Source organism: Rhizobium sp. WSM1274 (genome assembly GCF_025200775.1).
Lineage (GTDB): Bacteria > Pseudomonadota > Alphaproteobacteria > Rhizobiales > Rhizobiaceae > Rhizobium > Rhizobium leguminosarum_I.
Genome location: NZ_CP104140.1, coordinates 339,769 through 423,083, shown reverse-complemented (window position 1 = coordinate 423,083; position 83,315 = coordinate 339,769). Strand labels below are relative to the sequence as shown.

Here is an 83,315-nt window from a genome sequence, read left to right as displayed (position 1 = left end):
AACACCCAATCCTTTTCGATGCGCTTTTCTTTCAACATAGCGTCAAAAAGCGTATCGAAAGTGACACGATTCGGGATTTGCAGCAACAATAGGGCTCAGGTGCCGCCCACAAGCCCGGTTGGCCGCGGCCAACTCCCGTTCTGCCCTTGCGACGACGAGGCTTTTTCGGCAAGACCGCCAGGACTCAACGGGGAGTGTCCGCTTGAAGCATATCCATATCATCGGCATCGGCACGGGCAACCCGGAGCACCTCACCTTACAGGCGATCAACGCGATGAACGCCGCCGACGTGATTTTCCTGCCGGTCAAAGGCGCCGCCAAGGAAGAGCTCGCCGAGATCCGGCGGGATATCTGCGAACGCTATATCACGCGCCCGGCTGGCAGGATTTCAGAATTCGCGGTGCCGCAAAGGCAGACGGCAGACAAGACCTATGTGCAGAGCGTCGATACCTGGCACGGCGAGATCGCCCGCATTTACGAAGCGCTGATCTCGAGTCTCCCGGATGAGGGCAGCGGCGCCTTTCTCGTCTGGGGCGATCCCAGTCTCTACGACAGCACGATCCGCATCATCGAACGCGTGCGGCGGGAAAGCAGCCTGGATTTCGATTACAGTGTCATTCCCGGCATCACCAGCATTCAGGCACTGGCGGCCAGCCACAGAATCCCGGTCAACCTCGTTGGCAAACCGATCGAGATCACCACAGGGCGCAGGCTGGCGCAGGACGGACTTCTGGCCGACAGCACCATCGTCATGCTCGACGGCGAACAAGCTTTTGCCAAGATCGATGATCCCGATGCCGAGATCTTCTGGGGCGCCTATCTCGGCACCAAGGATGAGATCGTCAGAGCAGGGCGACTTGGCGACATCGCCGGCGATATTCTGACGCTCAGGGCCGAGGCCAGGCAACGGCACGGATGGATCATGGACATCTATCTCCTGCGCAAGGGACGGGATTTCGAGGAATAGCGGTTCGAGCCTTGCCATCAGCTTTGCCGGGTTGGCCGCGATCATGTAAGAAATGATCAGAGGATCGAGAATGAGCATCAAGGCCGCAAAGACGAGCGACAGGACAGGCGAGGCGGATCTGCACGGTCGCCCGGCGGAGATGCGTAGGCGCGGCGCCTGCCCCGCCCTTGCCGCCCCAATGCCGACCGGCGACGGTTTGCTGGTCCGGCTGCGGCCGGCCGGCGGCGCGTTGACGCTGTCGCAGTTCGCAAGCCTTGCTCGCTCGGCCGCGGCCCATGGAAACAGCATTCTGGAAATCACCGCGCGCGGCAATCTGCAGATTCGCGGGCTGCGCGCCGAGACCGTCGGGCAGCTCGCCGCCGATATCGATGCCGCCGAGATCACCGTGCCGGACGGGCCGGCGATCGAGACATCGCCGCTGCACGGCATCGACCCGGAAGAGACAAGCGATCCAGCCGCGATGGAAATGGCGTTGCGCAGCAAACTTCACGATCTGCTTGCCTCGCCGCGGCTCGCGCCGAAGCTCTCGCTTGTCGTCGACGGTGGTGGAACCTTCGGCTTGTCAGCACTGTCCGCCGATATTCGTGTCGTCGCTCAATCCCACACAGATTGGCTTGTCGCGATCAATGGCGACGGCGAAACTGCAACGCCGATCGCGATCGGCCCTGCGGAGGCGGCGATAGCGGCCGTCGGCGAAATTCTCAGCCTCTTGGCAGGCCTCGCGAAGGGCAGGCGGGCGAGAGATATCGATCCGGCGCTTCTGCAGGCGCGTTTTCCCGCGATGGATGGTATGCACTTCGTTCCGTCCCGCGCGGCAGGGATACCGCTTGCCGGCTTACACCGGCTTGACGACGGCAAAACCGTACTCGGCGTCAGGCCGGAATTCGGCCAGATGAAAGCGTCCGATCTGATCGCTTTGCTTGACCTGGCAAGGGCCCGTGGCGCAACCGCCATCCGGCTTGCGCCCGGTCGTGGTTTCTTCCTCATCGGGCTTTCCGCCGATACAGTGCCGGCGATGCAGATCGCCGCAGCTGGACATGGCTTCAGCACCCAGCCCGGAGAGAACAGTGAGGATATCGTCACCTGCGCCGGCGCCGGCGCCTGCGGTTCCGCCTTCTACCAGACAAGAGCTCTGGCGCGCCGCCTCATTGCCGCAGCACCTGCCCTTTTCGACAATTCGCTGACGCTGCATCTGTCCGGCTGCGCCAAGGGCTGCGCTCATGCGCGGCCGGCGCTGACCCTGACCGGCTCGGCGGAAGGTTATGGCCTCATCCTCAATGGGCTTGCCGCGGATCTGCCAGACGAACGGATCGCTGGCGGTCGGATCGATTTCGCTATAGAGAGGCTCGCCCGGGCCATCGAAGACAACAAAGACGCTGGCGAATCGACCGCCGCCTGCCTTACACGGCTTGGCGCAACCGGCGTTTCGAAGGCGCTGCGACAGGAATAGGAATGCCAGACTACGATTATATCCGCAGCGGCGATGCGATCTACGAGCGTTCCTTTGCGATCATCCGTGCCGAGGCCGATCTTTCGCGTTTCACCGACGATCAAGCCGAAATCGCCGTGCGCATGATCCATGCCTGCGGGCTGGTCGAGGCGGCGGAGCATTTCCTGTTCTCCGCCGATTTCGTCAGCGCGGCGCGCGACGCGCTGAAGGGTGGCGCGCCGATCTTCTGCGACGCGGAAATGGTATCTCAGGGTGTGACCCGGGCGCGGCTGCCAGCGCTGAACGAGGTGATCTGTACGCTGCGCGATCCCGCGACACCGGAGATTGCGCGCGAGACCGGCAATACGCGCTCGGCCGCCGCCATCCATCTCTGGCTCGATCGGCTCGGCGGCAGCGTTGTCGCGATCGGCAATGCACCGACAGCGCTCTTCCATCTGCTCGAACTCCTGCGCGACGGCGCCCCGAAACCCGCGGCGATCCTCGGCATGCCTGTGGGCTTCGTCGGCGCGGCGGAATCGAAGGATGCATTGGCGGAAAATTCCTACGGCGTACCCTTTGCCATCGTCCGCGGCCGGCTCGGCGGCAGCGCCATGACGGCAGCCGCCATCAATGCATTGGCGAGGCAGGGCCTATGACGACAAGCGGCCGTCTCATCGGCGTCGGCACGGGTCCCGGCGATCCGGAGCTCCTGACCATCAAGGCCGTCCGCGCCATCGAAGGTGCCGATGTGATTGCCTATTTCGCCAAACAGGGCAGGGGCGGCAACGGCAAGGCGATCGTCGAGCCGCTGCTGAAATCCGGGGTGACGCTGCTGCCGCTCTACTATCCGGTGACGACCGAGATCGACAAGAATGAGGAACGTTATCAAAGGTTGATCACCCAATTCTACGATCTGTCTGCCAAAGCTGTCGCCGGGCATCTCGATGCCGGGCTGACCGTCGCCGTTCTGAGCGAAGGCGATCCGCTCTTCTATGGGTCCTACATGCATCTGCATGTCCGGCTTTCCACACGCTACCCGACGGAAGTGATCCCGGGTATCAGCGCCATGTCGGGCTGCTGGTCGCTGGCCGGCATGCCGATCGTTCAGGGCGACGACGTGCTTTCCGTACTGCCCGGTACGATGGCCGAGGCCGAGCTGACGCGCCGCCTTGCCGATACGCAAGCCGCCGTCATCATGAAGGTCGGTCGCAACCTGCCGAAGATCCGCCGGGCGCTGGCAGCGGCCGGCCGGCTCGCCGAAGCCGTCTATGTCGAGCGCGGCACCATGGCGAATGCGGCGATGGAAAAGCTTGCCGACAAGACCGACGCCGATGCGCCGTATTTTTCGCTTGTGCTGGTGCCGGGCTGGGAGGGCAGCCGATGAGCGGCAGGCTTTTCGTGATCGGCACCGGTCCCGGCAACCCCGAGCAGATGACGCCGGAAGCGCTGGCCGCTGTCGATGCGGCGACGGATTTCTTCGGCTACGGCCCCTATCTCGACAGATTGCAGCTTCGGCACGATCAACTGCGGCATGCCTCGGACAATCGCGAGGAGCTCGAAAGGGCAGGGGCCGCACTCGCCATGGCAGCGGATGGCGCCAAGGTCTGCGTCGTCTCCGGCGGCGACCCCGGCGTCTTCGCCATGGCTGCCGCGGTCTGCGAAGCGATCGAGAACGGGCCGGCCGCATGGCGCGCGGTCGATCTCATCATCCTGCCTGGCATCACGGCGATGCTGGCAGTGGCGGCAAGAGCAGGTGCCCCGCTTGGCCACGACTTTTGCGCCATATCGCTATCTGACAATCTAAAGCCTTGGAATATAATAGAAAGCCGTCTTGTATTGGCGGCAGAGGCAGGTTTTGTCATCGCGCTCTACAATCCGATCAGCCGGGCACGGCCCTGGCAGCTCGGCGAAGCCTTCAAGCTGTTGCGTGATCATCTGCCTGCCGCAACACCGGTTATTTTCGGGCGGGCGGCCGGGCGGCCGGACGAACGTATCGCCGTCCAGCAGCTGTCGCTGGCAGATGCGTCGATTGCCGATATGGCGACCTGCATCATCATCGGTTCCGCCGAGACACGCATCGTCACGCGGCCAGGCCGGCTGGACCTCGTCTATACGCCGCGTTTCATGGCGGGGGGAAACAGGTGACCGATCGCCGCCAGCGCCGCCTCGACAGTGTCGACCGCCTCGACGATCGAGGCCGGCGCGCGCGCCACCATTATCACCTCGATACCGAGCAGGCGGGCGGCCTCGATCTTCGCATAGGTGGCGGCACCGCCGCTATTCTTAGCGACGATGACGTCGATGTGGTGCTCTCTCAGCAGATCGCATTCGCCTCCCAGCGTGAACGGACCACGCTCGAGGACATACTCGACATTATCAAGCGCAAGCGGCGGTTCGACGGGATCGACGCTGCGAATGAGATAGTGATGCTGCGGCGCAGCTTCCGCATGATGTGCGCCCTGCCGGCCCGTCGCCAGAAAGACATGGCGGGGGGAGGGGCCAAGCGCTTCGATGGCAGCGGGAATGCTCTGCACCTCCCGCCAGCGATCGCCCCGAAGTCGTTGCCATTCGGGACGGCGCAGAGCGATCGCAGCAATGCCGGTGGTTTCAGCCGCAAAAGCGGCATTGGCCGAAATGCGCTCGGCGAAGGGGTGCGTGGCGTCGATCAACAGGTCATATCCGCCGACCTTGAGGAAATCGGCAAGTGCGGCAGCGCCGCCGAAACCGCCGATGCGAACGGAAACAGGCTGCGTGGCCGGTTTTTCGGTGCGACCGGCAAGCGACAGCAAAACATCGCAATCGTCCCGCGCCGCCAGCGCCTCGGCAAGCAGCCGCGCCTCGTTGGTGCCGCCGAGGATCAAGATGCGGGGTCTTCCCATGTCTGATGTCCCTCCTCCGTCCGGCCAGCGCTGGCTGACTATTATCGGCATCGGCGAAGATGGTCCAGAAGGGCTGGGTGAGGAGGCGAAGAGGCTGATTGCGACAGCACTTGCCGTCTTCGGCGGCGCGCGGCACCACGCACTTGCTGCGCCGCTGATCACAGGCGAAAGACTATCCTGGCAGAGCCCGTTCGAGCGCTCGGTCGAAGCCGTCGTTAAAAGGCGCGGCACGCCTGTTGTCGTGCTCGCCTCCGGCGATCCCTTTCTCTATGGCGTCGGCGCAACGCTCTCCCGCCATGTGGCGGCGGAAGAGATGCGCACCATCCCGGCGCCCTCGGCTTTCAGCCTTGCCGCATCCCGCCTTGGCTGGCCGCTGCAGGAGGTCGCAACGATCTCGCTGCATGGACGGCCGATCGATCTGATCCGGCCGCAGCTGCACCGCGGACGGCGCATCCTCGCGCTGACTTCGGACGAGAAGGGGCCTGGCGATCTGGCTGCGCTGCTGACTGCCGCTGGCTTCGGTCAGTCGCGACTTACAGTGCTCGAGGCGCTTGGCGGCGCTCGGGAACGGCAAAGAAGTGTGGCGGCGGCGGATTTCGACCTCCTGGACATCGATCCCCTGAATGTCTGCGCACTTGATATCGCAGCAGGGGAGGGGGCACGCATTCTGCCCTTTACCGCCGGGCTCGAGGACGAGTTGTTCGAGCATGATGGGCAGATCACCAAACGTGAAATCCGGGCGATGACGCTTTCCGCACTCGCGCCGCGTCACGGCGAACTGCTCTGGGATATCGGCGCGGGATCGGGATCGATCGGCATCGAATGGATGCTTGCCGATCCCGGCCTCAAGGCAATCGCCGTCGAACAATCGCCGGAGCGGGCCGCACGTGTCGCCCGCAACGCAGCCGCCTTCGGCGTGCCCCATCTTGCTGTCGTCGAAGGTGCGGCACCCCTCGCGCTGAAAGACCTGCCGGAGCCGGATGTGATCTTCCTCGGCGGCGGCGGCAGCGAACCGGGTGTTGTCGATACCGCGATTGCCGCGCTGAAGCCGGGAGGGCGGCTCGTTGTCAACGCCGTGACGCTGGAAATGGAAGCGGTGCTGCTCGCCGAACATGCAAAACGCAGCGGCTTCCTCACACGGATCGAAATATCGCGCGCCCAGCCTGTCGGCGGCATGAGCGGCTGGCGGCCGGCGATGCCGGTGACGCAGTGGCGCTGGACGAAAGGATAACGAGATGACGGTGCATTTCATCGGCGCGGGACCAGGTGCTGCAGATCTGATCACGGTGCGTGGCCGCGATCTCATCGCCCGATGCCCGGTCTGCCTTTATGCCGGCTCGATCGTCTCGCCCGAACTGCTGCAATATTGCCCGCCGGACGCACGCATCGTCGATACGGCGCCGATGTCGCTCGATGAGATCGAGGCGGAATATCTTCGCGCTGCCGCGGCCGGCCAGGATGTCGCCCGGCTGCATTCCGGCGATCTCTCGGTCTGGAGTGCGGTCGCCGAGCAGGTGCGCCGGCTGCAAAAGCATGGCATCGACTATACGATGACGCCTGGCGTCCCGGCCTTTGCCGCCGCAGCCTCGGCGCTCGGCCGCGAACTGACGATCCCCGCAGTGGCCCAAAGCCTGGTGCTGACCCGCGTTTCCGGCCGCGCGTCGCCGATGCCGAACGACGAGACACTGGCGAAGTTCGGCGCGACTGGCGCCACGCTGGCGATTCATCTGGCTATCCACGCGCTGAAGCAAGTGGTCGAAGAGTTGACGCCGCTTTACGGCGTCGACTGCTCTGTCGCGATCGTCGTCAAGGCCTCCTGGCCGGACGAGCGCGTCCTGCGCGGCACGCTTGCCGATATCGAGGCAAAGGTTGCCGCCGAACCGATCGAACGCACGGCGATCATCTTCGTCGGCCCATCACTGGCAGTGGAAGATTTCCGCGAAAGCTCGCTCTATGATCCGGCCTATCAGCGCCGGTTCAGAGGCAGGGAATAACGTCAGGCGATTGGCTGCGTCAGCGCAGCCAATCTTGACAATCGTCCTCCGCCCAGTCCCGACGTCGATGGCGATGTCAGGCGACATTTCGCTCAGGTCTCAAACCCGCGCGCTGAGGTAATCCATGCTGGTACGAAGCGCACCGGCCGGGTCCTTGACCGCATGAACTTCCGCGGCAAAGGGTTCAAAGGAGAACGGACCCTTATAGCCCGCCTGCAGCAGCGCCCTGATCTGCCCGGCATTATCGAGCCGGTCGTCGCCGTCCACGAGAACGCGATGGGAATCGCGCATATCGGCAACGGAAACGGAGGGATCGCTGACCCCGGAAATGTGAACGAGGCCGGCCAGCTCAGGGAAGGTCGCCGCTTCGCCGGCAAGGTGGTGGTGGAAGGTGTCGTGGACAAGCCTGAAGCTCGATTCCGCACCGAGCTCCCTGATTGCCTCGGCCGCCTCGGTCTTCGAGCGCAGTGAGCAGATCTCGAAGCCGAGCGGCTCGACGAGACCGATAATGCCGGCTTCCTTGAGCATCGGCTTCAGCGCGGCCAGAGACTGACGCAGGTTGGCCTGCCGTTCGCCATCGGCGCAGCCGGTGCCGTCGTTCTTCGGAACGAGGACGAGCGCCTTGGCGCCGGACGCGCCGGCATAATCGATCAGTTCCTGCGCTTCGGCGGCTCTTGTCGCGTTCCATTCATTGAAGCGCTGCAGGGCATTGATCGAAATGATCGTCAAGCCATGGTGGGCGGCCGCTTGCCTGATCACCTCGGGCTTGGTGCCGTCGAGGATGGCATTGCCGGAAAGGTCGTTGCGGATCTCGACGGCATCGATGCCGAGCGATCTGGCCAGTGCGAAAAAATCGTCGATGGCAAGCGACGGTGCGGCCATATGGTTGAGCGCAAAACGGATCGAAGTCATGACTGCTATTTCCTCCTCATCTCCGCGTCAGGGCGGAGCGGTCCTCGTGAATGGGTCCGCGAATCTCTATCGGAATTCGCGTCGCAATCCATCCGCCATCGCCGGCGCCCGCTTTCATTGCTGAGAGAATTTCGAACGAAATGATGGAATTCCATCATTGCTTAGATGTTCTCCGAAATATGGATATCGAAAGGCAGGAAGAGCTGCCCGGGAACAGCTGTTTCACCGTTTTCGATGGCGGCCGTCATCAAGACCATCAACTCCTTACAGAGAGCGGGCAGGGGGGTGCCGATCGCCATAGCGACGATATCGTCGGCAAGGCCGGCTTTGCTGTCGGGCGTCAGCTCGTTGACCACCAAGACGATCTTGCCGCCGACACCTTCTTCGCGGAATGCCGAAATTGCTCCCTCCATGCCGCCGCCGCAGACATAAAGGCCGACGAGATCGGGATGTTTCTGCAGGAGCGTCAACGTCGCCTCGTGCGTGATCTCGGGCGTGTCCAGATTGATCAGCGTGTCGACGACATCGAACTCAGGCGCATTCTCGCGAAAATAGGAGCGGAAGCCGATTTCCCGCAGCTCATGTCCGTGGAATCGGTGGCTGCCGACGAAACAGGCGATCTTGCCAGGCCCGCGTGCCGTGCGCGCAATCGTCCAGGCGGCGGTGCGCCCGACCTTGCGGTTGTTGACGCCGACATAGGCATCGCGCACGCCCGAGGCGAAATCGGAGAGCAGCGAGAACACCGGGATCCCTTTTTCCTTCAGGTCTTCGATGGCGGTCGTGACCGCAGGGTAATCGGGGGCGACGAGAGCAACGGCCTGGTTGCGGGCACCGAGCGCCTTCAGCTTCTCGACGATCGCTGCCGGTGTCGAGGCCGACGGAAAGTCGATTTGCGTCTGGATGCGCGCAGACGTCAACGCGCGCGCTGCGGTTTCGATCTCACGCACGAAGCTCTGATAGAAGGGCTGCATCGGCTTCTGCAGCAGGAATGCGAGCCTGTATTGCGGCAGATCTTCGAAGACGCGCTGTTTGATGAGGCCGACGGCGTGATAGCCGATCGACTGCGCCGCATCATAGACCCGTCGCGCCGTTTCCTCGCGCACACGGTGGCGAGCGTTGAGAACGCGGTCGACGGTGGCGACACTAACGCCGGAGGCGCGGGCGAGATCGGATATGGTGGGACGGCGCATCGGCGTTCCTGATGGATTCAATCATGAATGCAAGCCATTCTTGATGGCTTTTGATAGATTATATCAAGCCTGCATTGAGCGCTTTCCAAAGTCAACCTATTCTCCTGGGCAAGGGCAAGGGCAAGGGCAAGGGCAACGGGAGGCGGATAATGGCGACCCAGACGAAGAAACGTGACTACGACCTTCTCGGCGAAAGCGGCCGCACCGCCGTCGAGACGGGACTGGCGGCAGCCGAATGGTATCACACCGACATTCCGCGCAAGGAGATGAAGGCGCTGATGCAGCGCTCCGATGCGCCGGCGATCCGCGACACGATCATCTGGCTCGGCGCCATGGCAATCTTTGCCGGGCTCGGCATCTATTTCTGGGGCTCGTGGGTGGCCGTGCCCTTCTTCCTCGCCTATGGCGTGCTTTACGGCTCGGCCACCGACAGCCGCTGGCACGAATGCGGTCACGGCACCGCCTTCAAGACGCGCTGGATGAACGATGTCGTCTATCAGATCGCCTGCTTCATGATCATGCGCAACCCGGTGACCTGGCGCTGGAGCCATGCGCGCCATCATACCGATACGGTGATCGTCGGCCGCGATCCCGAGATCGCGGTGATGCGGCCGCCGGATCTCATCCGGGTGGTGCTTAATTTCTTCGGCATCCTCGATGCCTGGCATGCGGTCGTCGACATGCTGCGCAATGCCTTCGGCGGCGTCAGCGCGGCGGAAAAGACCTTCATCCCGGAGATGGAGCAGCCAAAGGCCATCCGCATTGCCCGCATCTGGCTGGCGATCTATCTCGCCACGATCGCTACCGCAATCGCCATGGGCTCGATCCTGCCGCTGGTGCTGATCGGCCTGCCGCGCCTCTACGGCGCCTGGCACCATGTGTTGACCGGACTGCTGCAGCATGGCGGCCTTGCCGACAATGTGACCGACCATCGGCTGAACAGCCGCACGGTCTATATGAACCCCATCAGCCGCTTCATCTACTGGAACATGAACTACCACGTCGAACATCACATGTTCCCGATGGTGCCTTACCACGCGCTGCCGAAGCTGCACGCGATGATCAAGCACGACCTGCCGGCGCCGAACCCATCGATCTGGTCCGGCTATCGCGAGATGATCCCGGCCTTCCTGCGCCAGCTGCGCAACGAGGATTATTTCCTGAAGCGCGACCTGCCGGCCACCGCGCGGCCCTATCGCGAGGAATTCCACAACGAGCTGGCCCCGGCCGCGCAATAAAGACAATCAAGGGAGGACAAGATGAGCGGAAATTGGATCCAGGTCTGCGACAAGGACGAGATCGACGAAGAGGATGTCATCCGCTTCGATCACGACGGGCGCACCTTCGCGGTCTATCGCAGCCCGGACGACGAATTCTTCGCCACCGACGGGCTCTGCACGCATGAACATATCCATCTCGCCGACGGACTTGTCATGGATGAGATCATCGAATGTCCAAAACATAACGGCCGCTTCAACTACAAGACGGGCGAAGCCAAGGGTGCGCCGGTCTGCGTCAATCTCAAGACCTATCCGGTCAAGATCGAAGACGGCGCCGTCTTCATCTCGCTCTGAGGGAGGCCGGCATGGCTCATTTTGTCATCCTGGGCGCGGGCGAATGCGGTGCGCGCGCCGCCTTCGCCTTGCGGGAAAAGGGCTTTGCCGGCGAGATAACGCTGGTTGGTGCCGAGCCCCTTCATCCTTACGAGCGGCCGCCGCTTTCGAAGGCCGGCTCCGCCGATGCGAGCGATCCGAAATTCATCGTCGCGGCGGAAAAATATATCGAAAACGGCATCCGGCTGCTCACCGGCGTGGAGGCCAGGGATTTCGATCCGGTTTCCAGGACCGTCACGCTTTCGGGGGGGACGGCGCTCTCCTACGACAAGCTTCTGCTTGCGACGGGTGCCGCCGCGCGCTCGCTCCCCGGGGCGCCGGAGGGCAGCCGGCATATTCGCTCGCTGAGGACGCATCACGATGCTGCGGCGCTGCGCGATGCAATGAAGCCGGGCAGGCATATCGCCATCATCGGTGGCGGGTTCATCGGATTGGAACTTGCGGCAACGGCGCGGCTGCTTGGCGCCGAGATCACCGTCATCGAGGGGCTGGAACGCGTGCTGAAGCGTGGCGTGCCGGAGGAGATCGCTCATCTGCTCACCGAACGCCATCGTGCCGAGGGCGTGGATATCCGCTGCGGCGTCTCCATCGAGGCGCTGACTGAGGAAAACGGCAAAGCCCTGATCCGATTGTCGACCGGCGAGGTGATCGAGGCCGATCTCGTGCTCGTCGGCATCGGCGCACGGCCGAATATCGAGATCGCCGAAAGAGCGGGCCTCGCAATCGACAATGGCATTGCCGTCGACACTTATCTCCAGACCTCCGCAGCTGATGTCTTTGCGGCCGGCGACTGCTGCTCCTTTCCGCTGCCGATCTATGGCGGCCGGCGGGTGCGGCTGGAATCCTGGCGCAATGCCCAGGAGCAGGGCACATTGGCCGCGGCCAACATGCTCGGCCGGAACGAAGCCGTTTCATCAGTGCCGTGGTTCTGGTCGGATCAATACGACATGACGCTGCAGATATCAGGCCTTGCCGAAGGGGCAGCCATGCATCAGCGCCGCGATCTCGGCGCAGGCGCCTTCATTCTTTTCCATCTCGACGCCGACGGACGCTTGATTGCCGCAAGCGGCATCGGACCGGGCAATGCCGTGGCACGCGACATCAGGCTCGCCGAAATGCTGATCGCAGCGGGTGCCCATCCAAACCCGGCAGCACTCGCAGCCAGCGACATCAAGCTGAAATCCCTGCTGGCAGCCTGAGCTCTCCGATATTTTCAAAGGAATTGATGATGAAGAAACATAGACGCGCAACCGTCGCCGATCTGCTTGCGGAAAAAGGCAAGCGCCAGCTCACCATGCTGCGCGTCACCTCGCTGGAGGAGGCGGACGCCGCCGAAAAAGCGGGGATCGACATCGTCTCGGTACCGCCCTCGCTGCTCGGGCCAGTCTTTCGCGAAATCGCCCCCACGCTCTTTGCCATTCCAGGGCTCGAATATGGTGATCATGTCTCGGCCGAGGACTATCTGCGTGCGGCCTTCGCGGCGCTGAAGGCAGGAGGTGATGCGGTCTATTGTGCCGCAAGCCTGCAGACGATCCGGCGCATGCGCGATGAAGGAATCCCGGTCTGCGGCCATCTCGGATTGATCCCTTCGAAGGCGACCTGGACCGGCGGCTTCCGTGCCGTCGGCAAGACGGCGGCGAGTGCGGCCGAAATCTGGCGGCAGACCAAGGCCCTGGAAGAGGCCGGCGCCTTCGCCGCCGAAATCGAAGTCGTCCCGGGGGATATCGCTGCCGCCATCAGCAGCAACACCTCGATGCTGATGATCTCCATGGGCGCAGGCAGCGGCTGCGACGCCCAATATCTTTTCGCCGACGACGTGCTCGGCGCCAATCGCGGCCACACTCCGCGCCACGCCAAGATCTATCGCGACTTTGCCGCCGAACACGATCGGCTGCAGCGCGAACGTATCGCCGCCTTCACGGAATTTGCCGAGGACATCAGGACCGGCGCCTATCCGGAAAAGCGTCATCTCGTCGGTATCGACGACGCGGAACTGGAAATCTTCCTGCAGCGGCTGAAAAGCGAGACGGGCAATAGCTGAGGGCGGCTTGCTCGACGCTTCCCCCTTCTCCCCAGCGGGGAGAAGATGCCCGCCAGGGCAGATGAGGGGGCGAGCGACGATAGGAGCGGGGCACTGAGCGTCAGCGAAGGGCAATCAACGCCGTGCCGTTTAGCCCCCTCATCAGCTACCGGCACCTTCTCCCCGCTGGGGAGAAGGGGGAAGCCACCATTGGCTTCTGTCCCGGCCTGTGTCAGGAATTATCCGTTCGATTCATTCGGAACGGAGTATTCGGTCCCCCTGTGACGATCGGCTTTGCGCATGCGGAATTGATTGCGGTGCTCGTCGCGGTGACGAGGGACGAGCCGCGCGTCATGACCATCCGCTCCGGCAACGCGCTGCCGTCGGGCCCTTTCGAAATGGGGCATCGCACCCTGCAATCGGGCCTGCGCGAATGGGTGCAGGAGCAGACGGAACATCCCGTCGGTTATCTGGAACAGCTCTATACCTTCGCCGATCGCGACCGGAACAACGATATCCCAGGCGGGCGGACGATCTCGATCAGCTATCTCGGCCTCGTCAACGAGCAGTCGGACGCCGGCCGGCCGGGATGGCACGGCTGGTACGAATATTTCCCCTGGGAAGACCACCGGCAGGGCCGGCCAGCCGTGCTTGACGAGATCATGGCGCGCCTGCGGAGCTGGGCCGATGCCGATCCGGCCCGGCGTGACCATCGCCACCGCCGGGCGGATTTCACCTTCGGCCTCGACGGCGGCGGCTGGAACGAGGATCTGGCCCTGCAGCGTTACGAACTGCTTTACGAGGCGAGGCTCGTCTCGGAAGCCGGATGCGGGGCGGAGGCCAATCTCGGCCGGGCAATGTTTGCCGATCACCGCCGTATTCTCGCGACCGGCATCGCCCGGCTGCGCGCCAAGATCAAATACCGCCCTGTCGTCTTCGAGCTCATGCCGGAGAGTTTTACGCTGCTGAGGCTGCAGCGTACCATCGAGGCGCTCGCGGGGCTGACGCTGCACAAGCAGAACTTCCGCCGCCTCATCGAACAGCAGGAACTGGTCGAGGAAACCGGCGGCACCGAAAGCGAAACCGGCGGCAGGCCGGCCAAGCTTTTCCGCTTTCGCCACACCGTTCTCGAAGAACGGGCGCTGGCCGGAACGAAATTACCGCTCTCCCGCAATTGACATATACTCACAGTGAGAATATCTGTTTGCCTATGATATGCTCAAAGAGAGCATAATTAGGAGCCGGTCATGAATTATCCTGTTTCCGCATCCTCGCTCTACGAGCGCGTCAGCCGTGTCATTCCCAAAGCCGAATGGATGACCTTCGAAAATGACGTCGACGCGATCCTCGAGCTCAAGCGCCGCCGCAACGCCGTCATTCTCGCGCACAACTATCAGACACCGGAGATCTTCCACGGCGTGGCCGATATTGTCGGCGACAGCCTGGCGCTCGCCCGCAAGGCGATCGAGGTCGATGCCGATGTCATCGTGCTTGCCGGCGTGCATTTCATGGCCGAGACCGCCAAGCTGCTGAACCCCGGGAAAACCGTGTTGATCCCGGATCTCGGCGCCGGCTGTTCGCTGGCGGATTCGATCACGCCCGAGGATATCGCGCTGCTGCGCCAGGCCCATCCAGGCGTGCCCATCGTCACCTATGTCAATACCTCGGCCGCAGTGAAGGCTGCCTCCGACATCTGCTGCACCTCGGGCAATGCCAAACAGGTAGTAGAATCGCTCGGTGTGCCGAAGGTGTTGATGATCCCGGATGAATATCTGGCCCGCAACGTCGCCCGCGAGACTGACGTCGAGATCATCGCCTGGCATGGCCATTGCGAGGTGCATGAACTCTTCACCGCCGAGGACGTGCGCCAGCTGCGCGAAAACCATCCAGGCGTAACCGTGCTCGCCCATCCCGAATGCCCGCCCGAGGTGGTGGCCGAAGCCGATTTCGCCGGCTCCACCGCTGTCATGTCGGATTATGTCGGCAGGCAGAAGCCGGCGCGCGTCCTGCTGCTCACCGAATGCTCGATGAGCGACAATGTCGCCGTGCACCATCCCGATGTCGAGTTCATTCGCCCCTGCAATCTCTGCCCGCATATGAAGCGGATCACGCTCGCCAATATCCGCGCCGCACTCGAGGAAAAGCGCCACGAGGTCACCGTCGATCCGGCAATTGCGGTGGCCGCGCGCCGCGCCGTCGAGAGGATGCTGGCGATATGACCGCGATTCTTGAGCAGCTATCAGGACGCACGGTGATCGTCGGCAGCGGGCTTGCGGGGTTGGTGACCGCGCTGACACTGGCGCCTGAACCCTCGGTCATCGTCACTCGCTCGGCCCTTGGCGCGGAGACGTCGAGCGCCTGGGCGCAGGGCGGCATCGCCGCCAGCATGGGCGACGACGACAGCGCGGCGCTGCATCTTGCCGATACGCTTGCGGCCGGCGACGGGCTCTGCGATCCCACGATCGCCGCCGGTATCATCACCGAGGCCCCGGCGGTGATCGCCGCGCTGGAGCAAGCTGGCGTGCGTTTCGACCGGAATGCCGCCGGTGAATTTTCGCTCGGGCTGGAGGCGGCCCATAATCGCCGCCGTATCGTCCATGCCGAAGGCGACGGTTCGGGTGCTGCGATCATAGCCGCGCTGATCGAGGCGGCGATGAAAACGCCAGCTATAACAGTGCTCGAAGGTTTCGAGGCGCGGCGGATTCTGATGGACGGCGAAAAGGTCGCCGGCCTGCTCTGCGCGACCGCGAATGGCGCCGTCATGCTGCCGACATCGAAGGTTGTGCTTGCCACCGGCGGCATCGGCGGGCTTTACGATGCGACCACCAATCCGATGGGCAATTTCGGCCAGGGGATCGCGCTCGCGGCAAGGGCCGGTGCTGCGATCGCCGATATGGAATTCGTCCAGTTCCATCCGACCGCGCTCGATTCACGCCGCCGGCCGCTGGCGCTGATCAGCGAAGCGGTGCGCGGCGAGGGGGCCTTGCTCGTCAACGAACGCGGCGAACGGTTCATGGCCCGCATATCCGGTGCCGAGCTTGCGCCGCGCGACGTGGTGGCGCGGGCGATCAGCGCCGAAATCGCCCGCGGCGGACGAGTCTTTCTCGATGCCCGGGATGCTCTCGGCAGCCGCTTTACCGCCCGCTTTCCTGTCATTTCCGCCCTTTGTGGCGAGGGCGGCATCGATCCGGCCAAAGAGCCCATTCCTGTGCGCCCGGCCGTTCACTATCACATGGGCGGCGTGGCCACGGATGCAAATGGCCGCAGCTCGGTTTCCGGCCTCTGGGTTGCGGGAGAGGCGGCCTCGACCGGCCTGCACGGCGCAAACCGGCTCGCCAGCAATTCGCTGCTGGAGGCGGCCGTCATGGGCATGCGGGCGGCACGCGACATTTCAGGCATGCCCGCAGGTGCCACCGGCCCCCTCTTCGCCGAGAGACTGCCGGTGGCTGCCGACGCATCGCTCGTCCGGCCGATCGTCTCGCGTCATCTCGGCGTGCTGCGCAACGCCGGCGCCATTCATGGCGCGATCGCAGCCCTGCTGCCGCTTGCAGAAGGCAATGGCCCTGTCGCCGATCCGGCCATCGTCGCCCTGCTGATCGCCGTCTTTGCCAGCCTGCGAATGGAATCGCGCGGCGCCCATGCCCGCACCGACTTTCCGCTGAAGCTCGCCAATGCCAACCGGCGCCGTATGTGCCTTTCCGATGTTCTCGAGGTCGCCCGCGCGACGCCACCCTATGCCCTTGCCCCGCTCTATACTTTTGCAAGGAGTGCCTGAGATGAACCTCGTTCCCCTTCCGCGCCTGATCGTCGAGCCGCTGGTGCGGGCGGCCCTTCTCGAAGATCTTGGTCTTGTCGGCGATATTACCTCGGCATCGGTGATCCCTAGGGATCATCGCTCGACGGTGGTGATGGCGGCCCGTCAGCCGGGCGTGATCGCCGGTCTCGATGCCGCCGAACTCGCTTTCGCTCTCGTCGACCCGGAGATCGCCATGCGCCGTCATCTTCAGGATGGCGATGCGGTCAAGCCCGGCGACGTGATCGCCACCATCGAAGGTCCCTCGCGTGGGCTGCTGAGCGGCGAGCGCACCGCGCTGAATTTCCTCGGCCATCTCTCCGGCATTGCGACCGTGACGGCTGAGATTGCCGCCGCCATCCGCGGCACGAGAGCCTCCGTCGCCTGTACGCGCAAGACGACACCGGGGCTGCGGGCACTGGAAAAATATGCCGTGCGGGCCGGCGGCGGCATGAACCACCGTTTCGCGCTTTATGACGCCGTGCTGATCAAGGATAATCACGTCGCCATCGCCGGCGGCGTCGCTGAAGCGATCCGCCGGGCGCGGGCCGGCGTCGGCCATATGGTGAAGATCGAGGTCGAGGTGGACACGCTCGATCAGCTGCGTGAAGCGATGGAGACCGGCGTCGACGCCGTTCTGCTCGACAATATGACACCGGATCAGCTGCGCGAAGCCGTCGCGATCGTCGCCGGCCGAGCCATCACCGAAGCGTCCGGCCGCGTCACGCCGACAACGGCCGCCGCAATCGCGGTTTCCGGTGTCGACCTCATTTCGGTCGGCTGGCTGACACACAGTGCGCCGGTGCTGGATATCGGGCTCGATTTCCTCGAGGCCGCGGCCGCAACGGAGAATAGCCCGAAAAGGGACTGCACAGGTTCTGTGATCCCTCAGGCCTATTCACGGCGTAAATAGCCTTCCGCCGAACGAAAACCGCGCCCCAAGCAAGTGTTGGCAAAGCATCTCCTCTCCGTGTGGCGCAAGAATATGCAAATATTCGATGAAACTTCTTCTTTTTAAAGCAAAACCGCTATGCGCCGGCCTCTTATGGCTCTAACATGGTTTGGACTGGCCGGTGTGCTTGTGCGCCTTGGCTTTCAGGGGTGAGAATCGAGATGCGACGGACATCCGGCAGATGCTGACGAACAGGCTGTGCCTGCTCGGAAGACCGCGATTGCTGGCGGCGGGGAAGGAACTCCCCTTGCCGGAGAAGTCTTATTTTCTCCTCGCCATGCTCGCCGCCGAACCCAATTTCGAACTCGATCGCGAAACCGTCAGGCGGCAGCTCTGGCAATCGGACCTGCCGGAAAAACGCGCCGGTAGCCTGCGCCAGCTGCTGGCACGAATCGAGCAGAGCGTTCCCGTCGGCCTTCCACAGCTGCTTGCCGCGACCCGAACCCATATCGGCCTTGCCGATGGCTGGGAGGTCGACGTTCATATCCTCAAACAGAAAGGGCCGCTCGCACTCGAAGAGGGCGGCCTGCTGAACGGCGAATTGCTCGAAGGCGTCAAATCGCCGACGCAGGGCGCCGAGGACTGGCTGACCTTTGAGCGCCAGCGCGTCGACGAACTGCGCTCCGCCCAGCTGACCCGGTTGGTCGAAACCGCCGAAGACAGATCGGACGAAGAGCAGATCACGCTTGCCAGGCGCCTGCTGGAACTCGATCCTGCCAGCGAGACGGCCTATCGCGCCTTGATGCGCACCTATGTCAGGATGAACGATCCGGCAGCGGCGCGTCAGGCCTATCTGAAGTGCAAGAGCCAGTTGAAGGACGACTTCGACACCGAGCCGGAAGAAAGCACCACCGCTCTTGCCCGCGAACTTAACCTGGCGCCGGCGGCACAGGCGACGTCGGGACATCCACAGTCGGCGCTTAATCTTTCCGTCAATCCGGTCGGCCAGCCGCGCATCATCATTCTGCCGCCGGAAAGTATCTTCACCGATCCGCTGATGGAGCGCGTCGGCAGGGCCCTTCTCGAAGACGTCACGATCGGCCTTAGCCAGCAGCGCGGCTTCAAGGTGATCGCGGCGCATACCAGCCTGGAGATCCTCAGCCGTTCGATCGATCCGTCGCGTGCCGTGCCCGGTCCGCTCGACCTCAGCTTCGACTATGCGGTCTACGTCACCATCCAGGGCCGCGACGAGGATGTCTTTGCGACCTGTCGGCTGACGCGGACGACGACATCGGAGGTAATCTGGGCCATCGAACTGCCGCTGGTCATGCAGAAGATCAGCGAATCCTTCGCGCATCTGACGCGGCGGATCGTCTCCTCGCTCGCCGACACGATCGAACGCCACGAGCTGGCGATGCCGATCGGCGAGGCGCCGCCTTCCGCCTACCGTCTCTACCTGGAAGGCAAGCGGCTGATTGCCCAGACTGATCTGCAGCATCTGCGCCAGGCGCGCAAATGGTTCAAATCCTCGCTCAATCGCTACGAACATTTCTCCGCCGCCCATGCCGGCATGTCGCGCGCGCTCGGCATGGAATGGCTGATCCGCGGCATGCGGGACAAGGAACTGCTCGACGAGGCGAACGGTGCTGCCCGGCAGGCCCAGCAGTCCGACCCAAACAGCGGCCGGGCCTACCGCGAGCTCGGCTTCGTGGCGCTTTATCGCCGCCGCTTCGACGAAAGCCTGGAATATTTCCAGCAGGCTCAGGATCTCAATCCCAACGATGCCGACATCCTCGCCGATTTCGCCGACGCGCTTTCCCATGATGGCGATTTCGATCGAGCACTGGAGCTCAGCCGCGCGGCCTTTAAACTCAATCCGCTGCCGCCGGACTATTATTACTGGAACCTCGGCGGCATCCACTTCATGCGCGAAGAATATGAAATGGCGATCGAGGCGCTGGAGCCGGTGAAGGCGAAGCAGGCAACAGCCCGTCTGCTCGCCGCCTCGCATGCCATGGCAGGCGATACGGGCAAAGCTAGGAATTACGCCAGGGTAGTGCTGGAAAACTTCCCCGATTTCCGCAGCGAGGACATCCGTCATTTCGTCCCCGATCGCGATCCCGCCTATACGGAACCGCTGATACAGGGCCTGCAACTTGCTGGTCTTCCCTGATTGCACGGCCTTTTAACGAAGCCTGTAACGCTTAAATGACGGAGGCAATGTTTCTTTCCGATGGTTAACGGCAGCAAGGCGCTGCCCAACCAATCGGAGATGGAACATGAAGACGAATGCTGAAACCACCGCAGCTCAGACACAGTCGCTGCGTTTTTCTGCTGCCGCCAGGGCAGCCCTGAAGCAGGACGAACTCAACGTTTCCGCCAATGCGCTCGAGAGCCTGACGCATGCGCTGAGGTTCCGCTAAGGAACAGATCGGTATGTCCGCTTTCACCGACCTTGAAACGCTTGCCGGTGACCTTAAACGATCATCGGCCGGTGTCAGCGATTATCATGACCGCGCCGTCACGCCGGCTCAGACCCTCGCGGCCATCAGGCCGCATCTGCGCGAATTCGGCATCACGCGCGTCGGTCTGCTGACAGCACTCGACGTCCTGAACATCCCCGTCGCCTTCGCGACGAGGCCGAACAGCCATACGCTCTCGGTGTTTCAGGGCAAGGGCATCGACAATGATGCCGCCATGACCTCGGCGGCGATGGAAGCGGTCGAGACGCGGATCGCCGAAATTGCCCCCGCCGACCTGACGCAGGCGACGATCGACAGCATGCGGGCGGAGCATGCGGCGATGATCGATCTCGAAAATGTCGCACGCTGCGCGCCCGATGAGATCGGCAGCAGTCCTATTCCCTGGTGCACGGGGCTCGACATCCTTTCCGGCAGCAGCGTCTTCGTGCCCTGGTGGCTCGTCGGACTCGACCATTGCGGCGAGAGGCCGGCGGGCTTCGAGCAGTCGAGCGATGGGCTCGCCTCCGGCAACACGCCGTCCGAAGCGGTCCTGCATGGGCTTTGTGAGCTGGTGGAGCGTGACGCCTGGGCCTTGACCCAGCTGAAATCGCCTGAGCGGCTTAAGGAGAGCCGCATCGACCCCGCCTCCTTCGGCGATGCGGTCATCGACGTCATGACCGACCGGATCACGCGCGCCGGCATGAAACTGCTGCTGCTCGACATGACGACGGATATCGGCGTTCCCGCCTTTCTGGCCGTCATCATGCCAGGCAATCTTTCCGACCGTGTCGACGCGCGCTGGTCGCATGTCTGCGGTGGCTGCGGCTGCCATCCCGACCCCGTGCGCGCCGCGCTGCGCGCCATCACCGAAGCGGCGCAGAGCCGGCTGACCGCGATTGCCGGCAGCCGCGACGATTTCTCGCCGCGCATCTATCAGCGTCTAGACCGGAGTGCGGCGATGCAGCAGGTGGTCCAACTCTGCGAGGGCGACGGCCGGATGCGCTCGTTCCAGGCCCGCCATCGCCGCCCGGCGACGATCCAGGAATCCATCGGCCATATTGCCGACCGGCTGACGGCGACCGGCATCGAGCAGATCGTCGTCGTGCCGTTTCCGCATCGAGCCCTGCCGATCTCGGTCGTCAGAGTGATCGTGCCGGGACTGGAGGTCGACATCTCGGGCCAATACATCCAACTCGGCATGCGCGCGGTCAACACCATAAGAGGAGCCGAATCATGAAGGTGCTGTTCGTCGGCCCGAGTCTTGGCAGCGATCTTGCCGCGGCAAGAGCCATGTCTCCTTCCATCGATTTCCGGCCGCCGGCCGCCGCCGGCGACATCCTGAAGGCCGTTCGGGACGGCGCCACCGCGATCGGCCTCGTCGACGGCTATTTCGGCGATCTGCCTTCGGTCTGGCACAAGGAAATATTGTACGCACTCGAACATGATGTCGCCGTTGCCGGCGGGGCCAGCATGGGAGCGCTCAGGGCAGCCGAATGTGCCCCCTTCGGTATGATCGGGCTCGGCTCGATCTTCGAAGATTACGAGTCCGGACGGCTGCTCGACGATGAGGCCGTCGCACTGGTGCATGCACCGCAGGAGCTCGGCTGGCTGCCGCTTTCCGTTCCCTGGGTCGATTTCGAGCCGACGATCGATGCGCTTTACGCCAGCGGCGAGATTACGCCCGGCGAGCGCAAGAAGCTGCTGCTGGCCGGCCGGTTTCTGCATTTCTCCGAGCGCACCTATGCGAAGGTGGCCGACGAGTGCCATTTCCGCAAACCGCGCCGCGATCATATCCTCGCCGCTATCCGCGGCAGCCGCGTCGAGCGCAAGCGCAACGACGCGCGACTGGTATTGGACTGGCTGCGCCGGGATAAATTCCTCCCCGTCAACCGCGACTGGCGCTTTGCCGCGACCTCACATTGGGAGCTCTTGCACGCCGAAGTCACGCGCAATGCGGTTCCTGTAACGCTTGAATAACGGTCGCGGCGGAAAGATGCAGCACTGATGGAATCGTAGGGTTCTACGACCAAAGAGGCGGGAACGATGTTTGATCAACACAACGAGGGTACCGGCAGCGAATACGCAAGGATCTTCCGGCTGCTGTCGGCAGCCAAGGAGGAGGCTGAAAAGCTGCGGTTGCGCAATCTGATGCACCTGACGAACATGGCGCTGCTGCAAGTCGTCATCGATTGGGACGGCATAGATCCCGACAGGGAGCTTGACGTCAATCTCGAGAAACTGCTCGGCAGCAAAGCCAAGATCGCAATGAAGGATGCCAGCGAGAATCTAATCCTGATCGATCGCCATTGAGCGCGATCGATTGTTATTGATCCTCATGCCTCATGCGGTCCGTTGGGATCGCGTGAAGGACCCTATTCAGCCGCTTCAGAGTCCAACTGTTCAGTGTGGGCAATCGCCTGGACGAGCTTCAGGATCTTCTTGCGAAGCGCTTCGTTCTTGATCGAAAAGAACGCCGCATTGAGAAGCACGCCTTCGCGCGAAATAACGAATTCCTCGCTCGGAGCGGGGTTGTCGTTGGCCGTATCAGGGGTCGACATGTCGTCGAAAAATGTCCTGACGTCGACCTTCAGCGCGCCGGCGATTTCGACCAGCATGCTGGCGGAAACGCGGTTGGAACCCTTTTCGTATTTTTGGATCTGCTGGAACGTTACGCCGACGCGATCGCCCAGTTCCGTCTGAGAAACCTTCCTCAACAGACGCTGGATACGGATCGTCTTTCCGACGTGAACATCGACGGAATGCGGTGCTTCTTTCATCTCATTTTCCCTTCTGAAGGCAGCGGACAAGGGGGTATTCGCCATATCCGTGTCAACAACTTTTAGCCGAGATAAATAAGGCTAGCAATTGCTTGCATGCAGATAGCGTTAAGGCAGAATATCGCACCTTTTTTGTCCGTGAATGGTACAAAAAACATGCCGAAATGGCACATCGACGAGATTGGTTGCTTCATTTTGCGACGTCAGAGCGACCAGAGGCGTTGTGCGTTGGCGAAAAGCAACTTGGAACGCTCCGCCTCGCTCACGCCGGAAAGCATCGCATGGGTCGCCGCGACCCAGGTAGAGAGGCCGCCACCGAGCGTGCAGACCGGCCAATCGCTGCCCCAGACGACGCGGTCCCAGCCGAAGCTGGCGATCACATGTTCGATATAGGGCCGCAGCGTTTCTGCCGTCCATGTCTTCGCATCGGCATAGGCGACGACGCCGGAGACCTTGCAGACGACGTTCGGCCGCCGGGCAATCTCTGATATGCCCGCCTTCCATGGCTGGAAGGCGTCCGAGCGGATATCCGGTACGCCGCAATGGTCGAGCACGAACTGCACGTAGGGCGCAAGGTCGACGAGGGCGGTCACACGGCCCGCCTGATGCGGCAACGTGCAAAGGTCGAAGGTCAGGCCGCTGCCGCTGATGCGCCTGATGTTTTCACGGAACAGGGCGCCTTCGGAGACATCATCAGGCACGACATGCAGCACGCGGCGGAACCCCTTGACGAAGGGATCGGCCTTTTGCCGCTCGAGATAGGCGGCAAAGCCTTCCTCTTCCGGTCGGCAGGAGACGATGGCGCCGGCAATCAGACTGCCTTCCTTCTTAGAGATGCCGGCGACGTGGTCGGTCTCGGCCTGCATGGCGGCGGGATCGACGTCGACCTCCATGTGCAGCGCCGTGGTGATGCCGCAGCGCCGGGCTTCAGTCGCATAGCTTTCGTAGAGGAAATCATGATCGAGATCAGGCGCGCCGGAGAGCCAGGGATAGGGCAGGACCGACCGGTCGATGATGTGCAGATGGGTGTCGATGAACACGCTTTTTCCTCCAAGAGTGGCTTTCTCGCAAGGCTATCTCTGGTGAATGGATTGTTCAAATAGAAATTCCCGACCATCAGGCATCACTGTCCAGTTGGCGGCAATAGCTGCCCCTCACCCTAACCCTCTCCCCGTAAAAAACAGGGAGAGGGGACGTGCCAAACGCAACGTCGAGGTTGGGGGAAGCCGGTGCGGCATTTCCCTTCGCCCCGTTTACGGGGAGAAGGTGCCGGCAGGCGGATGAGGGGCTGGTTTCGCCAATCCCCGGCCGAGATCCTCCTTCCCATCAACCAGAATTGGCGACATCGGCGCCGGCAAGCAGCGACAACTGGGCGGCGGCCTTCTGCACCAGCGTGATCGCCTGGGTGATATCGGGTGCCGACGGCGCATTGACGAGCGCGATAAAGGGGCAGGTAAGGGCGGCGATGCAGCGGCGGTCCGGTCCAAGAACGGGAGCGGAAAGATTGTAGACGCCTGATGTCTGGGCGCTCGCCATCATCTCGTAACCGCGCTCGCGGATCTGGTCGAGACGGTCGTAGAATTCAGGCCCGAGTTCAATCTCCGCGCGGCTGCGCACATGTTCCGAAATCATCATCTCCCGCTCTTCCTCGCTGCGGAAGGCAAGCAGCACATGCCCCGAACCGGTGTCGAAGAGGCTGATATGGGCACCGACGCGGATCGAAAATCCCCAATAATCCGGCGCCTCCTGCTGGGCGATGACGACGGCAGCACCCCGATCGAAGACGGCAAGATGGTTGGCCTGGCGCGTGCGCTGGGCGAGATCGCGCATCAGCGGCGTGGCGTAGGAGGCGAGGCGGCGCACCGGCGCGTGCAGTTGGGCAAGTCCGAAGAGCTTCAGCGTCAGCGAGTAGCGGTCGCCGTCCAGCCGGGTGACGTAACCGCGGCGCACCAGCCGGTCGAGCATGCGGTAGAATTCGTTGGGGCTGCGGTCGAGCCGTTTGGCGATTTCGGCCTGGGTGAGGCCGCTGTCGACGCCGGCGAGCAATTCCAGGATATCGAGGCCCTTGTCGAGGGCAGGAGCGCGGTAGCGGTCGGACTCGTCGGTCACCATTCCTTCCTCCTGTGAATATATTTCTGCATATACGCAGAACCGCAGCCGGAAAAGGAAAACTTCGCACTTGACCCTTGGCCAATCGTCTGTTTGTCTATAAACAGACAACTCATCACTGAAAAGTCGATCGAAAACGAGCGGCTGAGGTATCGAAGGCGCCCGAGCGGCAGGATCATAAGCAAGCCGGGGACAGGGAGGAAAACCGTGCAGCGCATGGGAATGGTCATCGGCCCTGCCGCCGGCGGAGATCGCCGAAAAAGCAGCCAATCGGCTGAATCTCCCGCTGATCTGCCTGTGCAACGGCGCCAACTCCTCCATTTAACGCAGAGAGCCGTGCACCTGCGGAAGCAGGCCGGAATGCTCCATCACGACCGAGCTTCGCCAAGACATCAGCCGCACTCCATCGTCGAGCGTAGACAATTCCAGAAAAGGCCCGTGACATGACAAATAGACTTTCCGGCAAGACCGTTCTCATCACTGCCTCCGGTCAGGGCATCGGCCGGGCGACGGCGGCGGCCTTTGCCGCGATCGGTGCCAAGGTTCACGCAACCGATATCAACACCGAGGCGCTGGCGACGCTTGCCGCCGAAACCGGGGTTTCCACCCATAAGCTGAACGTACTCGAAGAGGATGCGGTCAAGGCCCTCGTCGCCGAGATCGGAGCCGTTGACGTACTGTTCAACTGCGCCGGCTTCGTCCATGCCGGCTCGATCCTCGAGATGAAGGATTCCGATCTCGAATTCGCCTTCGACCTCAACGTCAAGGCGATGATCCGCACCATCCGGGCCGTGCTGCCGGGCATGATCGAACGCAAGGACGGAGCGATCATCAACATGGCCTCCGTCGCCTCCAGTATCAAGGGCGTGCCGAACCGCTTCGCCTACGGCGTCACCAAGGCGGCGGTGATCGGACTCACCAAAGCCGTCGCCGCCGATTATGTCGGCCAAGGCATCCGCTGCAACGCCATCTGCCCAGGCACGGTGGAAAGCCCGTCGCTGCAGGACCGCATGCGGGCGCAGGGCGATTACGATGCGGCGCGCGCCGCCTTCATCGCCCGCCAACCGATGGGCCGGCTCGGCTCGCCGGAGGAGATCGCCGATCTCGCCGTCTATCTCGCCGGCGCGACCTACACGTCGGGCCAGGCGATCGCCATCGACGGCGGCTGGACGATCTGATTTCAGCTGATGCGGCCGCCCACTGCAATCGGCTCTATATAATCGGCATATAATCGGCCCATATCATCGGGAGGAACAATCATGACCCGCATCACCGACCTTCGTGTCTTCGATCTCCGCTTTCCCACCTCGCAAAGCCTGGATGGATCCGATGCGATGAATCCCGATCCGGATTATTCGGCGGCTTACGTCATTCTCGATACGGATGCGCCGGATCTTGCCGGCCACGGCCTGACCTTCACCATCGGCCGCGGCAACGACATTTGCTGCATGGCGATCGAGGCCATGCGCCACCTCATCGTCGGCGCCGACCTTGCCGAGGTTCTCGCCCATCCCGGCACCTTCTGGCGGCATCTGACGAGCGATAGCCAACTGCGCTGGATCGGCCCTGAAAAGGGCGCCATTCACCTGGCGACCGGCGCGGTCGTCAATGCCGTCTGGGATCTGCTCGCCAAGCAGGCCGGCAAGCCCGTCTGGCGGCTCGTCGCCGAGATGTCGCCGGAAGAGATCGCCGATATCGTCGATTACCGCTATCTCACCGACGTGCTGACGCGCGACGAGGCGGTCGAGATCCTGAAGCGCGCCGAGGCGGGCAAGGCAGAACGCATCGCCATCCTCGAAAAGGAGGGCTACGCCTGCTACACGACCTCGGCCGGCTGGCTAGGCTACGGCGACGAAAAGCTGCGCCGCCTCTGCCAGGAGGCAATCGACGCCGGCTTCAATCATATCAAGATGAAGGTCGGCCGCGATCTCGAAGACGATATCCGCCGTCTGAGGATCGCCCGCGAGGTGATCGGTCCCGATCGTTACCTGATGATCGACGCCAACCAGGTATGGGACGTCGGCCAGGCGATCGACTGGGTGAAGGCGCTCTCCTTCGCCAAGCCCTTCTTCATCGAGGAACCCACAAGCCCCGATGATGTCGCCGGCCACCGCAAGATCCGCGAGACGATCGCTCCGGTGAAGGTCGCGACCGGCGAGATGTGCCAGAACCGCATCATGTTCAAGCAGTTCATCGCCGAGGGCGCAATCGACATCGTGCAGATCGATTCCTGCCGCATGGGCGGGCTGAACGAGGTCCTCTCCGTACTGCTGATCGCCGCCAAGTTCGGCCTGCCGGTCTGGCCGCATGCCGGCGGTGTCGGCCTCTGTGAATATGTGCAGCATCTGTCGATGATCGATTACGTCGCGGTGTCGGGGACCAAGCAAGGCCGCGTCATCGAATATGTCGATCATCTGCACGAACACTTCCTCGACCCCTGCTTGATCGAAAACGCCGCCTACATGCCGCCCACCCTGCCGGGCTTCTCCATCGAGATGAAACCGGCCTCGATCAGCACCTATACGTTTCGAGGCTAGGCAACCGACATTCAGCGCCCTCGCAGATCGTCCCGAGCGAAGCGCAGCCATTGATCGGGCGTTCACTGCCGCCGATACCGCCAACCTATTCATCCCGCCAGACCAGCGAGCCTCAAACCCTCGCGGAGCCGCAGCACATCATGCTCGTTATTGAGATATGAGACATCAACAAGCCAGTTAACATAGTCGGCGGGACCTGCCGTCGACGCTCCGCACCACCTTGTCCTAATTGCATCAAGGAATATTTTTCCGCATTTCTCAGCGTCATCGATCCGACCGAGGTGACCGTAGGACGCTGCGCGCCATGCCATGTCTCGCGGCTCTCTTTCGGGCGTGTCAAAAGTCCGCTGTTCCAGAAGAGTGGCGGCCTCACCGTATCTTTCCGCAAGGAACAGAAGACGGGATTTGTAATAGTTGTACCAACTGGGATGGAGCGGGTTCAGCCGGTAGGCGACCTCGGCGCCGGCCAAGCCTTTGACCGGCCGCCCCAACGCTCCTTCCATCCCAGCCCAGAGGATCAGAATAGTGGCATCATTGGGATTCATCGATTTTGCGAGGTCGAGATGATGCTCCGCCCTTTTGAAGTCTCGCCACGTCAAACAAATGTAACCCAGAGTGCACTGTACCCGAGGATCGCTCGGGTCCAAGGCGAGTGCCGTTTCGGCCGAGCGAAGCGCCTTGATCCGGTTATCATCGCGTTCCCTTGGGATACCAAGGCCTCCTTCCGAGGCGCGGTTAAGGTAGATATAGGCGAGACCTGTATGTGCGCGTGCGAAGGTTGGATCCGCCTTGGCAGCGCTTTCAAACAGTGCCTCGGCGCGCTCCTGTGCTCCCGGCCGGAAGTCGTCGGAGAGGCGGTTGCCCTGTAGGAACAGATCGTAGGCTCGCACGTCTTCCGGACGGCGTCTTCTAGAGGTGAGCTCGTTATCGTCTATGACGCGCTGCGCGACCATGGCGACGATGCTGCGCGCTATCTCTTCCTGGGTGGAGAAGATATTCTCTATGGACGCGTCGTAACGCTCTGCCCAGCGATGAGTGCCGCCTTTTGTCTCGACAAGCTGAACCGCAATCCGGATCCGATGGCCCGCTCGTCTGACGCTTCCCTCGACCACGTAATCCGCGCCGAGAATGTGTCCGATCTCGCGCAGGTCGCCCGTCCGGCCGCCCAAAGCGAACGACGAGGTTCTTGCGATCACCATGAGTTCGGTGAACCTGGCTAGCTCGATGATGATGTCTTCGGTGATTCCATCGCTGAAATACGTCTGCTCAGGGTCACCCCCCATGTTTTCGAATGGAAGGACTGCGATAGTTGGTCCGGTCGATCTTGAGAGGTTGGAAACGGCAAACTTCGACCCGCTCAGCGGAAGATGGTACGCCTTGATCGGGCGCGTGATGTTCTTGAGGCGCTGCTCTCCCGCATATTCGATCGTGGCGTCGATTTTCCCCGCAAGATGTTCGTACGCTGCGCCTGAGATCAGAACATCGCCCGGCGGACACAACTGCTCCAGTCGCGCCGCCACATTAACTCCGTCCCCTAAGATGTCGTCACCGTCTACCACGACGTCGCCGAGATTGATTCCTACGCGAAAGACGATCTTGCTCTTCGGATCGACGAGGTGCTGTTGGCTCGCCACGGACTTCTGCATTGCGATCGCACAAGAAACAGCCTCGACTACCGAGGTGAACTCCGCGACCAGACCGTCGCCCATCAGTTTGACGACACGTCCAGCATGTGCAGCGATAACAGGACGTAACGACGATGTCATCAAGCTGCCGAGAGCCGCAAGCGTTCCGTTCTCGTCCGCCTCGACCAAGCGAGAATAGCCGACGACATCCGCGATTAGAATAGCTGCGAGCCTTCTCTGCAACGGTCCCCTCCGGTCCTCGCCCATGTATTCGGGCCCACGAATTCAACACCACCATGATACATCGGGCTAGCCGAGGATGGAAACTCCCTCATGACGGGAGCACGATGCGAGGTTTGAAAGTGTTTCAGTACCCTCTTTGCTAAAGCATGCCTCGCTAAAATGTGCAGCTGTTTTGCGATAAAGATATTCGGAAACAAAGGTCTGTGCAGACTACTGTCGCCGGAATGCACCAAGCTGACAGACAAGAGGCTCCAAGAAAACGTCATCAGAATTGACGTATCTGCCCTCATCCGCATGTTTGTTCTCTGATTTCCATAGTCTTTCCCGCCAGAGACAGGCTTCCAATCTGCAAGAACTGCTCCAATTCTCTTGGAGGCGGCGCAGCTTGCTTTTTAGGGCGCCGAGGAATAGTTTTGAACTGTGAATGCGGAGGGGGCCCAGCACCAGCAGGCCAGCAAATTTTATTGAACTTAGACAATAGAATGTTTGCGATCGAGCCATGCCCAAGTTTCACCACATCAAGAGACTGTGCGCTTATCTGATGATCATCGCAGCAATGCTGCTGTCGATCGGCACGGCATTTGCCGCCATCAAAGAAGAGAGCGGACGCCGCGTCGCCCTGGTCATCGGCAACTCGGTCTATAAGACGCTGCCCTCGCTTCCCAATCCTGCCAATGACGTCGAAGAGGTCGCCAGCACGTTGCGTGCGGCCGGTTTCGATGTGACGATCGGCGTCAATGTCGACCGCATCGGGCTCGAGGATACGGTGCGGCGCTTCCTGCGATCGACCAGCAACGCCGAGGCCGGCCTGATCTATTATTCGGGCCACGGCATCCAGGTGGGCGGTCAGAATTTCCTTGTGCCGGTCGATGCGACACTGGAGACGCCCTATGACGTCGAGACGCAGACGATGCCGCTCGACCTCATTCTGAACCATCTCAAGCAGAATTCGCGGGTGCAGCTGATCTTCCTCGACGCTTGCCGCAACAATCCCTTCAACGCCCAGAAATTCTGGATGGCGGAAAAACTGGAACCGGTCGGCGCCACACGCGGACTTGCGCGGATCGACAGCGATCTCGGCAGCCTGATCGCCTTTTCCACAGAACCCGGCCAGGTGGCGCTCGATGGCACCGGGGCGCTGAGCCCCTATTCCGAATCCTTCATCAAGCGGGCAAGCGAACCCAACAAGGAAATCCGCCAGGTCCTGACCGACGTGCGCCGTGATGTGATCGCCATGACCAATGGCAAGCAGGTCCCCTGGGAAAATTCCTCACTGATGGACAGTTTCTATTTCATTCCGGCGCCGCCGCCGCCGAGCGTCGAATCGATGCAGCAGGTGAGCGTGCCGGAGGGTGCGGCCACGACCAAATTGCCGATCGCCCCGCCGCATGACGAGACCGGCTCGGCGCTGCTCGTCACTCTCAATCAGCTTCCCAAAACCGGCAAGCTCAGCTTCGACGGCAAGCCGATCGAGCAGGGCGCGAAGATGCCTGCCGCGGCACTGACGGCACTGAGCTATGATTCATCAGGTGTTGCCGCCGGAACCGTCGGCCTCATCGGCTATACCGTCAGCGACCCCTATGGCCAGGCGACGCAGGGTGTCGTCGCGATCACCGTCTCGGCGGATGCCGGCGCAAAGCTCGCCCAACTCGAGCAGGAAAAGCAGGTGCGGCTGGCCGATGCCGACGCCTATCTGAAGACGCTGCCGCGTGACGTGAGTACGACGATCGGGGTCGGCCCCGTAAAGGCCGGCCTGCCTGAAGTACCGGCATCGGCAGCCGACTTGACCTTCAACGTGGCGGCCCTGCCCGACAAGGGCACGCTGCGGGCCGGAGACCGGGTGATCGGGCTCGGTCACGTGTTGGAATCCTCGGATATTCCATTGCTCTCTTACGAACCGCAGATCGGCACCGAAAACCAGCCTTTCGCCCTGACGCTGCAGGCTGCCAATGACGACCTGCCGCCGGCGACGGTCACCTTCAAGCCGGTACTCGATGCCTGCGATACAGCGGCCGCAGCACCCCTCGACCTTCAGGGCGTGACAGCAGGCAAGCTGCCGAACGAGATCGAACCGGACATAGCGCTGCCGGCCTGCACGGACGCGGTGAAGGCCTATCCTGAGGTGGCGCGTTTCGTCTATCAGCTCGGCCGCGCCCAGCTTGCCAACCGCGACGCGAAAACAGCCTTTGCGACGATCAAGAAGGCGATGGATGCCGGGCATGTCCGGGCGATCTATGAACTGTCGAGCCTTTACGAGTTCGGCGCCTCCGTTCCGCGTGACGCCGCCAAGGCAAGCGAGATCGCCAAGGGTGGCGCGGCCAAGGGCGATCCCTTTGCCCTGCACAGCTACGGCAAGGCCCTCTACTACGGTCGCGGCACCAAGGGCGATCAGCAGCTGGGGTTGCGCTTGATGCTGCAGGCGGCCGATCTCGGTCATACCTACGCAATGAACGAACTCGGCTACATCTTCCTGAACGGCATCAACGTTCCGGCCGACCCGGAGCGCGCTATCCGCTTCTACGAAGCCGGCGTCCAGCGCAACGACATCTATTCGCTGAACAATCTTGCACTCGTCTACCGTTTCGGAAAAGGTGCTCCGCAGGATCTCCCGAAAGCGCTCGACCTTTTCACCCGGGCGGCAGAGGGCGGTCAGCCCTATGCCCCGACCAATCTCGGGCGCATGTACCGCGACGGTATCGGCGTTGCCGCGGATAAGGCCGAAGCGGTGAAGTGGCTGGAGATGGGCGCGGAACGCGGCGACTATTGGGGTGCGCTCGACCGCGCCGTGCTGGCGAACGAAGAAGGCTCGGACGCTGACAGCCTTGCAACGGCGGCACGTTATTTCGCGCTGGCGACCGCCATCAACATGCCGGGCAGCGGCGATCCGAAGAACCAGGCAAAGGCGGCACTCAAGACCTTGCCTAGTGCTGCAAAGAAGATAGCGGAAAAAACCTTCGTTATCGAGTTGACCACTCAGGAGCAAAAGGCGCTTCCGAAGACCAAGTCGCTCGACGACAGGCTCGTTCAACTTGCCAAGGCGACATGGGTAAAGCGAAATCCGAGGTACGATCTCTTCTAAACGGCGGTCTGGGGGCGCCCTACATGAACAGCAAGCTCATCATCCGTATTCTCTTGTGCTCGACATTCATCGCAGGCTCAGGCGCAATCCTGCAGAGCTGCATCTTCGACCCAGGTGCCAGGACACTGTTCTCCACTGAAGAGCCGGCCACGCCTGCCAGGAAAACCACGCCCACCGTCAAAAGAGTCGCCGCAACGAGCAATCAACCGGCTTTCGCCCGTTCCGAGAATAGTTCCGGTGGGAATTCCAACTCTGGCGGCGGCATGGGCGGCGGCTCTGGCTCTAGCGGTTCTTCTGATTCGAGCAGTTCATCCAGCTCCAGCAGTTCATCCAGCTCCAGCGGGGGCTGGTCCGATCGCCGCTTGAAGACCGATATCCGTCGGCTCGGCACCTCGGCTCAGGGCATCCCGGTCTATGCCTTCCGCTACATCTGGGGCGGCCCGATGTTCGTTGGGACGATGGCGCAGGAACTGTTGGCGATCAGGCCCGAGGCAGTGATTAAAACCGCATCGGGCTACTACATGGTCGATTACGCCAAGCTCGATATTGCGATGATCTCGCTGCCTGAGGATGCGTCTTGCCTGATGGCTGAAACTGCGATGGCGCTTGCGACGCGGGCGGCACGGGTACGTTCTCGGGGCTGCGTCCAGCCGGCAGCGTAATCGAGAAGGCCGAGCGCGTGCCGATACCGCAGGACAGGGATACCGTGACCGGGAGCGCTCTCGTCAGTCAGGCTGCGACCCTTGTTGGCGTTCTCGTCGGCGTTGCGCTCCCGACCTATCTGCGGCTTGAGCCCGGCAAGGCAATGGCGCTTGCGGTGTTCTGCCTTCTCCTCGCGTGGATTGTCGTCGACCGCGCGCTCACTGCTCGTTCGACCTGGGCATCTCGAATGAGAAGAGACGAGGCTCCCGCCATCTTCTGGCGGCGTGTCGGGACAAAACTTGTCGGCCTCACCGCGCTTTTTGGCGTAGTCGTCATCGCCTGCTCGGTCTTTCCGTTTTTTACGCAGTCGTCCGCGGTCCAATGGATTATCGAGGCCGGCCACACGACCATCCCGATCTTCATCGCGCTTGCCGGCGCCACCATTCTCTACGTTGTGGTCACCGATCTGGTCGCCGAAGAGCCCGACGACTATCTCAATCAGGTCGGGCGCGTGGTGCTGATGCAGGATTTTCGCGAGGAGGACGTGCTGTTCGCATTGCGCCTGCTTGCAATCAAATGCTTCTTTCTCGTGCTGATGTTTTCAGGCGGCATGGCCGCACTTTCCGATCTTGCCAACAAACCGGCCTGGTCATTTCCTCCGCTCTCGGCCGCCTGGTTCGAGGGCCTGTTGCGGCTTGCCTTTCTTCTCGACACCGTGCTTGCCGCCGGCGGCTATATCGCCACCTTCAAGCTTTTCGGATGGCATGTCAGGGCAACCGAGACGACGGCCCTCGGCTGGCTCGTCTGCCTCATCTGTTACGAACCGTTCTTCCCTGCGATCTCGCATGCCTTCGTGCCCTATGGCGAGGGGCCGGGCTGGGAGACGGTGATCCGGGAAGGATCGGCCGTCTTCATCCTCTGGAGCGTCGCGACGCTGTTTTGCACCGTGATCTATGTCTGGGCGACCGTTGCCTTCGGGCCGCGATTTTCCAACCTCACCCATCGCGGCATCATCACGTCAGGCCCCTACCGCTTCATCAAACATCCGGCCTATGTCTCGAAGAACATTGCCTGGTGGCTGTTTGCGGCTCCCAGCTTCATCGCCAGCGGCCTTGCGGAAGGGCTTGCCCGGGCAGGGATTCTGGCGATCGTCAGTCTTATCTACGTCATGCGCGCCCGCGCCGAAGAACGCATGCTGAGCCGGGATCCCGCCTATCGGGACTATGCCGAGAGCGTCGCGGCACATGGGCTTTTGGCAATGGCGAAGCGGCGGTTGGCGCCGACCGCGCCGCGCGTCTGAAAAGACGCGTGGAGGACGCAGGCCAGGCGAGCTTGACGGAAACGCATCCCCAATCTCCGTCATCCGGGCCTTGAGCCACCCGCCCGGTTGGCTCCAATGGCTGCCCCTCACCCTAGCCCTTACCCTAGCCCTCTCCCCGTAAAACGGGGAGAGGGGACGTGCCATACGAGAGGCCTGGGGACGGAGAGGTTGCGGCGTGTCCCTTCGCCCCGTTTACGGGGAGAAGGTGCCGGCAGGCGGATGAGCGGGGCAGCCGGCGATCCTCCCGCCCTTCAACCATCCAGCCCCTTGAATCGCACCGGCTGGTAGCCGCGCATCAACAGGCTGCCGAGCGAATAGGTATTGCGGCAGACGCGGCCCTTGCAGGCATTCGGCGAGGCCTCCATCACTTCCACCTTGCGGTCGTCGGTGAAGCGCATGAACAACAGCACATGCGAACCCGGCTTGTTCAATGCATCGCCCGGCCGCATCGACCAGGGGTCGGAGAGGCGCTTGGTAATCGCGGGGATGGCGCGCGTCGAGACATGCATCTTCAGGCCCCAGGCGTCGCTGACGAAGCCGGAGCAGTCGACGCCGAGGATGTTGGATTGCGGCGCGCTCTTGGTGCAGACATTGCCGGCGGTCTGGCCCTTTTCGACGCCGCCGATGAAATTCTCGAGCGGCGTCTTGCAGCCCCAGCAATAGGGAACACCCTTGACCGTCTGGCCGCGCTTACCGATCAGGTAGATTGGGCGGCGCAGCCGGCTCATGTTGACGCAGCCGGGCCCCGGATCCCCGCCGTAGGCAGTCGGCGTCACCATCCAGTTCAGCGTCTCGAAGCCGATTGCGCGCTCGATGACGTCGCTGCGCGATTTCGGCACGATCGCCACCTTCGGCGTCTTGCCGGGCTTACCGGCATCCAACTGTTTTGCGGGCAGGGCGGCGGCAAGCTTGCGGCCGGGCTCCCGGCCGTCGAGCCGCACCACCTGCGCCCGGCTTTCCTGCGATCTCAAATAGAGCACGTCGCCCCGCGGGCCGATCGCCACAAAACGCCTGGAGAACACGGTTCCCGGGTCGATCGGCAGGTCGTAGACCCGGTCCATCGCCCCATTCGGCGTGAAGCGCACCACCAGCATGCCGGTGCGCTCGGGCCGGTCGGCGGGCACCAGTTCGACCAGCGCATAGGGCCTGCCTGTCGTGTCGATGTCGAGAAGCTCGACGGTGCCGATCCGGCCTTCCGAGGCGAGCTGCAGCGAGAGGAAATTCTCCTCCGAGCTGCTGCGCCGCAGCAGGATTTCCGCCTTGTCGTTTGCAGCAGCCGAGACCTCGGCGACGATATCGCCGAGCCCGCGGCTCGGCACATACTGAATGACTGGCGGGCGGGCCTCGGGCCGGCTGGTGCTGCGACCGATCTCGTCGATGATGCTGTTCAGCGGACCGGGCGATACCGAGCCCATCGAGGCGAAGACCGAGCGGGTGTAGTCGTCGGCATCGCCGCCGTCGACGGCGCGCAGCGTCTGCGACCGGCCGTCGGCATCGGTGGAGCGCTCGAGCGGCACGACACCATCCGACCAGAGGTAGAGTTCGTTGTGGACGACCGCGAGATCCTCGGGCGCAGCATTTTCCGGTAGCGGCAGGATCTCAGGCTCTGCCTGCGAGCGTTCGGCGTCGGTGGCGAGCACGCGGCCGTTGTTCTGGTCGAGGATATAAATGGTGCCGTCGTCGCCGACGGTGATCGCCGCCGGCCCGGATGCCTCGACTTCCTCGTTGGAAGAGATGATGCCGACCGAACGTGCGCCGTCGCCGCCGCGAAGCTCGATGATCGTCGTGTCTTTGGCGAAAACCGGCGAGGCGACCGCAAGTGCCGCGGCAAACAAAATATGCGACCCAAAACTACGCATTGCCTCGACCCCCAGAACAGGATGATTTTAGGCCGATCCGGCCTACAATCTGAATCCTGTTCTCAATTAAAGCAAGAGCATGATGTCGTCCGAAAACCGCTCACACTTTTCGGCATCATGCTCTGTGACCGTCAAGTCTTTAAATTGGTAGGATAGTTGTGCCTCGTCAGCAAGCTATTGCTTTCCAAACGATTTGGAGATCTCCGCCGGCGATAGTACAAGAACATCGTTTCGAAAATTTGTCGGCAGGGAATGCTTATGCTGGAATGGAACGGTGACGAACTGGCGCTCGATATAAGCTTGCTGGAGCAAGTTCGCGCGGCAAGGATCAACTTCTCCGATCGCGTCTGCGCGGCCTCGGCCAGCAAGGATGACAAGCATCTGGCGCAGCTGCGCTCGGAGCCGACCTATCTGATGGCCGAGTTCCTCTATTCGATGAAGGTCTTCGGCATCAGCACTGCCGAGGATATCGAACGCTTCGCCGATCTGCACAATGACTATGTGGTGTCGCTCACCCGCGATCCGGCCAAGCTCCAGCGCCTTGGGCTCTCCCAGGATCGGGCGCTCGCCTCGATGTTCACCGCCGACACCAAGCCGCGGCTGATCCAGAACTGGGCGGAGAAAGCCGGCGCGATCGACCAGTCCAACCTCGCCCGTTTCCTGGTCGCGGTGATGTCGAGCGAGACCTGCCGCAAGACGCTGATCGATTTCGAGACGGCGGGCTTCATGCAGCGCAAGCGCTCGCCCTACGGCACCATGGTCGTCTGGTCGACGGGCATGATCGAGGAGATCTTCGGCGAGATGCTGCGCGACCTGCGCCTTAACCTGCAGCAATTGAAGATCCTCTGATGCATGTCGCCCGGAAGTGTGCAGCGGTTCCGGGTTAACGACATGCATAAAACAAGGAGCGAAAGTGCCTCGGCCAGTCGATTTCAACCCTCCCAATCGATTGGCACTGAGCGCCGTTGCCATCCTTCCGACCTCTCCCTATTGTCGTGCTGCTTGCCCTATTGCGGCGCATAACGGATTTGACGACGATGACGAAATCCTGGCTCATAACCTTGTCGATCGGCCTTCTGCTGGCGCTGCAGATCCCCCAGCTTGGCTATTCCGGCCCGGCTGAAGACGCGCTTGCGGCACGAAACCCGTCGCTTGCGGCGCTGCGCCAACATGACGAAAGGGCCTTTGCTGCGGCGACTGCGATCATCGCCGAACACGAACGCGCCAAGGGGCTGGCACCCGGCGAGGACAAGCTGCCCGACGCGACCTCGCCCGGCCGCGACATGGGTTCAGGCCCCGGCAAGGAATTCACGGTCGACAATCCGGATATTCTCTGGCTCTACAATTCCTCGCCCGAGGGAATGAGCGACCTGATCTCGATTTTGAAATCGGCCGGGCAAAAACCCAAGAACTAACCGTGACCTTGCAGTCGAACGGACTATAAAAGGCGCCGGATATTGCCGAGCGTGAGTCTTGCTCACGTCTTTGCCTTGGCGGATTCTTCCAGGTTCCAAATAATTTGTAACCCTCCCTCAAGCAAGACAGGCAAAGCCATCCCAATTTCGCCGGTCAGTGCTATTCTCATCTTCAACACAGTGTGAGATTGTTCGAAGAGGAGGTTTTCCAATGCCGAACCGCAAAGCCGTCCTAGCCGCAGCCACCTTTCTTTCGTTCTTTTCGGTGGTTCCCGCCATCGAGGCGCAGAACGAACGCACATTGACAGAAGCGCCCGCGCAGACCGGGCCCGTCAGCATCACCTTCGATCGCGCTGAAGCCAAATACGCCGTCGGCGAAGTTGTCGGCCTCTTCATTCAGTCGACCGAAAACGCCTATGTCACGGTGCTGAATGTCTCGCCGAACGGTTCTGTGGTGAAGCTTTTCCCGAACAAGTACCAGACCGATGACCTTGTCGGCGCCGGCAAGCGCGTGCAGGTGCCGGATCCAGCAAGCGGCGCCCGGCTGCAGGTTTCCGGCCCGGTCGGCCAGGAGCAGATCAAGGTCTTCTATTCCTCCAAGCCGCTGACGATCTTCGCCGATCTCGGCGGCAGCGGCGCCGGCATGTTCCGCTCCGTCGACGGCGGCATGGATACCGTTTCCCGCAGCCTTGAAGAAGCCCGCAGCCTCGGCACCAAGATCAGCAGCAAGACGCTGACGCTGACGACGGTCGACAGCTTGCCCGCGGTGCCGCCCGTCGCAGCCGCCCCTGCCGCGAAACCCGCACCGGTCGAGCAGGCTGCCAAGCCGCCCGTTGCGCCGAAACCCGCAGCCGCTCCGAAGCCGGCGACGACACAGGAAGTCGCCAAGAAGCCGGAAACGGTGGTGGAAAAGCCGAAGTCCGTTACCCCGAAAAAGGTCACGCCGAAGCCTGTCGAGCAGGCAACACAACAGCCGCCGAAGAAATACAAGATCGTCACCAATCTGGCGCCCGGCCAGGAGCTTGCCGCCGACGAACTGCAACTGATCGGTCCGGCCGACACCACCTCATCCACCAACCCGACCCAATATAAACAGCCGACCACGCAGTATAAGCAGCCAACCCAGACGTCCCAGACGAAGATGCCCAAACTGCCGATGCCGCAGATCAAGATGCCGCAATTCAAGCTGCCCGGCGGTTTCAGTATCAAGATGCCGCAGCTAAGCCTTGGCCGTTCGGCCGAACCTGGCCAAGCCGGCGAGGAGGTCGAGATGGCAAACGCCGATACGCCCGTTTGCACCGCCCTTCTCGACAAGCTGAACACGGCCGTTGCCGCCAAGGATATCACGGCTGCCGCCGCTGAAGCCGACACGATCGCCGTCAGTGCCGACTGCGGGCAGTTCCAGGTGAATGCCCAGCGCCGCGTCGCAGCGCTCAGGCTTTCCGCTGCCCAGGAGATGATGGCGGCCAACCAGCCGGTCGCCGATTACGAGCCGCTGCTTGTCGCCGCCGACAGTCCGCAGGTGCTCTGGCAGGCCTCCGCCACGCTCGGCGAGATCTATTTCTCCGCCCGCCGCTTTGCCGATGCCGCCGCCGACTACCAGCAGGCGATCGAGATCATCAAGAACGAGACCCGCACGCCCAAGGCGCCGCCGGCCGAGACGATCTCCGATCTCATCCAGCGCGCCGCCCAGGCCCGCATCCTTGCCGCCAACCCGACCAGCGACCATCCTGAAGGCAGCTTCGTGCCGGCCGAGAAGGATCACCGCAGCGGCGTGCTCGGCGGCATCTATTCCGAGAATGTGCGCGGCATCGTGCCGGTCTCCATTCCGGTTCCGATCACCTTCGATTTCAACAAGTCGAGCTTCACCTCGATCGGCACCGAAGCCGCTGAGGAATTGCTGGAGGCGCTGAAGGAGCAGAAACCCGGACGCGTCATCCTTATCGGCCATACCGACCATCGCGGCGGTGACGACTACAATCAGAAGCTTTCCGAACGCCGCGCCCAGGCCGTCGCCGACTTCCTGAAGAGCAAAGGCATCGACGCGACGATCGACGCCGAGGGCCGCGGAGCCTCCGAGCCGGTGGACGTAACCGCAACCGCAAACCTCACCGAAGACGACGTCGATGCGCTGAACCGCCGCGTCGAATGGCGCCGCGAATAGCTGGGGCGAGGGGATTTGGCCATGTCCGCATCCGTTTCCATGGCCGCAGCACTTGCCCTCCTCACCATGGCGGCGACCGATAGCCTGGCAAGGGTGATCGAAGCGCCGGAGCGCGGCGCGGTCAGGGCCGTGCTGATCGGCATCGACCTCTACCGCAACGTTCCACCGCTGCATGGCGCAGTCGCGGATGCCGAAGACCTTTCCCTTTCGCTGCGCTCGGTCGGCGTCGAAGATATGACACTCTTGAAGAATGGTGCGGCCGACCGCGAGGGCATCTTCCACGCGATCGAGGCCGTCACGGAACGGGCAGGGCCTGGCGACCTCGTCGTGCTTGGCATTGCCGGTCACGGGTCGAGCGAGCCGGAGCGTGTCAAGGGCTCGAAACCGAGCGGCCGCGACGAGGTCTATGTGCTCGCTGGCTTCGACACCCGTCTTCCCGGATCACGCGAGCGCATCTTCGGCGACGAATTCAAGGCGCTGATCCGGAATCTTGAGACCAAGGGCGCCGATGTCGTCTTCATCGCCGATACCTGTCATGCCGGCGGCATGACCCGCGACGTCGATCCGCGCGGCGCCGAGATCACCTGGCGTCAGGCGCCGTCCTATACGATCGAGGAGGACGACCTCGCGCCGATCTCGACGACGGCGGATGCACTGTCCACCGGCTTCGATTTCAAGCGGCTGACCTTTCTTGCCGCCGTCGACGAGAACACCAAGTCGCCCGAGATATCAATTCCCGGCAGTCCGCAGAAACGCGGTGCGCTGAGCTATGCCACTGCCCGCGCTTTCGAGGGCGCCGCGGACCGGAATGGCGACGGCGCCGTCAGCCGCCGCGAACTCTTCGAATATGTGCGCCAGGCGGTCTACCAGTTCACCGATCAGCGGCAGAACATCTTTACCGAAAGCCCGCCCGGAACCGATCTCGATCGCGCGGTCGTCTATAATTACCAAGGGGCGGGGGCGCAGGCGGCGACGGAGAAATCAAACGCTCCGCTGCCGGCCGAGCCCGCGCCGATCAGCGTTGCCGCCCTCGGCTCGAATCCGGTGCTGCAGGGGATCGAGCCGGCGGTCACGCCGTTCAAGCTGACGGAGGGTGCTGATGCCGAACTCGTCTTCGATCCCGAAAAACGCGAGGCGATTGCCGGCGGCGATGTCGTCGCCTCCGCCATCGGCGCCGGCGACATGCCGTTCGTCGTCGACCGGATGGCCGCGCTCGATACCCTCAAGCGGCTGTCCGAGACAAACCCGCAGACCGTGCGGGTGACGCCTTCCGACGCCGTCCATCGCGAAGGCGAGCGGGTCGGCGTCACAGTTTCGGATTTATCAGGCCGCAAGCTCGTGCTCTTCGACGTCACCGGCGATGGAACCGTGCAGTTCCTCTATCCCAACGACAAGGAGGTCGATGCTGCGATGTCTCAGACCTTCGATCTCGATCTTTCCGTCGTCGCACCTTTCGGCACGGACCTGCTCGTCGCCTTCACCTCTGAAACCCCGATGCCCGAACTTGTGGAATTCCTGAAGCAGAATGATAGGCGCCGCACCGCCGGCAATATCGCCAAGCGCCTCGGCGAATTCCTGCCCGAGGGGGCGCGCGTCGGATTTACGGTCCTCTATACCTCCGCCGGAGCCAAGCTATGAGCACGTCGATCAGCAGGGTCCTCAATATTGCGTCGGTCATGCTGCTTCTGGCTACTCCCGTGCTGGCGCAGCAGGACACCGATTTTGCCGGCGAGGATGGCGGACGTGTCATCGGCGGCCAGGCGGCCAAGAAGGGCGAATGGCCCTGGCAGGTGAAGATCCTGGCGCCCGATCCCGAACAGCGCGGCCGCTTCGGCGGCCATTGCGGCGGTTCGCTGATCGCACCGCGCTGGATATTGACGGCCGCCCATTGCGTCACCAGCGGCCGCTCCGGCAAGCAGGACCTCTTCGCCCGCGACCTGCTGATCGTCGAGGGCAAGTCGAAGATCGACAAGGTGATCGCGGTCGACGGGCCGGACAAGCCGGGCCTTGCCGTGGAAGACGTGATCATCCACGAGGATTTCGACCGCAAGGTCTTCGCCAATGATATCGCCCTCATCAAACTGAGCGAGCCGGCCAAATCGAAGCCGGCGATCCTTGCCTCGGCCTCGGACGACGAGGTGGAGGCCGCCGGCCACCCGGCTGTCGTCACCGGCTGGGGCTATACCAAGGCTGATCACGGCTGGGACGACAAGTACCTGCCGACGGAGCTACAGGAAGTCGAACTGCCGATCGTCCCGCGCGATGACTGCCGCGCCGCCTACCGCGACAGCTCGATGCGCATGAACCCGATCGACGAGCGCAATGTCTGCGCCGGCTACGCCGAGGGCGGCAAGGATGCCTGCCAAGGCGACAGCGGTGGGCCGCTCGTCGCCCAGCGTCCCGACAAGCGCTGGATCCAGCTCGGCATCGTCAGCTGGGGCGCTGGCTGCGCCGAGGCAGAGCATTACGGCGTCTATACCCGTGTGGCCGCCTTCCGCGACTGGATCGCCGCAAAGTCCGACGGCGACGTGCCTGACGTTGAAGGGCCCGCTGCCGACGATCAGGTCGCGTCCACCACGACCAGTGGCGGGACGAAGCAGAGGCAGTCCGGACAGGAAGAAGCCAATCTCGCCATCACCACTTCGCCGGCTGGCGAGCCAGCCGCGACGACCGAAACGCCTGCTGCCGACACGCCCGCCAGCGATACCTTGCCGGCTGACAGGCCCGTCACCGACGAACCCGCCGTGCAGCAGCCGGTCGCCCAGATGCCGGTGATCGAAAGCTCGCCCGGCGATCGCGCACTGCTGATCGGTATCGACGAGTACGAGATGCGCGAGGCCAAACTGACCGGCTCCGCGACCGATGTGAAGGCGATGCAGGTCTTCCTCGTCAAGACGCTCGCCTATCGCCCGGAGCAGATTCATACACTGACCAACCACAAGGCGACCCGCGAAGCAATCCTTGCCGAGATCGACGACTGGCTGGTGCGTCAATCGACGCCCGGAAGCCGCGTCTTCCTCTATTTCAGCGGCCAGGGCTCGGAAGAAATGGGTGCCGAGGAAACGACGAGCCCGACGCTGGTGGCCGTCGATGCCAAGCTGGTGCGCGAGGGCGGCAAGGTGACCGTCACCAACCAGATCCGCGAAACCGAGATCGCCGCACGTCTGAACAGCCTCAAGGACCGCCGTGTGACGCTGCTGATCGATGCCTGCCATGTCGGGCCCGGCAGCCGCAGCGCGGTGGCCGCACCCTCCGGCACCGTGCGTTGCCTCGGCCCGGCGCTGGCAGCGCTGGAACCGCCGAACAAATCAGGCAAGGAAGCAAAATTCTCCTTCGGCGGCGAAAGCGCCATGGTCTGGTCGGCAGTCAATGCAGGGCAGTGGGCCCTCGTCGACCGCGAGGCCAAGCCGCCGGTCGGCGTCTTCACCCGCCGCTTCATCGAAGGCGTGCAGGATGGCGTGGCACGCGCTGCCGACAAGCCGAATGTCAGCAATGCCGCCCTTCTCGATTATGTCCGGCGCAAATCGGACGAATATTGCCGGACGCATGCGGAGGATTGCCGCTTCACGCCGGTGCCGCAATTTTATGGCCAGCCGGATGCGCTCGGCCGGGATGTCATCACCGGTGAGGAGGCGAAGACGCCGGTCGCCGCCGTCGAAAACACGCTGAAGAGCGACAATGAGGCCGGCGTCGCCGTCGACGTGCTGCCCGGCACCGCGGTCAGCATCGGCGACAAGGTGGCGATGCGCGTCTCGACCAAAACGTCCGGTTACTTGATCCTGGTCGATATCGACGCCTCCGGCAAGCTGACGCAGCTTTACCCGAACAAGCGCTCGATGGGGCTGAAACCATCAGCCAAAAGCGGCGACAACCGGCTCGATCCGGCCCGGCCGGTCGTCGTGCCCGATGCGCGCAATCCCTATACCGGCTTCGAATATGTGGTGGAGGGGCCGGCTGGCGTCGGCATGGTCGTTGCCATCCTCAGCGACAAGCCGATCGAAGTGCTCGACCTGCCCGATGTGCCGACGCCGCTCGTCGGCCAGCGCGCCGCCTTCAACTATGTCTACGATCTCGCCCGAAGCCTCAGGATCGTCGGCGACGACGAAACCGGCGCCCAAGGCAAATGGTCGTTCGATTCCAAATTCTATCGCGTCCGCTGAACAGGAGCGAACCATGCCGAAATCCACTCTGCTGGCGGGTCTTGCCGCTTCCCTGATGGCGCTTGCCCCGGCCGCCCATGCCGGCAACTCCGGCGACAGCAAGGCGATGCTTGCCGCGCAAGCCGGGCTTGCCGTCGAACTCATCGACCGCAGCCTGGCAAAAGAGGGTGCTGCCAATATCATGGTATCGCCGGCAAGCCTTGCCGCAGCACTCGGCCTTGCAAGCCTCGGCGCCTCCGATGCGGCCAAGGCCTCGATCGCCAAGGGCCTCGGCTTCGGCGGTGCGGTGAAGGGACCGGAAACGGCGTTCGAGGCGATGTCCGCGGAAAAGCCGGCAGCGGCGGATGCGCCTTTGGCGATGTTGGTCGCGATCGTCTTCGACGACAAGCTGGTGCTCGTCCCCGCTGCGCTCTCCATGCTCGCCGGCCACCACATCAAGCCCTCGATCGAGGATCTCGACGGACCGAAATCGGTCGAACACATCAACGGCTGGGTCAAGGACGCCACGAGGGGCGCCATTCCGTCAATCCTCGACGCACCGCCCGGCGGCGGCTTCGTCAGCCTCGGCGCGCTCTCCTTCAAGGCGCGCTGGAAGACGTCGTTCGAGAAGGAGAGCCCGGCAAGCCCCTTTCAGCGGCCGGATGGCTCGACAATTTCGGTACCGATGATGCATCTTGCCGGCGATGGCCAAAAATTCCGCTCCGACGAGAAATTCACCGCCGTCGACCTTGCCTATGCCGGCGAGGGCTACAGCATGGTCGTGGTGGCGGCGCGCTCCGGCAAGGGTGTCGGCGGCGCGGACCTGAAGGCGCTCGCTTCCTGGCTGCAAGGGGAAAAATTTGAGGCCGCCAGGGGCGAAATCTTCCTGCCACGCTTTTCCCTGAACGACGGGCGTGATTTGATGCCGGTACTCAATGCGATGGGAGTGGCGCCCGAGAAGGCCAAGGATGCGGGGTTCCCGGGTTTCACCAAGGAAAACATCCGCTTGTCGCGCGTCCTGCAGAAGACGATGATCAAGGTTGACGAAAACGGGACGGAGGCGGCGGCAGCCACCGCTGTGGTCACGGAACGCAGCATCGATCCGAAGCTTGTTCGCGTGGTCGCCGATGCCCGTTTTGCCTTCGCGCTTCGCGACACAAAGACCGGCCTGCTGCTGGCCGCAGGCCTGATCGGTGATCCGCTTCTGGCGGGCGAATAGAATTCGGTTTCATGAATGCAATGAATGCAGGGGGACACGTGCATGAGAAGTGATCTGATCGCCCGCTACACGATCGGCGAACCGATCTATGAAAACGAATTCATCGTCTATCCCGCTCAGGACAAGCGGATGGACCATGCGGTCTTCATCGTCACGCCCGATGTGGCGCTGAAACTGGACAAAGCTCGTTTCGAGCGGGTCTGGACCTCAATCAACGAGGCCAAATCTCTGACGGCACGGCGCTTCGTCGAAATCGAGGACCTCATCCCGCCGTCGCCGGAAGACGACAATTTCTACATTGTCGAGAAGCGGCCGTCGAAAACGCTGCACCAATATCTCGACGAAACGGAGATGGTGGCTTACGAGCGCGCCGTCGAGATCGGCCGCCACATCCTCGAAGGCCTGGCGACATTGCACGGCGCCGGTTACGCCCACAATGCCCTGACGGACCAATGCATCTATGTGTCGGAGGATTATTCCGGCCTGTCGGTACGGATCGGCAACCTGCACCTGATCTCGAAGATCGGCGAGCACATCATCCCGCCCTATGTGCCGGAATTCGGCGCGCCGGAAATCTATGCGAGCGGCAGCTTCTCCGCCTCATCCGCGCTCGACATCTACGCCATGGGCATGATCGCCTATAAGCTTTTCCTGCCGCGGCAGACCTATGCCAGCGTCTTCGACAGCGTCATGGTCTGGGAGGACGAACACCAGCGCGAGCAGAGCTGGAAGAACATCCATCTCGACCCTTCCAACGTCTTTCCCCGCCTGGACGTGCTGGTTCCGGGTTTTCCCGAGGGGCTTGCAAGCCTTGTCGAAAGGATGCTGAGCCGCGACCCGGCCCAGCGACCGCGCATGGGCGCCGATGCGCTGGGCGAATTCGCTCGCGTCACGACCGGCATCCAGCCGATGTCGTGGGATCCGCGCGGCGGCATGCAACAGCAGCAGGAGGCGCCGAAACCGAAAAAATGGACGCTTGCTAAGCTGTCGATGATCGGCGCGCTGCTCCTGATCTGCATCGGCGTCGGTGTCGTAACCATCCCGAAGCTGCTCCGCCCAGATCCGAAACTCGTCGCCGATGTCGGCACCTGGAAGAAGGAGGCCGAAAGCCGCAAGCAGAAGGCGATCGCCGCCAAGGCGCCGGAGCGCGCTTCCGGTGATCAGGCAAAGCTCGCCTATGACACGGGCGCTGCGGCGCTGACATCGGCCGATTCGCTGCTCAAGGACGAAGACTATGAAAAGGCCCTTCCGGGCTTCCAGACGGCCGCCATCAATCTCGGCAACGCGCTGATCGGCATCTCCAAGGAGAATGCCGAGAAGGCGAAAGCTGCTGCTTCAGCCGCCGGCGGCGACAAGGCCCCAGGTTTTGCCGAGGCAGACACCAAGATGAAGACCGCCGCCGACGCGGCCACTGCCAAGCAGATGCATGCTGCGGTCGACGCGTACGACGCATCGAAAACAACATTCGACGATCTCGCCAAGGCGCTCACCGCGCTGGCGGCGGCCGAAAAGGACGCCGCGGCAAAGCGCGAAACGGTCGATCGCATCGGCGCCGGCGATAGTCCCGACGTTAAAAAGGCGAGCGGGCTGATGACCGAGGCCAAGGCCAAGGCCGAGCAATGGCAGATGCCGGCCGCGACCACAGGCTATGGCGACGCCGCCAAGCTTTTCGACGCCGTCATCGCCGATGTTATGGCGGCAAAGGACGAGGCGACGGCGCTGAAGCAGAAAGTCGCCGATCTCAACGCCTCGATCGCCACCCGCACCGGTGCTGCCGATCCAACGCTTGCGGCCCTCGCCCCGAAGATCGGCGAGGCCGACGGCCGCTACGCCGCGGAAGCCTATAAGCTGGCGATCGTTGCCTACCGGCCGATCCTTGCCGATCTCGAGGCGCTGTCGGCACGCGGCTTCTGTCCCGTTTCGCAGACGCTTGCCTTCGAGACCGTCCCGGCCGGAAGCTATTCACTGGAGAACGTCCGGCTGATGACCTCCTCGATGAAGGAGCTCGGCGGCATGCTTGGCGTTGCCAATGGCGCCGTGAAGATCGACAAGTCCTTCTGCATGCAGACGAAGGCGGTCACCCGTGCCGAGATGGCGGAATATTACATCGCCAATTCCGACCCCGCCGCAGCAAAGGCCTATGCCGACAATCCGCAGCAGCCGGCCGACGACGTGCCGCTTGCCGTGGCGCAGAATTATACCGCCTGGCTGTCGAAGCAGCTGAACGCCCCCGTCCACCTGCCATCGGCGACGGAATGGATGGCAAGTGCGGCGAAGATCACGCCGGAAAAACTGCCCGACAATGGCGATATCATCCTGCAGTGGAGCGCCACTCCCTGCGAAGCCGGCGGCAATGTCGCCTTCATGGCGCAGGAGGGCTCGACCTTCGTGGTCTGCTCCGACGCGTCGGCCGGCGGCATCTTCCGGGTTACTGCAGAATTGCGGTGAGCGCGGCGAAAAATGGGACCGAATAGGGAAGTTTGCGCGTCGTTTCTGCTTCATTCGGCAGCTCGCGTTCAAGCCGCATCATTTGACAAATTTCAATTCCAAATTTCAAAATACGCGCGTATATTGAACTGGGGACTGCAGTATCCGTGCCTTGAGGGGTCGAGGACAATGTGCTGGAACACATCATCAGCATTTACGCCGGTTGGGTTTGCCTTGCGAGGCCCGGCATCTCGCAAGATCGTATGGACGTTGGGCGACGCGGCGCGTCTCCTGATCAACGACTGGCCTTGCGATGACGGCGAGGAATATGTGGCAGCCGTCAAAGCCTGCGTCGACGCGTTGAGCGGGAAGATTGCCCCGGAACAATTCCGGGAAGCGCTTCTGCGTGCGGCCGATGAGGCCGGCATCGCTACTCTATCGCTCGTCCGGCAGGGAATGGGAGAGCGACGGCCGGACCTTCCCCCAATGATGCCAACATAGGCCTTGTTCCCAGGGGCTACCCGCCTATCGACGTTGCGTTTGCGCCAGGAGCGGTCGTTGGGCTCGGTGTCAAGGAACGACGGCCCTTACTTCACCGTGATGGCAATGCCGCTGAGATCGGCGTTGACTTGCAGGCCTACCTGCTTGCCTGAGAGCTCGAGTTGGGCGCCCTTGTCATTGGTCATGACAATTACCTGTGCCCCTTTGCCGACCGCGCCGCCACCACCCGCCGCACCGTAGACCCCCGTCACATCCCGGGCGCGGCGAATGTGGCGAACGGCACCATGGAAATAGGTCTTAGAAGCCCCGAAAGCGAGGCCGCCCGAAATGCCGCCGACAGAGATGGGATAGTGGCGACCATGGAAGGTCAGCGTGCCCTCGCCTCCAGAACCACCCACAAAGAAGGCAGCCTTGTAGACTGAGAAGCTGATCGTGCCGCTGTCGGCATGCGCGGAGCCGGCAAAGCTGATTGCTGCTGCAGCGATAACCGCAGCCGCGACTGAACGAAATCCGGATGAAATCTTCATGATGCGAGTCTCCTCAAAAATCGAGGCTTACCCAGCCAGGAGGGAACGTAAGCGTCATGCCAAAGTCACTGCTGAAACAGTCTCGCCCATCATTAGTTCCCAACACGCGGCCAGAATCCGGCTGCGAGAAGGCCGTCACCAAACGAGGCGGATGGCAAACATAGTCTCGGTGGCAGCTAACGCTTTCCGGGCAACGTCAAGATCGACTTTACGGCCGGCATAGCACCACAAGCAGACATGCCGTTTTGGCGGTGTGCTAGTTGCGGCGCGTCGATCGGTGTAGACTGCCGACACTATTGCATGTTCATGCAAGGCAACGATGATGGGTACCCCCACGCTTGACCGGAAGCTGCTCGCGATCCTAGCGGCGGATATGGTCGGCTACTCGAAGGCTATGGAGGCCGATGAGGCCGGCACCATCAAGCGACTGAAGGCCATCCGCGCCGAGTTGATCAATCCCGCCATCTCCCAGCGCCATGGCACCATTATCAAGCTAATGGGTGACGGCACGCTCGTCGCCTTCGACAGCGTGGTTGATGCGGTTGCCTGCGCCGCGGAGTTTCAGAGTGTGGTGGCGGCGCGCAACGCCGACCTACCGGAGCCTGAGCGCATCGTATTTCGCGTCGGGATCAATCTGGGCGATGTGGCCTTGGTGGATGGCGATGTCTATGGGGATGGAGTGAATGTCGCCGCGCGGCTGGAGCATTTGGCCGAGCCCGGCGGCGTGGTGGTGTCGGGAACGGCATACGATCATCTCCAGGGCAAACTCGACTGGCCGCTCGATTTCGCAGGCGAGCAGCAGGTCAAGAATATCAGCCGCCCGGTACGGATGTATCGGCTGAGACTCGACGGCAAACGGGCGCGTCGGCCGCTTCTCAAAATGATACCGCGCTGGGCTAAAACGGCTGCGGCGTCTATCGTGGCGCTTGCGCTGGCGGGCGGCGGGGTCTGGTGGTTCTTGCAGCCCGAACCTTTGAGTGGCAAGCCTTCGGTGGCGGTGCTGCCCTTCAACAATTATGGCGGCGACGAGGCCAGCGGGCGTCTGGCCGATGGGCTGACTGAGGACATCATCACCGACCTCGCGCGGTTTCCCGAATTCGAGGTGGTGGCGCGGAATTCGACGGAAGTTTATAAAGGCAAGCCCGTGGATGCCCGCCAGGTCGCAAGCGCGTTCCATGTCGGCTTTGTACTGGAAGGCTCGATCCAGCGGCAGAGTGGCCGGGTACGGATCACAGCACAGTTGATCGATGCAAAAACCGGCCACCATCTTTGGTCGGAGAATTGGGACCGGCCCGATGAGGACGTGTTCGCCGTTCAGACCGAAATCGCAGAACAGGTCGCCAACCGCCTCGGCGGCGGAGTGGGACTGATTCAAGAGGCCGGGCGGGCTGCAGCCAAACGCAAACGGCCTGAAAACCTGAATGCCTATGATTACTATCTTCTCGGGTCCGAGAAGATCGAAAAGCTCACCAAAGCCGATGACGAGGAGGCCATCACGTTTCTCAACCGCGCCGTCGAGCTGGACCCGGGGCTGGCACGGGCCTGGGTAGAACTTTACCATGCTCATGATCTGATGGGTGTGTTTGGCGTCAATCCCGAGAGCAACCGCAAGGTGGCCGCCGATGTGGCCGAACGCGCGGTGCGGCTTGATCCGAGCGACGCTGAAGCCCATGCGGTGTTTGGTATGAGCCTTGCCAATAAGGGCGATATGGGCCGCGGCAAGTCCGAATTCGAAACGGCCCTTCGTCTCGCACCGGGTTCGTCCGAAATCCTGACTTTCTACAGCGGCTATGCAGCACGATTCGGTGAACCAGAACGCGGTGCTCAAATGGTCGACAAGGTCATGCGGCTCGACCCGAATTATCCGATGTGGGCGTCCAACTTCTTCGCGCCTGCCTATTTTATGGCGGGGCGGTATGAAGACGCGGTGACGATGTTGGAGCGCATGACGCCCAACAACTACCAAAGGTGGACTTGGGTGGTCCGTAGCAGCTCGCTTGCGGCACTGGGTCGAACCGATGAGGCGCATGCTTCAGCTATGGAAACTCTCAGACAGCACCCCGAGGTGACTGTCGAGAGCATGATCAGTGAACCCGGCCTAAGCATAATCGAGCGCAATCGGTTCATAGAGACAATGCCGCTCGCTGGCTTCCCGGCATGCGCCAGGCCCGAGGCGCTGGCGAACCTCGCCAAACCTGTGCGACTGCCGCAATGCGAGGCGGGGAAGGCCGAGCCCCTCGGGCAGCCATAGAGCAGCCCTGTGCAACGCCGCTGATCACCCCGGCACCGGCGAGCATTACTTGCTACAGGCCCGCGATCAGCGGCGGCGACAAGCTTCAAGGCGGCGCGGCGCTGCAGCGACGCTCGAACCTCGTGATCGCTGGTGGCTAAGAAGTGGGACAATTTGCCCACTTAACTATTACTTAAAAGTAATTCATCCTCCAATTGACTTTTCAGAATCGCGGCTGTAATTGCTGTTTGAGTTTTGAAAATACAAGTTGAGTATATGCATCACCTTGGCGAAGTTGTAATACGACGACAAAAAGAAAACTTGATTGAAATCGTAAGTAAATTTGTAAGTCGGGGACAGCCTTACGTTATAATGAACTTTCCATCCAATAAAGATCCAGGCCATCACGCGAGTTGGCTTGGATTGTCGATGGTATTGCGCGAAGTAACGGGGCGCCTCCCGGTGCTGACTGGCAGCACCGCTCAAAGTATAGATGAGATAAAAACAACACCAGGCGACGCTCCAATATTCATTTGCGGTTGGACCGACTTTGGAGACGCGCGGACCGGCAGGGATGATGTTCGCTACCGGTTGATGTGGAAATATCCGGATCGAACGATCATTCAGATGCCGCAAACGATTCATTTCGCGAACGAGTCGCTCAAGGAATACGCAAAACGTACGATTGGGAGGCATCGCAATTTTTATTGCATGACACGCGATGGTCAGAGTTTCGAGCTGGCGAAAGCCAACTTCGATTGTGATGTCGAGGCCGGCCCGGACACGGCATTCGGCATGGGAACGCTGAAACCGTTCGAAGCCGATCCTCTCAGGGTATTATATGTCATGCAGCCTCTTGGAGAGGACGAGGTTGATATAGCGAAAGCGCGAGCGATCGTTGATGGACCTCTTACCAATTGGATCAACGGTCCAAATAGCTTGTCGCGGATGCGCAAGTCGAGCGTCGTCAAGTCGGCGTTGCGGCATGGCTTTAGCCGCACAGAGATGATCGCCCAACATCGTGAGGATGTCGCGGCTCGATATGTCGATTACGGCGTGAAGATCCTGTCCGGCGCGCAACGGATCATCACCAACCATCTACACGGTCATATTCTCTGTCTTCTGCTGAATAAGCCGCACATCGCGGTTGCGAGGGACGGAAGCAATCTACACGACGTCATCGGTAGCCAGACTGGCGATAGCCCTCTGGTGGAGAAAGCGACAAATTCCGGTGAGCTTTTAGCAGCAATGTCTCGCCTGCCGTATGAGATGGCAGGAACTTGGTACAAGTCGAGTAAACCCATGAATCCAAGTCCCGCTATTCCCGCCCCCGATCTAATACCTCAACCCTCCACAGTCTGATTCCCGGTAGGAGCTCACTTTGTCGGTTTTACGAGACGACGATATTCTATTCAGCCATGTCAGTGAGAACCGATCCGCCGCAGCCGTAAGGGGCGCTTTCTGGTCGGCGCTGAGCACGCTTATTCCGACAGTTCTGACCTTCGCCGTCTTTGTGGTGACGTCTCGCGTTCTCCAGCCCCAGGATTTCGGTCTTGTCGCGCTGGCATTCAGCATCGTGTCGTTTGCGGGCAGCTTTGGACCAACGGCATTTGGCGAAGCGATCATACAAAAAGCCGAAATCAGGCGCAGCCATCTGGATACGATATTCCTGCTTTCGCTCGCTTTTTCATTTTTGATCTATGGCGCTTTGTGCATAGCCGCTTCGCCGATCGCGGCCTATGTGGGGCATGAGCAAATCACACCCCTGATTTACATCATGGGATTGAAGGTTTTCTTCGACTTCACGGCCGTCGTTCCGAATGCAATTGTCAATAGGAAGATGTCGTTTCATCTGGTAGCCGTCCGCACCGTGATTGCTACCATCACTTCTGCCTGCATTTGCCTTGTTTTGGTTCTCGCGGGTTTCGGCTTGTGGGGGCTCGCGATTGCACAGATCGCAGCCACAGCGGCATCATGCGGCGCCGCTTTCTGGGGCGCCGGGTGGCGGCCCGGGCTTCACCTGAAGCGAGCGAGCCTCAACGAGCTCCTTCACTATGGGTTCTTTGCATCCGGCACTCGGTTTTTACAGACGATGAGCTTGGACAACTTGCTCATCGGGGTGCTGTTGAGCCCGTCAGCGCTCGGTATCTATAACTTTTCCAAGCGTCTGTTTGATATGATCAACAACGTCATCGCCGGGGGCTTAACATCTGTCACGCACGTCTTGCTTTCTTCATTGCGAGCCGATCCGAAGAAAGTGCGAGAAGCATTTCTCATGGCAACGTTTGGCTGCGCTCTGGTGTCGTACCCCGTATTCATCGGCCTTGCCGCCGTTGCCGATGATGCGATCACGACAATTTTCGGTACACATTGGATCGCGGCGGTTTGGCCGGTTCGGTTCTACTGCGTTATAGGATTGATGGCTGGGATCGGCTACGTGCAGGCATCCTTGATCAAGAGCCAGGGAGAGATGGATTGGTGGTTTTACTACCAGCTGGCACGAAACCTCCTCACACTCCTGACGATCGCAATTCTCTATCCTTATGGTGTCACGACGATTGTTTTCGCCATAATGATCGAAGTTCTGTTGTTTTGGCCGATCACCAGCTGGAAGGTTTCGCAGCATATAGAGCTGAGTATCCCGGCATATCTGGCGCAATTCCTGCGGCCTACGATAGCCTGTGCGGGAATGGTTGCTGTCGTTTTCCTCCTCCACGAATTGCTCATTCATTGGTCCCCGTATCCACGCTTGGCCGCGGAAATCCTCGCCGGCGGCATGGTTTACTGCGGCCTGATATTCGTTCTGTGCAGATCTCGTTTAAATATCTTGATCGGCAGTATAGAGCAGGCACGGCAGCGCAAGAGCAATAGGGGTAGAGTTGCCAACCCTGCATGATTTTCCGGCCCTGGCGCATAGACCTGTGTCGCGATTTGAAGGATCTGGCGCTCAAGCCATCATCTGAAATTATGAGAACGTCGCTTCGGTGACGTTCTCATCCACCACATCCGAACGCCCCTCAGACACAACGCGTCATAGGATAATCCATAAGATGACTAGCCTCGACCACGGTTATTCGCCACCGACGATGGACGATGTAGGAGTCTCGGTTGCCTACCGCAACCGCTACTATACGCTCGATGCAATGCGCGGATTTGCCGCCATCTGTGTTGTCGCTACACATTTCCGGGAGAGCTATGCGCCTTCAGCCTATCTAGCAGTCGATTTTTTCTTCGTTCTCAGCGGATTTATTATTGCCGATATTTACGGAAAACGGCTCGCCCGCGGTCTGCTGTTCCGGTCGTTTATGGCGGCCCGTATCAAGCGCCTTTATCCGCTCTATTTGATCGGAATTTTGGTCGGCCTCATACAGATCATTCTGTTAACAAGCTGGGGGCTGAGAAATCAAAGTCTTATCGACCTGCTGGCGTCGACGACTGCGAACACGTTCTTTCTGCCCAGCCCAATGTATTTCCTTCAAGCGAACCCGATGCAAGGAATGTTTCCAATCAACGGTCCAGCGTGGTCGATGTTCTGGGAACTGTTGGTGAATATAGTCTTCGCCCTGCGGCTTTTTCGGCTCTCTATCCGAGCCCTCTGCGGAGTTGCATTGGTCTCGGCTGCATTTTTGGTTTTTGTCGGTCTTAAATACGGCATGTTGAATATTGGCTGGGAATGGCCTTCAGCGATTGGCGGCCTGCCAAGGGTGATGTTTTCATTTACCGCAGGGGTCGTGATAAGCCGTCTATTCGGCGGCATGCCCGCTTGGAGGAAGGGCTGGGCCGCCATTGTGCCATGCCTTCTTCTGATGATTTGCATTGCGGCGCCGGTTTCTGTCTTCTTGCGACCTTACTACGACTTGATGTTCGCAATGGCCTTGGCGCCGCTCATCGTGATGCTTGGCCTCTTTTTGGAGGTGCCCGCAAAAGCAGAGGCGTTGGCGACGTGGGTTGGGTACATCTCCTATCCTGTCTACATCTTACACCGAGGTGCGGTCGGTGTTTTCAAGCCAGTTGCAGGAGCGATCGGATTGAATGGCCCTCTTGCGTTCTGCGTGTTTCTAACCGCAGTCGTATGTTTCGCGTATGTGGCCGCTCGTCTTGTTGACAAAACCATGGCTACGCGGACTCGTCGAGCTCGATAACTTCTGCTTCCGCTATAGGTCTACGTACTTAAATGCATGGGTGCGCTGGGAATGGTCGATCGACCGCTCGTCTTGCAGTTAGTAGTTTGGGCCGGCTTCGGTGCATTTGCCGTAAGCTTCGCCGTCGCTTTTTGGGTGATAATCAAGGTGCTCAGTCAGACCGGCTGTCTGGTAGATAAGTCAGAAGATGAGGGGCCTTAGCCGGCGGGAACGGCAAGCGCGCAAGCGCAGCCGCTTCGAGAGATACTACGTCGCCGAGGAGTTTCGTTCATTGCGCAAGGCAGCCGCCATCGCCCAGACAGGTTGCGCTTTATCCTTCGGCTCCCTTCTGTTGCTGGGCTTCTTGTTTGGCGAGAGAGCGTCTCATTAGGTTCGAACCACCTTCCGGTCAAATGCCCATCAAACTGGCGATCAGCGGCGCGCCGGCGGCTTCGTGGCAGTCCGCCGCTGCAGCGCGAAGGGCGCGGCCGAGCAGTTGATGACGGGAACCAGATCGTAGGTCTGCTGGTAGAGGCCCATTCATCTGGGATCCGTAGCCAGGGAACGCGCAAAACCTACTCGCTACGAAGATCGATTGCGTCAGAGGGCGCTTTGATCCGATGTCGCTTCGTCTCGAAAATTTCCGTCATAACGGCGAAGCCGGTGGGGGTGGCTCCAACGAACTGGCGGGTGGTTTTGATGATTTTTGAAGTTGCTGTAGAAATCACGACTTCTGATTTGGCGTTATAGCCATCTCTTGCCCAGTCCACCTGAAAAACCTTCACCGGCACTGCGCCATAGAGGCTGTCGGAAGCGTCCGAGCAATGCCGAAGAACTGCTCCGATACCATCTACAGTCTTGCGTAGCCACGGTGTCGCAAATGCCATCTACCAAGCCCCTGCCGATCATAAGCTAAATCACCAATGAAGACTCCACTTGAGAGCAGGTCAAAGGAGCCCGTCGGCTGAACGCCGTAAAGCGTGGCCGCGAAATTGCCGCTAACCGTGCGCTCATAAGAACGGTTGACGAAATCACATAAAGGGTCTTCGCCTGGGAGACGGTCGACCTACGATCTTCTTGTGCGGCAGACTGCGATGCGACCAACAAAATCACAGGGAGAATTAAAGCAACGATGCTGAGGCGCATACTGACCTTCACTTATTTTCGGCCTGTCGTTTCCGAGCCGCCAGGAGCGACAGTACTCCATCCAGCTTGCTCATCATTCACCGCGTCAGGTTTAGCAACGGAAAAGAGAAACCTTAAGCAGCTTGCACGGAACTGAACTCGACAACCGGTTGCCGCGTCCTACTCTCCTGCAAGCGTCAATGGCGAACGAACTCGGCTGTCACAGGTGCAATTGGGGTCTGAAATTTGGTTGGCGCGGCAATACCCCGTCGGACTTTGAAACGATGCTCGAACCATAGCTTCAACTGAGCATTCCTCAAGCAGATCACAAACGCTCCAAAAATGGACCTGCCGCCAAGGCATAAAAGGCCTCACCCGCCCTCGGCAGCACGCTCTGCGGGTTCATACCAAGCGGCGATTTGCCCGCAATGCAGGCACAATGACGAGCAAGCCAGGTTTGTATGTCAGCTAGCACGATGCAGGACTGGCGATCAGCGGCGCGCCGGCGGCTTCGTGGCGGCACGGCGCTGCAGCGCGAAGCGCGCGGCCGAGCAGTTGATGTCGGGGACGAGGTCGTAGGTCTGCTGGTAGAGGCTCCGCGCCAGTGTGTTGTTGCCGCGGTTTTCCGAGGCAAGGGCTGCAAGGGCGGTGCGTTTGTAAGCCTCGACGATCGGCTGGGCGGCCTTTGCCAGCGCGGCGTCGTCAGACGGTTCGGCTGCCAGCGAAAGGGCGGCATAGGTTGCCTCGCCGTCCCTGCCGACGCGGCCGCCGACGGCCCCGTTGAAACTTTGCTCGGAAACCTCACGCATGCGCCGGGCATTCTTGATGCATGTCGGAATGCGGGCCGCTTCGGCATTGATGCGCTCGGCCGTCGGGCCAGTTTCCGCGCTGCTGCCGCCGGACAGGATCACGTAGCCGATGATGCCGACGATGGCGAGATAGACGACCCCCATTCCGGCCAGGAAGGCCGGCTGTTTGAGGAGCGACTTCTTCGGCTTGTCGTCAGTTGCCTTGGAGGCCTGCTTCTTCGGCGCTTCCTTGGCTGAGGCTTTGACGACGAACTGGAATTCGACGTCCTTGCCGAGACGGAAGCTGTCGCCTGATTTCAGCGAGGCCGTCTGCAACAGCGCTTCGCCGCGCAGCATGATCGGGTTCAGTCCCATCCGGCGAATGATGAAGCCGCCGTCGCTCTGCCGCTCGATGCGCGCATGGATCGGCGCCAGAAACGGATCGTCGACGACGATATCGGCATTAGCAGCCCGGCCGATCGACATCTCCGGCCGGTCGAGCACATGGCTGCGGCTCTGGCCGCCGGGACCGGTCTGCAGAAGGCTTGGTTTGTTTCCGCGAAAGAAGGAAAAAAAGGCCATGATCAGAACATCCCACTCGACATCATCTCGACAATTGCAGGCGCCAGCACCAGAAGCAGGATCGACACGACGATCATCATCGCCGGCATGACGATCTTGGCCTTCAGCTTTTCACTGGCCCTGTCGGCCTTTTCCCAGCGGCGGAAGCGCAGGTCACGCGCATGTTCGCGCAGCAGCTCGACGCGGTTGCTGCCCTCGACTTCGCCCTGGATCACGGCGCGGATGACGCGAATGACCTCTTCGGCGGTCATGCGGCGCTCCAGCCGCTGCAGCGCCTCGATCATGCCGGTGCCGAGCGCCACGTCCTTCAGCGTCTGTTCGATTTCCTCGCTCATGACGGTGCCGGGTGCGGCTTCGGCATAAAGCCTCAGGCTTTCCGGCAGCGTCGCCTGCGCCTGCTGCGTCATGACGACGAGATCGAGGAAATAGGGAAATTCGCGCGAAATGCGTTCCTTGCGGTCCTGCGCCTTGTCGTCGGCGACGACCCAGAAATAGATGGCGGGGATGAGGCCGAGGATCAGCCCGGCCACCAGCCCGCCGATCACGCTGCCGCTGGCGATGCCGAACAGCAGGCCGAGCACGACAAAACCGAAGAGGCTGAGAACCACGAGAAGCGCGATATATTCCCGTCCCGTGACGCCGCCGAACGGCCGGCCGGCATAGATCAGCTTCTGCTCGAGCTGCGCGCCGTAATCGGCCAGGAGCGGCTCGAAATGCGTCAGCACGAATTCGACCGGGGTGCGCATGCCGATGCTGTCGACGATATTGGGTGGCGGGCCATCGCCGCCGGCGGACCGGCGCACCACCTGAATGCTGCCGAGCAGATCGCTGATCCACCAGACGAACAGCGCAGCGGTGATCCCGGCAAAGACGACGGCAATCGGGGCGAGAGGTATCTGAGATATCATACCGACACCTTCATCATCGAGCGCATCCAGAAGAAGCCGGTGGCATAGAGGATGGCGCCGACGATCGCGATGACGATGCCGATGGCGTTGCCGAACACCTTATCGATCAGTTCAGGCTGGCCGAAGAAGATCATCAGGATCATGAACAGCGCACCGCCGTTGACGACGCGGAAATTCATCCGCGCCTGCGACGACGAGGTCGTGATCTTCTGATCGAGCTTCCAGATTTCCTTGAAGGATTTCGACATTTCGGTCAGCGGTTCGGAAATGTCGCCGCCTTGGCGGGCAAAGAGACCGAGGGCGGCATCGACCATCTTGAAATGCAGGCTCGGCACGTTGCGACCGTGGCGGTCGAGTGCCTCGACCAGGCCGATGCCGAGCTTCTGTTCGCGGGCAATGCGCTCGAACTCGCGCGAGGCCGGCATCTGGCCGGTATCGGCCACCGCATTGACGGCGATGGCGAGCGGCTTGCCGGTGCGCACCGCCGAGACGATCTGGTCGACGGCGTAGGGAAGCTGCGATTCGATCTGCAGCCAGCGGCGCTGCAGAAAATAGCGGATCACGCCCTTGGGGAGGAAGATCGCGACCGGGATGGCGATGACGAAGCCGAAGATCGGCCCGAAGATCAGCGAGACCACCGCGAAGACGACGATCGCAGTGATGCCGTAGGCGAGGATCATCGTATAGGGCGGAACGGCATCGCGCCCGAAGACCTGCGCCGCCTCGCTGGCGAGCGCAATGTCACGCTCGGTGGCACGCAGCAGCGGCGCCGGCCAGCGCACCGGCGCGCCCCAGACAAGCAGCCCCGCTGTGACCGCGCCGAGGGCGACCGTAAAAATCTGCAGAATGCTGACATTCATGGTTTTCCCCCCTCAGACGAACATGTCCAGTTTTTCGATTTCGCCGTCGTCATTGAACTCGACGAGCTCGGCGACGAAGCTCGGCAGGTAGCCGGTGAAGGCATGTACGGCCTGGCCGCCGGCGCGGCCGACGAGATTGAATATCGGCTCGACGATGATCAGGCCGGTATCCGGATCGATGCCGATCACCTCTGATATTTCGGTGACGGCACGCCGGCCGTTCGCCAGACGGTTGAGCTGCACGACGAGCTCGACGGCGGCAACGATCTGCTGGCGGATCGCCATGACAGGCAGCGAGCTCTGCCCCTGCAGCACCATCACTTCCAGGCGGGTCATCATGTCCTGCGGTGTGTTGGCATGCGCCGTTGTCATCGAGCCGGCATGGCCGGTGTTCATCGCTTGCAGCATGTCGATCGCCTCCGCACCACGGCACTCGCCGACGATGATGCGGTCGGGACGCATGCGCAATGCGTTTCGCACGAGGTCGCGGATGGTGACGCTGGTCTCGGACTCCGCCGTCTTCGGCCGCGATTGCAGATAGACGACGTGGATCCCATCGAGCTGCAGTTCCGACGTGTCCTCGACGGCAACGACGCGCTCGCCGACTGGGATGAACTGAGACAGGCTGTTCAAGAGCGTCGTCTTGCCGGAGCCGGTGCCGCCTGAGACGACGATGTTCTTGCGCGAGCGGACGGCTGCCTCGAGGAAGGCGCGCATCGGCTCGCTGAGCGCGCCAGCGGTCACCAGCTTGCTGATATCGAGCCGCGACTTGCCGCCGAACTTGCGGATGGTCAGGCAAGCGCCCTTGACCGCCAGCGGCGGAATGACGGCGTTGACGCGCGAGCCATCCGGCATGCGGAAGTCGGCCATCGCCTCGCTCTCGTTGATCGAGCGGTTGGAATCGACGGCGATGCGCTCGATCACCTTCATCAACTGCCGCTCGTTGGCGAAGGCGAAGGGGTAGCGCTCCAGCAGGCCGAATTTCTCGACGTAGATCTCGTCGTAGCGCGTCACCATGATTTCCGAGATGACATCGAGATCCATCAGTTCGGAGATCGTCCCCCAGCGATACATCAGCTCCTCGATATTGGAGCGCAGGTGCATATGGGCGATCTCGTAGCGGTCGCCGGCGTTGAAAAGAGCCTGCCTGGACTGGAATGCGGCGCTGAAACGGCTATCGAGCTGGGCGAAGTCGGAGCGGGTGGATTCGAAGTTCAGCTTAAGCTGCAAGGCCGAAATCAGCGCCTTGCCGACGTCGAACAGGCGGCGATTGTCCTGCTCCTCACGCGAGAGGCTTGCGGCATTCGACGAGGCGTCACGCCGGCCCGTCCGGGCGATGCGTTTTGCCAGCCACCGATAGACGGCATTCTTGATGACGAGGATGACGAGATCCTGCGGCGCGCTGTCGAGCGCCTCCTTGATGAACATGTCGAGACGCTCGCGGATACGGGTGCGCGTCTCCTCGCGGCCGAAATCGGAGGATTTCACCAGCCGGTCATACTGCGTGTCCTTCAGCAGGCGCTCGTGAATTTCCATCTGCAGGGCGAGCACGCGTTCCTGATCGGGAAACTGCGTGACCGCGACGGGCGCGGCGGCCGGCTCGACGAGCTCGATCGTGACGTTCGGCACCCAGATCGACATGCCGGCCGAAACCGCAACCGGCGTGCCGGCTCGAAGCGGCTGATCGTCGACGCGCGTCGGGTTGCGGCCGTGATGCTGCACCGACCAGCCCTGGCCCGATTTCCGCAGCACGAATTGCGGCGAAGAGACGTGGCTGCCGCGCAGCCGCACGACGCCCGCGCCGGCGGGCAACGTCAGCGTGCTACTTTCGCCGACGAAATAGGTCTCGTTCGCCGAGAGCGGGATCACCTCCCGACCGCTGCCGTCCTCATAGGAAATCTTCAACAGCATGGCTCATTCCCCCGCGACGGTCACATCCGCGTCCAGTTGATGCTCGGCAGGTCCTCGACGGTATTGTCGGCCGGATTGCGCAGCACGAGATTGAGGCTGCCGTTCGACTGGCCCATCGCAAAGATCAGCATTTCGGCTTCCGACGGCGTCACTTCGACGGTCACATTGTTGTAAGTGCTGTTGGCCTTGGTGACTGCACCCTCCGCCGTCGTCGCCGCGCCGACGGCCAGCACTTTGACATTCTGCAGGAAGGTGCGGGTGACGACGCGGGTGCGCGAGCTGATGCCGAGTTTATAGTCCTGCGCCTGTTTGCGGTAAGCGTTGACATCGTTCTCGTCGGCGCCCGGATACTGGGTGAGATAGTTCTTCAGCATCTGCTCGACCGGTGACTGCGGCTGGGCTGGAGCCTGCGGCTGTCCGGCTACCGCCGGCGCCTGGCCAGGAACGGTGGGCTGACCTAGCACGGGAGCGGGCTGGCCAGGGGCTCCCGGCTGGGTCGCGGCAGCCGGCGCCACTGGCTCGACCGGTTCGTCGACCGTGCCGAGGATATCGACATAGCTGCCCGGCTCGACGAAATGGCCGACTGCCGAGGCCGCGTTGACGGGAAGGGTCAGTGCCCGCTTGCCGGGTGCGATCATCGTCGTCAGGCGTCCGCCGTCGTTATCGTCGAAATACTGGAAGAGCAGCACCGAGCCGGCCGGAATGTCGGCGGCGGCCGTCCTGTCCTTCAACCATTCCTGATAGGCGCTGGCCGCGGGGACCGCGAGCTTGGCCAGCGCCCCGAAGCTTTCCGGCAGCATCACCGGTTCGGCGAGCATGTCGGGTGTGATCGCCTGACCTCGCGTCACCTTCCTGTCGGGCTGGAGCCGCATGAAGGCATAGGCCACCTGCTCGTTCTTGACGCTCTCGGTCCAGAAGTAGAGCAGAACGCCGGTGATGAGCCCGACGATGACGGCCGCGATGAGCTTCCAGTTCATGGTGTTGTTCCTTCGACGAAGGGTTGCCTGATTTGAATGACTTCGACGGTCCGGCCGTCGGTTTTACTGCGGGTGTACAAGACATTGGCCTCGACGCTGCCGCGCCGGCCATAAAGTGCTGTGACCCGGCCGTGCTGCACTGGCGGCGTCTCGATGGTGAAGCCGTCGCGGGCAAGAAGATCGGCGCGCTGATCGGACCAGCGCGTGGCCGACAGCGCGCCTTTGGACACGACCGTGCGTGACGTGTGGCCCTTGTCGCGATCGCCGATATCGCTCAGCACCTCGGCACCGGCCGGCGGACGCAGCGACATCGGCAGCTTGCTGACATCGGCCGCAGCCGCGAAGGCCGGCAGCGTCGCCGCGACATCCTCGAAGCGGCTCATCAGCACCTCGGTCCTCGGCGCGTCGGCGGGACGGCGGATCATGATCGAGACGCCGGGGATCGGCGCCCTTGCCGAGGGATTGGCCGGATCCTGGCGTCTGAGATAATCGAGGGCCGCCTCGCCGTCGCCGTCGAAGAACCGTACCACCACGGCAAGATCATCGCGGATGCGGCTCATCTTCGGGACGATCAGCATGTTGGCGGCGATGACGTCAGTCAGTTCTTGCCTGTCATTGCTTTTCGGCATGGCGGGCCTTGTATTGACGGCCAGTACCCGCAGCCATTCGTCGGTGATATCGGAAATGCTGCGATCGCTCTGATAGGGCGTGAATTCAAGCGGCTGGCCGTTGATGACGAGATCGCGCGGCGCCCGTTCCGGCGCGCCGACAATTCCGGCCAGCATCAAATTCAGCGTCACCCTCAAATCCTTGTAGATCTCGGCGCGGCCTGGTGTGGCCATGGCGGCGGCGAGCCCGATGACGAGCGCCAAACCGGTGAGATGGCCGAGGGGATGATGGGAGATGCGCGAGCCCTGTCTCATCTTATTTCGCTCCCGGAAAGACGCCGTCGAAGAGATCGCCGGAATCGTCGGCGACATCGCGGATTTCGCGGCGGAGCGTCGGATCGTAGCCGTGGCTCGTGGTGTCATTGTTGTGCGAGGCAAACAGCGTGGAATCGTCCACCGTGAACGCATCCTTCCAGCGGAGGCTCCTGATCGTATCGAGATCGTCGGAATCCCTGAACTTGTAGACGCGGTCGGCTGTCGCGGTGACGAGCTGCGGCTTCTCATTGGCGAGGTCGCCGACCATGTCGCCGAAGTCGCGGCCGTCGCTCTTCAAGGTATTTTGGACATCGTCCCAGACAAAGGTGCGCTGCGGGTCGCCATCGCCTTCATGCGATGGTGTGCGCGAGCAGTTGATGGCGTCGCCCCCGGGCACTGCCGGCAGAGCCGGGATCGGGACGACATTCGAGAAATCCGACGTGCAGTCCAGCCCATTTGCCTCGGCGAAGGCGGCGTTGCGCATCGCAAGCATGGTTCCGACCTTCTTGGTGGAAATCTTGTTCGCGTGGATGACGAAAATCACGATCAGCAAGATAACAGGCGCGGCGAGCACAAATTCGATCGAGGCCAGACCGCGCCTGTCGCGGTGCAGCCGCATCAGCAGCCCGCGGCCAGCAGGACCGCCCACAGGCTCAGTGTGTGTTGACGGCAGCCCAGGCATTGGCTCCTCCTCGGTCGAAGACGCGGGTCAAGCCGGTAAAACTGTCGGCCGCCGGGCTCTGTTTGATGGTGTTCGAAACCTCGCCGATATCGTCGGCAAGCGTAGCGGGCGCAAGCGATGCCAGCCAGTCCTGAGTGTAGAGGTCGAAGGCCGTGTAATTGTGGACCCAGCTCTGCGCGAGCGCATAGGCGGACGGTGTCTTGTCCTTGAAGATGCGGATCTGCAGCCTGGCGCGCGGGGCGCGGGAAACGATCGCCAGCGTCTGGTAGTCGTCGAGCTGCTCGCCGCCGAAGGGCGAGAAGTTGAAGGGGATGCGTCCTTTCAGCCAGTAAGGCTTCGGGAAGGAGATGACGGGCAGGGGAGCACCCGCCACGGAAATCGCGCCACCGGCTGGGCCGCAGACCTGGTTCCAGATCATGTCGAACTTGCGGGTGAAATCGTTCTCGTCCTTCGTCTGGGCATCGGAATAGCGCGGCGGCACGTCGATCGGTAGCTGGAAGGGGTTGGTGATGCCGAAGCCGACGCCGAAGACCTTGTCCGCCAGCCAGAAGCTGACATCGAGCGCTGCTTCCTCCAGCCAGCTCAGATCGCCGGCATATTGCTCGACGATCGCCTTGAACGGAACCTTGCTGAGATAAGCCGGGCCGAAGGCTTCATAGAAGATGTAGAACTCCACCAGCGCATCGTCGACGCCGCTTTCGTGGTTGACCCAGTCTCGGATATGGCTGCCATCGACTCCGCCTGCCGTTAGTGGGCCCTTGCCGTTGGGGAACCCACGATTGGCAAATTCGCCGCGCATCAGAAACGGGTCCTGTCCCTGCGTGCCATTGGCCATCGCAAGGCACATTTCAGCATAGGCCGAGGCGGGATTGATGCCGTCACGATCGACCGGCAGGTTACCGCCCGCACCTTCTCCGGCCTGGTCGCAGGACTCACACGGCGGATGAAAGACGACGTGATCCGACTTGTTCAAGCGCACCAGATGCAGGGCTTCGTTGCTGACGCGCTGCGGAAAGCTTTCGACGAGGTAGTCGTTCAGATCGTTCATCGCATCGATGATGTCGCTGGACTTCTCGATGAGGCCCAAAGGATTGTATTTGACTTGCGCCGCCACCGTATATCCGATCGCTTTGGCGGCTTCCAGCGCCCGGAATCCCTGGAACGCCAGGCAAGCCCCATAGATGATGCCACCGACGATCGGGACTTTTTGCCAGCCGGGGCAATAGGGCATTGGCGGAAGCGGAGGCAGCAGGGACGCCGGCCCGAAGCCTTCCGTGAACGAATATTCGGCGAGTTTCGCCAGAATGACACCCGAGCGCAGGGCAAGTTCCGCCGTCGTCAGCTGAAAGGCGACCGACGTCGCCATGACAACGGTTGCCTGCGACGAGGCGACGTTGTTCATCGCCATGATATTGAGATAGCGCGCCTCCCAGTCGGCATGGACGAGTGCTGCGGCATCGGCCGTGTCCTGGGTGCGCTGCTTGTCGTAGATCATCTGTCCGGTATTCAGGATCCAGACGATCATCAGGGCAAGCGCGATCGTCATGTAGAGGATGATCGGCGACAGGAAGCCGCGTTCGTCGCGGTGCAGGCGTTTGATCAGGGCCGGTGTCATAGCAGGTTCACCTCCGCCGTCGAGATCGTATAGTAGCGGCCGTCCTTCCTCTGACCGCGGGCAAAAACCCAGCCGGCATATTCGAGCAGCAGGAAGCGCGCTTCCACCTTGGCGGTGACCGGCACATGCGGTGAGCGGTTGATGGCGGCATAGAGCGCCATCGGCGCGCGGTCGACGGTCACCGTGACGTTCTGCGGATCGAACATGTAGCGGGCCTGGTTGCGCATCGCCCGCCAGTTCTTCGAAAGGCCCGAGGCATCGGCAAGGCTTTTCAGCGCCTCTTCCGGCGGCTGGCAGGCGCCGACGCATTTCAGCTGGTCGTAGGGTGCGGCCGGGATCAGCGCCAGGCGGGCGGCAAGTTCGGCCTTGCCGGCGGCGGCATCGTTATCGCAGGTCTTGACGTCGATGAGGCTCCGGATGGTGATCGGCAGGGCCGGGCAGAAATAGACGCGGGCGCTGCGCGCCGCCGCATAGGCGGCATAGTGGGTGAAGAGGTGGTTCTTGGCCAGTATCGTGAACTGGAAGACCACGAACATGAAGAAGACGAAGACCGGTGTCACAAGAACGAAATCCATCATCGTCGTGCTGCCGGAGGTATCGCCGTGCAGCTCCGATATCCGGCGCCGGCGGGCGGAAAGCCGCGGCAGCAGCAGCATCGAGGCAAGCAGCATCATGGCGATCGCAAAGGTACCGAAGAGCGCGCCGTGATCCTCTGGGATCCAGAAGGTCCGTGAGTGCAGGATCGAACTCCAGAAGGCGCCGTCGAAGATGGGGCGTTCGAGTTCCGCGCGCATTGCCGTTACCTCACGAGTGAAAGAGGGGTGAAATCAGGCATGGAAAGGCACCAGAGAAGTCCGAGAGCAGCGGCAACGCCGAAGCGCACGGTATGATGTGTCTCGCGCGGCTTCAGCACGGAAGCGGCGTCGCGGAAACCGGCGGGCAGGAGAAGCGCAAACAGTCCGACCGTTCGCGCCAGCACGCTCCACTGAACACGCCGCGCCATGGAGAAAACGGCAATCACGCCGCCGACCATCAGCGATGCAAGGGTGACATCGATGGCGGGCCAGAGGCCGAGAAGGGCGCCGAGCGCCGCCATCAGCTTGACGTCGCCGCCGCCGCAGCTTCCGGCTGCGAAGGCGATGAGAAAGATCAGGCCGGCTGCAAGGAGGCCTGCGAAGGCAAGCCCTGTTCCTGCGAGACCGCCGCTGACTGCCGCCAACATGAACCCGCCAAGCAGGCAGGGATAGGTGACGGCGTTCGGGATATGACCGTGGCGATGGTCGAGCACCGCCGCGGTCATGGTGCAGGCGACGGCAAGAGCCGCCGCCGCAGGCATCAGGGTCAGATCATAGGTCGTATCCATGATCCCGACCCGCTTATTGACCCGGCTCAGGAATTCTCTCGGCATCCGAGAGCGCCGTGTTCTTTTCATTGAACCATTCGCCGATCTGCTTGCCGAATGCGAGCAGAAGCAGCATCAGCGGAATGACGATCAGGGCGACGGCCAGGACGATCTGGGCCATGTCGCCACGCTCGTCCTTGTGAAGTGCAATTGCGAGAGTCTTGAGTTTACCAAACATGTGATTACTCCTCATTCCCAGGTTTGTTTCGGTTCGAAGCCCTGATGAAGATGAACCAAGCATACGCCATCGATCCGAACGAGCATGTTGCTCGATCCAACGATATTTTCTGCTTCAGCTTATCTTCCCCGGCTGCCAACGTTTGTTGAACAACACCATTAAGACCCAAGAGTGCGCCCAAGGCCAGCCCTCCGTCAAGCAAACGAAACGAAGGGTTCCAATTGTCTTGGAGGCATCGCCGGCACAATCGCAGTTGACGTCATATTTTTTCAACTAACAGCTTGAACGGGCTAAGATTTTAGCTGCATGGCCGAAGTTTTTGCCAACCTGGCGAGGCCTCGTCTACTGCTCCATAATTGGTCAATTCTTTCAAAGCGATAGAAGAAACAGCATATGGCGATCATAATGACTGCCTCCGCGGGGCCCGGCCATGGCGTTGTTTGGCGATCTGGATTAAGCTTTCGGAAAATGGCGGATGTCGCCCGCCAGTCGATCCGGAGAGAGAACGATGGAAACGATGAGCAGCATCTTAATACTTGGATTGGTCCTCATTCCACTGATGATGTTCTTTCCGACCGCGGTCCAGATGATGGCGACACTGTTCGGCATGAGCACGGTCCTGGTCGGGATGCCGCTCTGATGAAGGCCGTTTCCGACGACGCTGCCGAACAGGCAACCTTCCAGGTCCTGACCCGGGCGCTGGACAAGCTGCTCGGGCCGATCCGTTTTCTCCTCGACGATCCGAGCGTGTCCGAAATCCTGATCAACGGGACATCCGACATCTTCGTCGAAAGGCGAGGCAAGCTCGAACGCGCCGATACGCGTTTTGCCAGTCGCGAAGATCTGGAATCGGCCGCGCGCAGCATCGCGCAATTCTCAGGCAAGCGACTGACCCCCGAGGAGCCGAGCATCGAGGCGCGCCTGCCGGATGGTTCGCGCGTGCAGATGATCCAGCCGCCGGCCGCCCGCACCGGGCTCTGCATCTCCATTCGCCGCTTCCTGAAAGAACATCGCAGCATCCGCGACCTCGTCACCCAGGGCAGCCTGACGGAGGAATCGCTGTCGCTGCTGCAGGCGGCCGTCGGGCTGCAGAAGAACGTCATCATCTCCGGCGGCACCGGCACCGGCAAGACGACGATGCTGAACGCGCTGTCGGAAGCCTTTGCCGACCACGAGCGCGTCATCGTCATCGAGGACACGTCCGAACTGCAGATCCGCAAGGAACACGTGGTCTATCTCGAAGTGACCAAGCCCGACCGTTTCGGTCGCGGCGGCGCCAGCATCCGCGACCTGTTCCGCTCGTCGCTGCGCATGCGGCCCGACCGGATCATCGTCGGCGAGTGCCGCGGCGGCGAGGCGCTCGATATGATCCAGGCGATGACATCAGGCCACAGCGGCAGCCTTTCGACGGTGCACGCGAACACCCCCTATGACTCCCTACACCGGCTGGAAACGCTGGCGCTGATGTCTGATATCGACATGCCGCTTCGGCCCCTGCGCGCCCAGATCGCCTCGGCGGTCGATGTCGTCGTGCAGATCGCCCGCTTCAAGCGCACCGGCCGGCGCCGCGTGATCGAGATTTCCGAGATCAAGGGCCTGAACAATGACGGCCAGTATATCGTCGAAAGCATCTACAAGCTCGAGGGCGACGGTCATTCCAATCCCGACGGCGCACTGCTGTGGACGGGTGTCGTGCCGAGCTTCGCCGCCGATGCGCTGGAAGAGCTGCAAGGTGCGGAGCGCCCCGAATGGGTCGGAGCCGCCGCGCTGCATACAGCTTAATAACGATCCCAGACCCTCCTCTGTTAGACGCCGTCCTTTTCCGCGCTCGCCGCCATATGCGCGAGATCGTCCCAGAGGCTTTCGGCAAAACTGCGCAGGACCGTGAGTTCGAAGCTGTCATCGCCGGTGCGGACGATCTGCACGGAGAGATGACCGACCATCGTCAGCACAGAATGGCCTTCCGGAAAGACGGAAGGATCGAGATCGACGGCTGTGCCTCGTGACAGAAGTGCGCGCGAAGAACGGCCGGAAACGCCGATACGCACGCGGCCGTGGCTCTGGTCCATGACGAAGGACCTTCCCGCAAGCGCTGCCGCGAGAGCATGGAGGCTGGCGGGCACGAGCGGCTCGTCACCGGCGACGAACCATTGCCGGAAACCCGCCTGGCGGATCGAACTTTTCGCAAAGCCCGCTTTCACCAATTCCGCGGTGAGCGCTGATGGTTCGATTGCGCCGAGCACATGCAGGAGATGGCCCTCCGGCAAGGCTTCAAGCCGAAGGCCCGCCCCTGAGATGCCGTTATAAACCATGCCGGCCAGAACCGGTTTGTGTTGCGGAAGATCACGCATGGAGCTTCTCGTTTTCGGGATCGATGAAGACGGGATGGCAGAGCACCGCATCGGTGAATTCGTTGCGCAGGCCGTTCCAGACCGTCACCCTTTCACCGATGCGTTCCGGCCCACGCCGGACGAGCGCCAGGCCGATCGTATGGCCGAGTGTCGGCGAAAAGGCACTTGAGGTGACGTAGCCCTGGTCGTTTTCGAGCGTCGCCGCAACGCCGTCGGCAAGAATATGCGAGCCGGTGCGGAAGCCGCTTGCCGGATTAAGCGGCTTGACGCCGACGAGGCGCGGCCGCTCGGGATCCTGCAGCCCTTGGCGCGCCAGCATTGCTTTTCCGATGAAATCCGGCTTGGTTGATGAGACCATGCGGCCGAAACCGAGATCGCCAGGCGTCACCGTACCGTTGATCTCTGCATGGGTGACATGGCCCTTCTCGATGCGCATGACGCCGAGCGCTTCGGCGCCATAGGCGCAGATGCCGTGCTTCTCCCCTGATACCATGATCGCATCGGCAACGCCTTCGCCGTAACCGGCCGGTACTGCCAGCTCGTAGGCGAGTTCGCCGGAGAAGGAGATCCGGAAGAGCCGGCCTTCGAGGCGGCCGCCGAAGAGGGTGACCTTGCGGGCACTCATGAAGGGGAAAGCCGCATCCGACAGGTCCTCGTCGACGATCTCCTGAAGAATGGGGCGCGACTTCGGCCCGGCAACGGCCATTTGCGCCCATTGATCGGTCGAGGAGGCGAAGCAGACGTCGAGCTCCGGCCACAGCGTCTGGGCGCAGAATTCGAGATGGGCCAGCACGCCGGCTGCAAGCGCCGTCGTCGTCGTCATGAAGAAATGGTTGTCACTGAACCGGCTGGTGGTGCCGTCATCATAGATGAAGCCATCCTCACGCAGCATGATGCCGTAACGCGCCTTGCCTACAGCAAGCTTGGCGAAGCCGTTGCAATAGATGCGATCGAGGAAGATCGCGGCATCCTTGCCAAAGATTTCGATCTTGCCGAGGGTCGAGACGTCGCAGAGGCCGGCGTTCTTCCTGATGTTCAGCACCTCGCGGTCGACGCTTTCGCGCCATGTCGTCTCGCCGGCGCGCGGGAACCAGGACGAGCGATACCAAAGGCCGGTTTCGACGAAGACCGCGCCGTTCTTCTCGGCCCAGCCATGCAACGGCGATTTGCGGGCCGGCTGGAAATGTTTGCCGCGCGATGCCCCGGTCAAGGCGCCGAAGGAAACCGGTGTATAGAAGGGCCGGAAGGTCGTCGTTCCCACTTCGGCGGGCGACACGCGGCGCGCCTCGGCAAGGATGCCGATGGCGTTGATGTTGGAAAGCTTGCCCTGGTCGGTCGCCATGCCTGATGTGGTGTAACGTTTGGCGAGCTCGACATGGCCGTAGCCTTCGCGGACGGCGAGGCCCAGATCCTTGAGATGCACGTCGTTCTGATAATCGACGAAAGCCTTGCCCTTCGAACCCTTCACCGACCAGAGCGGCTTTGCCTGTGCGGCCGTCTCGGAAGCGGCGGCAAAGGCCGGCTCTGCCGCTGCGAAACCGATCGCCTTCAACGCGGCAGCTGCCTTTTCCGCGCCATCGCCGAGGCAGGTCGCGGTTTGCGCCATGCCGGCGGCCGAGCCGGCAACGGCAAGGCCTTCCTGCTGGACAGGCGCCAGAAACGTCGAGGCCTCGTGCGACCATTGCGGTTTTGCACCGCGATGGCAGGCAAGATGAATGATCGGGCTCCAGCCGCCCGACATGGCAAGCGCATCCGCTTCGATCCGGCGGGTGCCGTCTGCGGTCTTGATGGTGACGCCGCGCAGGCGCTTGCCGCCAAATGCTTCGATGACCCTGGCGCCCTCCAGCACTTCGGCGCGGCCCTGCCAACTCCCACCTCCATCCCCGCGGCTGTCGACGATCGCCGCGACCGTGAGGCCGGCGGCCTCGAGATCGGCGGCGGTGCGATATCCGGCATCGTTGGTGGTGAAGATGACAGTGCTTCTGCCGGGCGCGACCGCTTGTCGAGTGAGATAGCTGCGCATCGCGCCTGCCATCATCACACCGGGAATATCGTTGCCGCCGAAGACGAGCGGACGCTCCTCGGCGCCGGTCGCAAGGATCGCCTGGCGGGCGACGATGCGCCACAATCGTTCGACCGGGCGTTCCGGATCGGGCATCGCCACATGCTTCTGCACCCGTTCGACGGCGCCGAAGACATTGTCGTCGTACCAGCCGAACACCGTCATGCGCGGCAGACGCCGCACATTCGGAAGTCCCTCCAGTTCGGCAAGCAACTCACCGAGAAGCGCGCCCGCCGGCTGGCCGTCGATGGTGCCGCTGTCGGAAAGCAGACTGCCGCCCAGGTCGGATCCCTCGTCGGCGAGGATGACGCGCGCCCCGGCACGGCCGGCGGTCAACGCTGCGGCAAGACCGGTCGGGCCGGCGCCGATCACCAGCAGATCGCAGTGCGCCCAGCATTTCTCGTAGGAATCGGGATCAGCCTCATAGGATGCTCTGCCGAGGCCTGCCGCCTTGCGGATCACCGGCTCGTAGAGCTTTTCCCAGAGGGCCGCCGGCCACATGAAGGTCTTGTAGTAGAAACCGGCGCTGAGGAAGGGCGACAGCAGCCCGTTGACCGCGCCGACATCGAAGCCGAGCGAAGGCCAGCGATTCTGGCTCCTTGCCGTCAGCCCCTGGTAAAGCTCGATCATCGTCGCGCGTGTATTCGGCTCGGTGCGCCCGCCGTTGCCCGTCGTCACCAGCGCGTTCGGTTCGGCAGCCCCCGCCGTCAGGATGCCGCGCGGGCGATGATATTTGAAGCTGCGGCCGACGAGCTGGACGCCGTTGGCAAGCAGCGCCGAGGCGAGTGTGTCGCCCGGATGGCCTTCGAGCGGCCTGCCGTCAAAGGTGAAACCGAGCGAAGTCGTGCGGTCGATGCGGCCGCCGGAGGAAAGACGGAAGCTCGTCATGCCGGTTCTCCGCCGAGCTTGGAAAGGGCGGCGTCCCTGACGCCGTGGACCGCATGGGTGACGGTATCGCGTTCGACGATCAGCCAGCGCCGGCATCCGGAGGAATGGTGCCAGTATTCACTGTGCCGGCCGCGCGGATTGTCGCGCAGATAGACATAATCGAACCAGGCATCCGCACCGGCATCCGGCGCCGGCCTGATAAGGCCCGCATCGCCGCGGATCGAAAATTCCTCCTTCGGTCGGGCGCCGCAATGGGGACAGGAAATCAGGCTTGCCATCGTCAAATGTCCTCAGTGCAGGTTGGGCTGGGCGCCGACGCCCTTTTCGTCGATCGGATAGCCGCGCGCGAAGCGGTCGAGCCGGAAGGCGCGGGCGGTCTGATGCGGCGTATTGCGGGCGATCAGATGGGCGTAGCAGAAGCCGGAGGCCGGCGTGGCCTTGAAGCCGCCGTAACACCAGCCGGCGTTGAGATAGAGATTGTCGATATGGGTGCGGTCGATGATCGGCGAGCCGTCCATGCTCATATCCATGACGCCGCCCCAGGAGCGCAGATAACGCACGCGCGACAGCGACGGGATCAGCGCCAGCCCGGCTTCCGCGACGTGCTCGACCGAAGCGAGATTGCCGCGCTGGGCATAGGAATTGTAGCCGTCAATATCGCCGCCGAAGACCAGGCCGCCCTTGTCAGACTGGGACGCGTAGAAATGCCCGGCGCCAAAGGTGACGACCGTGTCGATAAACGGCTTCAGTCCTTCGGAAACGAAGGCCTGCAGCACATGGCTTTCGATCGGCAGCCGCAGGCCGGCCATATCGGCGACGACGGTGGAATTGCCGGCGGCCGCCAGCGCCAGCTTGCCGCAGCCGATGAAACCCTTGCTGGTCTCGACGCCGGTCACCTGACCGTTTTCGCTGCGGATGCCGGTCACCTCGCACTGGGTAATGATGTCGACACCGCGGCTGTCTGCGCCGCGCGCATAACCCCAGGCGACCGCATCATGGCGCACCGTGCCGCCGCGCGGCTGGAACAGGCCGCCCATGATGGGGAAACGGGCATTGTCGAAGTCGAGGAAGGACAATTTCTTGCGCACCGCCTGCCGGTCGAGAAGCTCGGCGTCGACGCCGTGCAGCCGCATGGCGTTGCCGCGGCGCGTATAAGCGTCGCGCTGGGCGTCGGAATGGAAGAGGTTGAGCACGCCGCGCTGCGAGACCATGGCGTTGAAGTTGAAGTCCTGCTCCAGCCCTTCCCAGAGCTTCATCGACAGCTCGTAGAAGGGATTATTGCCCGGCAACAGGTAGTTCGAGCGGATGATCGTCGTGTTCCTGCCGATATTGCCGGAGCCGAGATAGCCCTTCTCGAGGACGGCGACATTGGTGACGCCGAATTCCTTGGCAAGATAATAGGCGGTGGCAAGACCATGGCCGCCGCCACCGACGATGATGACGTCGTAATGCGGCTTCGGCGCCGGGTCGCGCCAGGCAGGCAACCAGCTTTTGTTGCCGCGAAGGCCGTTGAGGAAAATCGAAAGAGCGGAATAGCGCATGGGTCACCCCGGAAAGAACAGCTGCATGATGCCAGAAAGGGGAGGGCGGACTTGCACAAAAGGGACATGATTGGCTAAGAAAGAGACATGTCCTCGCTTGATAGCAGAAATGTGCAGACGATCGGCTTTATCCTCGTCCCGGGATTTGCGCTGATGTCCTATGCCTCGGCGACGGAGCCGCTCAGGGCGGCAAATCTTCTGGCCGGACGTGAGATCTATCGGCTGCAGATCTTCTCACCGGATGGCGCAGCGGCACTCTCCTCCTCGGGCGTCAGCGTCCCCGCCGAACCTCTCCCTGTCAGGGGCTCGGGGCTCGGCACGGCCTTCGTCTGCGCCGGCGGTTTGCCCCGCGACTGGCGCTATCCCGGCGTGCTGTCCTGCTTGAGGCAGCTGTCGCGCGAAGGTGTGAGGATCGGCGGCATCTCGGGCGGTCCCTATCTGATGGCGGCCGCCGGACTGCTTGGCGGTCGCGACTTCACCATCCATTGGGAGCATGCGGCCGCCCTTCTCGAAGCCTTCCCGGATCTCACGCCGCGCCAGGCGCGCTTCCTGATCGACGGCAACCGGATTACCTGTGGCGGCGGCATCGCACCGCTCGACATGATGCATGTGCTGATCGCCGAGCGCATGGGGCCGGATTTCGCCCGCCGCGTCAGCGACTGGTATCTTCATACCGAGGTCAACGAGCCTGCAGCCCCGCAGCGCGCCTCGCTGGCGCAGCGCTATGGCGTCTATCATCCCGGCCTGCTCGGCGTTCTCGAACGGATGGAGGAGACGATCGAGATGCCGCTCGAGCGCGCCGCCATGGCGCGCATTGCCGGCGTCACCACCCGCCATCTCGACCGGCTCTTTTCGGCTCACCTCGGCAGTACCTTCCTCGAGCAGTACCGCAGGATCAGGCTGCAGCATGCCCATCGGCTGCTGAAGCAGAGCCCGCTTTCCGTCTCGGAAATCGCGGTGGCCACCGGCTTTTCCAGCCTGAGCCATTTTTCCCGGATGTTCCGTGCCCTCTACGGCATCGCTCCGCGCGCGGCGCGGCGGGAATAGGTTTTCTTCACGGTTGAGGAATTTTCACTATGGCGATAGGGTTGCCTTGAACAAAAGAGAAGGCGGCAGGGGAAAACCTATGAAATCCAAGCGTGAAGCGGCAGAGCAACCGGAACAGGCGCTTGGCGGACGCGCTCCCTTTTCCCAGGACCCGCACGCCGTTCGCGAGCCGAAGGAAAACAACCTCGAAATGGCGATCGGCCATGAGGTGCGCGCCTACCGCAAGAAACTCGGCATTACCGTGACCGATCTGGCGGCAGCGACCGGCATTTCGCTCGGCATGCTCTCGAAGATCGAGAACGGCAACATCTCGCCGTCGCTGACGACGCTGCAATCGCTGTCGCGGGCGCTCGGCGTGCCGCTGACGGCCTTCTTCCGCCGTTTCGAGGAACCGCGCAACGCCGTCTTCGTCAAGGCAGGCCAGGGCATCGAGCTCGAACGGCGCGGCACGCGCGCCGGCCACCAATATAATCTGCTCGGCCATATCGACAACAATACCAGCGGCGTCATCGTCGAGCCTTACCTCATCACCCTGACTACTGACTCCGACATCTTCCCGACCTTCCAGCACGAGGGGATGGAATTTCTCTATATGCTTGAGGGCGAAGTCGTTTACCGCCACGGCGACCAGCTTTTTCAGATGCAGCCCGGCGATAGCCTGTTCTTCGACGCCGATGCGCCGCATGGGCCGGAGCAACTGGTGAAACTACCGAGCAAATACCTCTCGATCATCAGCTATCCACAGCAGAGCTCGAAAAGCTGACTTGCCTAAAAGGAAAAAAACTTTCTTCCCAGTTGAAAACTCAAAATAGACCTGCTAGTCCTTTTTCAACACGAACGGAGGTCTGGTCATGTGCGGAATTGTGGGTCTCTTCCTCAAGGATAAAAGTCTCGAACCGGAGCTCGGGGCATTGCTGTCCTCCATGCTGGTGACGATGACGGATCGGGGGCCGGACAGCGCCGGTATTGCGATCTATGGCGACGCCAGCGGCAACAGCGGCAAGATCACCATCCAGTCGTCCAATCCGAAGAAGGATTTCGCCGGCCTCGAGGCCGAGCTCGGCCAGGCGGTTGGCGCATCGGTCGCCGTCCAGGTGAAGAGCACGCATGCCGTCATCACGCTTGCGAGGGACCTGCTCGAAACGGGCAAGGCAGCCGTTTCGGAATTGCGTCCGAACGTTCGCATCATGAGCAGCGGCGACGCCATCGAGATCTATAAGGAAACGGGTCTGCCGAAGGATGTCGTCTCGCGCTTCGCGGTCAATTCAATGGCCGGCACCCACGGCATCGGCCATACCCGCATGGCGACGGAATCAGCCGTCACGACGCTCGGCGCCCATCCTTTCTCCACCGGCTCCGACCAATGCCTGGTGCATAATGGCTCGCTGTCCAACCACAACAATCTCCGCCGCGAACTGAAGCGCGAAGGCATGACCTTCGAAACGGAAAACGACACCGAGGTCGCCGCCGCCTATCTGACGGCCGAGATGGCCAAGGGCAAGAATCTCGGCCAGGCGCTGGAAGGCGCGGTGGATGACCTCGACGGCTTCTTCACCTTCGTCGTCGGCACGAAATCCGGCTTCGGCGTCGTGCGCGATGCGATTGCCTGCAAGCCCGCCGTCATGGCCGAAACGGACCAGTATGTCGCCTTCGGTTCGGAATACCGGGCGCTGGTCAACCTACCCGGCATCGAGAACGCCCGGGTCTGGGAGCCGGAGCCTGCAACCGTTTATTTCTGGGATCACCAGAAGGTCGCTTGACCAGCGCCTCATGCCTATTCTCCAAGGGTTATCGAAACATGCCTGTCATTGATCTTGCCACTACGCCGTTGCGTGAACTCAACAGCGCCCTGCACAACATCCAGAACGGTTCGAACGATCTTTCCTTCGAAGTCGTCAATCCGCGCGGCAGCCATTCGGTTGCCGTCGGCATCGATGCGCCCGTGACGGTCGATGTGAAGGGGTCCGTCGGCTATTACTGCGCCGGGATGAATGATGGCGGGACCGTCACCGTTCACGGTTCGGCAGGTCCGGGCGTTGCGGAAAACATGATGTCTGGAACCGTCGTCATCGAGGGCGATGCCAGCCAGTATGCCGGCGCAACCGGCCGCGGCGGCCTGCTTGTCATCAAGGGCAATGCGGCATCGCGCTGCGGCATCTCGATGAAAGGCATCGACATCGTCGTTCATGGCAATATCGGCCACATGTCCGCCTTCATGGGCCAGTCCGGCCACCTCGTGGTACTCGGCGATGCCGGCGATGCGCTTGGGGATTCGCTCTACGAGGCAAAGCTCTTCGTGCGCGGTTCGGTCAAGAGCCTGGGTGCCGATTGCATCGAAAAGGAGCTGCGTCCCGAGCATCTGACGATGCTCGCCGAACTTCTCGAAAAGGCGGGCGTGACCGAAGTGAGGCCCGAGGAATTCAAGCGCTATGGCTCCGCCCGCAAGCTGTACAACTTCAATATCGACAACGCCGACGCGTATTAAGGCGAGGGACCATCATGAGCTATCACAACCCCTATACCCCGCCGCGCAAGTCAGCGACCTTCGACGATTACACGCTGGCGGAAATCCGCCGCGCCGCTGCGACCGGCATTTACGACATTCGTGGCGCCGGCACCAAACGGAAGGTGCCGCATTTCGACGACCTGCTGTTTCTCGGCGCATCGATCTCGCGCTATCCGCTCGAAGGATACCGCGAGAAGTGCGACACGTCGGTCGTCCTCGGCGCGCGCTTTGCCAAAAAGCCCATTCACCTGAAGACGCCGATCACCATTGCCGGCATGAGCTTCGGCGCGCTCTCCGGCAATGCCAAGGAAGCGCTCGGACGCGGCGCGACGATTGCCGGAACCTCCACCACGACAGGCGACGGCGGGATGACCGATGAAGAGCGCGGCCATTCGCAGACGCTGGTCTACCAGTATCTGCCGTCGCGATACGGCATGAATCCCAAAGACCTGCGTCGCGCCGATGCGATCGAGGTGGTTGTCGGTCAAGGCGCAAAACCCGGCGGCGGCGGCATGCTGCTCGGCCAGAAGATCTCCGATCGCGTCGCCAACATGCGCAACCTGCCGAAGGGCATCGACCAGCGCTCGGCCTGCCGCCATCCGGATTGGACGGGCCCCGACGATCTCGAAATCAAGATCCTGGAACTGCGCGAGATCACCGACTGGGAAAAGCCGATCTATGTGAAGGTCGGCGGCGCGCGACCTTATTACGATACAGCGCTTGCCGTGAAGGCCGGCGCCGACGTGGTGGTGCTCGATGGCATGCAGGGCGGAACCGCGGCAACGCAGGATGTGTTCATCGAGAATGTCGGCATGCCGACGCTTGCCTGCATCCGCCCCGCTGTCCAGGCGCTGCAGGATCTCGGAATGCATCGTAAGGTGCAACTGATCATCTCGGGCGGCATCCGTTCCGGCGCCGACGTGGCCAAGGCACTGGCGCTGGGCGCCGATGCCGTTGCCATCGGCACGGCGGCACTCGTTGCGATCGGCGACAACGATCCGCATTGGGAAGAAGAGTATCAAAAGCTCGGCACGACGGCCGGCGCCTACGACGACTGGCACGAAGGCAAGGACCCGGCTGGCATCACGACGCAGGACCCGGAACTGATGAAGCGGCTTGATCCGGTCGCCGCCGGCCGCCGTCTCGCCAACTATCTGAAGGTCATGACGCTGGAAGCCCAGACCATCGCGCGCGCCTGCGGCAAGAACCACCTGCACAACCTGGAACCGGAAGATCTTTGCGCCCTGACGATGGAGGCCGCCGCCATGGCGCAGATCCCGCTCGCCGGCACAAACTGGTATCCCGGCAAGGGAGGCTACTGATTTCTACCGGCCGGGCAAATGTCCCGGCCGTCTCGCATCCATAAGCAAAGTGTCTCCAAGAAATCCAAAGGGGAACGAAATGACACTGGACCTTGCTGCTTTTGCCAGAGACAAAGGCATCAAATATTTCATGATCAGCTATACCGACCTGTTCGGCGGCCAACGCGCCAAGCTGGTTCCCGCAGAAGCCATCGCCGATATGCAGAAGGATGGCGCCGGCTTCGCGGGCTTCGCAACCTGGCTGGATTTGACGCCTGCCCATCCCGACCTGTTCGCGCTTCCCGATGCTTCCTCCGTCATCCAGCTACCCTGGAAGAAGGACGTCGCATGGGTTGCCGCCGACTGCGTCATGGACGACCAGCCTGTCGAACAGGCACCACGTGTGGTGCTGAAAAGACTGGTCGCTGAAGCTGCGAAAGAAGGGCTCCGGGTAAAAACCGGCGTGGAGCCCGAATTCTTTCTCATCTCCTCGGACGGCTCGGTGATTTCGGACCAGTTCGATACAGCCGAGAAACCCTGCTACGATCAGCAGGCCGTGATGCGTCGGTATGACGTCATCGCCGAGATTTGCGACTACATGCTCGAGCTCGGCTGGAAGCCCTATCAGAACGACCACGAGGACGCGAACGGCCAGTTCGAGATGAACTGGGAATATGACGACGCGCTTCAGACGGCGGACAAGCACTCCTTCTTCAAGTTCATGGTCAAGTCGGTCGCCGAAAAACACGGCCTTCGCGCCACCTTCATGCCGAAGCCCTTCAAAGGCCTGACCGGAAACGGCTGCCATGCCCACATCTCGGTCTGGGACATCGATGGCAAGGTCAACGCCTTCGCGGACAAGGAAATGGCCTTTGGGCTCTCCGCTCAGGGTAAAACCTTCCTCGGCGGCATCATGAAACACGCCTCCGCGCTGGCCGCGATCACCAATCCGACGGTCAATTCCTACAAGCGCATCAACGCGCCGCGCACCACATCGGGCGCCACCTGGGCGCCGAACACGGTCACCTGGACCGGCAACAACCGCACCCACATGGTGCGCGTGCCGGGACCGGGCCGCTTCGAGCTGCGCCTGCCTGATGGTGCGGTCAATCCGTACCTGCTGCAGGCGATCATCATCGCTGCCGGCCTTGACGGCATCCGCAGCCAAGCCGATCCCGGCCGCCACTACGATATCGACATGTATGCCGAGGGGTACCTGGTGAAGGATGCGCCGCGCCTGCCGCTCAATCTGCTCGACGCGCTGCGCGCTTATGATGCCGACGAGGGCTTGAAGCAGGCGATCGGGGCCGAGTTTTCCGCCGCCTATCTCAAGCTCAAGCATCAGGAGTGGAACGCTTACTGCTCGCATTTCACCCAGTGGGAACGCGACAGTACGCTCGACATCTGAGTGGACCTTCTGAAGACACGCTCATCACGCCGGAGCGGACAGGCTCCGGCGTCATCTAGCCCTCTGCGCTTGGGATAGCGAAGGAAGCGACAGCATGAAGAGTTTCGTACTCACCGTATCCTGCAAATCGACGCGCGGCATCGTGGCGGCGATTTCGAGCTATCTGGCCGACAAGGGTTGCAACATCATCGACAGTTCGCAGTTCGACGATCTCGATACCGGCAAGTTCTTCATGCGCGTCAGCTTCATTTCGGAAGAGGGGCTTGCGGGCACCGATATCGACATCGGTTTTGCCGCCGTCGCCGCTCCCTTCGAGATGGATTACGATTTTCACGACAGCGAGAAGCGCATGAAGGTGCTGCTGATGGTGTCGCGCTTCGGCCATTGCCTGAACGACCTGCTCTACCGCTGGAAGATCGGCGCCCTGCCGATCGATATCGTCGGCGTCGTCTCCAACCATTTCGATTACCAGAAGGTCGTGGTCAACCACGACATCCCCTTCCATCATATTCCGGTCACCAAGGCCAACAAGGTACAGGCCGAGGCCCATATCCTTGATGTGGCCGAGCAGACCGGCACGGAGCTGATCGTGCTGGCGCGCTACATGCAGATCCTGTCGGACGAAATGTGCCAGAAGATGTCTGGCCGGATCATCAACATCCACCATTCTTTCCTGCCGAGCTTCAAGGGCGCCAATCCTTATAAGCAGGCCTATCAACGTGGCGTGAAGCTGATCGGGGCGACGGCGCATTACGTCACCGCCGATCTCGACGAAGGCCCGATCATCGAGCAGGACACGGCGCGCATCACCCATGCGCAGTCGCCCGACGATTACGTCTCGATCGGCCGCGATGTCGAAAGCCAGGTGCTGGCCCGTGCCATCCACGCCCATATCCACCACCGCACCTTCATCAACGGCAACCGCACCGTGGTTTTCCCGGCAAGCCCCGGAAGTTACGCGTCGGAGCGGATGGGCTGAGAGATGATTGGCGTCATCGCACCCATCGCGCCGCAGGACAGATACCGTCAAAGTTTTGGGAAATGCATGCCGGACGGGCTTGCCACGGCGCGAAAGACTTATATAGTCAGGAAATAAATATTCCGTAGAGGAAATAAAAGGGAACGGACAATGGCTTTATCATGGCGTTTCTCCGTCTTGGCGGATCGGCATCGTGCTCTGGGATCGAAGCTCGAGGACTGGAGCGGCATGGGCACCGCCTGGACCTACGACAAGGACATGTCGGAAGAACATGTCGCCGTCCGCACCAAGGCCGGCATCATGGATGTCTCGGGCCTGAAGAAGGTGCACCTGGTCGGGCCGCACGCCATCGCCGTGCTCGACTATATTACCAGCCGCGACCTGACGAAGATCTACCCCGGCCGCTCGGTCTATGCGACCATGCTGAACGAGCGCGGCCACTTCACCGACGACTGCATCGTCTATCGCACCGGCCCGAATTCGTGGATGCTGGTGCATGGCTCCGGCTCCGGCCACGAGGAACTCGTCAAGCAGGCGGCCGGCCGCAATTGCGCCGTGCTCTTCGATGACGACCTGCATGACCTGTCGCTGCAGGGGCCGATTGCGGTCGATTATCTCGCCAAATATGTGCCCGGCATCCGCGATCTCAAATATTTCCACCACATGCAGACGACACTGTTCGGCGCGCCGGTGATGATCTCGCGCACCGGCTATACCGGCGAACGCGGCTACGAGATCTTCGTGCGCGGCCAGGACGCCGTCATGGTCTGGGACCGGATCGTCGAGGAAGGCAAGGAGATGGGCATCATCCCCTGCTGCTTCTCGGTTCTCGACATGCTGCGGGTCGAAAGCTACCTGCTCTTCTACCCCTACGACAATTCGCAAATGTATCCCTTCGCCGATCAGCCGCCCGGCGACAGTCTCTGGGAACTCGGCCTCGACTTTACCGTCAGCCCCGGCAAGACGGGTTTCCGTGGCGCCGAGGAACATGACCGCCTCAAAGGCAAGGAACGCTTCAAGATCTTCGGCATGCTGATCGATGCCGACGGACCGGCCGATCTCGGCGACGACGTCTTTGCCGACGGCAAAAAGGTCGGCGTCATTACCTGCCCGAGCTATTCGTCGCTGACGAAGAAATCCATGGCGATTGCCCGCCTGGACGTTGACAAGGCGGTGCATGGGACGAAACTCGAAGTCCGCGGCAAGACAGTGCAGGCAAGCGCCACCGCCCATACACTTCCCTTCGACGATCCGGAGAAGAAAAAGAGGATTGCCGTAGGTTAGGGAGCACGGAAATGCTCGTTGCAGGCATCAAGAGCCGACCAGTCTACACGGGCCTGACCATCCAGCCGCGCGCCCGGCGGCACATTTTCGCGCTCGAAGGGGAGGGCGCCAAGGCTCTGCTCGATCAGCAGCCGGCGCTTGACGAAACGGCGCTTTCCCGCAGCGAGATCCTCTATGTCGCCCGCGGCTCGCAAGGCACCGGCCTGGACGAGGCGCTGGCCCGCCTCGGCGCCGACATGTTCTTCACGGCGCCGACGATCGCCACGCTGCTCTTCCGATTGAAGGGGTCGCTCGCCACCGCCCATATGGGCACGCGGCTTTATCTGTCGGGCACGGAAGGCTTCATCGGCCAGGCAATGCTGGTGGCGCTCGATTACGGCATGGACCATGCCTCCGTCATCACCGAGCATCGCGGTTCGCTCGCCCGGCGTGTGCAATGCGTCCATTGCAAGGGCATCACCGACGACGTCACCACCAGCCCTTTCACTTGTAGCCATTGCGGGCTGCCGCTTCTGGTGCGCGACCATTATTCGCGCCGGCTCGCCGCCTTCCAGGGCGTCAATATCGATGCGGAAGAACCGGGCAGCGCGCCTGACCCGGAGGAGTTGTTCCTTTGAGCGGTGGTACTGAAATTCCTGTCCGCGTGACGCGGATCACGCCGATCGCCGAGCGCGTCAAGCGCTTCCGTTTCGAGCGCCTTGACGGCAAGCCAATGCCTTATTTCTCCGGCGGCGCCCATGTCATCGTTTTGATGAACGATGGCGGCCATATGCGCCGCAATGCCTATTCGCTGATGTCGCCGCCGCATGATTGCGCAGCCTATGAAATCAGCGTGCTGCACGTCGAGGATTCGCGCGGCGGCTCCACCTTCATGCATGAGAAGCTCAGCGAAGGCGACGAGCTCAAGGTCA

General features: G+C 61.9%; 74 protein-coding genes and 1 pseudogene (1 of these 75 running past the window's edge). 49 read left to right on the top strand and 26 right to left on the bottom strand.

Annotated features, from left to right (window positions below):
• The first annotated feature begins 202 nt into the window (after positions 1 to 202).
• From cobF to N2600_RS31735, 5 genes are all read left to right on the top strand, one after another.
• Positions 203 to 967 (top strand): precorrin-6A synthase (deacetylating), encoded by a 765-nt coding sequence (cobF, locus tag N2600_RS31755; RefSeq protein WP_260299604.1) that lies wholly within the window; start codon positions 203 to 205, stop codon positions 965 to 967.
• 70 nt (positions 968 to 1,037) lie between these two features.
• Positions 1,038 to 2,417: a precorrin-3B synthase gene (cobG, locus tag N2600_RS31750; RefSeq protein ID WP_260299603.1), complete on the top strand. Its 1,380-nt coding sequence runs from the start codon at positions 1,038 to 1,040 to the stop codon at positions 2,415 to 2,417.
• Positions 2,418 to 2,419: 2 nt separating this feature from the next.
• Positions 2,420 to 3,052, top strand: coding sequence for a precorrin-8X methylmutase (locus N2600_RS31745; protein WP_260299602.1), 633 nt, complete (start codon positions 2,420 to 2,422; stop codon positions 3,050 to 3,052).
• Positions 3,049 to 3,780 carry a precorrin-2 C(20)-methyltransferase gene (locus N2600_RS31740; RefSeq protein WP_017968541.1) on the top strand — a complete coding sequence of 244 codons (732 nt, stop codon included), beginning with the start codon at positions 3,049 to 3,051 and terminating at the stop codon, positions 3,778 to 3,780. The genes N2600_RS31745 and N2600_RS31740 overlap by 4 nt, the downstream gene beginning before the upstream one ends.
• Positions 3,777 to 4,541, top strand: a complete 765-nt coding sequence (locus N2600_RS31735) for a precorrin-3B C(17)-methyltransferase (protein ID WP_260299601.1) — start codon at positions 3,777 to 3,779, stop codon at positions 4,539 to 4,541. Before N2600_RS31740 ends, N2600_RS31735 begins: the two co-directional genes overlap by 4 nt.
• Here the strand turns inward: N2600_RS31735 and N2600_RS31730 are convergent.
• The gene (locus N2600_RS31730; RefSeq protein WP_260299600.1) at positions 4,505 to 5,275 is read right to left on the bottom strand and encodes a cobalt-precorrin-6A reductase; all 771 of its coding nucleotides are present in this window, start codon (positions 5,273 to 5,275) and stop codon (positions 4,505 to 4,507) included. The two genes, N2600_RS31735 and N2600_RS31730, sit on opposite strands and share 37 nt — an antisense overlap.
• On the opposite strand from N2600_RS31730, the gene cbiE reads away from it, so the two are divergent.
• Entirely contained in the window at positions 5,274 to 6,506 is a 1,233-nt protein-coding gene (gene cbiE / locus N2600_RS31725) for a precorrin-6y C5,15-methyltransferase (decarboxylating) subunit CbiE (protein ID WP_260299599.1), read from the top strand. The two genes, N2600_RS31730 and cbiE, sit on opposite strands and share 2 nt — an antisense overlap.
• A gap of 4 nt (positions 6,507 to 6,510) precedes the next feature.
• Positions 6,511 to 7,269 carry a precorrin-4 C(11)-methyltransferase gene (gene cobM / locus N2600_RS31720; RefSeq protein ID WP_260111906.1) on the top strand — a complete coding sequence of 253 codons (759 nt, stop codon included), beginning with the start codon at positions 6,511 to 6,513 and terminating at the stop codon, positions 7,267 to 7,269.
• Positions 7,270 to 7,368: 99 nt separating this feature from the next.
• On the opposite strand, the gene N2600_RS31715 is transcribed toward cobM, so the two are convergent.
• The gene (locus N2600_RS31715; protein WP_260111905.1) at positions 7,369 to 8,181 is read right to left on the bottom strand and encodes a TIM barrel protein; all 813 of its coding nucleotides are present in this window, start codon (positions 8,179 to 8,181) and stop codon (positions 7,369 to 7,371) included.
• Positions 8,182 to 8,342: 161 nt separating this feature from the next.
• On the bottom strand, positions 8,343 to 9,371 hold the full coding sequence (locus N2600_RS31710) for a LacI family DNA-binding transcriptional regulator (protein ID WP_260299598.1): 1,029 nt from the start codon (positions 9,369 to 9,371) through the stop codon (positions 8,343 to 8,345).
• 149 nt (positions 9,372 to 9,520) lie between these two features.
• Here N2600_RS31710 and N2600_RS31705 point away from each other — a divergent pair, with 149 nt between their 5' ends.
• The 13 genes from N2600_RS31705 (at position 9,521) to N2600_RS31645 (ending at position 22,461) form a co-directional block, all read left to right on the top strand.
• Positions 9,521 to 10,609, top strand: a complete 1,089-nt coding sequence (locus N2600_RS31705) for a fatty acid desaturase family protein (RefSeq protein ID WP_260111903.1) — start codon at positions 9,521 to 9,523, stop codon at positions 10,607 to 10,609.
• Between the two features lie 21 nt (positions 10,610 to 10,630).
• Positions 10,631 to 10,945 carry a MocE family 2Fe-2S type ferredoxin gene (locus tag N2600_RS31700; protein WP_003548266.1) on the top strand — a complete coding sequence of 105 codons (315 nt, stop codon included), beginning with the start codon at positions 10,631 to 10,633 and terminating at the stop codon, positions 10,943 to 10,945.
• 11 nt (positions 10,946 to 10,956) lie between these two features.
• Positions 10,957 to 12,183 (top strand): NAD(P)/FAD-dependent oxidoreductase, encoded by a 1,227-nt coding sequence (locus N2600_RS31695; protein ID WP_222385336.1) that lies wholly within the window; start codon positions 10,957 to 10,959, stop codon positions 12,181 to 12,183.
• Between the two features lie 26 nt (positions 12,184 to 12,209).
• Positions 12,210 to 13,025 carry a 3-methyl-2-oxobutanoate hydroxymethyltransferase gene (locus N2600_RS31690; protein ID WP_260111901.1) on the top strand — a complete coding sequence of 272 codons (816 nt, stop codon included), beginning with the start codon at positions 12,210 to 12,212 and terminating at the stop codon, positions 13,023 to 13,025.
• A 260-nt stretch (positions 13,026 to 13,285) separates the two neighbouring features.
• Entirely contained in the window at positions 13,286 to 14,182 is an 897-nt protein-coding gene (locus N2600_RS31685) for an NUDIX hydrolase (protein ID WP_222385334.1), read from the top strand.
• Between the two features lie 69 nt (positions 14,183 to 14,251).
• Positions 14,252 to 15,223 (top strand): quinolinate synthase NadA, encoded by a 972-nt coding sequence (gene nadA / locus N2600_RS31680; RefSeq protein WP_260299597.1) that lies wholly within the window; start codon positions 14,252 to 14,254, stop codon positions 15,221 to 15,223.
• Complete coding sequence (locus N2600_RS31675) at positions 15,220 to 16,779, top strand: L-aspartate oxidase (protein WP_260299596.1); 1,560 nt, start codon at positions 15,220 to 15,222, stop codon at positions 16,777 to 16,779. Before nadA ends, N2600_RS31675 begins: the two co-directional genes overlap by 4 nt.
• A gap of 1 nt (position 16,780) precedes the next feature.
• Positions 16,781 to 17,710: a carboxylating nicotinate-nucleotide diphosphorylase gene (gene nadC, locus N2600_RS31670; protein WP_260299595.1), complete on the top strand. Its 930-nt coding sequence runs from the start codon at positions 16,781 to 16,783 to the stop codon at positions 17,708 to 17,710.
• A gap of 160 nt (positions 17,711 to 17,870) precedes the next feature.
• A complete protein-coding gene (locus tag N2600_RS31665; protein ID WP_260299594.1) occupies positions 17,871 to 19,862 on the top strand; it encodes a BTAD domain-containing putative transcriptional regulator in 1,992 nt (663 codons plus the stop codon).
• Positions 19,863 to 19,968: 106 nt separating this feature from the next.
• On the top strand, positions 19,969 to 20,112 hold the full coding sequence (locus tag N2600_RS31660; protein ID WP_003553391.1) for a hypothetical protein: 144 nt from the start codon (positions 19,969 to 19,971) through the stop codon (positions 20,110 to 20,112).
• Positions 20,113 to 20,125: 13 nt separating this feature from the next.
• Positions 20,126 to 21,388, top strand: coding sequence for a YcaO-like family protein (locus tag N2600_RS31655; protein WP_260299593.1), 1,263 nt, complete (start codon positions 20,126 to 20,128; stop codon positions 21,386 to 21,388).
• Positions 21,385 to 22,128 carry a TfuA-like protein gene (locus N2600_RS31650; protein ID WP_260299592.1) on the top strand — a complete coding sequence of 248 codons (744 nt, stop codon included), beginning with the start codon at positions 21,385 to 21,387 and terminating at the stop codon, positions 22,126 to 22,128. The genes N2600_RS31655 and N2600_RS31650 overlap by 4 nt, the downstream gene beginning before the upstream one ends.
• A gap of 66 nt (positions 22,129 to 22,194) precedes the next feature.
• Complete coding sequence (locus tag N2600_RS31645) at positions 22,195 to 22,461, top strand: hypothetical protein (protein WP_017968524.1); 267 nt, start codon at positions 22,195 to 22,197, stop codon at positions 22,459 to 22,461.
• 62 nt (positions 22,462 to 22,523) lie between these two features.
• Here N2600_RS31645 and N2600_RS31640 read toward each other — a convergent pair whose 3' ends face one another.
• From N2600_RS31640 to N2600_RS31630, 3 genes are all read right to left on the bottom strand, one after another.
• Positions 22,524 to 22,928 (bottom strand): helix-turn-helix domain-containing protein, encoded by a 405-nt coding sequence (locus N2600_RS31640; RefSeq protein WP_018071616.1) that lies wholly within the window; start codon positions 22,926 to 22,928, stop codon positions 22,524 to 22,526.
• Positions 22,929 to 23,131: 203 nt separating this feature from the next.
• Positions 23,132 to 23,968, bottom strand: a complete 837-nt coding sequence (locus N2600_RS31635) for an amidohydrolase family protein (RefSeq protein WP_260299591.1) — start codon at positions 23,966 to 23,968, stop codon at positions 23,132 to 23,134.
• A 286-nt stretch (positions 23,969 to 24,254) separates the two neighbouring features.
• On the bottom strand, positions 24,255 to 25,040 hold the full coding sequence (locus tag N2600_RS31630; RefSeq protein WP_222385326.1) for an IclR family transcriptional regulator: 786 nt from the start codon (positions 25,038 to 25,040) through the stop codon (positions 24,255 to 24,257).
• Positions 25,041 to 25,480: 440 nt separating this feature from the next.
• Between N2600_RS31630 and N2600_RS31625 the strand changes: the two genes are divergently transcribed.
• Together N2600_RS31625 and N2600_RS31620 are read left to right on the top strand one after the other, a co-directional pair.
• Entirely contained in the window at positions 25,481 to 26,215 is a 735-nt protein-coding gene (locus tag N2600_RS31625; protein ID WP_170261517.1) for an SDR family oxidoreductase, read from the top strand.
• 81 nt (positions 26,216 to 26,296) lie between these two features.
• On the top strand, positions 26,297 to 27,574 hold the full coding sequence (locus tag N2600_RS31620; protein ID WP_260299590.1) for an L-fuconate dehydratase: 1,278 nt from the start codon (positions 26,297 to 26,299) through the stop codon (positions 27,572 to 27,574).
• An 89-nt stretch (positions 27,575 to 27,663) separates the two neighbouring features.
• Here N2600_RS31620 and N2600_RS31615 read toward each other — a convergent pair whose 3' ends face one another.
• Positions 27,664 to 29,442 carry an adenylate/guanylate cyclase domain-containing protein gene (locus tag N2600_RS31615; RefSeq protein ID WP_311319312.1) on the bottom strand — a complete coding sequence of 593 codons (1,779 nt, stop codon included), beginning with the start codon at positions 29,440 to 29,442 and terminating at the stop codon, positions 27,664 to 27,666.
• Positions 29,443 to 29,941: 499 nt separating this feature from the next.
• On the opposite strand from N2600_RS31615, the gene N2600_RS31610 reads away from it, so the two are divergent.
• From N2600_RS31610 to N2600_RS31600, 3 genes are read left to right on the top strand one after another with little or no spacing between them, the layout of a single operon-like run.
• Positions 29,942 to 32,521, top strand: a complete 2,580-nt coding sequence (locus N2600_RS31610; RefSeq protein ID WP_260299588.1) for a caspase family protein — start codon at positions 29,942 to 29,944, stop codon at positions 32,519 to 32,521.
• A 23-nt stretch (positions 32,522 to 32,544) separates the two neighbouring features.
• Complete coding sequence (locus tag N2600_RS31605) at positions 32,545 to 33,183, top strand: tail fiber domain-containing protein (protein WP_260299587.1); 639 nt, start codon at positions 32,545 to 32,547, stop codon at positions 33,181 to 33,183.
• 17 nt (positions 33,184 to 33,200) lie between these two features.
• Positions 33,201 to 34,463: a methyltransferase family protein gene (locus tag N2600_RS31600; protein ID WP_260299586.1), complete on the top strand. Its 1,263-nt coding sequence runs from the start codon at positions 33,201 to 33,203 to the stop codon at positions 34,461 to 34,463.
• A gap of 272 nt (positions 34,464 to 34,735) precedes the next feature.
• On the opposite strand, the gene N2600_RS31595 is transcribed toward N2600_RS31600, so the two are convergent.
• Positions 34,736 to 36,343 carry a hypothetical protein gene (locus tag N2600_RS31595; RefSeq protein ID WP_260299585.1) on the bottom strand — a complete coding sequence of 536 codons (1,608 nt, stop codon included), beginning with the start codon at positions 36,341 to 36,343 and terminating at the stop codon, positions 34,736 to 34,738.
• A 258-nt stretch (positions 36,344 to 36,601) separates the two neighbouring features.
• On the opposite strand from N2600_RS31595, the gene N2600_RS31590 reads away from it, so the two are divergent.
• From N2600_RS31590 to N2600_RS31555, 8 genes are all read left to right on the top strand, one after another.
• Positions 36,602 to 37,192, top strand: a complete 591-nt coding sequence (locus tag N2600_RS31590) for a hypothetical protein (RefSeq protein ID WP_026236777.1) — start codon at positions 36,602 to 36,604, stop codon at positions 37,190 to 37,192.
• A gap of 188 nt (positions 37,193 to 37,380) precedes the next feature.
• Positions 37,381 to 37,758 carry a hypothetical protein gene (locus N2600_RS31585; RefSeq protein ID WP_260299584.1) on the top strand — a complete coding sequence of 126 codons (378 nt, stop codon included), beginning with the start codon at positions 37,381 to 37,383 and terminating at the stop codon, positions 37,756 to 37,758.
• Positions 37,759 to 37,969: 211 nt separating this feature from the next.
• Positions 37,970 to 39,922 (top strand): DUF4384 domain-containing protein, encoded by a 1,953-nt coding sequence (locus N2600_RS31580; protein WP_260299583.1) that lies wholly within the window; start codon positions 37,970 to 37,972, stop codon positions 39,920 to 39,922.
• A 21-nt stretch (positions 39,923 to 39,943) separates the two neighbouring features.
• Complete coding sequence (locus tag N2600_RS31575) at positions 39,944 to 41,560, top strand: caspase family protein (RefSeq protein ID WP_260299582.1); 1,617 nt, start codon at positions 39,944 to 39,946, stop codon at positions 41,558 to 41,560.
• On the top strand, positions 41,557 to 44,082 hold the full coding sequence (locus N2600_RS31570; RefSeq protein WP_260299581.1) for a trypsin-like serine protease: 2,526 nt from the start codon (positions 41,557 to 41,559) through the stop codon (positions 44,080 to 44,082). The genes N2600_RS31575 and N2600_RS31570 overlap by 4 nt, the downstream gene beginning before the upstream one ends.
• Positions 44,083 to 44,095: 13 nt before the next feature.
• On the top strand, positions 44,096 to 45,280 hold the full coding sequence (locus N2600_RS31565; protein ID WP_260299580.1) for a serpin family protein: 1,185 nt from the start codon (positions 44,096 to 44,098) through the stop codon (positions 45,278 to 45,280).
• 42 nt (positions 45,281 to 45,322) lie between these two features.
• Positions 45,323 to 47,728 (top strand): protein kinase domain-containing protein, encoded by a 2,406-nt coding sequence (locus N2600_RS31560; protein ID WP_260299579.1) that lies wholly within the window; start codon positions 45,323 to 45,325, stop codon positions 47,726 to 47,728.
• A 168-nt stretch (positions 47,729 to 47,896) separates the two neighbouring features.
• The gene (locus tag N2600_RS31555; protein WP_017968505.1) at positions 47,897 to 48,208 is read left to right on the top strand and encodes a DUF982 domain-containing protein; all 312 of its coding nucleotides are present in this window, start codon (positions 47,897 to 47,899) and stop codon (positions 48,206 to 48,208) included.
• Between the two features lie 86 nt (positions 48,209 to 48,294).
• On the opposite strand, the gene N2600_RS31550 is transcribed toward N2600_RS31555, so the two are convergent.
• A complete protein-coding gene (locus N2600_RS31550; RefSeq protein WP_017968504.1) occupies positions 48,295 to 48,735 on the bottom strand; it encodes a hypothetical protein in 441 nt (146 codons plus the stop codon).
• Positions 48,736 to 49,057: 322 nt separating this feature from the next.
• On the opposite strand from N2600_RS31550, the gene N2600_RS31545 reads away from it, so the two are divergent.
• The 4 genes from N2600_RS31545 to N2600_RS31530 all read left to right on the top strand — a co-directional run bounded on the left by N2600_RS31545 (position 49,058) and on the right by N2600_RS31530 (position 55,107).
• Entirely contained in the window at positions 49,058 to 50,986 is a 1,929-nt protein-coding gene (locus N2600_RS31545; RefSeq protein WP_260299578.1) for an adenylate/guanylate cyclase domain-containing protein, read from the top strand.
• Between the two features lie 255 nt (positions 50,987 to 51,241).
• Entirely contained in the window at positions 51,242 to 52,327 is a 1,086-nt protein-coding gene (locus tag N2600_RS31540; protein WP_260299577.1) for a polysaccharide pyruvyl transferase family protein, read from the top strand.
• A 19-nt stretch (positions 52,328 to 52,346) separates the two neighbouring features.
• Positions 52,347 to 53,861 carry a lipopolysaccharide biosynthesis protein gene (locus N2600_RS31535; protein ID WP_260299576.1) on the top strand — a complete coding sequence of 505 codons (1,515 nt, stop codon included), beginning with the start codon at positions 52,347 to 52,349 and terminating at the stop codon, positions 53,859 to 53,861.
• 154 nt (positions 53,862 to 54,015) lie between these two features.
• Entirely contained in the window at positions 54,016 to 55,107 is a 1,092-nt protein-coding gene (locus N2600_RS31530; protein ID WP_260299575.1) for an acyltransferase family protein, read from the top strand.
• Positions 55,108 to 55,518: 411 nt separating this feature from the next.
• On the opposite strand, the pseudogene N2600_RS31525 reads toward N2600_RS31530, so the two are convergent.
• The 13 genes and pseudogenes from N2600_RS31525 to N2600_RS31465 all read right to left on the bottom strand — a co-directional run.
• Positions 55,519 to 55,620: pseudogene (locus N2600_RS31525) on the bottom strand (FHA domain-containing protein); the annotation flags it as partial.
• A gap of 41 nt (positions 55,621 to 55,661) precedes the next feature.
• On the bottom strand, positions 55,662 to 55,973 hold the full coding sequence (locus N2600_RS31520; RefSeq protein ID WP_260299574.1) for a hypothetical protein: 312 nt from the start codon (positions 55,971 to 55,973) through the stop codon (positions 55,662 to 55,664).
• Between the two features lie 729 nt (positions 55,974 to 56,702).
• The gene (locus N2600_RS31515; RefSeq protein WP_260299573.1) at positions 56,703 to 57,581 is read right to left on the bottom strand and encodes an FHA domain-containing protein; all 879 of its coding nucleotides are present in this window, start codon (positions 57,579 to 57,581) and stop codon (positions 56,703 to 56,705) included.
• Positions 57,582 to 57,583: 2 nt separating this feature from the next.
• Positions 57,584 to 58,489 (bottom strand): type II secretion system F family protein, encoded by a 906-nt coding sequence (locus N2600_RS31510; RefSeq protein ID WP_260299572.1) that lies wholly within the window; start codon positions 58,487 to 58,489, stop codon positions 57,584 to 57,586.
• Positions 58,486 to 59,349, bottom strand: coding sequence for a type II secretion system F family protein (locus tag N2600_RS31505; protein ID WP_260299571.1), 864 nt, complete (start codon positions 59,347 to 59,349; stop codon positions 58,486 to 58,488). Before N2600_RS31505 ends, N2600_RS31510 begins: the two co-directional genes overlap by 4 nt.
• A gap of 12 nt (positions 59,350 to 59,361) precedes the next feature.
• Positions 59,362 to 61,260, bottom strand: a complete 1,899-nt coding sequence (locus tag N2600_RS31500; RefSeq protein ID WP_162115122.1) for an ATPase, T2SS/T4P/T4SS family — start codon at positions 61,258 to 61,260, stop codon at positions 59,362 to 59,364.
• Between the two features lie 20 nt (positions 61,261 to 61,280).
• Positions 61,281 to 62,237: a Flp pilus assembly protein CpaB gene (locus N2600_RS31495; RefSeq protein ID WP_260299570.1), complete on the bottom strand. Its 957-nt coding sequence runs from the start codon at positions 62,235 to 62,237 to the stop codon at positions 61,281 to 61,283.
• On the bottom strand, positions 62,234 to 63,160 hold the full coding sequence (locus N2600_RS31490; RefSeq protein WP_260299569.1) for a hypothetical protein: 927 nt from the start codon (positions 63,158 to 63,160) through the stop codon (positions 62,234 to 62,236). Before N2600_RS31490 ends, N2600_RS31495 begins: the two co-directional genes overlap by 4 nt.
• Position 63,161: 1 nt before the next feature.
• Positions 63,162 to 63,842, bottom strand: a complete 681-nt coding sequence (locus tag N2600_RS31485) for a TadE/TadG family type IV pilus assembly protein (RefSeq protein ID WP_260299568.1) — start codon at positions 63,840 to 63,842, stop codon at positions 63,162 to 63,164.
• Positions 63,814 to 65,457 carry a TadE/TadG family type IV pilus assembly protein gene (locus N2600_RS31480; RefSeq protein WP_260299567.1) on the bottom strand — a complete coding sequence of 548 codons (1,644 nt, stop codon included), beginning with the start codon at positions 65,455 to 65,457 and terminating at the stop codon, positions 63,814 to 63,816. Before N2600_RS31480 ends, N2600_RS31485 begins: the two co-directional genes overlap by 29 nt.
• A complete protein-coding gene (locus N2600_RS31475; RefSeq protein WP_260299566.1) occupies positions 65,454 to 66,251 on the bottom strand; it encodes a TadE/TadG family type IV pilus assembly protein in 798 nt (265 codons plus the stop codon). The genes N2600_RS31480 and N2600_RS31475 overlap by 4 nt, the downstream gene beginning before the upstream one ends.
• 5 nt (positions 66,252 to 66,256) lie before the next feature.
• Positions 66,257 to 66,820, bottom strand: coding sequence for an A24 family peptidase (locus N2600_RS31470; RefSeq protein WP_260299565.1), 564 nt, complete (start codon positions 66,818 to 66,820; stop codon positions 66,257 to 66,259).
• A 13-nt stretch (positions 66,821 to 66,833) separates the two neighbouring features.
• Entirely contained in the window at positions 66,834 to 67,037 is a 204-nt protein-coding gene (locus N2600_RS31465) for a hypothetical protein (RefSeq protein WP_018246152.1), read from the bottom strand.
• A 508-nt stretch (positions 67,038 to 67,545) separates the two neighbouring features.
• On the opposite strand from N2600_RS31465, the gene N2600_RS31460 reads away from it, so the two are divergent.
• Complete coding sequence (locus tag N2600_RS31460) at positions 67,546 to 67,677, top strand: hypothetical protein (protein WP_012763633.1); 132 nt, start codon at positions 67,546 to 67,548, stop codon at positions 67,675 to 67,677.
• Positions 67,677 to 68,819: a CpaF family protein gene (locus N2600_RS31455; protein WP_032985809.1), complete on the top strand. Its 1,143-nt coding sequence runs from the start codon at positions 67,677 to 67,679 to the stop codon at positions 68,817 to 68,819. Before N2600_RS31460 ends, N2600_RS31455 begins: the two co-directional genes overlap by 1 nt.
• A gap of 23 nt (positions 68,820 to 68,842) precedes the next feature.
• On the opposite strand, the gene N2600_RS31450 is transcribed toward N2600_RS31455, so the two are convergent.
• Genes N2600_RS31450 through N2600_RS31435 form a run of 4 tightly spaced genes read right to left on the bottom strand, consistent with a single transcriptional unit; the run spans position 68,843 to position 73,879 of the window.
• Entirely contained in the window at positions 68,843 to 69,388 is a 546-nt protein-coding gene (locus N2600_RS31450; protein WP_162115115.1) for a sarcosine oxidase subunit gamma, read from the bottom strand.
• The gene (locus N2600_RS31445; protein WP_260299563.1) at positions 69,381 to 72,338 is read right to left on the bottom strand and encodes a sarcosine oxidase subunit alpha family protein; all 2,958 of its coding nucleotides are present in this window, start codon (positions 72,336 to 72,338) and stop codon (positions 69,381 to 69,383) included. Before N2600_RS31445 ends, N2600_RS31450 begins: the two co-directional genes overlap by 8 nt.
• Positions 72,335 to 72,616 (bottom strand): sarcosine oxidase subunit delta, encoded by a 282-nt coding sequence (locus N2600_RS31440; protein ID WP_162115113.1) that lies wholly within the window; start codon positions 72,614 to 72,616, stop codon positions 72,335 to 72,337. Before N2600_RS31440 ends, N2600_RS31445 begins: the two co-directional genes overlap by 4 nt.
• A gap of 12 nt (positions 72,617 to 72,628) precedes the next feature.
• The gene (locus tag N2600_RS31435) at positions 72,629 to 73,879 is read right to left on the bottom strand and encodes a sarcosine oxidase subunit beta family protein (protein WP_260299562.1); all 1,251 of its coding nucleotides are present in this window, start codon (positions 73,877 to 73,879) and stop codon (positions 72,629 to 72,631) included.
• A gap of 87 nt (positions 73,880 to 73,966) precedes the next feature.
• On the opposite strand from N2600_RS31435, the gene N2600_RS31430 reads away from it, so the two are divergent.
• The 10 genes from N2600_RS31430 to N2600_RS31385 all read left to right on the top strand — a co-directional run.
• The gene (locus tag N2600_RS31430; RefSeq protein ID WP_260299561.1) at positions 73,967 to 74,926 is read left to right on the top strand and encodes a GlxA family transcriptional regulator; all 960 of its coding nucleotides are present in this window, start codon (positions 73,967 to 73,969) and stop codon (positions 74,924 to 74,926) included.
• Between the two features lie 79 nt (positions 74,927 to 75,005).
• Positions 75,006 to 75,689 carry a helix-turn-helix domain-containing protein gene (locus tag N2600_RS31425; protein WP_162115110.1) on the top strand — a complete coding sequence of 228 codons (684 nt, stop codon included), beginning with the start codon at positions 75,006 to 75,008 and terminating at the stop codon, positions 75,687 to 75,689.
• A gap of 88 nt (positions 75,690 to 75,777) precedes the next feature.
• A complete protein-coding gene (locus tag N2600_RS31420) occupies positions 75,778 to 76,686 on the top strand; it encodes a class II glutamine amidotransferase (protein WP_170278951.1) in 909 nt (302 codons plus the stop codon).
• 38 nt (positions 76,687 to 76,724) lie between these two features.
• Positions 76,725 to 77,411, top strand: a complete 687-nt coding sequence (locus tag N2600_RS31415; RefSeq protein WP_260299560.1) for a GXGXG domain-containing protein — start codon at positions 76,725 to 76,727, stop codon at positions 77,409 to 77,411.
• Between the two features lie 14 nt (positions 77,412 to 77,425).
• A complete protein-coding gene (locus N2600_RS31410; protein WP_027690125.1) occupies positions 77,426 to 78,754 on the top strand; it encodes an FMN-binding glutamate synthase family protein in 1,329 nt (442 codons plus the stop codon).
• 79 nt (positions 78,755 to 78,833) lie between these two features.
• Entirely contained in the window at positions 78,834 to 80,141 is a 1,308-nt protein-coding gene (gene glnT / locus N2600_RS31405) for a type III glutamate--ammonia ligase (protein ID WP_017968480.1), read from the top strand.
• A gap of 94 nt (positions 80,142 to 80,235) precedes the next feature.
• Positions 80,236 to 81,120, top strand: a complete 885-nt coding sequence (purU, locus tag N2600_RS31400) for a formyltetrahydrofolate deformylase (protein ID WP_260299559.1) — start codon at positions 80,236 to 80,238, stop codon at positions 81,118 to 81,120.
• A gap of 150 nt (positions 81,121 to 81,270) precedes the next feature.
• The gene (locus N2600_RS31395) at positions 81,271 to 82,404 is read left to right on the top strand and encodes an aminomethyltransferase family protein (protein WP_017968478.1); all 1,134 of its coding nucleotides are present in this window, start codon (positions 81,271 to 81,273) and stop codon (positions 82,402 to 82,404) included.
• An 11-nt stretch (positions 82,405 to 82,415) separates the two neighbouring features.
• Positions 82,416 to 83,021, top strand: coding sequence for a dimethylamine monooxygenase subunit DmmA family protein (locus N2600_RS31390; RefSeq protein WP_017968477.1), 606 nt, complete (start codon positions 82,416 to 82,418; stop codon positions 83,019 to 83,021).
• Positions 83,018 to 83,315, top strand: the start of a protein-coding gene (locus N2600_RS31385; protein ID WP_260299558.1) for a PDR/VanB family oxidoreductase. Its footprint extends 668 nt past the window's final position; only the first 298 of its 966 coding nucleotides appear in the window; the start codon lies at positions 83,018 to 83,020; the stop codon falls past the right edge of the window. Before N2600_RS31390 ends, N2600_RS31385 begins: the two co-directional genes overlap by 4 nt.

Excerpts from the sequence above, each read along its gene's own strand:
- cobG (WP_260299603.1), top strand. The coding sequence starts at position 1,038 with ATGAGCATCAAGGCCGCAAAGACGAGCGACAGGACAGGCGAGGCGGAT.
- N2600_RS31745 (WP_260299602.1), top strand. The coding sequence starts at position 2,420 with ATGCCAGACTACGATTATATCCGCAGCGGCGATGCGATCTACGAGCGT.
- N2600_RS31740 (WP_017968541.1), top strand. The coding sequence starts at position 3,049 with ATGACGACAAGCGGCCGTCTCATCGGCGTCGGCACGGGTCCCGGCGAT.
- N2600_RS31735 (WP_260299601.1), top strand. The coding sequence starts at position 3,777 with ATGAGCGGCAGGCTTTTCGTGATCGGCACCGGTCCCGGCAACCCCGAG.
- cbiE (WP_260299599.1), top strand. The coding sequence starts at position 5,274 with ATGTCTGATGTCCCTCCTCCGTCCGGCCAGCGCTGGCTGACTATTATC.
- N2600_RS31730 (WP_260299600.1), bottom strand. The coding sequence starts at position 5,275 with ATGGGAAGACCCCGCATCTTGATCCTCGGCGGCACCAACGAGGCGCGG.
- cobM (WP_260111906.1), top strand. The coding sequence starts at position 6,511 with ATGACGGTGCATTTCATCGGCGCGGGACCAGGTGCTGCAGATCTGATC.
- N2600_RS31715 (WP_260111905.1), bottom strand. The coding sequence starts at position 8,181 with ATGACTTCGATCCGTTTTGCGCTCAACCATATGGCCGCACCGTCGCTT.
- N2600_RS31710 (WP_260299598.1), bottom strand. The coding sequence starts at position 9,371 with ATGCGCCGTCCCACCATATCCGATCTCGCCCGCGCCTCCGGCGTTAGT.
- N2600_RS31705 (WP_260111903.1), top strand. The coding sequence starts at position 9,521 with ATGGCGACCCAGACGAAGAAACGTGACTACGACCTTCTCGGCGAAAGC.
- N2600_RS31700 (WP_003548266.1), top strand. The coding sequence starts at position 10,631 with ATGAGCGGAAATTGGATCCAGGTCTGCGACAAGGACGAGATCGACGAA.
- N2600_RS31695 (WP_222385336.1), top strand. The coding sequence starts at position 10,957 with ATGGCTCATTTTGTCATCCTGGGCGCGGGCGAATGCGGTGCGCGCGCC.
- N2600_RS31690 (WP_260111901.1), top strand. The coding sequence starts at position 12,210 with ATGATGAAGAAACATAGACGCGCAACCGTCGCCGATCTGCTTGCGGAA.
- nadA (WP_260299597.1), top strand. The coding sequence starts at position 14,252 with ATGAATTATCCTGTTTCCGCATCCTCGCTCTACGAGCGCGTCAGCCGT.
- N2600_RS31675 (WP_260299596.1), top strand. The coding sequence starts at position 15,220 with ATGACCGCGATTCTTGAGCAGCTATCAGGACGCACGGTGATCGTCGGC.
- nadC (WP_260299595.1), top strand. The coding sequence starts at position 16,781 with ATGAACCTCGTTCCCCTTCCGCGCCTGATCGTCGAGCCGCTGGTGCGG.
- N2600_RS31660 (WP_003553391.1), top strand. The coding sequence starts at position 19,969 with ATGAAGACGAATGCTGAAACCACCGCAGCTCAGACACAGTCGCTGCGT.
- N2600_RS31655 (WP_260299593.1), top strand. The coding sequence starts at position 20,126 with ATGTCCGCTTTCACCGACCTTGAAACGCTTGCCGGTGACCTTAAACGA.
- N2600_RS31650 (WP_260299592.1), top strand. The coding sequence starts at position 21,385 with ATGAAGGTGCTGTTCGTCGGCCCGAGTCTTGGCAGCGATCTTGCCGCG.
- N2600_RS31645 (WP_017968524.1), top strand. The coding sequence starts at position 22,195 with ATGTTTGATCAACACAACGAGGGTACCGGCAGCGAATACGCAAGGATC.
- N2600_RS31640 (WP_018071616.1), bottom strand. The coding sequence starts at position 22,928 with ATGAAAGAAGCACCGCATTCCGTCGATGTTCACGTCGGAAAGACGATC.
- N2600_RS31630 (WP_222385326.1), bottom strand. The coding sequence starts at position 25,040 with ATGGTGACCGACGAGTCCGACCGCTACCGCGCTCCTGCCCTCGACAAG.
- N2600_RS31625 (WP_170261517.1), top strand. The coding sequence starts at position 25,481 with ATGACAAATAGACTTTCCGGCAAGACCGTTCTCATCACTGCCTCCGGT.
- N2600_RS31620 (WP_260299590.1), top strand. The coding sequence starts at position 26,297 with ATGACCCGCATCACCGACCTTCGTGTCTTCGATCTCCGCTTTCCCACC.
- N2600_RS31610 (WP_260299588.1), top strand. The coding sequence starts at position 29,942 with ATGCCCAAGTTTCACCACATCAAGAGACTGTGCGCTTATCTGATGATC.
- N2600_RS31605 (WP_260299587.1), top strand. The coding sequence starts at position 32,545 with ATGAACAGCAAGCTCATCATCCGTATTCTCTTGTGCTCGACATTCATC.
- N2600_RS31595 (WP_260299585.1), bottom strand. The coding sequence starts at position 36,343 with ATGCGTAGTTTTGGGTCGCATATTTTGTTTGCCGCGGCACTTGCGGTC.
- N2600_RS31590 (WP_026236777.1), top strand. The coding sequence starts at position 36,602 with ATGCTGGAATGGAACGGTGACGAACTGGCGCTCGATATAAGCTTGCTG.
- N2600_RS31585 (WP_260299584.1), top strand. The coding sequence starts at position 37,381 with ATGACGAAATCCTGGCTCATAACCTTGTCGATCGGCCTTCTGCTGGCG.
- N2600_RS31580 (WP_260299583.1), top strand. The coding sequence starts at position 37,970 with ATGCCGAACCGCAAAGCCGTCCTAGCCGCAGCCACCTTTCTTTCGTTC.
- N2600_RS31575 (WP_260299582.1), top strand. The coding sequence starts at position 39,944 with ATGTCCGCATCCGTTTCCATGGCCGCAGCACTTGCCCTCCTCACCATG.
- N2600_RS31570 (WP_260299581.1), top strand. The coding sequence starts at position 41,557 with ATGAGCACGTCGATCAGCAGGGTCCTCAATATTGCGTCGGTCATGCTG.
- N2600_RS31565 (WP_260299580.1), top strand. The coding sequence starts at position 44,096 with ATGCCGAAATCCACTCTGCTGGCGGGTCTTGCCGCTTCCCTGATGGCG.
- N2600_RS31560 (WP_260299579.1), top strand. The coding sequence starts at position 45,323 with ATGAGAAGTGATCTGATCGCCCGCTACACGATCGGCGAACCGATCTAT.
- N2600_RS31555 (WP_017968505.1), top strand. The coding sequence starts at position 47,897 with ATGTGCTGGAACACATCATCAGCATTTACGCCGGTTGGGTTTGCCTTG.
- N2600_RS31550 (WP_017968504.1), bottom strand. The coding sequence starts at position 48,735 with ATGAAGATTTCATCCGGATTTCGTTCAGTCGCGGCTGCGGTTATCGCT.
- N2600_RS31545 (WP_260299578.1), top strand. The coding sequence starts at position 49,058 with ATGGGTACCCCCACGCTTGACCGGAAGCTGCTCGCGATCCTAGCGGCG.
- N2600_RS31540 (WP_260299577.1), top strand. The coding sequence starts at position 51,242 with ATGCATCACCTTGGCGAAGTTGTAATACGACGACAAAAAGAAAACTTG.
- N2600_RS31530 (WP_260299575.1), top strand. The coding sequence starts at position 54,016 with ATGACTAGCCTCGACCACGGTTATTCGCCACCGACGATGGACGATGTA.
- N2600_RS31520 (WP_260299574.1), bottom strand. The coding sequence starts at position 55,973 with ATGGCATTTGCGACACCGTGGCTACGCAAGACTGTAGATGGTATCGGA.
- N2600_RS31515 (WP_260299573.1), bottom strand. The coding sequence starts at position 57,581 with ATGGCCTTTTTTTCCTTCTTTCGCGGAAACAAACCAAGCCTTCTGCAG.
- N2600_RS31510 (WP_260299572.1), bottom strand. The coding sequence starts at position 58,489 with ATGATATCTCAGATACCTCTCGCCCCGATTGCCGTCGTCTTTGCCGGG.
- N2600_RS31505 (WP_260299571.1), bottom strand. The coding sequence starts at position 59,349 with ATGAATGTCAGCATTCTGCAGATTTTTACGGTCGCCCTCGGCGCGGTC.
- N2600_RS31500 (WP_162115122.1), bottom strand. The coding sequence starts at position 61,260 with ATGCTGTTGAAGATTTCCTATGAGGACGGCAGCGGTCGGGAGGTGATC.
- N2600_RS31495 (WP_260299570.1), bottom strand. The coding sequence starts at position 62,237 with ATGAACTGGAAGCTCATCGCGGCCGTCATCGTCGGGCTCATCACCGGC.
- N2600_RS31490 (WP_260299569.1), bottom strand. The coding sequence starts at position 63,160 with ATGAGACAGGGCTCGCGCATCTCCCATCATCCCCTCGGCCATCTCACC.
- N2600_RS31485 (WP_260299568.1), bottom strand. The coding sequence starts at position 63,842 with ATGCCTGGGCTGCCGTCAACACACACTGAGCCTGTGGGCGGTCCTGCT.
- N2600_RS31480 (WP_260299567.1), bottom strand. The coding sequence starts at position 65,457 with ATGACACCGGCCCTGATCAAACGCCTGCACCGCGACGAACGCGGCTTC.
- N2600_RS31475 (WP_260299566.1), bottom strand. The coding sequence starts at position 66,251 with ATGCGCGCGGAACTCGAACGCCCCATCTTCGACGGCGCCTTCTGGAGT.
- N2600_RS31470 (WP_260299565.1), bottom strand. The coding sequence starts at position 66,820 with ATGGATACGACCTATGATCTGACCCTGATGCCTGCGGCGGCGGCTCTT.
- N2600_RS31465 (WP_018246152.1), bottom strand. The coding sequence starts at position 67,037 with ATGTTTGGTAAACTCAAGACTCTCGCAATTGCACTTCACAAGGACGAG.
- N2600_RS31460 (WP_012763633.1), top strand. The coding sequence starts at position 67,546 with ATGGAAACGATGAGCAGCATCTTAATACTTGGATTGGTCCTCATTCCA.
- N2600_RS31455 (WP_032985809.1), top strand. The coding sequence starts at position 67,677 with ATGAAGGCCGTTTCCGACGACGCTGCCGAACAGGCAACCTTCCAGGTC.
- N2600_RS31450 (WP_162115115.1), bottom strand. The coding sequence starts at position 69,388 with ATGCGTGATCTTCCGCAACACAAACCGGTTCTGGCCGGCATGGTTTAT.
- N2600_RS31445 (WP_260299563.1), bottom strand. The coding sequence starts at position 72,338 with ATGACGAGCTTCCGTCTTTCCTCCGGCGGCCGCATCGACCGCACGACT.
- N2600_RS31440 (WP_162115113.1), bottom strand. The coding sequence starts at position 72,616 with ATGGCAAGCCTGATTTCCTGTCCCCATTGCGGCGCCCGACCGAAGGAG.
- N2600_RS31435 (WP_260299562.1), bottom strand. The coding sequence starts at position 73,879 with ATGCGCTATTCCGCTCTTTCGATTTTCCTCAACGGCCTTCGCGGCAAC.
- N2600_RS31430 (WP_260299561.1), top strand. The coding sequence starts at position 73,967 with ATGTCCTCGCTTGATAGCAGAAATGTGCAGACGATCGGCTTTATCCTC.
- N2600_RS31425 (WP_162115110.1), top strand. The coding sequence starts at position 75,006 with ATGAAATCCAAGCGTGAAGCGGCAGAGCAACCGGAACAGGCGCTTGGC.
- N2600_RS31420 (WP_170278951.1), top strand. The coding sequence starts at position 75,778 with ATGTGCGGAATTGTGGGTCTCTTCCTCAAGGATAAAAGTCTCGAACCG.
- N2600_RS31415 (WP_260299560.1), top strand. The coding sequence starts at position 76,725 with ATGCCTGTCATTGATCTTGCCACTACGCCGTTGCGTGAACTCAACAGC.
- N2600_RS31410 (WP_027690125.1), top strand. The coding sequence starts at position 77,426 with ATGAGCTATCACAACCCCTATACCCCGCCGCGCAAGTCAGCGACCTTC.
- glnT (WP_017968480.1), top strand. The coding sequence starts at position 78,834 with ATGACACTGGACCTTGCTGCTTTTGCCAGAGACAAAGGCATCAAATAT.
- purU (WP_260299559.1), top strand. The coding sequence starts at position 80,236 with ATGAAGAGTTTCGTACTCACCGTATCCTGCAAATCGACGCGCGGCATC.
- N2600_RS31395 (WP_017968478.1), top strand. The coding sequence starts at position 81,271 with ATGGCTTTATCATGGCGTTTCTCCGTCTTGGCGGATCGGCATCGTGCT.
- N2600_RS31390 (WP_017968477.1), top strand. The coding sequence starts at position 82,416 with ATGCTCGTTGCAGGCATCAAGAGCCGACCAGTCTACACGGGCCTGACC.